Origin of the sequence: Holdemania massiliensis (genome assembly GCF_022440805.1) — a bacterium.
GTDB classification, from domain to species: Bacteria; Bacillota_I; Bacilli_A; order Erysipelotrichales; family Erysipelotrichaceae; genus Holdemania; species Holdemania massiliensis_A.
Genome location: NZ_JAKNTK010000001.1, coordinates 2,937,210 through 3,052,552 on the forward strand (window position 1 = coordinate 2,937,210; position 115,343 = coordinate 3,052,552).

Annotated in this window: 108 protein-coding genes, 3 tRNA genes, 1 pseudogene and 1 riboswitch (2 of these 113 cut by a window edge); of the genes and pseudogenes, 26 read left to right on the forward strand and 86 right to left on the reverse strand. The window is 45.3% G+C overall.

The window, feature by feature from the left end:
• Window positions 1-940 carry the 5' portion of a PTS sugar transporter subunit IIC gene (locus MCG46_RS13615; RefSeq protein WP_240280469.1) on the reverse strand. It extends 305 nt beyond the left edge of the window, so only the first 940 of its 1,245 coding nucleotides appear in the window; it begins with the start codon at window positions 938-940; its stop codon lies off the left edge, out of view.
• A gap of 47 nt (window positions 941-987) precedes the next feature.
• Complete coding sequence (locus MCG46_RS13620) at window positions 988-1,299, reverse strand: PTS sugar transporter subunit IIB (RefSeq protein ID WP_240280470.1); 312 nt, start codon at window positions 1,297-1,299, stop codon at window positions 988-990.
• Between the two features lie 286 nt (window positions 1,300-1,585).
• Here MCG46_RS13620 and MCG46_RS13625 point away from each other — a divergent pair, with 286 nt between their 5' ends.
• Both MCG46_RS13625 and MCG46_RS13630 read left to right on the forward strand, forming a co-directional pair.
• Window positions 1,586-3,496 carry a BglG family transcription antiterminator gene (locus MCG46_RS13625; RefSeq protein WP_240280471.1) on the forward strand — a complete coding sequence of 637 codons (1,911 nt, stop codon included), beginning with the start codon at window positions 1,586-1,588 and terminating at the stop codon, window positions 3,494-3,496.
• Between the two features lie 144 nt (window positions 3,497-3,640).
• Window positions 3,641-5,293 (forward strand): alpha-glucosidase, encoded by a 1,653-nt coding sequence (locus tag MCG46_RS13630; protein ID WP_240280472.1) that lies wholly within the window; start codon window positions 3,641-3,643, stop codon window positions 5,291-5,293.
• Window positions 5,294-5,392: 99 nt separating this feature from the next.
• Here MCG46_RS13630 and MCG46_RS13635 read toward each other — a convergent pair whose 3' ends face one another.
• From MCG46_RS13635 to MCG46_RS13715, 17 genes are all read right to left on the reverse strand, one after another.
• Window positions 5,393-6,280, reverse strand: a complete 888-nt coding sequence (locus tag MCG46_RS13635; protein WP_154239045.1) for a MurR/RpiR family transcriptional regulator — start codon at window positions 6,278-6,280, stop codon at window positions 5,393-5,395.
• Between the two features lie 290 nt (window positions 6,281-6,570).
• The gene (locus tag MCG46_RS13640) at window positions 6,571-7,809 is read right to left on the reverse strand and encodes a hypothetical protein (protein WP_240280473.1); all 1,239 of its coding nucleotides are present in this window, start codon (window positions 7,807-7,809) and stop codon (window positions 6,571-6,573) included.
• A gap of 16 nt (window positions 7,810-7,825) precedes the next feature.
• On the reverse strand, window positions 7,826-8,671 hold the full coding sequence (locus MCG46_RS13645; RefSeq protein ID WP_240280474.1) for a PTS system mannose/fructose/sorbose family transporter subunit IID: 846 nt from the start codon (window positions 8,669-8,671) through the stop codon (window positions 7,826-7,828).
• Entirely contained in the window at window positions 8,668-9,465 is a 798-nt protein-coding gene (locus MCG46_RS13650) for a PTS mannose/fructose/sorbose/N-acetylgalactosamine transporter subunit IIC (RefSeq protein ID WP_240280475.1), read from the reverse strand. Before MCG46_RS13650 ends, MCG46_RS13645 begins: the two co-directional genes overlap by 4 nt.
• A 15-nt stretch (window positions 9,466-9,480) precedes the next feature.
• Entirely contained in the window at window positions 9,481-9,960 is a 480-nt protein-coding gene (locus MCG46_RS13655; RefSeq protein ID WP_240280476.1) for a PTS system mannose/fructose/N-acetylgalactosamine-transporter subunit IIB, read from the reverse strand.
• 140 nt (window positions 9,961-10,100) lie between these two features.
• A complete protein-coding gene (locus tag MCG46_RS13660; protein ID WP_240280477.1) occupies window positions 10,101-10,526 on the reverse strand; it encodes a PTS sugar transporter subunit IIA in 426 nt (141 codons plus the stop codon).
• 3 nt (window positions 10,527-10,529) lie between these two features.
• On the reverse strand, window positions 10,530-11,468 hold the full coding sequence (locus tag MCG46_RS13665; RefSeq protein WP_240280478.1) for a class I mannose-6-phosphate isomerase: 939 nt from the start codon (window positions 11,466-11,468) through the stop codon (window positions 10,530-10,532).
• 33 nt (window positions 11,469-11,501) lie between these two features.
• Complete coding sequence (locus MCG46_RS13670; protein WP_240280479.1) at window positions 11,502-12,434, reverse strand: class I mannose-6-phosphate isomerase; 933 nt, start codon at window positions 12,432-12,434, stop codon at window positions 11,502-11,504.
• A gap of 71 nt (window positions 12,435-12,505) precedes the next feature.
• Window positions 12,506-13,153, reverse strand: a complete 648-nt coding sequence (locus MCG46_RS13675) for an HAD family hydrolase (protein WP_240280480.1) — start codon at window positions 13,151-13,153, stop codon at window positions 12,506-12,508.
• A gap of 282 nt (window positions 13,154-13,435) precedes the next feature.
• Window positions 13,436-14,107: an HAD family hydrolase gene (locus MCG46_RS13680; RefSeq protein WP_240280481.1), complete on the reverse strand. Its 672-nt coding sequence runs from the start codon at window positions 14,105-14,107 to the stop codon at window positions 13,436-13,438.
• 1 nt (window position 14,108) lies between these two features.
• Window positions 14,109-15,131 (reverse strand): low-specificity L-threonine aldolase, encoded by a 1,023-nt coding sequence (gene ltaE, locus MCG46_RS13685; RefSeq protein WP_240280482.1) that lies wholly within the window; start codon window positions 15,129-15,131, stop codon window positions 14,109-14,111.
• Between the two features lie 97 nt (window positions 15,132-15,228).
• Window positions 15,229-16,062 carry a PTS system mannose/fructose/sorbose family transporter subunit IID gene (locus MCG46_RS13690; protein WP_020224263.1) on the reverse strand — a complete coding sequence of 278 codons (834 nt, stop codon included), beginning with the start codon at window positions 16,060-16,062 and terminating at the stop codon, window positions 15,229-15,231.
• A gap of 14 nt (window positions 16,063-16,076) precedes the next feature.
• Window positions 16,077-16,817, reverse strand: a complete 741-nt coding sequence (locus MCG46_RS13695) for a PTS mannose/fructose/sorbose/N-acetylgalactosamine transporter subunit IIC (RefSeq protein WP_020224264.1) — start codon at window positions 16,815-16,817, stop codon at window positions 16,077-16,079.
• Window positions 16,818-16,841: 24 nt separating this feature from the next.
• Entirely contained in the window at window positions 16,842-17,336 is a 495-nt protein-coding gene (locus MCG46_RS13700) for a PTS sugar transporter subunit IIB (protein WP_240280483.1), read from the reverse strand.
• 21 nt (window positions 17,337-17,357) lie between these two features.
• Window positions 17,358-17,768: a hypothetical protein gene (locus MCG46_RS13705; RefSeq protein WP_240280484.1), complete on the reverse strand. Its 411-nt coding sequence runs from the start codon at window positions 17,766-17,768 to the stop codon at window positions 17,358-17,360.
• Window positions 17,769-18,118: 350 nt separating this feature from the next.
• Window positions 18,119-19,195: an SIS domain-containing protein gene (locus tag MCG46_RS13710; protein WP_240280485.1), complete on the reverse strand. Its 1,077-nt coding sequence runs from the start codon at window positions 19,193-19,195 to the stop codon at window positions 18,119-18,121.
• 155 nt (window positions 19,196-19,350) lie between these two features.
• A complete protein-coding gene (locus tag MCG46_RS13715; protein ID WP_240280486.1) occupies window positions 19,351-20,073 on the reverse strand; it encodes a GntR family transcriptional regulator in 723 nt (240 codons plus the stop codon).
• Window positions 20,074-20,321: 248 nt separating this feature from the next.
• On the opposite strand from MCG46_RS13715, the gene MCG46_RS13720 reads away from it, so the two are divergent.
• Window positions 20,322-21,236 (forward strand): hypothetical protein, encoded by a 915-nt coding sequence (locus MCG46_RS13720; protein ID WP_240280487.1) that lies wholly within the window; start codon window positions 20,322-20,324, stop codon window positions 21,234-21,236.
• Window positions 21,237-21,396: 160 nt separating this feature from the next.
• Here the strand turns inward: MCG46_RS13720 and MCG46_RS13725 are convergent, their stop codons facing one another.
• From MCG46_RS13725 to MCG46_RS13790, 14 genes are all read right to left on the reverse strand, one after another.
• Window positions 21,397-21,753 carry a hypothetical protein gene (locus MCG46_RS13725; RefSeq protein WP_240280488.1) on the reverse strand — a complete coding sequence of 119 codons (357 nt, stop codon included), beginning with the start codon at window positions 21,751-21,753 and terminating at the stop codon, window positions 21,397-21,399.
• Between the two features lie 276 nt (window positions 21,754-22,029).
• Window positions 22,030-22,554, reverse strand: coding sequence for an anaerobic ribonucleoside-triphosphate reductase activating protein (gene nrdG / locus MCG46_RS13730; RefSeq protein WP_240280489.1), 525 nt, complete (start codon window positions 22,552-22,554; stop codon window positions 22,030-22,032).
• Window positions 22,532-24,805, reverse strand: a complete 2,274-nt coding sequence (locus tag MCG46_RS13735; protein ID WP_240280490.1) for an anaerobic ribonucleoside triphosphate reductase — start codon at window positions 24,803-24,805, stop codon at window positions 22,532-22,534. The genes nrdG and MCG46_RS13735 overlap by 23 nt, the downstream gene beginning before the upstream one ends.
• Before the next feature lie 280 nt (window positions 24,806-25,085).
• On the reverse strand, window positions 25,086-25,505 hold the full coding sequence (locus MCG46_RS13740; protein ID WP_154239032.1) for a DUF4430 domain-containing protein: 420 nt from the start codon (window positions 25,503-25,505) through the stop codon (window positions 25,086-25,088).
• Window positions 25,506-25,508: 3 nt separating this feature from the next.
• On the reverse strand, window positions 25,509-26,018 hold the full coding sequence (locus tag MCG46_RS13745; protein WP_147612150.1) for a cytochrome B: 510 nt from the start codon (window positions 26,016-26,018) through the stop codon (window positions 25,509-25,511).
• Window positions 25,990-26,490, reverse strand: a complete 501-nt coding sequence (locus MCG46_RS13750) for an ATP:cob(I)alamin adenosyltransferase (RefSeq protein ID WP_240280491.1) — start codon at window positions 26,488-26,490, stop codon at window positions 25,990-25,992. Before MCG46_RS13750 ends, MCG46_RS13745 begins: the two co-directional genes overlap by 29 nt.
• A gap of 119 nt (window positions 26,491-26,609) precedes the next feature.
• Window positions 26,610-26,787: riboswitch (cobalamin riboswitch) on the reverse strand.
• A 52-nt stretch (window positions 26,788-26,839) separates the two neighbouring features.
• On the reverse strand, window positions 26,840-27,283 hold the full coding sequence (locus MCG46_RS13755) for a hypothetical protein (RefSeq protein WP_240280492.1): 444 nt from the start codon (window positions 27,281-27,283) through the stop codon (window positions 26,840-26,842).
• Window positions 27,284-27,300: 17 nt separating this feature from the next.
• Window positions 27,301-28,038 (reverse strand): hypothetical protein, encoded by a 738-nt coding sequence (locus MCG46_RS13760; protein WP_240280493.1) that lies wholly within the window; start codon window positions 28,036-28,038, stop codon window positions 27,301-27,303.
• Between the two features lie 14 nt (window positions 28,039-28,052).
• Window positions 28,053-28,805 (reverse strand): hypothetical protein, encoded by a 753-nt coding sequence (locus tag MCG46_RS13765; RefSeq protein ID WP_240280494.1) that lies wholly within the window; start codon window positions 28,803-28,805, stop codon window positions 28,053-28,055.
• 21 nt (window positions 28,806-28,826) lie between these two features.
• The gene (locus tag MCG46_RS13770) at window positions 28,827-29,528 is read right to left on the reverse strand and encodes a hypothetical protein (protein WP_240280495.1); all 702 of its coding nucleotides are present in this window, start codon (window positions 29,526-29,528) and stop codon (window positions 28,827-28,829) included.
• Between the two features lie 241 nt (window positions 29,529-29,769).
• The gene (locus MCG46_RS13775; protein WP_240280496.1) at window positions 29,770-30,012 is read right to left on the reverse strand and encodes a hypothetical protein; all 243 of its coding nucleotides are present in this window, start codon (window positions 30,010-30,012) and stop codon (window positions 29,770-29,772) included.
• 159 nt (window positions 30,013-30,171) lie between these two features.
• Window positions 30,172-30,768, reverse strand: coding sequence for a recombinase family protein (locus MCG46_RS13780; RefSeq protein ID WP_020224277.1), 597 nt, complete (start codon window positions 30,766-30,768; stop codon window positions 30,172-30,174).
• A 145-nt stretch (window positions 30,769-30,913) separates the two neighbouring features.
• The gene (locus tag MCG46_RS13785) at window positions 30,914-32,242 is read right to left on the reverse strand and encodes a TldD/PmbA family protein (RefSeq protein WP_240280497.1); all 1,329 of its coding nucleotides are present in this window, start codon (window positions 32,240-32,242) and stop codon (window positions 30,914-30,916) included.
• Window positions 32,239-33,636, reverse strand: coding sequence for a TldD/PmbA family protein (locus MCG46_RS13790; RefSeq protein WP_240280498.1), 1,398 nt, complete (start codon window positions 33,634-33,636; stop codon window positions 32,239-32,241). The genes MCG46_RS13785 and MCG46_RS13790 overlap by 4 nt, the downstream gene beginning before the upstream one ends.
• Window positions 33,637-33,738: 102 nt before the next feature.
• Between MCG46_RS13790 and MCG46_RS13795 the strand changes: the two genes are divergently transcribed.
• Complete coding sequence (locus tag MCG46_RS13795; protein WP_051032510.1) at window positions 33,739-34,296, forward strand: HD domain-containing protein; 558 nt, start codon at window positions 33,739-33,741, stop codon at window positions 34,294-34,296.
• Between the two features lie 142 nt (window positions 34,297-34,438).
• On the opposite strand, the gene MCG46_RS13800 is transcribed toward MCG46_RS13795, so the two are convergent.
• The 7 genes from MCG46_RS13800 to MCG46_RS13830 form a co-directional block, all read right to left on the reverse strand.
• Entirely contained in the window at window positions 34,439-35,599 is a 1,161-nt protein-coding gene (locus MCG46_RS13800; RefSeq protein ID WP_020224281.1) for an amidohydrolase family protein, read from the reverse strand.
• Window positions 35,587-36,747: an amidohydrolase family protein gene (locus MCG46_RS13805; protein WP_240280499.1), complete on the reverse strand. Its 1,161-nt coding sequence runs from the start codon at window positions 36,745-36,747 to the stop codon at window positions 35,587-35,589. Before MCG46_RS13805 ends, MCG46_RS13800 begins: the two co-directional genes overlap by 13 nt.
• A gap of 229 nt (window positions 36,748-36,976) precedes the next feature.
• Entirely contained in the window at window positions 36,977-37,156 is a 180-nt protein-coding gene (locus MCG46_RS13810) for a hypothetical protein (RefSeq protein ID WP_240280500.1), read from the reverse strand.
• A gap of 16 nt (window positions 37,157-37,172) precedes the next feature.
• Window positions 37,173-37,652 (reverse strand): hypothetical protein, encoded by a 480-nt coding sequence (locus tag MCG46_RS13815; RefSeq protein WP_240280501.1) that lies wholly within the window; start codon window positions 37,650-37,652, stop codon window positions 37,173-37,175.
• 1 nt (window position 37,653) lies between these two features.
• Complete coding sequence (locus MCG46_RS13820) at window positions 37,654-37,854, reverse strand: helix-turn-helix transcriptional regulator (RefSeq protein WP_040451586.1); 201 nt, start codon at window positions 37,852-37,854, stop codon at window positions 37,654-37,656.
• A gap of 285 nt (window positions 37,855-38,139) precedes the next feature.
• Window positions 38,140-38,403 carry a hypothetical protein gene (locus MCG46_RS13825; RefSeq protein ID WP_240280502.1) on the reverse strand — a complete coding sequence of 88 codons (264 nt, stop codon included), beginning with the start codon at window positions 38,401-38,403 and terminating at the stop codon, window positions 38,140-38,142.
• Between the two features lie 20 nt (window positions 38,404-38,423).
• Window positions 38,424-40,055, reverse strand: a complete 1,632-nt coding sequence (locus MCG46_RS13830) for a putative manganese-dependent inorganic diphosphatase (protein ID WP_154240583.1) — start codon at window positions 40,053-40,055, stop codon at window positions 38,424-38,426.
• 207 nt (window positions 40,056-40,262) lie between these two features.
• Between MCG46_RS13830 and MCG46_RS13835 the strand changes: the two genes are divergently transcribed.
• Genes MCG46_RS13835 through MCG46_RS13845 form a run of 3 tightly spaced genes read left to right on the forward strand, consistent with a single transcriptional unit; the run spans window position 40,263 to window position 41,943 of the window.
• Window positions 40,263-40,979: an AzlC family ABC transporter permease gene (locus MCG46_RS13835; protein ID WP_430622666.1), complete on the forward strand. Its 717-nt coding sequence runs from the start codon at window positions 40,263-40,265 to the stop codon at window positions 40,977-40,979.
• Complete coding sequence (locus MCG46_RS13840) at window positions 40,972-41,283, forward strand: AzlD domain-containing protein (RefSeq protein ID WP_240280504.1); 312 nt, start codon at window positions 40,972-40,974, stop codon at window positions 41,281-41,283. Before MCG46_RS13835 ends, MCG46_RS13840 begins: the two co-directional genes overlap by 8 nt.
• Before the next feature lie 36 nt (window positions 41,284-41,319).
• Window positions 41,320-41,943 (forward strand): Type 1 glutamine amidotransferase-like domain-containing protein, encoded by a 624-nt coding sequence (locus tag MCG46_RS13845; RefSeq protein ID WP_240280505.1) that lies wholly within the window; start codon window positions 41,320-41,322, stop codon window positions 41,941-41,943.
• A 170-nt stretch (window positions 41,944-42,113) separates the two neighbouring features.
• On the opposite strand, the gene MCG46_RS13850 is transcribed toward MCG46_RS13845, so the two are convergent.
• The 5 genes from MCG46_RS13850 to MCG46_RS13870 all read right to left on the reverse strand — a co-directional run bounded on the left by MCG46_RS13850 (window position 42,114) and on the right by MCG46_RS13870 (window position 46,493).
• The gene (locus MCG46_RS13850; protein ID WP_020224294.1) at window positions 42,114-42,776 is read right to left on the reverse strand and encodes a manganese catalase family protein; all 663 of its coding nucleotides are present in this window, start codon (window positions 42,774-42,776) and stop codon (window positions 42,114-42,116) included.
• 160 nt (window positions 42,777-42,936) lie between these two features.
• Window positions 42,937-43,443 (reverse strand): nitroreductase family protein, encoded by a 507-nt coding sequence (locus tag MCG46_RS13855; protein ID WP_240280506.1) that lies wholly within the window; start codon window positions 43,441-43,443, stop codon window positions 42,937-42,939.
• A 111-nt stretch (window positions 43,444-43,554) separates the two neighbouring features.
• Window positions 43,555-44,424: a methionyl aminopeptidase gene (locus MCG46_RS13860; protein WP_430622673.1), complete on the reverse strand. Its 870-nt coding sequence runs from the start codon at window positions 44,422-44,424 to the stop codon at window positions 43,555-43,557.
• Window positions 44,425-44,447: 23 nt separating this feature from the next.
• Entirely contained in the window at window positions 44,448-45,107 is a 660-nt protein-coding gene (locus tag MCG46_RS13865; RefSeq protein ID WP_154240578.1) for an HD domain-containing protein, read from the reverse strand.
• A 69-nt stretch (window positions 45,108-45,176) separates the two neighbouring features.
• Window positions 45,177-46,493 (reverse strand): M18 family aminopeptidase, encoded by a 1,317-nt coding sequence (locus MCG46_RS13870; RefSeq protein ID WP_020224298.1) that lies wholly within the window; start codon window positions 46,491-46,493, stop codon window positions 45,177-45,179.
• 207 nt (window positions 46,494-46,700) lie between these two features.
• Between MCG46_RS13870 and MCG46_RS13875 the strand changes: the two genes are divergently transcribed.
• On the forward strand, window positions 46,701-47,792 hold the full coding sequence (locus tag MCG46_RS13875) for a 2-oxoacid:acceptor oxidoreductase family protein (RefSeq protein ID WP_240280508.1): 1,092 nt from the start codon (window positions 46,701-46,703) through the stop codon (window positions 47,790-47,792).
• Window positions 47,792-50,014 carry a thiamine pyrophosphate-dependent enzyme gene (locus MCG46_RS13880; RefSeq protein ID WP_240280509.1) on the forward strand — a complete coding sequence of 741 codons (2,223 nt, stop codon included), beginning with the start codon at window positions 47,792-47,794 and terminating at the stop codon, window positions 50,012-50,014. The genes MCG46_RS13875 and MCG46_RS13880 overlap by 1 nt, the downstream gene beginning before the upstream one ends.
• 118 nt (window positions 50,015-50,132) lie before the next feature.
• Here MCG46_RS13880 and MCG46_RS13885 read toward each other — a convergent pair whose 3' ends face one another.
• Window positions 50,133-50,648, reverse strand: coding sequence for a dUTP diphosphatase (locus MCG46_RS13885; protein ID WP_154240574.1), 516 nt, complete (start codon window positions 50,646-50,648; stop codon window positions 50,133-50,135).
• 212 nt (window positions 50,649-50,860) lie between these two features.
• The gene (locus MCG46_RS13890; RefSeq protein WP_240280510.1) at window positions 50,861-51,736 is read right to left on the reverse strand and encodes an RNA-guided endonuclease InsQ/TnpB family protein; all 876 of its coding nucleotides are present in this window, start codon (window positions 51,734-51,736) and stop codon (window positions 50,861-50,863) included.
• A gap of 443 nt (window positions 51,737-52,179) precedes the next feature.
• On the opposite strand from MCG46_RS13890, the gene MCG46_RS13895 reads away from it, so the two are divergent.
• From MCG46_RS13895 to MCG46_RS13905, 3 genes are all read left to right on the forward strand, one after another.
• Window positions 52,180-52,270: transfer RNA gene (locus MCG46_RS13895), tRNA-Ser, on the forward strand.
• Window positions 52,271-52,302: 32 nt separating this feature from the next.
• Window positions 52,303-52,378 (forward strand) — tRNA-Asp (locus tag MCG46_RS13900).
• A gap of 5 nt (window positions 52,379-52,383) precedes the next feature.
• Window positions 52,384-52,457 (forward strand) — tRNA-Gly (locus MCG46_RS13905).
• Window positions 52,458-52,793: 336 nt separating this feature from the next.
• Here the strand turns inward: MCG46_RS13905 and MCG46_RS13910 are convergent.
• Window positions 52,794-53,135, reverse strand: a complete 342-nt coding sequence (locus MCG46_RS13910; protein WP_275891044.1) for a type II toxin-antitoxin system PemK/MazF family toxin — start codon at window positions 53,133-53,135, stop codon at window positions 52,794-52,796.
• A gap of 2 nt (window positions 53,136-53,137) precedes the next feature.
• On the reverse strand, window positions 53,138-54,124 hold the full coding sequence (locus MCG46_RS13915) for a LolA family protein (protein WP_240280512.1): 987 nt from the start codon (window positions 54,122-54,124) through the stop codon (window positions 53,138-53,140).
• Window positions 54,125-54,222: 98 nt separating this feature from the next.
• Here MCG46_RS13915 and MCG46_RS13920 point away from each other — a divergent pair, with 98 nt between their 5' ends.
• The gene (locus MCG46_RS13920; RefSeq protein WP_240280513.1) at window positions 54,223-54,417 is read left to right on the forward strand and encodes a hypothetical protein; all 195 of its coding nucleotides are present in this window, start codon (window positions 54,223-54,225) and stop codon (window positions 54,415-54,417) included.
• 342 nt (window positions 54,418-54,759) lie between these two features.
• Here the strand turns inward: MCG46_RS13920 and MCG46_RS13925 are convergent, their stop codons facing one another.
• From MCG46_RS13925 to deoD, 4 genes are all read right to left on the reverse strand, one after another.
• The gene (locus MCG46_RS13925) at window positions 54,760-54,951 is read right to left on the reverse strand and encodes a hypothetical protein (RefSeq protein WP_020224307.1); all 192 of its coding nucleotides are present in this window, start codon (window positions 54,949-54,951) and stop codon (window positions 54,760-54,762) included.
• Window positions 54,952-55,023: 72 nt separating this feature from the next.
• Window positions 55,024-55,866 carry a hypothetical protein gene (locus tag MCG46_RS13930; RefSeq protein WP_240280514.1) on the reverse strand — a complete coding sequence of 281 codons (843 nt, stop codon included), beginning with the start codon at window positions 55,864-55,866 and terminating at the stop codon, window positions 55,024-55,026.
• On the reverse strand, window positions 55,845-56,591 hold the full coding sequence (locus tag MCG46_RS13935) for a hypothetical protein (protein WP_020224309.1): 747 nt from the start codon (window positions 56,589-56,591) through the stop codon (window positions 55,845-55,847). The genes MCG46_RS13930 and MCG46_RS13935 overlap by 22 nt, the downstream gene beginning before the upstream one ends.
• A gap of 132 nt (window positions 56,592-56,723) precedes the next feature.
• Window positions 56,724-57,434 (reverse strand): purine-nucleoside phosphorylase, encoded by a 711-nt coding sequence (gene deoD, locus MCG46_RS13940; protein ID WP_020224310.1) that lies wholly within the window; start codon window positions 57,432-57,434, stop codon window positions 56,724-56,726.
• Window positions 57,435-57,585: 151 nt separating this feature from the next.
• Here deoD and MCG46_RS13945 point away from each other — a divergent pair, with 151 nt between their 5' ends.
• On the forward strand, window positions 57,586-58,227 hold the full coding sequence (locus MCG46_RS13945; protein ID WP_240280515.1) for a DsbA family oxidoreductase: 642 nt from the start codon (window positions 57,586-57,588) through the stop codon (window positions 58,225-58,227).
• A gap of 288 nt (window positions 58,228-58,515) precedes the next feature.
• Complete coding sequence (locus MCG46_RS13950; RefSeq protein ID WP_240280516.1) at window positions 58,516-59,445, forward strand: ComEC/Rec2 family competence protein; 930 nt, start codon at window positions 58,516-58,518, stop codon at window positions 59,443-59,445.
• A gap of 261 nt (window positions 59,446-59,706) precedes the next feature.
• On the opposite strand, the gene MCG46_RS13955 is transcribed toward MCG46_RS13950, so the two are convergent.
• The gene (locus MCG46_RS13955; protein WP_240280517.1) at window positions 59,707-60,942 is read right to left on the reverse strand and encodes a D-alanine--D-alanine ligase family protein; all 1,236 of its coding nucleotides are present in this window, start codon (window positions 60,940-60,942) and stop codon (window positions 59,707-59,709) included.
• A gap of 178 nt (window positions 60,943-61,120) precedes the next feature.
• On the opposite strand from MCG46_RS13955, the gene MCG46_RS13960 reads away from it, so the two are divergent.
• Window positions 61,121-62,386, forward strand: coding sequence for an AI-2E family transporter (locus tag MCG46_RS13960; protein WP_240280518.1), 1,266 nt, complete (start codon window positions 61,121-61,123; stop codon window positions 62,384-62,386).
• 648 nt (window positions 62,387-63,034) lie between these two features.
• Here MCG46_RS13960 and MCG46_RS13965 read toward each other — a convergent pair.
• From MCG46_RS13965 to MCG46_RS13975, 3 genes are read right to left on the reverse strand one after another with little or no spacing between them, the layout of a single operon-like run.
• Window positions 63,035-63,952, reverse strand: coding sequence for a N(4)-(beta-N-acetylglucosaminyl)-L-asparaginase (locus tag MCG46_RS13965; RefSeq protein ID WP_240280519.1), 918 nt, complete (start codon window positions 63,950-63,952; stop codon window positions 63,035-63,037).
• 12 nt (window positions 63,953-63,964) lie between these two features.
• The gene (locus MCG46_RS13970; protein ID WP_240280520.1) at window positions 63,965-65,572 is read right to left on the reverse strand and encodes a Mur ligase family protein; all 1,608 of its coding nucleotides are present in this window, start codon (window positions 65,570-65,572) and stop codon (window positions 63,965-63,967) included.
• 1 nt (window position 65,573) lies between these two features.
• Window positions 65,574-66,332, reverse strand: a complete 759-nt coding sequence (locus tag MCG46_RS13975) for an alpha/beta fold hydrolase (RefSeq protein ID WP_240280521.1) — start codon at window positions 66,330-66,332, stop codon at window positions 65,574-65,576.
• Between the two features lie 151 nt (window positions 66,333-66,483).
• Here MCG46_RS13975 and MCG46_RS13980 point away from each other — a divergent pair, with 151 nt between their 5' ends.
• The 5 genes from MCG46_RS13980 (at window position 66,484) to ltrA (ending at window position 71,089) form a co-directional block, all read left to right on the forward strand.
• On the forward strand, window positions 66,484-66,849 hold the full coding sequence (locus MCG46_RS13980) for a hypothetical protein (RefSeq protein ID WP_020224318.1): 366 nt from the start codon (window positions 66,484-66,486) through the stop codon (window positions 66,847-66,849).
• Between the two features lie 14 nt (window positions 66,850-66,863).
• Entirely contained in the window at window positions 66,864-67,295 is a 432-nt protein-coding gene (locus tag MCG46_RS13985) for an NfeD family protein (RefSeq protein ID WP_240280522.1), read from the forward strand.
• A 27-nt stretch (window positions 67,296-67,322) separates the two neighbouring features.
• Window positions 67,323-68,237: an SPFH domain-containing protein gene (locus tag MCG46_RS13990; RefSeq protein WP_154238635.1), complete on the forward strand. Its 915-nt coding sequence runs from the start codon at window positions 67,323-67,325 to the stop codon at window positions 68,235-68,237.
• A gap of 172 nt (window positions 68,238-68,409) precedes the next feature.
• The gene (locus MCG46_RS13995; RefSeq protein WP_240280523.1) at window positions 68,410-69,147 is read left to right on the forward strand and encodes a CPBP family glutamic-type intramembrane protease; all 738 of its coding nucleotides are present in this window, start codon (window positions 68,410-68,412) and stop codon (window positions 69,145-69,147) included.
• A 643-nt stretch (window positions 69,148-69,790) separates the two neighbouring features.
• Window positions 69,791-71,089 carry a group II intron reverse transcriptase/maturase gene (gene ltrA, locus MCG46_RS14000; protein ID WP_240276617.1) on the forward strand — a complete coding sequence of 433 codons (1,299 nt, stop codon included), beginning with the start codon at window positions 69,791-69,793 and terminating at the stop codon, window positions 71,087-71,089.
• Between the two features lie 85 nt (window positions 71,090-71,174).
• Here the strand turns inward: ltrA and MCG46_RS14005 are convergent, their stop codons facing one another.
• The 9 genes from MCG46_RS14005 to MCG46_RS14045 all read right to left on the reverse strand — a co-directional run bounded on the left by MCG46_RS14005 (window position 71,175) and on the right by MCG46_RS14045 (window position 83,073).
• The gene (locus tag MCG46_RS14005) at window positions 71,175-73,268 is read right to left on the reverse strand and encodes a glycerophosphodiester phosphodiesterase (RefSeq protein ID WP_240280524.1); all 2,094 of its coding nucleotides are present in this window, start codon (window positions 73,266-73,268) and stop codon (window positions 71,175-71,177) included.
• Window positions 73,269-73,589: 321 nt separating this feature from the next.
• Window positions 73,590-74,747, reverse strand: a complete 1,158-nt coding sequence (locus MCG46_RS14010) for a hypothetical protein (RefSeq protein WP_240280525.1) — start codon at window positions 74,745-74,747, stop codon at window positions 73,590-73,592.
• A complete protein-coding gene (locus tag MCG46_RS14015; protein WP_020224325.1) occupies window positions 74,728-76,149 on the reverse strand; it encodes a HAMP domain-containing sensor histidine kinase in 1,422 nt (473 codons plus the stop codon). Before MCG46_RS14015 ends, MCG46_RS14010 begins: the two co-directional genes overlap by 20 nt.
• Window positions 76,150-76,809: a response regulator transcription factor gene (locus tag MCG46_RS14020; protein ID WP_039865455.1), complete on the reverse strand. Its 660-nt coding sequence runs from the start codon at window positions 76,807-76,809 to the stop codon at window positions 76,150-76,152.
• Window positions 76,810-76,906: 97 nt separating this feature from the next.
• Window positions 76,907-77,641 (reverse strand): class I SAM-dependent methyltransferase, encoded by a 735-nt coding sequence (locus tag MCG46_RS14025; RefSeq protein ID WP_240280526.1) that lies wholly within the window; start codon window positions 77,639-77,641, stop codon window positions 76,907-76,909.
• 203 nt (window positions 77,642-77,844) lie between these two features.
• Window positions 77,845-79,179: a phosphoglucosamine mutase gene (glmM, locus tag MCG46_RS14030; protein WP_240280527.1), complete on the reverse strand. Its 1,335-nt coding sequence runs from the start codon at window positions 79,177-79,179 to the stop codon at window positions 77,845-77,847.
• On the reverse strand, window positions 79,179-80,600 hold the full coding sequence (locus MCG46_RS14035; RefSeq protein ID WP_020224329.1) for a CdaR family protein: 1,422 nt from the start codon (window positions 80,598-80,600) through the stop codon (window positions 79,179-79,181). Before MCG46_RS14035 ends, glmM begins: the two co-directional genes overlap by 1 nt.
• Window positions 80,590-82,152 (reverse strand): diadenylate cyclase CdaA, encoded by a 1,563-nt coding sequence (cdaA, locus tag MCG46_RS14040; RefSeq protein ID WP_154238630.1) that lies wholly within the window; start codon window positions 82,150-82,152, stop codon window positions 80,590-80,592. The genes MCG46_RS14035 and cdaA overlap by 11 nt, the downstream gene beginning before the upstream one ends.
• Before the next feature lie 213 nt (window positions 82,153-82,365).
• Window positions 82,366-83,073 (reverse strand): hypothetical protein, encoded by a 708-nt coding sequence (locus MCG46_RS14045; RefSeq protein WP_240280528.1) that lies wholly within the window; start codon window positions 83,071-83,073, stop codon window positions 82,366-82,368.
• A 130-nt stretch (window positions 83,074-83,203) separates the two neighbouring features.
• On the opposite strand from MCG46_RS14045, the gene MCG46_RS14050 reads away from it, so the two are divergent.
• The 3 genes from MCG46_RS14050 to MCG46_RS14060 all read left to right on the forward strand — a co-directional run bounded on the left by MCG46_RS14050 (window position 83,204) and on the right by MCG46_RS14060 (window position 91,193).
• Complete coding sequence (locus tag MCG46_RS14050) at window positions 83,204-84,379, forward strand: TraB/GumN family protein (protein WP_240280529.1); 1,176 nt, start codon at window positions 83,204-83,206, stop codon at window positions 84,377-84,379.
• Between the two features lie 176 nt (window positions 84,380-84,555).
• Window positions 84,556-89,541: a hypothetical protein gene (locus MCG46_RS14055; RefSeq protein ID WP_240280530.1), complete on the forward strand. Its 4,986-nt coding sequence runs from the start codon at window positions 84,556-84,558 to the stop codon at window positions 89,539-89,541.
• A gap of 176 nt (window positions 89,542-89,717) precedes the next feature.
• Entirely contained in the window at window positions 89,718-91,193 is a 1,476-nt protein-coding gene (locus tag MCG46_RS14060; RefSeq protein ID WP_240280531.1) for an FAD-dependent oxidoreductase, read from the forward strand.
• A 105-nt stretch (window positions 91,194-91,298) separates the two neighbouring features.
• Here the strand turns inward: MCG46_RS14060 and MCG46_RS14065 are convergent, their stop codons facing one another.
• The 15 genes and pseudogenes from MCG46_RS14065 to MCG46_RS14130 form a co-directional block, all read right to left on the reverse strand.
• On the reverse strand, window positions 91,299-92,210 hold the full coding sequence (locus MCG46_RS14065; RefSeq protein ID WP_240280532.1) for a nucleotidyltransferase family protein: 912 nt from the start codon (window positions 92,208-92,210) through the stop codon (window positions 91,299-91,301).
• Between the two features lie 144 nt (window positions 92,211-92,354).
• A complete protein-coding gene (gene dinB / locus MCG46_RS14070; RefSeq protein ID WP_275890982.1) occupies window positions 92,355-93,626 on the reverse strand; it encodes a DNA polymerase IV in 1,272 nt (423 codons plus the stop codon).
• A gap of 523 nt (window positions 93,627-94,149) precedes the next feature.
• Window positions 94,150-94,467, reverse strand: a complete 318-nt coding sequence (locus MCG46_RS14075; RefSeq protein ID WP_240280533.1) for a hypothetical protein — start codon at window positions 94,465-94,467, stop codon at window positions 94,150-94,152.
• A 9-nt stretch (window positions 94,468-94,476) separates the two neighbouring features.
• Window positions 94,477-95,913, reverse strand: coding sequence for an ABC transporter permease (locus MCG46_RS14080; protein ID WP_240280534.1), 1,437 nt, complete (start codon window positions 95,911-95,913; stop codon window positions 94,477-94,479).
• Window positions 95,914-95,930: 17 nt separating this feature from the next.
• Window positions 95,931-97,391, reverse strand: coding sequence for an ABC transporter permease (locus MCG46_RS14085; RefSeq protein WP_240280535.1), 1,461 nt, complete (start codon window positions 97,389-97,391; stop codon window positions 95,931-95,933).
• A 253-nt stretch (window positions 97,392-97,644) separates the two neighbouring features.
• Entirely contained in the window at window positions 97,645-97,926 is a 282-nt protein-coding gene (locus MCG46_RS14090) for a hypothetical protein (protein ID WP_240280536.1), read from the reverse strand.
• Window positions 97,927-97,983: 57 nt separating this feature from the next.
• Window positions 97,984-98,085: pseudogene (locus tag MCG46_RS19650) on the reverse strand (hypothetical protein); the annotation flags it as partial.
• A 149-nt stretch (window positions 98,086-98,234) separates the two neighbouring features.
• A complete protein-coding gene (locus MCG46_RS14095; protein ID WP_240280537.1) occupies window positions 98,235-100,220 on the reverse strand; it encodes a hypothetical protein in 1,986 nt (661 codons plus the stop codon).
• Window positions 100,211-101,083, reverse strand: coding sequence for an ABC transporter ATP-binding protein (locus MCG46_RS14100; protein ID WP_240280538.1), 873 nt, complete (start codon window positions 101,081-101,083; stop codon window positions 100,211-100,213). Before MCG46_RS14100 ends, MCG46_RS14095 begins: the two co-directional genes overlap by 10 nt.
• A 5-nt stretch (window positions 101,084-101,088) precedes the next feature.
• The gene (locus MCG46_RS14105) at window positions 101,089-102,243 is read right to left on the reverse strand and encodes a hypothetical protein (RefSeq protein ID WP_240280539.1); all 1,155 of its coding nucleotides are present in this window, start codon (window positions 102,241-102,243) and stop codon (window positions 101,089-101,091) included.
• Between the two features lie 68 nt (window positions 102,244-102,311).
• A complete protein-coding gene (locus MCG46_RS14110) occupies window positions 102,312-103,739 on the reverse strand; it encodes an ABC transporter substrate-binding protein (RefSeq protein WP_240280540.1) in 1,428 nt (475 codons plus the stop codon).
• An 83-nt stretch (window positions 103,740-103,822) separates the two neighbouring features.
• On the reverse strand, window positions 103,823-105,229 hold the full coding sequence (locus MCG46_RS14115) for a hypothetical protein (RefSeq protein WP_240280541.1): 1,407 nt from the start codon (window positions 105,227-105,229) through the stop codon (window positions 103,823-103,825).
• A gap of 516 nt (window positions 105,230-105,745) precedes the next feature.
• Entirely contained in the window at window positions 105,746-106,108 is a 363-nt protein-coding gene (locus MCG46_RS14120; RefSeq protein WP_240280542.1) for a hypothetical protein, read from the reverse strand.
• A 352-nt stretch (window positions 106,109-106,460) separates the two neighbouring features.
• Entirely contained in the window at window positions 106,461-107,714 is a 1,254-nt protein-coding gene (locus MCG46_RS14125) for a helix-turn-helix domain-containing protein (protein WP_240280543.1), read from the reverse strand.
• A gap of 35 nt (window positions 107,715-107,749) precedes the next feature.
• Window positions 107,750-109,600 carry a sensor histidine kinase gene (locus tag MCG46_RS14130; RefSeq protein WP_240280544.1) on the reverse strand — a complete coding sequence of 617 codons (1,851 nt, stop codon included), beginning with the start codon at window positions 109,598-109,600 and terminating at the stop codon, window positions 107,750-107,752.
• A gap of 38 nt (window positions 109,601-109,638) precedes the next feature.
• Here MCG46_RS14130 and MCG46_RS14135 point away from each other — a divergent pair, with 38 nt between their 5' ends.
• Entirely contained in the window at window positions 109,639-110,337 is a 699-nt protein-coding gene (locus tag MCG46_RS14135) for a response regulator transcription factor (protein WP_240280545.1), read from the forward strand.
• A gap of 72 nt (window positions 110,338-110,409) precedes the next feature.
• A complete protein-coding gene (locus MCG46_RS14140; RefSeq protein ID WP_240280546.1) occupies window positions 110,410-110,901 on the forward strand; it encodes an HD domain-containing protein in 492 nt (163 codons plus the stop codon).
• A gap of 327 nt (window positions 110,902-111,228) precedes the next feature.
• Here the strand turns inward: MCG46_RS14140 and MCG46_RS14145 are convergent, their stop codons facing one another.
• The 5 genes from MCG46_RS14145 to MCG46_RS14165 form a co-directional block, all read right to left on the reverse strand.
• Window positions 111,229-112,284, reverse strand: a complete 1,056-nt coding sequence (locus tag MCG46_RS14145; protein WP_240280547.1) for a hypothetical protein — start codon at window positions 112,282-112,284, stop codon at window positions 111,229-111,231.
• Window positions 112,265-112,765 (reverse strand): D-glycero-alpha-D-manno-heptose-1,7-bisphosphate 7-phosphatase, encoded by a 501-nt coding sequence (locus MCG46_RS14150; RefSeq protein ID WP_240280548.1) that lies wholly within the window; start codon window positions 112,763-112,765, stop codon window positions 112,265-112,267. The genes MCG46_RS14145 and MCG46_RS14150 overlap by 20 nt, the downstream gene beginning before the upstream one ends.
• A 96-nt stretch (window positions 112,766-112,861) precedes the next feature.
• Entirely contained in the window at window positions 112,862-113,890 is a 1,029-nt protein-coding gene (locus tag MCG46_RS14155; RefSeq protein ID WP_240280549.1) for a zinc-dependent alcohol dehydrogenase, read from the reverse strand.
• A 396-nt stretch (window positions 113,891-114,286) separates the two neighbouring features.
• The gene (locus tag MCG46_RS14160) at window positions 114,287-115,192 is read right to left on the reverse strand and encodes a glycine betaine ABC transporter substrate-binding protein (RefSeq protein WP_240280550.1); all 906 of its coding nucleotides are present in this window, start codon (window positions 115,190-115,192) and stop codon (window positions 114,287-114,289) included.
• A 22-nt stretch (window positions 115,193-115,214) separates the two neighbouring features.
• A protein-coding gene (locus tag MCG46_RS14165) for an ABC transporter permease (RefSeq protein ID WP_040451188.1) crosses the window boundary here: on the reverse strand, window positions 115,215-115,343 show its end. 465 nt of this gene lie beyond the right edge of the window; only the last 129 of its 594 coding nucleotides appear in the window; the start codon falls outside the window, past its right edge — the gene reads right to left on this strand; its stop codon occupies window positions 115,215-115,217.

Sequence of the window (115,343 nt, forward strand, 5' to 3'; positions counted from 1 at the left end):
TGATGTTGAAGATTGCCGGAGCAATGCAGGCCCGGCCTAAAGCTTTCAGCTTCTTGGCTTTGGACCGCATCAAGAACAAGACCAGCGGTATGGTGCAGGCAATACCACCCCACCACATATACATGACGTAAACCAGGGTTTCTGTATACATGTTTAACGAAGCAACCGTCGCCGTGCCCGCCGCGACCATCGCGATATTGGCAGCGATGCCGGCCAGCTTTACCGGTTCAGTCACCGGGGTTAATACCCAGCTGGAAATACCCATGGAATAAATGAAGCAGGTTAAGAAGTTGATCAAAATGAAGCCGTACCACGTATTCATAACCGTCTGCAGCGGCATGAAGATGCTGGAAACAATCTGATACAGGTTGATATTCAAAACTTGAACAACGATAAATCCACCGAAGATCACTAAGCCGATTGGCAGCAGCGCATCGAACCACTGACGGACGAAATCCGGAATCGCACTGTCTTCTTTAAAGAATGAGAACTTGCCAAAGGCATTGAAGACGATGCAGACGATCAAACCCGTGACGATCGCGCAGAACATACCGCCGGCACCCAAAGCACTGGAACCGAAACCGGCTTGACCTTCCGCGACGACTTCCGGCGTAATCGAGATCAAGAATAAGATCAGACCGGTGCATCCGGCGATCAAACGTTGTTTGCGCAGACGCTTTTTCTCACAGAAATTAAACGGAATCAGAAAGGCGACGAGCAGCGAGACCATGCCCATCGTCCAGCCAAACGGAGTCCAGAACGAGAACGGCAGCGTGATATAATTTTCGACGACGGCGCCGACGCAGAACAGTGAGCCCAGCAAAATAAACGGCAGAATCTGCATGACTGAATCCTTTAAGGTTACGACCCAGACGTTGTGGTTGATTTTGTTCATTTTTGGTGCGAAACTTGTCTCTAACCAATCAATAAGTTTTTGCATCGTTTAACTCTCCTTCTTCTAGTAATCCTCTTCCCCAGAGGTTGGGCTCAGCCCATCACTTCCATCAAATGATTAACAGCTTTTTCGCCATCCAGCGTGGAATAGTATTCCGCCTTCATCAGGATGACCTTGACTTCATTGCCATGCGTGTACTCTTCGACTTCATCTAAGATGTAAGCCAGATGCGGTCCAACCATCAAAGCATCGATTTCATCAATATAATTTTCAATTTCCGATTCGCTGCGAGCCTTGATATCCAACTCCAGCCCCATCTTGGATGCCGCCTTGCGCATGTTCGCAGCCATAAAGCCTGAACTGGCTCCTGATCCGCAAACCAATAAAACATTTAACTTTTTCATGTTCCTTCTCTTCCTTTCCGGGCATGCCCTGTCCATCGACAAACCTAGTGTAAGACATCGCGAATTCATCGTCCAACCGTCATTTGCACGGGGTTGGGGCAACTAATTATTTTCCCCGATAGCGGGCATTTCTTTAGGTAGATATCAAAGCTTACCTTCGTTATAATCAAAGCAGTTTGATATCGTTCTAACAATCAGATGGGGTATTTTTACATTCTGCTTTAATCATGAATCATGATTTTCTTTCATCATTCATGGTGAAAATCCAGGGGAGGTGCAGAACAGGATGAATTGGAAAACTGAAAAACTGATCCGTCTGCTTTTGGAAATGCAGCCCAGCACAGCCCAGACTTTGGCTGAACGCATGGGTGTATCCGTGCGTAGCATCAAAAATTATGTGCATGAGATCAACAGCGAAGCCTCGGAAACGGTTCTTTCTTCCCGTGACGGTTATCGCCTTGATGTGGAAAAAGCCAAGGCCTTGCTGGATGAAAAGACCGACAACATTCCCCAGACATCCCGGGAACGGGTCATCTATATTCTGAATCAGCTGCTGAATCATCATAATAATGAAACCGTCAACCTGTATGATCTCAGCGATGAAATGTATATCAGCATGTCCACATTGAAAAATGAGCTCCAAAAAGTAAAACGCAAGCTGGCGCGCTTTGATTTAAAGCTGATCACCCGCGGCGACGATGTGTCGATCAGCGGGCTGGAAAAAAACAAGCGGAAAATGCTGAGTTCGATTCTTTATGATGAATCGAATGTCAACTTTTTAAACCTGCAGGCAATTCAAAACGCTTTCTCCAACATTGATATCGAATTCATTAAGAATACCGTGCTTCAGACCTTTGATGAATATCATTATTTCATCAATGACTATTCCCTGGTCAATCTGGTTCTGCATATCACGATCTCGGTCGACCGCATCCGCAATCAGAACATGAATACCCAACAGATTCAGGAACTGCCGGCTGTCCGCCTGCATGAATATGAGCTGGCTCAGCGTGTCGCCGAACAGCTGGAGGAACATTTTCAGATTCAGTACAGCGATGCCGAGGTGTATGAGATGACGCTGCTGATCATCTCCCGGGCGACAACGATTGATTACAAAAGCATTAACGCCTCCAACCTGGAAGAATTTGTCGGCAAGGATTGCCTGGATCTGGTCAAGCAGCTGATTCAGGACGTCAGCGCCTTTTACTACATTGATTTAAGCGAACAGGAATTTCTAATTCGCTTCGCGCTGCACATCCGCAACCTGTTAGTTCGCTCCAAGAATAATTATTTCTCAAAAAATCCGCTGGCTCAGGGAATTAAAACATCCTGTCCGATGATTTATGACGTATCGGTTTCGCTGGCGGGAACGATCAAGGAAAAGACCGGCGTTTCCATCAACGACGATGAAATTGCCTATATCGCTTTCCATTTAGGAAGCACGATTGAAGCGCAGAAAAGTCTGACAACCAAAATTACCGCCATTCTCTACTGTCCAAGTTATTACGATATGAATCTGAGAATTACCGATACCCTGAATCAACATTTTTACAATGAGCTGCTGGTCACTAATATTCTGACAGACGAAAGTGATTTTACCAAAGTCAAAGGAACAGATTTGATCATCTCCACCATGCCGCTGACGAAAATCTATACGACGCCGTCCATTCAGATCCATCCCTTTCTGACGGATAAAGACCGCATCAATTTGAAAGAGAAGATCGACGAAGTCCGGAAGCAGAAAAAGAAAAAAGAATTCGAGACTTATCTGCGCGAACTCATCATTCCGGAATTTTTTGAAAAGAAAAACACGCTGAAAAATCAGAATGCCTGTATTTCCTATATGGTCAATAAAATGGTTCGGTACGGCTATGTGGATTCCAGCTTTAAAAATGATATTCTGGAGCGGGAGAAAATGTCGACTACCGCTTATGGCAGTTTCGCGATTCCCCACGCTATGAAAATGTATGCCCATAAAACAGGAATCAACATCATAGCCAGCGATGAGGAAATCAACTGGAATGGTAAAGCAGTTCATCTTGTGCTGATGATGTGTTTTAACATCAATGAGCGTTATATTTTCAATGAAATCTTTGACCCTATTACGATGATTCTCAGTGAGAATGAAAATGTAAAAAAGATTATCGCCTGTTCGACCTATGAAGAATTCATTTCCAATATGGTTGAACTGTTATAACTCCCAGACCGCTGCAGTTTGTCAATGACGGCAAATCAAGCGGTTTTTTCATTGTTTTCCGATTCTCGTCCGGCATAGCTTCCAGCTTCAGGAAATGAAGCCGTTTTCAGTTTCCGTTTGTGATACAATAACAGGGGTGATATTATGGATTACAAAAATAAAGTGATTTACCAAATCTGGCCGCGTTCTTTTCAGGATTCCAACCATGACGGCATCGGTGATCTTCGCGGAATCCTGCAGCGCCTGGATCATCTGCAGGATTTAGGGATTGATTTGATCTGGCTGTCGCCGGTCTATTGTTCCCCCAATACAGATTACGGCTATGACATCAGCGATTATTACAGCATTCATCCGGATTTCGGAACGATGGATGATTTTGATGCTTTATTGGCAGAATGCAAAAAACGCGGGATGGGGATCATCATGGATCTGGTGGCAAATCATACCAGTGATCAGCATCCCTGGTTTCAGGCATGCCTGAACGATGTCAACAGCCCTTATCGGGATTGTTACTACTTCCGCGAAGGCATCGGTAACAAAGAACCGAATAACTGGATCAGTATGTTTGGCGGCAGTGCCTGGACAAAAGATCCGCTGAAACCGCAAAGCTGGTATCTGACGACGTTTACGCCCCATCAATGTGATCTCAACTGGGAGAATCCCCGTGTTCGCGAGGAAGTGGCCAACGTCATGCGCTTCTGGCTGGAAAAAGGCGTCAGCGGCTTCCGCATGGACGTCATCAACACGATTGCCAAACAGCCGGGACTGCCCAGCTGGCACCCGGAGAAAAAAGGCTATCAGTTTGCGAAAGATCTGATGACCAATCTGCCGAAATCCCACGAATATATTCAGGAATTGATCGGCAAGCTCAGTCAGGATTTTGATTTCATCACAATCGGCGAAGGCATGATGGCCGATAACGATGCCTGCGCTCTGTATGCCGGGGAAAGCCGCGGCGAGCTCAACATGATGATCATGTTTGATCTGCATCTGCAGGACTGCGGGCCCTTAGGCAAATATGATTTCCGCAAGCTTTACCACTGGACCATTCCCGGCTTCAAGTCGATCATTTTCCGCTGGCAAAGCGACAGTCAGAAACGGAACTACTGGGTTGCCAATTATATGAACAATCACGATCAGCCTCGTTCGATATCCCGTTTCGGCAACGACAGCCGCTACCGCGTCGAAAGCGCCAAGGCGTTTGCCTTGATGAATTTGACATTAAGAGGAACGCCGCTGATCTATCAGGGTGAGGAAATCGGCATGACCAACTGCCGTCTGGAAAAGGATGAATGGCGTGACTATGAGGCAATCAACATTTACAGCACGCTGCAGACCATGATGCATCTGCCGAAGTTTATCGCCAAGAAAGTGGTGCAGCGGATGACCCGCGACCATGCCCGAACTCCGGTGCAATGGGATGCGAGCGATTATGCGGGCTTCAGCGATCATCAGCCCTGGATCAAAGTGAATCCCAACTATAAGCAGATCAATCTGAAAAATGATCTTGTCTTGGAAACAAGCATCAATCGATGGTATAAACAGGTCATTGCCCTGCGCAAAGCCTATACCGCACTGAATACCGGCATCATGAAGCCTGTTTTAAAAAACCACAAACAGATTCTCGGCTATGTCCGTAAGGATGACAAGGCAGAATTTCTTGTCTTGATCAATCTCAGCGGTTCGCTTGCCCGGTTTGATCTGAAAACCGAAGGCTCAATCTTGATGGATTCTTATCCTGATCCTCAGCCTCAGCTGCTGCGGCCTTATGAATCCAGAGTGATTCAAATTCGTTAGGCAGTCAGTTTAAGTCAGGAATACCAAACAAAAAGGCGGAAATTCCGCCTTTTTATCGTGAATGAATTTATCCTTGTATCATAACTGCTTGATCTGGCATTACTTCTTGCGGTGATTTTCAGGAAAGGAGAACTCCTCATCGGGTAATAAAGGCAGTCCTCCAAATTCTGGACGGGTAATATCATCCAGTTCACGAATGCTTTTATTATGCCGCTCCGGATCTTTCTTCCATAAATTCAAATAGATGCAGTCGATGAGAAATAACTGTGAGCAGCGATTGGTGATGGACTTGAAGTTCGTATAAATAATGAATTCCGGACAGCATAACGAATAATCAGACATGCGTTTTAAGGTATTGTCCTGAATTCCGGTGATGGTGATCAGCGTCACGCCCTGCTGCTTGGCAAACCGCGCCAGTTTGTTGGTCACCGTTGATTCTCCGGAAGAAGAAACAAAGAACGCTACATCGTTTTTCTTCATTTTCTTTAATAAAGAGATCGCAACGAAATTATCTTCCGAGTTATAAGCTTCAATCCCAATCTCAAGCAGCCGATTTGTAAATAATTTAGCCAGTATATTGGATGACTGCGCTCCAAAACAGAATACTTTTTCAGCTAAATATAAGCGGTCGACAATGATATCAATCGTCTGTACAGGATTATAATCCATGACTTCTTTCAATGTCGCATCATAACTTCGATACAGTTTTTCATTGGTTTCCACTGTATCTTCCTCCGGACTGACAGAGGAAATATCCATATCATTTAAGCTGCTTTTGATCAGATCATCGTATAAATCCTTATAACTTTTATAGCCCAGTTTCTGTGAAAAACGAATAATTGTCGACTGTCCGACTTCGGCCCTTTCCGCCAGTTCATAAGAAGTTAAATCTTTTACACTCTGAAAATTATCGACAAGATAAGCTGCGATCCGATTTTCTGAATGAGTTAACGAAGGCAAGGCTCTTTTTAAATTAACAATAAACATAGTTTTTCCTTATTTTGTAAATGAATTGAATTCATCTTACCATTGATACCCTAAATTTGTCAATTCCGCCTTGATGCAAACGAAGATGCAAAGCGGCTTTTTTCTGATTCCCCTATTGCCTTTCCCAAGCCGTCCATTTTTCTCTCTAAACGCCTCGATCAAGATGCTTTTTATTGAATCACCAAAGCTTTAAAACATAGAATTTAAACGATGAACAGAAAGTCACAGCGGACAAGTTTTCCTGCTTATCCGCCGTTCTTTTTCACTTTTTCTCTGGAAAACGGAATTCCTCAGCCTTGCCGAATATATTCATCCAGCGGATTGGTCTTCGCTAAATCATAATATTTTGCCAGAATTAAATCGTAGATCAGTTGATCTTTGGCATCTGAATCAGGATTTAGTCCGCAGACCACTTTGATGGTTTCCTCGATTCCCAGCGTGCGGATTTTTTCATGCAGCTGATCAGTCCGCGGATCCCCTTCATTATGAAAGTAAAACCCATAAGCTGCATTCTGACATATATGGACTGGCAGTATTCCGTATTCAAGCGCATTCAGGGCTGCGCCGATAAACCGATCAGTCCGGCGCAGTTTGCGAATCGGATCGTTGCCGACACGGATAACCGTATCCTTCATCGTCCGATCGCGATACCATGCCCACAGTCCCAGCTTTGTTTCCCGATCCTGTACTTTGGGCAAGCCATAACGCCGAGCCAGCCCCTGATAGGCCTCCTCTGCCGCATAATAAGCCATTCGGCTGATCTGATCATCATTAGCCGCATCGCAGACATTTTCATAACCATAGTATTGACCAAGATACGCCAACGAACAATGGGACGTGTTGACATTCCATATCTTACAGTGCATAAACCGCAGCGTGTCATCTTCTTCGACGAAAAAGCTTGGCAGAATAATTTGATCCGCTTTCCTGATCTGAGCGGTGTTGACCTGCAAGCAGGAAAAGGCATCATTTTGAATACTGCAGAGGTCACGCGCTTTCTGTTGAGGGGTTGGAAACGAGCTCACACGATAGATAATGGATTCGGCCAGAACGTAATAACGGTCATATTCCTTTTTTTCCTCAGCGGACAGATGTTGTTCAAAAGCTTTTGAAAAATAGTCATACAACCCGATGTAATTCGCGCCAACGACCAGGGCTGTTTGTTTATGGATATCCTGCTTTATCCGCAAAGCAATCGCGTCTTTGATATCTTGGACGATTGATTCAAAAGCATCGTCAAACGTAGCGGTAAATATTAAATCCGCTTCAGCCAGGGCCTGCAGATATAACGGCCGATCCCGATGAATATGAAAAGCCTGATAACCGCTCACAACACATTCATCAAACCCGCTGCCGTCGGCATTTTCAGAAAACGAAAGGTATTGTTTCTGCCGATTCAGCTGATCAATCAGTTCAGCATTGATATCTCCAAATGTGATCGAGTACCCATCCTTATAACAAAACTCACCGTGAAGTCCGCGGCCGCTGCGGCCGGCTCCAATAATTACGACATTTCCTTTTTTCTTCATCTTCGTTTACCTCTGCTTAAAAGATTCCGACGGCTGCACCTAAAATGCAGACTGCGAAAATACCGAATATAATCTTCATGATGCTTGTTTTCTTTCTGATCAGATTCAGACAGAGAATCGCAAGCGACAATTCCAGAATTCCCGGAATAATGCCGTTAAAAATGTCCAGAACATTCAGCTCCGCGCCGCTGAGATTCAAGACCAGATTGATCGGTATACTGACCTGCTGAGCAACCATGCCGCCGATCATCACCAGGCCGATCGTCGCCGCAGTTTTGGTCAGCAGCTGAATCAATCCTGATTCATAAACCTTGCTGATAAAACCGGTTCCCAGTTTATAACCGATAAATGTCAAATAGTAACGCAGGGCAAAGCCGGGGATATTAAAGAGCAGAGCGAACAGAATTGGGCCTAAAGCGTTGCCCGCAAGGCAATACGGCAAGGCGATTCCAGTCACGATAACACGCCAGGTAACCCAGAAAATCGAATCGCCGATTCCGGAAAGCGGTCCTTGAATACTGGCCTTTACAGCGTCGATTGAAGAAACGTCAAAGTCCTCCTTTTCCGCGGCTTCCTTTTCCATAGCGGCAAAGATTGAATAACATAACGGCGCTACCTGCGGTGTGATGTTGAAAAAGCCTTTCGATTCCCGATCAAGTACCTTGAGCTTTCGCTGCTTCTGCGCAGGATCTTTGTCACTGTTAGGATAAAGCCAGCTGATATAAGGATAGAGCACCCATGCGACAGAAGTTCCCAGCATCCGGCTGTAACACCAGGCGATCGCATAGTTATTGCTTCTCCAAAACATACTGTTGAGCAGTTTCACTTCATCGTTAGACAGTCCTTCTTTTAATTTACTCATCGAAAGAAATCCTCCTCTTCTGTTTCAGGTGTTTCTGTAAGCACTGAGGCTTCAGCGGCCAATTTGCGCTGATCAAAATAACTGAATACGTCCCGCAAAGCGATAAAGACCGCAATTATTGCCAAAAACAGGATATCCAGATTCAAATATTTCATCAGGAAGAAACCAAAGAGGAAATACAAGGCTGTTTTCTTATCCCATAGCTGCGAAGTCAAAACCGCAAGACCGACGACAGGAAGCATGGCACCCGCAGCATTCACGCCGGTCAGCACAAATTCCGGCAGACTGCCCATGATGGCGGAAACCAAATCGCCGCCGAATAAAACCGCAAGGAAGACAAACACAGCACCGATAGAAAGCTCGATAAACGACAGACAGTGGCTGACGATCGTCCATCCCCGATAATCATCTTTCATTAAAAATTTGTCAATCATCGGAGTGAAGATTTCGCCGATCGCCGGCTCCATGGCAATCGCCAAGGCACACAGGTAACCGATTGGCGTCGCTACCGCAATCGCTTCATTCACCGATAAATTATTTAATATGGCAAAGGAAACTGCAATCGCGGCCGAAGCTCCGGGATCGGCCGAGGTTGCGCTGCCGACGAAAACAACGCCCATAAAAATCAATTCCAGCTGCGCGCCGATAATGCAGCCCAGCTCAAAATTTCCAAGAATCAAACCGACAAGCGGCCCCAGGAAAATTGGTCGGTCCAGCATCATGTTCGGGGCATGATAGCCGGTCAAGTGGCAGGCCCACATCGCGAAGGCGACTAAAAAGGCTTTTAATAACATGTCATTCCCTCCTCTTTAATGAATAACGATTGTTTTTTTAGGTTGATTGGCTAAGACCTGGCAGTAACAATTCAGATCTTTGGCCATAATCTTCTGAATCACTTCCAGCTCCTGCGGATCCACTGACAGATTTGAAGTCAGCATTTTCTTATTGACGCCGTTAGGATTCGCCTGGAATCCATAATTCGCCAGATTGACATCATGAATCGCAGGTACACTTTCAATCAATTTTAGAACATTGTACGGATTGGCGCAGATCACTAAAATCTTCATCGCCTCGCAGCGCGGATCATTTAATATCTTCGCGGCTTTCTCGACTGTGAGAATCAGCATTTTTGCTTCCTTAGGTGCACTCATTTTTAGCAGCTGGCATTGGATTTCATTCTGCGCAACTTCATCATCCGCTAAGATGATTCTGGCAATTCCTAAAAATCCGATCCAGGTGGTTGTCACCTGTCCATGAAGCAAACGTTCATCTAATCGTAGATAAATCATCATGATCTCCTTTTCAAAGCATCAGCTTAAGTTAACCTATTTATTTTTAAAGTCTGAATCCATCATTCTTTCTATCTTCCGCCGCTTATCTCAGCTGCCGTTAACAGACAGCCCCCAGGGATCAGCCTTCCGCCTCCTTGTTAGGCTTCAAAAAAATCAAAATCCTCGTTGGCGGGCAAATCCTGAAGGGCATCATTCATCAATACGATCTCCTGCTTGGACTTTTCAACGACCTCACGAAGATAAGCCGGATTGATCATCGCTTCATCGGCAACGCTTAATTCCAGCAGCAGCGCTAAGTTAAAACCTGTAATCAGGTAGAAATCGTGCTGCAGGCAATGCTGCGCAACTTTCTGATTGACACTGCCTCCCTTGAGATCCGTTAGAATAATCAACGTTTCTTCCGGCTTTTTATTTTGCAGCAGAGTTTCAATATAATGATCCGGATGCATCTCTTCGGTGAAGCAGCTGACCGCTGTTAATTCGCAGTTTCCCGCAAGAAACTGAACGGTTTCCTTCGCTCCCTGAGCCAGGCCGGCATGCGTCATAATTACAATTTTTTTCATGCCTTACTCCCGATAGGTGATTGTCATTAAATCCAAATTCCCGCAGATTTCGATTTTTCCAAAACGGCAGGGAACAAACACAGTTTCTCCGGCTTTAATCTCACAGTCATTTATTCTCCCGCTGCCATTGGCACAGACATAAAACATAAACGCTTCCGTTTCAAAGAAACCTTGCTCTGCAACCTGGATCCGACCGGCGGTGTAAACGTTTTTTTCGTCATAGAACCGTGTGATTTCACAGCCCTCCGCTTTGGTCTTCTCGGGCCAGAAGGCATTCAGCGTGTCATCGGGAATCCGGATGTTGTCAAAAACCTGCTGAATATGAAGCTCTCTTTCTTTGCCGGTTTTCGGATCGATCCGATCAAAATCGTATAAGCGGTATGTAATATCGGCATTGGTCGAAAAAGCGACCGCAATGGCTCCCTGACAGAAAGCATGCAGTGAACCTGCTGGAACATGGATATACTGACCGGGCTGCATTTCAATATAACGAAACAGACGATCCCAATTCTTTTCTTTTGTCCATTGCTCAAATTCAGCCTGTGTCTGGGCATGATGACCGATGACCATGCGGTTTTTCTCCGGTCCTTCCAAGATCACCCAGCCTTCCGGTCGGCCGCGGCTGCCCTCTGTTTTCAAAGCATAGGCATCATCAGGATGCAGCTGGATTGATAAGTAGCTGTCAGAATGTGCCATACAGACTTCGACAGGCATGATCTCACTTTGAATGCCAAACAGCTCTCGGTTATGTTTATAAAAGTCCGATAAGTGCAGGCCAGTGCCGGTTACGACATTATCCAAATGGCCCGGCATCGCACAAACGTTATAGACTTCCGCAATATTCTCAAGCTCTGTTTCATAGTGATATTTCGTTCTTAAGGCCTGAGTGCCCCAAATCCGCTGTTCAAATACCGGCTCAATCTTATAAATCTTTTTCTCCATTTTCATTTCTCCTCTGTTTTTTTAACTTCATTCTTAATCCAAATACGATAGAATACAGAGATCGGCAGCCTGGTCAAAGACTAATTCTGAACTGTGAGCGGGAACAAACAGGGTTTCCCCAGGCTTTATTTTCATCCCGTTTATCGCTGTTTCACCCTCTAAACAAAGGATAAACATGAACTCCTCCTGTTGATAGCGGGAGTTGGGCGTTGTTTTAATGCGTTTGCCTACATATTCTTTGGGTTTGGAATAGTAATCATAAATCAGACAGCCCTTAGATTGGTACGGTGTAACGGCATAGGGATGAATTTCATCATCCGGAATCCGGATATTATCCAATACGCCCTGAATATTCAGCGGCCGCTTCGGATCATTTCGGTCATAATCGTATAAGCGGTAGGTCACATCTCCATTCGTTGAATAAGCGACCATGATCACACTGCCGTCGCCGCTTTCCGCATGAAGTGTTCCAATCGGTGTATGGGTAAAATCAGTCGCTTTGCCTTTCACTTTTCGCAGCAGCGTATCCCACTCTCCTTTTGCCACTTTGCTTTTCAGCTCTTCCATTGACTGCGCAGTATGTCCGATCATGAATTCCACTTCAGCATCGGAATCCGTCAGCGCAAAGCCGCCTTCGATCTTTCCCCGCATCTGATCATGAGCTAAACCATAAGCATCGGTAGGATGCAGATGAACTGATAATTTTCCATCGGCACAGGCAGTCACCAAACGAACCGGCAATGCATCGGCATCGCAGTCAAACAAGTCGCGATGTTGTTGATAGAATTGGGAAAGCGGAATATTCTCACCTTCGACCAGGTTGTCCAAATGACCTGGAATCGCAATGACGTGATAGGCCTCCGCAATATTCTGCAGGTCCGTCTGATAATGGAATTTTTCCCGAATCTTCTGTCCTCCCCAAATTCTTTCTTCGTAAATGGGCTGGATGCGATAATACTTATCCATACTCTCACTGCTCCTTTCAACAGTTTATATAGTAAGGCCGCGGCACCTTTACTCTCTTATTTCATGGTCTGTCACTCAAGATAAGGAATGGCTTCCAGCAAATCATTGATCATGGCATCTGCCTCATGCTGATCCATGCCAAACCGATCATCCCGCAAAGCCAACGTTTCCATACCAGCATTGATGCCTGCGCGAATGCCGTAAAACGAATCCTCGATCACTAAGCATCGGTCCTTTGAAACATTCAGCAGTTCGGCAAGCCGATTGTATATCTCCGGGTTGGGTTTTGATTCCGCAACCATTTCACCGCTCAGAACGGCATCGAAATATCTCGCAAAGCCGGTCTGGCTGAGCATTTTCTCTATTTTATTTCGCTTGCTGCTGGAAGCCAGTCCCACTTGGTAACCCTTTTGTTTCAGGAAAACGAGCAGTTGTTCTGCATGTTTCATTTTGATATCTGCATAGGGAATACTTTTTCCATTCAAATAATTCAGTAATTTCTGGTTTAACTGAATGAAATCAGGTTGATCCTCTATGTTTTCAAATACCCTTTTCCAGGTTGCTTCTTCACCGGATGATCCGATAAAACGACTCAGATACAAGGAATCAGGATCATAATTCGTTTTTTCTCTGAAAAAATCCGCAATCATTTTCTGCGTATATCCTTCTGAATCAACCAAAACGCCATCCATATCCAACAAAACAGCTTCCTTTTTCATTTTAATCCCTCAAATTCATAATTTTATATATTTTTATGAATTTATTGTATTTCTGTTTTTCTGCTTTGTCAACCTCTTCTGTGAAATTATTTGTAATCTTTATTCATTTCTTGTTTTTCTATCAAAATCATTACTTATTTGTATTTTTAGCCATTTTCTATTCATTTGAAATTTTAAAAATTACATTCAGTGAATTACAGAGGGATATTTGACTTTAACGCAAAAAAAAGAGAGAATTTAGAATTTCTCTCTTATGTCTACTTTATTCTCAACGTTTAAGAATCAGGCTTCAGCCGCAGTCTGTTCCAGCACCCAACGACGAACATCTTCCATCGAGTCAACAATCGCCCAGGCTTCATGATTGCGGAATTGTTCCAGCGGAGCAGTATCCGGAATCGCGAACACCCGCACCCCAGCTGCATAGCCCGCTTTCACACCGTTGGCTGAATCCTCAATGATAATGCATTCTTCCGGTTTCAGTCCTTCCATCTCCATCATTTTATTGTAGAGATCCGGATGCGGTTTTCGCCGTCCTGCTTCATCCCCGAAAATACCGTTGTCATAGCAGCCGGTCAGTCCGGCCTTTTCCAACAGATATAAGGCATATTCACGCGGTGTTGAGGAAACGATCAGACGCTTCACTCCCAGTTCCTTCAAAGTCTTTAAAATCGCACTGACTCCCGGACGCAGCGGCATTCCGTTAGCTTCGATCCAAGCGTCGCTCATCTGTTTTTTCTCTTTCCACATCGCTTCATACACATCCATCGGCGGCAGCAGATGCCCGAACCGCTCAAAGTTTTCCTGCTGCGAACCACCCATCATTTTTGTCATGACTGAGACATCAAAGACATGCCCACGAGCTTCATTCACCTTTTCCCACATCGACAAACTAATTCGCTCACTGTCAATCAGCACCCCATCCATGTCAAACATCACCGCTTTTAACTTTGCCATTCTATCCCTCCATGATTTTGCGAACTGCTTCAGCTGCAGTTCTGACGTCGCTTTCCATGATACCATAATGTGTGACAAAGCGAAACAGGCCGTGATTCTCAGGATTCGTTAAAATTCCTTTTTCGTTCAATTTTTTCAGGAAATCAGCCGGCTGGATTTTATCATTACACAGTTTGAAGAATACCATGTTGATCTGAATTCGTTCTTTTTCAACCTGAATTCCTGGGATTTGTGCCAGCAATTCCCCCAGCAGCTTAGCGTGATTATGATCTTCCTGCAAGCGCTCAGTCATCGTATCCAAAGCTGTCAGTCCGGCCGCCGCCAAAATCCCAGTCTGTCTTAATCCGCCGCCTAGCAGTTTGCGGTTGCGCCGTGCCCGTTCAATAAAGGCCCGATCCCCGACCAGAACTGAACCGATCGGCGCCGCCAGCCCTTTGGAAAGACAGAAGCTCACCGTATCCGCGCAAGCCGCGATTTCACTCACGGAACAACCGCATGCAACGGCCGCATTAAAGATCCGCGCGCCGTCTAGATGCACGCGCAGTCCCAAGGTTTTTGCCGTCTGATAGGTCTGCCTCAGCAAAGGCAGTGGGACAATGCCGCCGTTGGATAAAGCATTTTCCAGACAAACAAGCCGGGTCTGCGGCTCATGGATATCCTCACTGTGAATCGCGGTGCGGATCGCCTCGGGTTCAATCCAGTCCTGAGGATGATCGACAGGATGAATCATTACCTGGGCAATCTGAGCTGCCCCGCCGACCTCATGGGTAACCAGATGGCTGTGGCGGCCCGCGATGATTTCATCTCCCCGCTGCGTTTGACTCATTACCGCTAATAAATTCCCCATCGTACCGCTGCAAACGAACAAGCCCGCTTCCTTCCCCAACAGTTCGGCGGCTTTGCGCTGAAGCTCATTGACTGTTGGATCATCTTCATAAACATCGTCTCCGACAACTGCTTCTGCCATTGCTCTGCGCATGGCAAGGTTAGGCTGAGTCACGGTATCGCTGCGTAAATCAATCATTCATTTCCCTCTTTTCTAAATAAAAGGCTCCTTTATGTTGTTTGAGGAGCCCTTCTTTATTGTTTGTTTAAATCTGTGTTCTTCTAAATCTACCTGATCAGACAACCGGTGCAAACATCGGCAGACCTTCCAGGAAAGCCAGAACAAAGCCAAGCAAAAACAAGAGCAGCATCACGGTCGTTGTTTTCTTTCCTTTGCGGATCAAAGCGAAACAACCGAATGCCAGCAGCAGCGGCAGCAGCTTTGGCGCGATTTCATCGAAAATCGACTGGATCGCCAAAGTCTGATGATTGCCCATGTTCAGTGTAATCGTGGTTGTGAAATTGATCATCGTTGCGATCATGCAGCCGACAACTGTTGCGCCCAGCATTTTTGCCGCCATCGAGAAGGTTTCCAGCATTCCGCCTTCCGTCGCGTTTTCCATGAACGACAAGCCCTGTTCGTAGCCGATCTGCAAGCCTTTATAACGAACAAACCAATGCGGAATGTTGTGAATCAAAAGGAACAGAATCGGGCCGAGAATATTGCCTTGCATACAGAAGGAGATGCCGACGCCCAAACCGATCGTTCTGAGCGTACCCCAGAAGATCGAATCACCAATGCCGGAGAGTGGTCCCATCAGCGCGGTCTTGATCGCATTGATGGAAGAAGCGTCGAAATCAGGATTGGACGCCGCTTCTTCTTCCATCGCTACCGCGATGCCCTGAACAAATGTCGTACACTGCGGCGTGATGTTATAGAATACCAAATGCCGCTTCATCGCTTCCTTGAAGCCTTCCGGATCATCCTTATAGATCCGGCGCAGATGCGGAATCATGGCATAGCCGAAGCCCAGTCCCTGTTGGCGTTCATAATTGAAGCAGCCCTGCAGGCAGCAAGAGCGCCAGAAACCGCTCATGAATTCTTTCTTTTCCATTTTTCCTGTTGTCATTGTGGCTTCCCCCTTTACTCGTTAGCCTTTCGCTGAACCATATTGTAATAAACGACGGCGATCACGGCGCCCAAACCGGCAACGCCCAGCGAATTCACGCCCAGGAAAGCCGCTAAGATAAAGCCTAAGAAGATAAACGGCGTTGCGTCCTTGTCCATGATGTAGTTCATCAATAAGGCGATACCTAAAGCCGGCAGCACACTGGAAGCCTTGGTCAGACCGTTCATTACTACTTCCGGAATGAAGTTGATAATCGTTTCAACCGCACCGGAGCCGAAATACAGCGCTAAGAACATCGGAACGAAGTAAACAATCGCAAATATGACGACGCCCAGCCAGTAATACCGTTCAATCGCTTTGAAATCGCCGCGCTCCGCCGCTGCATCGCATTTTGGATTCCAGACGTTATTGATGATCCGTGGGATAATTCCGCATGGCTGAAACAACAGCGCAATCGGCATCGACAGCGCAATCGCTGAATCCGGCGTCAGATTGGACATGATCGCAAAGGCAACTGCCAGAATGGTTCCGGCCGAAGAGTTTGGCAGTGAGGTTACGCCGATTCCGACAAACCCCATAAAGATCAGCTGTAAAGTCGCCCCCATGACAAGTCCGGTTTGGACATCGCCGCAGATCAAGCCGACTAAGGTCGCTTCCACGATCGGTGTGTTCAATAAGTTCTGACCCAGAATCCGGCCGTCAAGAATACTCAGGACATGCACCATGGATACCAGGATACACTGGATTAAAAACATAAATTTTTCCCCTTTCCAAGTGTTTTACTTTTTATTTTTTTCAAAGATAGAATGGATCTCAGGCAGTGAAATCTTAGGCTTCGACGGCGCTTCCTGGACGTAAACTGTCCGGCCTTGTTCGGCGATGGCGTCCAGGGATTGCAGATCCTCTTCGACTAAGAATACCTGATTGGAAATAGACGTGCGGCCTTCCGCAAACCGGATGCCGCCCAAATCGACTTCCTTGATTTCCGCCACCTTGGCACATAGCTCAACCGCGTCTTCACAGCTGCCGCAGATCAGCAGAATCTTGCGTTTGGCATTGGCGGCATTGTTGAGATAGTCCGCCGCTTTGACTACGGTCAGCACCTCCATTTTGCAGCCTGCCGGCTTGCCGACGGTCAAAGACATTTTGAGCATGGCGTTGGTCGCGTGCTTGTCGTTGGCGATGACAATGGTGTCCGCGCCGGTCGCATTGATCCAATAAACCGCAACCTGGCCATGGATCAGACGATCATCAATTCTGAGAAGTTTAATCATGAAACATCTCCCTTTCTTTTTTTATTCCTCATTACTATCCAGCTGGTCATTGATGAACAGTAATGTTTGCCGACTGGCTTCGACAGCTTCCCGCAGAATGGCGCTGATATCTCCTTCCATTGGATTCAGCGTAATCTCTAACAACAGGCCTAAATTCAACCCTGTTAAAATATAGAGATTCGGGAAGGTTTCCAAAAATGGAATAGCGATCTGAGTGGTGCTGCCTACGGGAATATCCGTCATCAAGATCAGCGGATCTTCCGCCGGGAAGCTATCAAGAACCTGCTTCACTCGCTGCGTCATCGTTTCCGGTGAGTCCTGAGCCTCCATGCTGATCAAGGTCAGCGAGTTTTCCATTCCGGAAATCACCTGCAGAGCAGAAGCAAAGCCTTCGCAAAGACGACCATGAGTGAGTAAAACAACGTGTTTCATATAAGCCCCTCCTAGTAAGCGCTATCATTTTTGTAAACTTAATATAGCACAATCAAATTATAATGTCTATATATTTATTGTAATTTCTATACTTTTATAATCAATTTGACTATATATTTAAATTGGCATCAGAAAAGCATCGGCAAGACCTCGCTGTAACATTAAGTACACTTTTATTGACAAACTGTTTCTGATGAATTTATAATCAAATTAAAGAAGAAACAGAGGAAAAACACACGAAGCGGCGGCAGTCATATTAAGTGTGCTTTTTGCGTCAAAAAAATATTACCCATCACAAAAAAAAGAAGCCCGAAGGCTTCTTTCAAGAAAGGGAATCGCAGTGAATTAAACTAATTGGCTTTGGTCTTGATGGCTTGAGAAAACCGATAGTTATAAACGGTGATGGCATTAATGCGGCAGTCATCGCATACGCGGCTGGATAAGATCTGAAACGGCATGACAAACAACATCGGCAAAAGCAGACTGCAGGTATCCACATCGATTGTCATCACACGCTTATCGCTGTTTCCCGGATGACGCGTGATCAGATAGACGCGGTCCGTCAGCTGATGCAGACCTTCATAAATCATCATGACGCGGTCATGCATTTTATCGTCCATGTCCAGTAAGAAAACCGCATTATCTTTCTTGATTTCATACACTGGACCATGAAGAAATTCTTCGGTTTCATAGACGTTGGACGGAATGCCGATTGTTTCTTCCATTTTCAATGCACCTTCGATTGCCGGACCGAAGCTTGGACCGATGCCGACGGTCATCGCCCGTTTCATCGACCACAGTTCTTCCTTATTAGCGTCATACCATCCGTCGATCTTCTCACGGATGCGCGGCATTTCATGAATGATCGTTTCAATCTCCTTCATGCGTTTCTTATAGCTGTCCTTCGGATAAACACCCTTTTTCACGCCGGCTTCCAGGGCAAACAGAATGAAATACAGCGTGGATGTCGGAACCCCACGGCAGACAAACACGTCATCCCCTGGACCATAAGAACCGTATTCCAAGACCGTATCGCAATAGCGTGTGATCGGACTATTCGGAACCATTGAAATCGCCACGACGTCATTGCCGCATTCCTTCGCCTTGATCACAGCTTCAATCGTATTGGTGCTCTTGCCGCTCTGCGACATGCAGATAACCAAAGCATTCTCATGGAACTGATAATCATATTTGGCATACGTAACAGAGTTGATCAGATCGACCTTTACGCCCAGATACGTCTGAATTGCATACTTCGAGCAGTTGGCAATGTTGTAGGATGAACCGGAAGCCACCATCACGATCTTCTTATAATCCTTTGCCAGAAACAGATCGACAAGCTTGCCAACCAGGGCTTCTTTGTTTTTGAACATTGCTTCAGCCGTCGCTGGTGTTTCCAGCACGCAGTCGTACATCCATTTTTTCATTCTCATGTCCTCCTTGAGATTTTCCAACGCAAACATTGTGACCAGCAAGTTTCGTGAGGAATAAGTGCATCTGTATATTTATATATACATTTACAAAATCATTATATACTTTTTTAATCAAATCTCAAGAGGATATTTTACAAATTATGTTTTTTTCAGCGCTCTGCCAGAAAACCAGTTCTGAAGGTATAGGCGTATTGGCTGCTGATATAGAACGTTTTGATATATTCATAGGGCCGGTGCTGCTGATCATACGTAATGTGTTCATTTAAAAGCAGGGCGGTGTTGCCGACACCCAGCAGTTTTTTCTGAGTCTCAGTGGGCAGATGCGCCGTTATTTTATTCAGCGCGCCCCCACGGTAAACGCCGACAGAGTGAAGATACTCCGTCAGCGAGCCTTCCAGCGCCCTGACGTTGATCGCCGGAACGATCTTGGCGGAAATATAGGTGTAACTTAATGCGATCGGATTCCCATCCCCTGTTCGCAAGCGCACAAAATAATGAATCAGTTCGTCCCCAGTCAGTTCCAGATATTCCGCAACTTCGGGAACATCCGAAGCTTTATAAACCTTGTATTCGATCAGCTGTGAACCCGCCTTCATTCCGACCGAAGCCATATCATCAGTAAAGCTGCCGCCCTGAGAGATGCTTTTGGTCACCATCCGCGGCAGCACAAACGACCCCTTTCCGGCCGTTCGTTCAATATAGCCCTCCTGCGCAAGATTAATCAGCGCCTTATTGACGGTCAGCCGTCCGATCTCAAATTTCTCACTCAGCTGCTTTTCCGTTTCAATCTGATCCCCCGGCTTCAAGTCGCCTGACTGAATCCGATCAATAATGTAATTTTCAATGATTTTATACTTTGGCATTTCTTTCATAGTGTCCTCCGTTTTCCACAGTCTTTCCGCTGCGGTCTGCCTGAATAAAAACTTTTCTGAACTTTGCTTTCAGATATGTTTCCATTTGATTTGTTTATACATTCTAACTATATCATAACTTACCGCTGAAAACCAGCGGCTTAAGAAAACAGTCTGGCAAAGCAATTATCCTATATATTTTATTGATAATTCCCTATGTTTTGCCTTCCTTTTTCGTTATAATAAAGAAAAAAGGGGGATCTACCATAATGATCAAAGAAACCTTTGAGATTTACTGTGCGGTGATTGGGAAACGCTGCCGTCCAGGTCAGCTTCAGCGTTTTCTGTCCCGTGTTCAGGCCCAGGCTCAGGCCCAAAATCAGCCTTATGATTGTGTTGAGATGAAAGAAAAAGGTGTTCTGTCTCGCTGCCTTTTCCTGAACGATCCGCTTAAAAAAGATTGCATTCTGATGGCATTTTATGATACGCCGATGGCCTGCCTTGTTCCGCATCATCCCTACTACCCCTACAATGGCGTGAAAAACCGGAAAACCGAACAACTAAATTTACTGCTGCAGTTGGCTGTCACTCTTTTCTGCGTACTGGCGTTGATAATTCTAACCTTTCAAAAAACAACATGGGAAAAGCAGGGGTATGGTATCCTGTTCTGGATTCTGCTGCTGTTGCTTGCGGCAGTGGCTTCGTTTATTAGCCGCGGCTTTGCCAACCGGAATAATTACAGCTGGGATGCGGCATTAACCGTTCTAGATGAAATTTCCTACCGGCATCCGGAATGCGGTGTCATGCTTTTAGATCATGGTGTCGATCAGGCCAGCCTCGCCTTGCTTCTAAAGCATTACCCAGCTTTGATCGACAAGGAAATCATACTGATTGAACCGCTGGGCAGCGGAGATACGGTGCAGTTTCACGCCGCTTCCCATTGGAAACAACGAGTCCAGTCACTGCCGCAATTTTCAGGCTGGAATTTGAATCTGAACAAGTTGTCCGAAGTCAATTCAATCCATCAGAGATTTAAAAACATGCTTTGTGTAGGAAGCGGAAAGATCGACAGTGACGGTGATCTGGCCGTTGTCGGCTGCCGGACATCCCAAGATCGGAAAGTTGATTTTAACCGGTTAATCTGGCTGACTTACGCTCTCTGCAGCCTATTGGAAGTCCGCTGATTTCCAACCATTTTATTCAAAAATCTTTGATACACTGTTGAAAGTCAGTTCTATCCGCTGACCCTTGACTCCAAGCCGTCTGCGAGGATCTGTTTTCCAATAAAAAACCTGCAGCGATTGAAGCGGCAGGATCCCAATACCGTGAAAGACTGATAAACCGTTATTCGTCTTCGCGGTTTTTTTCTTCTTCATAATTCAGTTTGTGCCCATACAGACAGGCAGCAAAAATAACCAAGGCAATTCCACCGCCAACCAGCCAATTTCCATCCCTTAACCAGCCGGAACTGAAAGCCATCGCCCAGAAGGCGCTGAAGGCTGCCGAAACCAAGAAATAACCCAGCCGAAAGCGGAATAAAACTTTAATCAGCAAAATCAGGGCGATTCCCCCAGCCAGACACAAGAGGAGGGATACGCCGTTGTCCTTCAAGGTAAAGCCAAGCAGAAAAGCAAAAAACAGGCTTTCGATATTCACAATTTTCAGCTCTTTATAACCATCAAAAAGACTTTTGTTGCGCATCTCTTATTCCTCCAACTTTTTTCTCTACCGTAATTATACACAAACTGATTCGAGTTGCAACGTCGAAGCGGATGAGAAACCGATGAAACAATCTGCCCATCCATTGGAAATACGTCTTCCCAGTTCAGCATCATCAGAACATTATTTACCGCTAAAGCATCAGCGTTTTCGCTGATCTCCTTTAGCCTTGACGAAAGCTTCAAGGATGAGAAAAACCGGGATTGAAGGCAGCCTTCATTCCCGGCTTATTGAACCTGAGTTCTCCGTTAAACAGAATTACGGGTGACTCTCATAAAGAATCATCTGTCCTGAATTGAGGCTGGCCGGCACATCGATCAGCCGTTGGTTCGCGGATCCGCGAAACGTTAGATTCAGCGATTTCTCAGCAATGACAAAGGGTCCGTCGATCAGCACGTCGATCTGTTTCAAAAAAGCCATCTGATCCGGATCTCGCTTTTCCAACAAGGTTTCCCATTGATATCCCGTATAACACCAGACATTCATGCCCAGCTTGTGGATCTCCTCAGCCAGCTGAGCACAGACCGCCGCCTGCATCATCGGTTCTCCGCCGGAAAACGTGACGCCGTCCAGATAGAAATGCGCTTTCAGCTGATCGGCAATCGTTTCCGTAAGCATCAGCGTTCCGCCGTCAAAGGCATGGGTCTGGGGATTATGGCATCCCGGACAGCCGTGCGGACATCCCTGTGTCCAGACAACAGCCCGCAGACCCTCGCCGTCGACAATGCTGTCAAACTGCACCGGTGATGAACATCGCAGCTCAGCCATGTTTAACACGGTCACGGACTTCTGCCCGCTTGGCATCGTTAAAGCGATCCAGCGTACCAACCAGATATCCGGTAATGCGGCGGATGCGTTCAAATGGAATCTCGTCCTCGGTTCTTCCGCAGCATGGACATTCATCATTGATGATCCCATTAAAGCCGCAGACCGGATCGCGGTCGATCGGATGGTTGATCGCACCGTAGCCGATTCCCAATTCCTTCATCATTCGCACAACCTTTTCAAAAGCCGCCAAATTGGCAGACGGATCGCCGTCCATTTCAACGTAGGAAATATGTCCGCCGTTGGTCAGGGCATGATAAGGTGCCTCAACCGACAGTTTATGATAGAAATCGGTTGGATAGTAAACCGGAACATGGAAAGAATTGGTGTAGTATTCCTTATCGGTTACCCCTTCAATTTTACCGTATTCCTCTTTATCCATCTTGATAAAACGGCCTGAGAGACCTTCAGCCGGCGTTGCGATCAGCGAGAAATTCAGACCGTATTGCTTTGTGTAGCTGTCGCAGCGTTCCCGCATCCGTTTGATGATCGTCAGGCCCAGCTGCTGAGCTTCTTCGCTTTCACCATGATGTGCACCGACTAACGCTTTCAGACATTCAGCCAGTCCGATGAAACCGATCGTCAGCGTACCATGCTTGAGTACCGATTCCAGCGTATCCTCAATATCCAGCTGATCAGAATTCAGCCAGTTGCCTTGTGCCATCAAAAACGGGAAGTTCTTGACCCGGCGCGCGCACTGAACACGATAACGTTCCAGCAGCTGATCTTTAACCAGATCCATCTTGTCATCTAGTTCTTGATAAAAGCCTTCCAAATCGCACTGCCCCTGTAAAATCTCACCATGCTTTAAGCCCAGGCGCGGCAGATTGATCGAGGTGAAGCTGAGGTTGCCGCGGCCGACAACCACTTCATTTTCCGGATCAATCTCATTGCCGATGACGCGTGTCCGGCAGCCCATATAGGCAATTTCAGTCTCCGGACGGCCTTCTTGATAATACTGCTTGTTAAACGGCGCGTCGATGAAGGCGAAGTTCGGGAACATCCGCTTGGCGGAAACTCGGCAGGACAGCTGAAATAAGTCATAATTCGGCTCGCCTGGATTGTAGTTGACGCCTTCTTTGATCTTGAAGATCAGAATTGGGAAAATCGGTGTTTCATGATTGCCCAAGCCGCTTTCCATCGCCAGCAGCAGCTGACGGGAGACCATTCTTCCGGCTTCGCTTGTATCCGTGCCGAAGTTAATCGAGCTGAACGGTACCTGCGCGCCGGCTCGGGAATGCATTGTATTCAGGTTATGAATTAAGCCTTCCATCGCCTGATACGCCGCCCGCTCGGTTTTCGCCAGGGCTTTCTCATAGACCAGAGCCAGCTGATCCGCCGCCATGGCAATCGCCTTCAGATCCGTCAGTTCGTCGATCTGAGCTAAAGCCGCATTGAAGGCAGCTTCATCCAGCGCCTGCGTATAATCAACGTAGTCAGTCAGTGCCTGACGATAGTTTTTCTTAAAGGTATGCATGATGCCCGGAGCCAGATAATAATCAAACAGCGGAATGGATTGGCCGCCATGCTGATCATTTTGATTGGACTGAATCGCAATCGCCGCCAGCGCTGCATACGAAGCGATATCCTTCGGTTCGCGCAGAAAGCCATGGCCGGTGTTAAAGCCGCCATGAAACAGCTTGTCCAAAGGAATCTGCAGACACGTCGTCGTTCCCATCGGGTAGAAATCCATGTCATGAATATGGATATCGCCGTTTTCATGAGCGGAAGCCACTTTGGAATCCAGACAATAAGAAGTCGTATACGCTTTGGTCAGCGTGCTGCCGTACTGCAGCATCATCCCCATCGCGCTGTCGCCGTTAATGTTGGCATTTTCACGTTTTTCATTAACTTCCTTGGAGTCCTTAATCCCGAAGTTTTCCAAAGTCTTCATCAACCGATGCTGCCGGGAAGAAAAACAGTCGCGAGCCAATGCCCGTTTCTGACGGTAATTTTTAAACGCTTTATATTCCTCAATAAAGCCTTCTTCCACAAAAGCTTCCTCAACCTGATCCTGAATCTTCTCAATTTCAATCCGCGCCATGCCTGAGGCTGCGATCTGATTCAAAGCCCGGTTCAGGACTTTCTTAACATTTTCTTCACTGCTGTGCGTACCAACATTGTTAAATCCCTTTTCGATGGCATTCTGTATCTTTTCGGTGTGAAAACGAACAGTGCGGCCGTCGCGTTTCATGACTTCAATTTCCATAATTACACTCCTTTTCATCATCAGCGGGAAGAAAAACAAGGCTGGCGAAGACGCTGTGGTCCAAGCACACCTTGTTTTATCCCATTCCCTGTTTCATTCCAACTTTGCTTTTTCACTTCGAGTTTCTTTCGCTTTGTAAACTTTCCCGAATGGTTCTCATTATACCCTATTTTTTCCAAACATCAAAGCCGGATGCTTCTGGAAAATTCAACAAAATTATCCGCTTCGGCTTTTGTTCTTTTTCCGAAAGTTTTATCCCGCCGTTCTGCCCCGAAACCGACTAATAGCTGTCGGTATATTTAAAGGTAAACTGATCCTGATCCTGAATCGGTGTTTCATCGACTGCCGGGCAGAAACCTGCGGCTTTGCAGGCTTCGTTGTTTTCGGATTCGTACAGCCACCACGGTCCGGTTGCCATCTCGCCCTGTTTTACATCCAGCAGTCCGGTTAACAGCCGTCCATAAGTGCTGCTTTCCATTTCCGCTTTCAGTTCTGAAGCGTCATCCAGCATTTGACCCAGAGTTTCAGCCTGGGTTTTAATCGTTCCGGAGAACAGCTCCGTTCCGTCAATTTCATTCACAACGGTCACACGAATCGTCTTCGCGCCTTCCACCGTCTTCGGTTTCAGTGCATTAAAGCCCAGAATACACAGCAGTATAGCGGCCAGTATCGCAGCCGCCGCAATCCATTTCTTTTTCATCGTTTATTTCCTCTCCAATTTTTCCAGCCGGTCGATCAGCGGATCCAGCAGAAACAGCGCTTCCAGCGCGCTCAGCAGCCCTTGAACGAGCGACGTTTTTAAACCCATGACAATATAAATCAGCGTGACTTTGGGTGAAAACACAATAAACGGCAGATCGAGCAGCTGACCGGTCGCAAATGAACAGAAACCGACCAAAACTACCGCCGCCCACCGATGCTGCAGCAGCTTCGCTTTCAGACTGCCGAACACCACAGCATAGACAGGATAGATCAGACAGTAAGCGAACGTCCAGATTGAAACGCCCTGCACCAGCATGTTGACCAGCGTAAAGACCAGCGCGGCATAGAAAACCTCACGCCGATCAAAGGTCAGAGCCAGTACCGCAATCGTCAGGGTGATCGCTTCCAGATACAGCACCTGAGAAAACATCGTAAAGACGACAGCCATCATCGCCGCCATCATCGCGATTCGCGCAATCTGCTTAACCGACATTGTAGCTGCGGGAAACAAAGGGAATCTCCGCCACGCCTTCCAGCCGATTTTCTTTCAGCGCCATCTGAAAGAACACATTGGACAAAAGATTCCAGAAATCCAGCAGAATCGGCGGAACCGTTTTTTCCTCCCGATCGATCGCGTATGCGATCCGCAGTACCGCTTTGCATCGGCTGCGCAGTCCATGCAGCGCACAGGCTCCCGCACAGCCTGCCGGCAGCACAAACTGTTTCAGCTCGCCGTTTTCCTGCGTCAGTTTGACATACAGCTGATCCAGCCAACGGAAATCTTCCGGCCGAATGGCCAGTTTTCCCCGAATGGATCCATTCGCGTGATAGACCAGCTCACACAGCTTCAGCAATTCAGGCTGATGCTTCACACAATGCACAGCTTGTCCGATCAGCGAGGCCATTTCATCCGTGGCGACCTCATAATCACATTGCCGCGATGTTTCTTTCAGAAACGAATAAGCACAGCAGCGTTGATCCATTTCCATCCCCCTTTCTCAATAAAAAAACTCATTCCTGAATTCAGAATGAGTGAGTTTGACTATTCCATGATTAAAACGAAGCCAATCACAGCCTAGCCTTTAATCCTTCACCCAGAAGACAAGACTTATTCATTTCGGCCGGTCTACCGACTTCACATCATCCGCCCTTCCGCCTTCCCATATCTTCATACAGTGGCTGTTGGAAGTTTGTCCGCTTCACGGTTGCTGGGGCAGTCAGAGAAATTCACTCTGTTCCCGATTAAGCAGTTTCCTGCACCTGAAATGCGTATTCATTATATCATGCCGTCGGGTAAAATAAAGTCTTTTTGCTTTAAAGATAAGCCTTCTGTCACAAAAAGGTTAAGATCAAGGCGGTGATGATTCCAGCCAATGCCACAATAACCGCGCCAAGGTATACAGTGATTCGATCCTTTAAACCAAGCCTTAAAATCAAGACAAAGATTTCAGAGCCAAAGGCCGCGATGTTCAGCCATGAATCATCTGTGATGTGTCCCCAATTCCAACGGAGAGTATAAGCTATACATACCGTAAGAAAAGCAGTAATACCTAAAATTTGAAGCGTTTTCGTGTTTTTTTTGCCAGCCTCTGGAAAATCAAAGGTACTCAGCAGAAAAGCAAAGTCGATTAAAAAGAGGTTAAGGACTGAGAAAAATTCAGATCGAAGATCCAGACCCCATTTCTGACATTCCCACAGCACACAGGCCAGAATTAGGAGCAGAATGAAAATAAAACCTAAATCCCGCAATCTTTTCAAAAGGCTTTCGTTCTTCATTTTCTTTCCCTCCTTCCTTATGGCTGATGAATCATCAGTTCCAGGACAAGGTTCTCTGACAACGGTGTTTCCGCTACAATCCGACCGCTCGCCGGACTGACAATCACACCGATTTCCTTTCCGTTATCCAATGCAGAGAAAACATAGAGATCTGTTTTTTCTTCCTGCATCGTTAATTCGGGAGCTGCCTTTTCATAGATCAGCTCCAAAGCATGAGGATATGTATTCACGGCATACTGCACCTCATCCAGTCCCTGTTTCCTCAACAAGACTTCGGCCTGATTCACTGTTTTCAAACCGGTAACCCAGGGAAAAGCGAGGATAAAAAGGAATACTAATATTAAAATGCAGAATATGGGTTCCGAGATTCGTTGACCCCAGCCGGGAATTTTATTTTTTAATTTCCAATGATAGAATCCCTGCCCCAGCCCCATCATCATCAGATATCCGCCCTCCAGCATATACGGAAATAACGCCCAGCACACCAAACCGAGGACAAACGCAATGACGGCAGTCACAGGCAGCGTCTTTTTGTTGCCGACCCAGGATTTTAATTCCCGCGCTTTGCCTTCCTTTCCGCGCAATGCCCAAATAATAAAATAAGTAGGCACCAGCACAACAATAAAGGTGATCTCAACGATATTCTTATACAGCTGCTGCGTACAGTAATACACGGCTGCCAAATCCACACCATAAAGAAGCATCGCAATGATCATCAGACCATAGGATTTCTTCCTGTTTATCTGTTTATTCATCCTCACACCTTCTTTCATTTCACTCTCCTGATTCGGGATTCATCCTGACTTAATAACTTCAGCACCTCATTTTCCAATAACGGCGCCTGGGCTATGATCTTTCCGGTAACCGGACTGATGAGGATTCCCATTTGTTTTCCCTGACGTACCGCGGTAAAAAGATATAGATCTGTTTTCAGTTCCTGATTGCTTAACCCTAGAGCTGAATTGGGAAAAATCCAACTCAGTCCATAACGATTGGCATTGGTTCGATATTGAATATCAGTATATCCCATTCGATTCAGCAGTTCTTCGCCCTTCTGCGCCGGCTTTAAATGGATCATAATAGGAAAAGCAAGAATGAGGATCAGTTCCACAGACAGGATGCAGAGCAGACAAGCTGAACCTCTTTTTCCCAGCTTGGGAAACCAGTTACTTACACCATAATAGTACAGCCAGTAACCCAGAGTTATCGAAAATATAAACTGATAGATCAAATTGTAAGACGTCAGCCAATTCATCACGCCGATAAACAAAAATCCGATTGCGATATAATTCAGGGATTGATTACCATTTGCGTTGACATTGGTTGAAAGCTTATTCATCTCGTCTTTATAAAACCAAACACAGAATAAAATGAATAACACAATGACGAAAAAGGACGGATGGATTCCGATAATATCTTTATAACCGTGATGCAGACTATTCCATAAAAGGCCTAAATCCAACAGAAACAAGAAACTTGCCGCTGTCACTAAAGCATATTTCCCCCAGTTTTTTTCTTTCATCCGTCTTGATCCCTCCCCTGCTTATTTCTCCAGCATTAAAACTTTTAATTCCGGGCTATCTTCCCAATACTTCTGCACGATAATTCTTCCCGTATAAGGGCTGACAAGCATGGCTCTGTTTCTGCCTTTTTCAATCGTGACATAGCCGTAGAAATCCATGCTTCTTTCCTTTTCTGTCAAGATTGCAACCTCATCAGGAAAAAAGAATTCTGCTTTGTTGTGATTCACAGCTGCTATGAATTGAATTTCTACAAGTTTTTGTCGTTTTAATGCAAGCCGTACCCCCTCAATATCCTTTAGTTCACTCCACAATGGAAATCCGATCAAATACCCCAATATAAACAAGCAGGCAAAACAGGTCTTTTTTCCTGCACTGTTTTTCATCTTAGGAAACAGCCTCATCATCACTGCATCAAAGAGAATGGCAGCGATTCCGCAGGCGATAAGCGGCCCGCCTATCAATTGATTAGGAAAAGCGATATCGGTATAAATTCCAACCCCAAAAACAACAATCAGAATGAATGTTCTTTTCCATTGCTTTGCGCTGAAACTTGATAACCAAAAGTTAACAAGAACGATAAAAACAACGGCACACACCCAATCCGCTTTTATGATTTTGCCATAAAGCAGTGAAAGCACTTCCGCGAACAGCATGACTAAAATAAATAAAACAATGCTGAAAACTTTCCAACAGTTCCAACGTTTGAAAAAATGTTTTTTCATTTTTCTTCCCCCGCTCTATTTCCCCTTATTTGCTTACATTTTATCATATTCCCTCGGCTTTAAAAGCCGCGCTTTTGCAACTTCATGAATTATTCATAATTGAGTAACGAGACCAGTCAGGGGGTTATGGGGAGAACCTGAAACCTAATTTTCAACTCTCACCGAACCTGTCGTCTATAACATAATACCTGTCAGTTAAAACTGCTCTAAAAACGCAATAAGATCCGGCTGCCCGGATCTTCTATTTTTTTATACGGATTGACTGAATCAGTTCTTGTCTGATTTCTTCTGCCGCTTGACCTTTCGCCGGTTTCCCTAAAATATAGGCGAAACTATCGCTCCATTCCTGATCGCTGTACGCTGCTGCGTCAAAATTAAGCAAAACTCTCCGCAAGGGAATGAAATACCCCTGCGTATGGAGATCGGAGAGATAGGGACATCCGCATTGATCAGCCAGAAATTCAAGTAAACTTTGTTTCGGCATTGTTTCTGTCCTCCTTTTTTGTCAACTAAATCAGACTTTTTTATTACTGATATAATGGATTTATACAGAAACAGGCTGCAAATTACGCAGGTTTCAGTTATAAATCCATTATATTCCGAATGTCAAAAAAAGTCTACTTTTTTAGATGCAGGCTGAAAACTAAGCTTGCCGCTTGCACCACCGCAAAAAGGTTTCGTGCGAAACGCCAAGCTGCGAAGCCGCCTGCCGTGATGAAATCTCTTGATTTTTCCACTGCTGACGTAGTTCATTGAATTGATCGGGAACCGGAATCTTCGGTCTTCCGAATTGAACACCTTTGCGTTTTGCGGCTTGAATTCCCTCTTTTTGCCGCTGCCGGATATTTTCACGCTCCGTCTGCGCGACATAGCTTAACAGCTGCAGCACCAGATCGGCAATCAAAGTGCCGGTGAGGTCTTTTCCTTCCCGCGTATCCAAAAGCGCCATGTCCAAAACCACAATGTCAATGCCTTTTTCTTTCGTCAGATGCCGCCACTGCTGAATAATTTCTTCATAGTTGCGGCCCAGGCGGTCAATGCTTTTAATTACAAGCAGATCGCCCTTTTTCATTTTGCGGATCAGCCGCCGGTAACGTGGGCGGTTAAAGTCTTTTCCACTTTGTTTTTCGATGACGATGTTCTTTTCAGGGACCGGGAATTCCAACATCGCAATCATCTGTCGATCTTCGTTTTGATCCTTCGTCGATACTCGTACGTAGCCATAGATTTGGCAAGTCATGATCTTTCCTCCTTTTTCCATTCTATATAAAACCCTATACAAAACGCAATTATACGCTAAAGGTAAAAATTTCCAGCACTTTTAGTAAAAATAAAAAACACAGATTTCTCTGTGTTTTCAATGAATGTAATAATTAACGGAGTAATTACTCGCCAGATATCGCCAAATTTTCTACATACAGCGAGCTGCAGCGCACACCGTTTAAATCCTGACGGCCGTCATTGCCCAAAGTCACGATCGAATTCATCATTTCCAAATAATTGGCAGCGATCGTAATTAAGTGAATCGGATAAGCAATCTGCCCTTTTTCAATTTTAAACCCGCTGGCCTGCAATGAGAAATCTGTCGTCAGCGGATTCAATCCCGCATGCAGCCCCTGCAGATCGGTGATCAGCACGCCTTCCTCCATCTGAGCAATCATGGCGTCCAGGGATTGATCTCCCGGTTCGACAAGCAAATTCGTCGGTGAAATCTGAACCGGACTGCTGCAGCCATTTTTAAATCCGTTGCCAGTCGAGGCTCGGTTCGCTTTCAGCGCACTTTTCCGATCATAAAGCGCTTCTTTAAACACGCCCTTTTCAACCAGAACGGTGCGTTGAGTCGGAACGCCTTCATCATCGAAGTCACAGCTGACAAAACCATCAGGAAGCTGCGGATCATCGACAATCGTGATCAACGGACTCATGACTGGCTGTCCCTGACGATCCTTCAATACGGAAAGGTCTTTCTGAATCTGTTCCGAACTGAACATCGACCACAGAGAACCCAGCAGATCTGTGGCGACATCATAACGCAGGATTGCCGGATAACGGCCGGAAGGAATCCGTACGGCAGAGAGCTTGGACACCGCCTCATGTACCGCTTCTTCGACCAGCTCATCCGCATCCTGGGATGTCAGATCCTTGATGGAACGCCAGCTGAACCCATTTGTTTGTTCCTTGCCGTCCGACGCAATGACGCTCAGCGTGATCAGACCTAAAGTAGAACTGCGGGTTCCCTGTAATCCCTGGGTGTTGGCCAGAGTCGTCAGGGAAGCGACCTCTTGATAGCCGCAGGCAGATACCCGCTGAATTCGGGAATCTTTTTTCAAGGCGGCTGTTTCAATTTTTTTCATGAATTCAATTTTTTCCGATGCCGTATGCTTGGCCAGCGTCTTATCGCTGCGATCATCCGTCATCGGTGTCTGGCCCTGTGTAAACAGCACGGTATCCTCGGTTTCCAAAGCATCCGCCAGTTCACAGCATTGTTTTGCCAAGGCCTGTAGTGAAGCCTCGTCTGTTTTTTCGCTGTAAACACTGGCGCAGCGCCCCTTCCGGGTTCCCCGCAGCGAAAGTCCGCTTGAATCCGAAACGACGAACTGCCGCGGCTGCTGATCAAGGATATCAAAGCGCAGCGTCTGAGTTTGACTTTGATAGACCTCAGCCTCTTCCAGGCCCTCTTCCCGGGCAAATTTCAAAAGTGTTTCTGCGATCATTTCAGTTTTCCTCCTTTGCCGCCGACGGTCATTGAACGGACACGGATTGTCGGCTGTCCCACATCGGTGGGAATGGAACCGCTCTTGGATCCGCACATCCCCTGTTCCCGTGAGCCGTTATCTGCGATTTTATCAATTTTAAACAGGATTTCAGCCCCGTTGCCGATCAGCGTCGCGCCTCTTACTGGTTCGGCAATCTGACCGCCGCGAATCATGTAGGCTTCCAGTACCGCAAAGTTGAAATCACCGGTAACCGGATTGACCGAACCGCCGCCTAAACGCTTCGCATACAGGCCCAGCGGGGTATCCGCAATGATTTCTTCCACTGTCGAGGTTCCGTTTAACAAAAATGTATTGGTCATCCGGGAAGTCGGCTCAAACGTGTAGTCCTGACGGCGCGAAGAACCGGTCGCTTCCATCCCCATCCGCCGAGCGTTCAGCGGATCGATCAGATAGCCTTTGAGGATCCCGTTTTCGATCAGCAGGTTCCGCTGGCTTGGGTGCCCCTCATCATCGATGTTATTGCTGCCCCAGGCGTGCGGAATCGTTCCGTCATCGACGGCGTTGACCAGCTCACTGGCGACTTTCTGCCCCAGTTTGCCGCAGAAGACTGAGTTGCCGTAGGCGACACTGGTGGCTTCCAGCGAATGTCCGCAGGCTTCATGGAAGATGACGCCGCCGAAGCCATTATCAATGACCACGGTCATTTCTCCGCTTGGACATTCATCGGCATTCAGCATCACCTTGGCTGTGCGGGCGGCATCCTGAGCCATGGCTTCGATGTCGATTTGATCATAGAATTCATATCCGGCATGAGCACCCGGTGCTTTCGCGGAGTTCTGCATCCGCTCTCCCTCGACGGCTACCGCCTGCATGCGCATCCGTGTCCGCTGACGATTGTCACGGACAAACTTGCCTTCACTGGACGCGATGATGACGGTTTGATCTTCATCGGCAAGATTAACGATGGCTTTTTTAATCACAGGATCATAGCTTAAAAGGGCATCGTTGGCGCGCTGCATTAACTGGCGGCGCTGCTTTAGGGTCACGCTTTGAACCGGGATTTCCGGTGCATGCTGATCCACGATTTCCTGCGGCTGAAGAAGCCGGCACTCCGCCTGCCGTTTGCGGCCGATGGACTCGGCCAGCTGATCGATCACCGTCATGATTTTTTCATCGTCCTGTTCGTTGGTATAGCCATAAACTGTGCGTAATCCGTCAAAAATGCGAATCGACAAACCCCAGCGTTCACCGCTGTTGGCCGCTTCAATTTTGCCGTTGAGCATGGAAACACTGCACGTCCATTTTTCCTCTTCAAACAATTCTGCGAAATCTCCGCCCCGAGCCAAAGCCCGATCGAGATATCGCTGTGCTTTTATCGTATCTAAAAACATAGTTTTCCCTTTCTTTTTCTGTTTTCAGCAATTATTCACACAGGATAACTTGTTTTTCTGTGTGAACCTTGTTATTATGGGACTTGTAGTTTTTCAAAAGGAGTGATTTCATTGGAAAAACCCATTGGATCCCGTAAAAATTTCGCCGATTCCGAAGAAACGCTGGTCAGCGAATTCATGGAACTGGTTCAGGATATTCTGCATATTGACGACGTTCAGGAGCTGCGCGATTATGTTCAGCATTGCAAGACCACTCGTCTGCAGCATTGCGTTAACGTCGCTTATTATACCTTTTTAATCAGCCGCCGCTTGGAGTTGAATGTCCGCAGCGCTACGCGCGGGGCACTGCTTCACGACTTTTACCTGTATGACTGGAAAAACAACGAACAGCCGATCGAAGGCCGTCACAGCGTGGTTCATCCGCAGGTTGCCCTGGCCATGGCCAAACAGTATACGCAGGTCGATTCCATTATGGAAGACTGCATCCTCAATCACATGTGGCCGATGTCCCGGCAGCGTCCGCAGACGAAGGAAGGCTGGGTTGTCCAGGGTGTAGACAAGCTGTGTGCCGCGATGGAAATGGGAACCCAGTCGGTTCGCCGCGTCAGCCCGGTAAAGCTGAAGGCCCTGATGGTTTCGGCCATCGCTGCCCGTTATTAATTTCTGCTTTTTCTGTCAGGTTTAAAACAAACGTTCAGCACACCCTTGCGGTGTGTTTTTTTATGCTTTTGCAATCCGCCTGTTCTGTTTTCTTTTTAACAAGCAAAGGCTTACCGCTGCGGCAAGCCTTTCCTGTTTGGGATTATGCTTGGTAGACAATCTTGCCGTCGATGATCGTGCAGAGATTTCTGGCTTCGGTATCCACTGCCGGCATGCCGTCAAAAATCAGCACATCGCCGTCTTTGCCGGCTTCCAGAGAGCCAATGCGATCGTCGCAGCCGATGATTTTGGCCGCGTTGATCGTAATCATATGCAAAGCCCGGATTTCATCCAGACCAGTGCGGACGGCTTCTCCGGCCTGGGTTATGATCATGTACGGAACAAAGCATGGGCCATCGGTCATGATGGCGCAGCAGACTCCGCGCCGATCCAGCTCCGCCAGACAGTCGATATCCACCTTGCAGCCTTCCCCGCCAAACAACGGGGCGCCTAACGGCCCGTAAATCACACCGCGGACATGCTTGCTGGAAGCAAGCTCGTCATAGAAATCACTGGAACCTAACGCATGATCCAGCGTCACATCAAAATCAAACTCCTCGGCCAGCTGCAAGAGCGACATCATATCATGCTGATAACAATGAACTTTGAGCGGAATTTTCTTCTCCAGCACCAACAGACCGTTTTCCAGTCCCTGATCGAACTTCGGCATTTTTTCCGGATCCGTTTGACCCTGAGCTTTTTTAGCCTGATAGTCTTTCACCTTCAGAAAGTAATCACGAAATAAATCCGCAACCCCTAAGCGCGACATCGGCATCGCTGTCCGTGGTCCGTAAACACCTTTGGGATTGACGCCCATTGCGGCTTTTAAAGCGATGGGATTGCGCAGTGTCCGGCTGGCCAGCGACGTTCCGGCGGACTTCACGGCACAGGCTAATCCGCAGATCACGTTGCCGCTGCCGGGGGTGATCGCGCTGGTTGTGATTCCGGCCTTCGCTGATTCCATGAATGAACGATCCAGCGGATTAATGCCGTCGTAAGCCTGAATTTCCGGTGTCTGCGGCTTGGTCAGCTCATTGAGATCCTGAGCGCCGGTGTCCGTATCAAAACCGCCGATATGCGAGTGGGCATCGACAATTCCCGGCATGACAATCCGGCCGGACGCGTCGATGACCTGGGCGGCTTCGGCTTCAATCGCCGCGGCGACTTTTACAATTTTGCCGTCGTCACCGATCAGCACATCAGCCTGTTCCAAAACACCCTGCGGCCCCATCGTCAGCACTTTCCCGTTTTTTATAAGAAGCATTTCATCGCATCTCCTTTCCGATACAAAATTTCACCGTTGGCGATCGTCATTTCGACTGCGCCCTTGTAGCTGGTGATCGGATTGGCGCTCCACAGGACAAGATCGGCACGCTTGCCTTCTTCCAGCGAACCTGTCAGGTTTTCAATTCCCAACAGTTTGGCGGCATTGTAGGTCAGCATTGTCAGCACTGCCTCATCATCGTGGATTACTTTCTGCATTTCCAAAGCCGACCACAACAAATCCTCACGGCCGCCGAAACCATTGTCAGCAGCGCTGAAAGCCACCGTCGCTCCTTGTCGGGCCAGCTCGGCAATTCCGGCATAATCGGTATTGCGCGTATATTTATTAAACCCATTGGCCGGATTGGCAACGATCAGACCGCAGTGCTTCTCTGACAGCTCAGTCAACGTACCATCGACGCCAAACCCGCCGCAGAAAACCAAATCCAGGTCATACTCAGCGGTTGCCCGCAAAACCGAACGAATTTCCGTCGGTGTATTGCAGCTGACAAACAACGGCATCTGCTTGTCTACGACCGGTTTTAAAGCTGCCAGTTTTTCATCCCGTTCTGTCTTTTCATCTTCTGGATTATAATTTTTGGCTGCCTCCAGCTTTTCCTTGAACATCGCAAAAATGCCCATTTTGGTCATCGGTGCCAGATTGCGGGATCCATACGCTTCTTTCACCGCTTCGGTCACCGAAGCTTTCATGCCTGTCTTTTCCTTGATCAGCATTTTCATCGGATTGACGCCATGCACCTCGAAAGCAGCCATCTGTCCGCCGAACACATTGTTGTTGGTCGGAGCGACGCCCACCGCTGTAATGCCGAAAGCATAGATCTGCTGCCGGGTAATGCCTCGGCCATTAAAGGCATACTTGACATCCAGCTGCGGCGTGAAGACGTCGGAGCGTTCATCATTGTCATTGGCATTGCCGCGGATTTCCCGGCCTGGGCCTAAAATTCCCCAGTCGCTCAGCGGATCAATAAAGCCTGGAAACACCTGCATCCCTGCCGCGTCGATCACCTCGGCCCCACTGGCCTTTAGATGCTCACCGATTTGAACGATCTTGCCGTCTTCGATCAACAGATCCGTGTTTTTTACCTGTCCCCGGCCGTTATGGACACAGCCGTTTTTGATTAAAATCATCGAATTCATCATCCTTTCCCTGATGTTCATTATACTCATTTAACGCAGAGTCTTCCAGCGATTTCCGACAGAGAATGCACAAAGTCATCAAAACGAGAGAGTTGAGTCATTTTCAAGAAAAATACAAACTAAAAAAGGCTGATCCTGCGGCCAATGGATCAGACCCTTTTTTGATTTTCTGATGCCTGATGAAACAGGGCCAGGCTTCACCCTTAAGCATGGAAGCAGATCATCCCTGACAACGGCGGTTTTCCACAATTCCCCATAACATCAGACCGATCGCAATCAGTTCGATGAGAATGAATAATCCATGCGGCAGCTCCTCAACAAGGCCATTTATCATCAAAGCGAAGGCATTAAGGAATAATCCCAGCGTTAACGGCCAGGCTTGTTTTTGACGGCGGCACATAATCTCAGGCCTCCTTCTAAATCCGACGGCTGTAGTAGGTTTTACATCCGATCATGACGACTAACAGCACCACCAGCACCGCCAACAGAGTAAAGAATACCGTGGAATTAAACATTCCACTTAATAACAAGGCAAAATATTCCAATCCCATCATGATCATCAAGGTCGAAGCACTGGTCTTCATGCCGATCAAGGCCTGACGTTCGTCCTTTTCTTGAATTTTGCTTCGCTTCAGCTGTTCAGGATTTTTCAGCAGCTTCATTTTTTTATAGACGTCAAATGCGCCAATGATGACTAAGCCTGCGCCGGTTCCCATATAAACTCCCTTTAAAAAAGAAGCAAATTCCAGTTCACCCGAAGGCTTCCACAGACTGGCGATCACAATCACAATGATCCCCAACATGACCCCCAGAATAGAAAGATTCCGGCGATTTTTTATCGTTTTCGTATACTCTGCATCGCTGAGCAGAGCCTGACTTAATACTTTTGCCAACATTTCATTCATCCTCCTCAAATAAGAAAATATCCTCGATCATCAAGCCGAAATACCGGGCAATCTTGTGCGCCAAGGTCAGCGAAGCATTGTACTTCCCATTTTCCAGCGAGATGATGGTCTGACGGGTGACCTCGACCGCATCGGCCAGTTCACTTTGCGATAAGCGGCGCTGTTTGCGCAGCTCCTGAATTCGATTTTTCAATTTATCACGCTCCATAGTATAGCTAGCTTTACATTTATAGTATAGTCAGCTTTACATATTCTGTCAAGCAAACTTTACACTTTTTTTCTGCAGCTGACTTTATGACCTTCCCTTTTGAGGATTAATCGTTGACATGCTTCCCTCAGCTCGCCGTAGTCTGCCGAAAAAACCAAACAGCTGTCAACGTCGGCGAATGCTTTTTCCGGCTAACTTTCGTCATGAAGAAGATAACAGATATTGCCTTGATCGGCATTATAAAAAGGGCATTTCTGCCCTTTAATCAGACTATTCCGGTTTTGAGGAATCTTCTTTTTTCTGCGTGTTCTCTTCCAGATGATTCAGCCGCCAGGTCAACGCACTGCCCAGAATCAATCCGGCCAAGATCAGAATGAACTTCCATAGAACAAACGGATTGGATCGGTCATGAATCATATAGTCATCATACAAGGCGACATCGAAGCACATGTCCAGATAATTCACAAACAGCAGGATCAGAAATAAGATGACAATCGCGGATCCCAGCCAACGCATAACCGTTATTTTTTTCATAGACTTATTTACCGATGGCCTTACATCTGTTTCAGAATGACAGACAGCTTCGGCATCAGCTGCTGCTTGCGGGAAATGATGTCGTGATCATATCCTGAATGATCGTCAAACTTCGTGTCGATGATTTCATTCATCACATAAGAAAGCGGCCCGCTGTAAACAAACATCGTTCCCTCCGCCATGATATGCGAGAACATCATGACCATCAGATCAAACTGCTTGGTTGTCTGTTCCTTTTCCAGCTGTTGGCGGAAAGCCGGCAGGATTGCCTGAATGTCTTCAATATTTTTATAGTTGGTCTGTCCGATCGCAATCTTGTATTTTCCCATATCGTAGGTTTTCAAGTCGCGGTTGAGAATCTGGGTCGGCGTCGACTCCTTAAGCGCCACCGAAGCGCTCAGCATTTCATCGGCATAGTGATCCAGATCTACTCCGGCAATTTCCGCCAGACCGTAAGCGATATCCTTATCCAGCTGCGTTGTCGTTGCGGATTTGAAATGCAATGTATCGGAAATAATCGCACTCATCATAATTCCAGCCATCTGAGCGGACGGCGTAATCCCATTTTCCTTATACAGCTGCGCGATAATCGTACAGGTACAGCCGCAGCGCTGATTGCGGTAAAAGATTGGATACGAGGTTTCAATGTTGCCGATGTGATGGTGATCAATAATTTCTTCAATCTCGGCATCTTCAATGTTGTTGATTGCCTGATTCTTTGCGGAATGATCGACGAGAATAAACTTCTTGCGCCGATAATTCAGCAGATGATAGCGGGACACGGCGCCGACTGCTTTGCCTTCGATATCCAATACCGGATAGCTGCGGTAACGGGTATTCGCCATCTTCTTGGCGACATCATCCACATATTCATCATCCTGGAAGGTAATCGGATTGCGGCTCATCAGACTTTCCACCGGGAATGCCTCGTTGATGACCTTGGCCACCTTCATCGTATCCCATGGTGTACGGATGACAGCACAGTCCTGTTTGCGCGCCAGCTCCAGATTGTCCGGGCTGATCTGTTCGTTGCATGTAATAATCATGCAGCGGGTTCCCATTTCCAGCAGCTGCCGCTGTTTGCGATTGCCGTCTGAAAGGATCGTGATGGAATGCTTGAAGTTCTCTTCAAATTTTGTGCCGTCATTGAGCGTCACAATGAAAACTTTGCCGTTGGTCTTGAAGTTTTTAGGTTCGTAATCAATTTCACCGTTGATCGTTTTAGCCAGCGCTGATAACGATGCGGTTTTCATCAGTTTCTGCATCAGTTCATCGCTCATCATCCGCGGGGAAGCCAGATTGGAAGTGGAAACGATCCCGGTCAGTTTCTGCTGCTCATCCAGGACGAACAGTGACTTGTTGCGGGCCTTGAACAAGACGTCCCAGGCTTCCTTCAGCGAGGTTTTCGTTGAGATCAGCGTGGGTTCATCAATGTCAATGTCCCGCAGCTGAGAACGCGCGTCTTTCAACAACAACGGATTCTCCAGACCGAAACGTTTTAAAACATACTTGGTTTCTTCGTTGAGGGGGCCTAAGCGGCACGGAATCGCATGGACGCCCAGCCGCTGCTTAAGTTCAGCATAGGCCAAGGCAGAACAAATGGAATCGGTGTCCGGATTCTTATGACCGACGATATAAACATATTGCTGCATAAATTCACCCTATCATATTTTCTGCGCCGTTATCCAGAACGGCGGTCTTTCTTACAGCGTTATTATAGCATAAAGCCGTCCCTCGCCAACGGTCAATGCTCAATTTTTTACGATGAAAGCGCATTTTTTTGACTGTGACAGTTGACGAAAAAGCACGGAAAACCTAGAATGAATGTTAAATCAAAACAGAGTTGGAGGATTTTTCAAGTGAGAAGCGAAAACAGATTAGGATGGAAACAGGGGGCCCAGGATGGACTGCCGATTGCATTCGGATACTTATCCGTATCGTTTACCTTCGGCATGGCTGCCGCGGCGGCCGGCTTGTCGGTCAGCGAAGCCGTGATGATTTCAGCGACAAATCTGACTTCTGCCGGCCAGTTTGCGGGCTTAACCTTGATTCAGGCTCAGGCTTCCTTCATGGAAATGGCGCTGACGACGCTGGTCATTAATTTACGGTATGCCTTAATGTCGCTGTCGCTGGCACAAAAACTCGATCCTGCCTTATCGCGATGGCAGAAGGCGATCCTGGCCTTTGGCAACACCGATGAAATTTTCGCCGTGGCCGTCAGTCATCCCGTTGTCTATTTCCGGTATATGCTGGGGTTGATTTTGACGCCAATGGCAGGCTGGGTCGGGGGTACTTTCCTGGGCTGCGCTTTTAGTGCGTTGCTTCCAACGGCAATCCGCTCCGCGTTTGCGGTTGCGATCTACGGAATGTTCATCGCGATTATCGCTCCGGTCGCCCGGCAGCTGAAATCGGTAGCCATCGTTATTGGCATCGCTGTCATCCTGAGCGTAACCCTGCGGATCTGTCCGTGGTTCAGCTGGATTTCTGAGGGCTTTTCAATCATTCTCTGCACGATCATCGCAGCCGCGTTAGGAGCATGGCTGTTTCCAGTTCAGGAGGGGCATAGCCATGATTAACAAAACGGTATTTCTTTATACGTTGGTGATGGCCGGTGTGACCTATCTTCTGCGGGCGGCACCCATCCTTATTTTTCAAAAAAAGATTGAAAATACCTTCATTCAAAGCTTCCTGTTTTATGTTCCCTATGCGGTACTGGCGGCAATGACTTTCCCAGCGATTTTAATGAGTACACGCAGCGGGCTGAGTGCGGCGGCGGGTCTGTTGATCGCTCTGATCTTAGGCTGGCGTGGCAAAGGTCTGTTAACAGTGGCGCTGGCGGCCTGTGCAGCGGTGTATCTTGTTGAACTGATTATCTTATAAAAATAAAAGTAATCTATTGTTAAAGAAGGTGATAGGATGCTCATGCTCTGTTCTAACGGTCTAACCTGCAAAGCACTCCGTGATCAGGTGCTTCAGGAAACCCATAAGCTGCACAAAGAAAAACCGCGGGCGGCCTTGATCGTTACTTCTGATCCAATTTATAAAGAAAAAAACTATCATGTTGCGCGCTGCCTTCAGGAATTGGAAAGTCTGGGTTTCAGCGTGGATCTGTTTGATTTTGATTATCAGCGTGCTGAGATACTTCTGGCTTATGATTGTGCCGAACTGATCGGTGGTAATCCTTATACTTTGCTTCAATCTCTGCGCAAAAGTCAGGCTCAGCCTATACTTAAAGAATTAGCGAAGCAGCATATTTTGATCGGCTGGAGTGCAGGAGCACTGGTTTTAGGACCAACGATCGATCTGATTGAACAGTATTTTCCTGAGATGAACACGCTGAATCTTACGGATTTGACAGGAATGAATTTGACAAACAGACAGATATTACCTCATTATCATCAATTTTTAAACCGTGATCCACAATATGAAATACTTTGTCAAGCCTACGAGCAGGATCATCACTGTGAAATTATCCGGCTTAGTGACGGTGAAGGGATCATTATCGATTCAGAAAATGACTCTTTCATACGGATTCAATGACTTTTATGGAATTTAGAATTTTCATTATTCTGACAATAATACTTCTTTCATTTTCAATATAAAAAGAAAACCACGACGCGATCTGGTATGATCAAAACGTGGTTTTTGCTTTATGGGAGAAAAGCCTGGGATTTGGCCTTATCGAATACAGCCGTGGATTTCAGTGGACTTTATTCCTTGAACTCCGGCGGATTTTTGCGGGCTGGATCGAAGTGCTGACCATCTCCGGACAGATCAAAATAAATTCGGGAATCGGACGTGACGCCCCAGTCCTTTTGCGAACCACTGTCCACAATCCGATTAAAGGCCTGGCGGAACATCGTGTTGTGCGCTTCCTCGCGGTTCAGCAGAAAGTCGATGACTTCGCGGACACCTTCATCCTCAATCTGACGGTACAGATACTGATACACAACTTTTGCCCGCTGCTCGGCCGCAATATCGGAAAGCAGATCGGCAGCCAGATCACCGGTTTCATTGACATACGCCGCTGTCCACAAATAGCCTGAAGCATTCGCCAGCAGCGGTGTTAAACCCGTCAGCACATGCGCTTCCATGCCTCCGACAGTAGCATCCTTAGCGTTGAGCTGATCACCGTTAAGCTGATTGATCATCTCGGCGACGATTTCCATGTGACATAATTCTTCGGCCGCAATATCAAGAAATAAATCTTTGATTTCCTTATCCTGAATCCGCAGGCTCTGAGCAAAATACTGCATGGCCGCTTTCATTTCTCCCTGCGGACCGCCTAACTGCTCCTGCAGCAGCGCGGCATAGGTTGGGTTGGGTTTCTTCACTTTAACCGGATGCAGCAGCTTTTTCTGATGTTTAAACATGATGTTTCCTCCTTCGTTATTTTTGAACTTTGTTCGTTTGGTATTAGGATGAACCGAATTGATAAAAATCAAACGTGAAAAATCAAAAATAAGAAAAACCGCGGATCAGGAACAACATCTGCCGCGGTGCTCAGAAAAAAATAAACGATAAGAAAAACGCCTAAACCACAACCGTCATGGTTTCAGGATTGACCGGATGAGCGTCCGGCTGCTGCGCCGGGGTACCGACAACCAGCGATCCCACGCAGAAATAATTCTCCGGGACGCCTAAGGATCGGGATAGACCGGCAAATTGCGGATGGTTAAAAACATGCCGGCTGTAATCAATCCAACAGGATCCCAAGCCCAGCGCCTGGGCTGCCAGCATCATATTGCCCATCGCCAGCGCTGCGTCCGTGATCGGCGAATACGCCTTTTTATCGGCAAACACGACGATTAACAAGGGGGCATTATAATACGGATCTTCCTCTACATTCAGCAGCGAAGCCAGCTCTTCGATCATCTCCTTGCGCTGGATTGCGACAAAATACCAGGGCTGCTGATTCATCGCACTCGGCGCTGCCTGCCCTGCTTTCATCAAAATATCCAGCTGTTCGCGGCTAACCGGCTGTTCCGTATAGCTGCGAATGCTGCGGCGGTTAAAAATGGCGTCTAAAACTTCACTCATCCTTGGATCTCCTTTCGGCTTTTATCTGATTTCTGCTGATTCTGCCCACGCTTTCTACTTGGGACTGAAACAAAAATCATTAAAACAGAATTCACAGAAGCCGCCGTCACTCTAATAAGTCAGAATCTGCGGGCCATCCTCCGTGATCAAAATCGTATGTTCCCATTGTGCAGACGGTTTGCCATCCTGGGTGTAGATCGTCCAGCCATTGTAGCGATCCATCTCGACGCGGGCGCTGCCCATGTTGATCATCGGCTCAACCGTCATGACCATCCCCGGCACCAGCAGCATCCCAGTATTTTTCTTGCCGACATGGGAAACAAACGGATCGTCATGGAATTTCAAACCGACGCCATGACCGCCCAATTCGCGGACAACCGAGTAGCCGCAGTTCTCTGCATAACTTTGGACGGCCGCCCCGATATCACCGACAAAATGCCAGGCCTGTGCAGCGGCAATACCGCGGTTCAGGCATTCCTTCGTTTCTTCAACCAGACGACGATTTTCATCGCTGACCTCACCGATCATAAACATCCGCGAAGCATCGGAATAAAATCCATTGTAAATCGTCGATACATCCACGTTGACGATATCGCCGGCTTTCAACTTGCGGCGATGACTCGGAATCCCATGGCAGACCTCATTGTTGACGGAGGTGCAGACACTTTTTGGGTATCCCTCATAATTCAGCGGGGCGCAGATCGCTCCTCGTGTGGTGGTCGTGTCATAGACAATTTTATCAATTTCCTCAGTGCTCATGCCCTCACAGATCGCGGCGGCCACCGCATCCAGCACCGCCGTGTTAATATCAGCACTGGCTTGTATGCCGGCAATCTCCGCCGGAGTTCGGATCAGGCTGTGAGAGGGGACGATGTGACCGCGCTTTTTATAATACGCAATTTTCTGATCCAGCGGCTGGTGGCACTCACTGTATAGATGACCGCTGCCGCACCAGCATGGATCTTGGGGTTTAAGATGAATTCGTTTCATACTTCGCCTACTTTCTATAAAATGATCTGATCATTAATCACTAAGGAAAAAGTCAGACCTAACTTTTCCGCCGCTTTGCGGCACAGCAGCATCCGCTGCATAAAGATTTCAAAATAATCCATCACGGCAGAAATCTGCGTGTCGATTTTCAAATCCAGCACAATCTTTTTGCGATCCGGCGTGATTTCTGTACGCGATTGATGCACGGCATAATTGACCCGGTCGTGAATATCAAAGGTGGCAAAATCACGGTTGCGCACACGCGTGCGGCGGACATCCGTTTTGTCTGCCAGAATCAAGGCCGCAGCAATCGGATTAACGGGGTAGGCAGTGCTTTCATCATGATTGCCGATGGCGCTGATTATCGTTGAGATTTCCTCAGCTTCCGCTCCCAGCTTGTCAAGAATCCGAAAAGCCATAACCGCTCCGCTCTGCGCATGATCGACACGGTTAATCACGTTGCCGATATCGTGCAGCCAACCGGCAATTTCCGCCAGTTCCGCCTCTCTTTGACTATATCCCAATGTCAAAAGGATTTCCCGCGCTTCTTTCGCGACCTTGCCGACATGCGCAAAACTGTGTTCGGTATAGCCCAGCGCTGCCAAAGCTTCATCCGCTTTCTGAATGTACGTTCTGACCTGGGGATTATTTCTGACCTCTTCAACGGTGATCATCACGTTCCTCCTTTTCCGTCCTTTGCAGGATTTCCTTCTCTGCCTTTACTATGGACCAATACCGGCATTCTAATCGGCCTGCTGGATCAACACGCCCTCCTGCGGCATGGATCTGTGGGTACTGTAAAACCGCTGGATCGCCAGGATCATGGCTTCGCTGTCCTCGACACCGGCAGTTTCATTGCAGGAATGCATCGCCAGCTGAGCTAATCCGATATCGACGGAAGCGATGCTGACCTGAGAAGTGCTGATGCTGCCCAGCGTACCGCCACCTTTTAAATCAGAACGATTGGTGAAATATTGCGTTTTCACTCCGACTTCAGCGCAAAGCTCCTTGAATAAAGCCGCACTGATCGCGTCCGAGGTATAACTCTGATTAGCATTGTATTTGATCACGATGCCCTGATTCAGATAAACACGATTGGTCGGATCGGATTTCTCTGGAACATTGGGATGCACGGCATGTGCATTATCCGCAGAAATCATCAGCGACGAAGCCAGCGCCCGCTGCAGATCCTCCTCCGTCAAGGCCATCGCCTGCGTTATTCGGCGCAAGGTATCGATCAAAAAGGTCGAAGCGGCGCCCTGGCGTGTCCGGCTGCCGACTTCCTCATTGTCAAAGCAGCAGTAGACATTCAATGAACGGCGGCTGCGGCCCTGCAGAAAGCCCTGCAGCGTCGTATACGCGCACTGCAGATCATCCAGGTGCGGACTGGAGATAAACTCCTTGTTCTTGCCCCAGACATAGCCTTTCTGCAAGCAGGTTAAGTACAGGTCAAAACTGAGTACTGCCTCCGGTGCGACCTTGAGCTCTTCCGCCAGCAGCGTCTTGATATCAAATGGCTCCTGGCCCAAGCCCAGTAATGGAAGCATATCTTTTTGAGCATTGTAGCTGGCGTTGGTATTGGCTTCACGGTTCATGTGAATCGCCAAAGAGGGAATCGTCAGCAGCGGACGGTCAATGTTCAAATACCGGCTGACAATCTTCTCTCCATCCCGCACGATCACCCGTCCGGCTAAGGACAGCGGGCGATCCATCCAGGTGCTGCACAGCATTCCGCCATAACCTTCGGTGTTCAGTTTCAGATAACCATTTTCCTGAATCACGGCGTTGGGCTTAAGCTTGAAAGTCGGCGCATCACTGTGGGAAGCTGCGATATTGAAACTGAGATCTTCCGTTGTTTCCGGCATTTGCCAGGCCAGCAGACTGGAATGATTGCGGATCGTAAAATACCGTCCGCCGGGCGTCAGCGACCAGCGGGCACTCTCAATCTGTTCTTCATATCCAGCTTGGATCAGCCGTTCACGCAGCTGATCAACGGCCTGAAAACAGGTGGGGCTGGCTGCGATAAAATCAAGCATGTCTTGAATTTGTGTGTTTGTCATTTCTTCACCTCATTAAAATTGATCCGGAAAATCCGGGGTTTTTAACCAACAAAACTTAGCCGCAGAAAACTGCGTCATCTCAATTATACTCATTTTCATGCCAAGCGACACATAAAAACATGAATTCCCGGCAGATTTCCCTGTTAAAACAGCGCAAATCGGACAGAATGACTATCAGAATCATAAGTCATTGAAGGAGGAAACAACATGACCATCCAAACCACTCTGCCCCGGATCAATGAACTGGGGTACTATGAAATGCGGCTGGAAAGCATCGGCGGCCTGGGCGCAAATCTGTGCGGCAAACTGTTGGGCGAGCTGGGTGCTGTTCAGCTGGGCCTGAATGCGGCCAGTTTTTCCAGTTATGGCTCGGAAAAACGCGGCTCTCCAGTGAAAGCCTTTATTCGTTACAGTGCGCCGACGCAAGAAATCCGCATCAATTCCCCAGTCCGGCATCCCGACTGTCTGGCCTTATTTCATGAAGCCATGGCAGGAAAGCTGCCGGTTAACGCCGGGGTACAGCGGCATTGCCGGGTTGTCATCAATACGGCGTTGGACGGAGCCGCAATCCGGGATCGGATGCAGCTGGCAGCGCGTGATATCTACTGTGTTGATGCCCTGACTCTGGCGCTGCAGTCGAAGTCACGTGTGAACATGGTCATGCTTGGGGCGATTGCCCGCGCCACTGGCTTTATACCGTTAGAGGCCGCAAAGCAGGCAGTGATCGCGACACTGGGCAGCAAAGCACCGGATCTGTTGGGCGCTAACTTAGAGGGTGTGCAGCGCGGCTATGATGAAGTTCAGCTCTATCATTTTGATGATGAGCGCTATCCGGAAATTCCATTTGACAGCGAAAGTGAAGGCTGGGGCTGGAAAACCGCTCCGATCGGCGGGGTTAACCCGATCAGCGGCAGTTCTGTACGCAATGATCTTTCTGCCAGCCGCGAAGGTTATCTGCCGCTGTTTGAGCCGGAAAAGTGCATTCATTGCGGCCTGTGCGATTCCACCTGTCCGGATATGGTATTTCAATTCTTTCCTGGGGAACTGAAAGGCCGCAAAACGATGCTCAACCGCGGACTTGACTATCGTTTCTGCAAAGGCTGTCTGCGCTGCGTTGACATCTGCCCGACCCACGCCTTAACCCGCGGAGTTGAGAAAGAACATCCGCATCCAGACTATTTCACTCCGGTTCGCGATCTGTTGACACCCGATCTGCAGCAGACCCATGTCGGCGCCAACAGCTGGGTTACCAGTGAATCACCGAATGAAGAAATTTTGAAAAAGGGAGGAAAAGCGTGATGAAAAAACAGATCAGCCTGTATGAAAGCGGCAATGAATTAGCTGCGGTTGCCGCCAAACAGATCAACTATCATGTCATGGGCTACTATCCGATTACCCCTTCAACCCAGATCGCTGAAAATCTTGATCTGATGAAAGCTCAAGGACTGCACGATATTTCCCTGATCGCTGCCGAAGGCGAACACAGCGCGGCTGGAATCTGTTACGGTGCCAGCACTGGTGGCGGCCGGGTTTTCAATGCCACCAGCGCCAATGGTCTGCTTTATGCCCTGGAACAGCTGCCAGTTCAATCTGGCACTCGCTTTCCCATGGTGATGAATGTTGCCTGCCGGACGGTATCCGGCCCCCTGTCCATCAAAGGCGATCACAGCGATATCATGATGATGCTGAACTGCGGCTGGATCATCCTGTTCGCCAACAGCGTGCAAATGGTATACGATTACAACTTGATCGGACTCAAGCTGGCTGAAACTGTCAATCTGCCGGTTGCGGTCGCCTTTGACGGTTTCTTTACCAGCCACCAAAAACGCCGCTGCATGATTTTTGAGAAGGATCAGGACGTTCAGGACTACATCGGACCCGTGAAAAAACGTACGGATATCCTCGATACCGAACATCCGGTAACCATTGGTTCCTATATGAACGAGCCGGATTTAATCAATAATAAGTATCAGCTGCATGAAGCAATGGAACAAGTGTTCAATGAGATTGAACCGCTGTTTGAAGAATTTAAGGAATTGAGCGGACGGCCGCAGCACCTTGTGGAAACTTATCGGGCGGAGGAAGCCAAAGTGGTCATCTTTGCGCTGGGCTCGACTTATCACACATTAAAAGAAGCTGTTGATCAGCTGCGGAAAGAAGAAATTGAAGTCGGCGCTGTCACACTGACGATGATCCGCCCGTTTCCCAAAGCTCAGCTGATTGAAAAGATCGCCCATGCTGAAACCTTAATTGTCTTAGATCGGCAGGACAGCTATGGTGCCCAGGGCGGCAACATGTCACTGGAAATCCGTGCGGCTCTGCAGGAGGCGAAACTGGATTGCGAGGTCTATACACGAATCTATGGTTTGGGCGGCAAAGACTTCTACTATGAGGAAGCTGTAAAGCTGGTGAAGGATTGTCTTGATCAGGATCTGCCGCGATTTGATTACCTGCAGATAAGCGAAGGTCAGCCTGTTTCCAATCCAGAATACTTTAAACCACTGACGGCGGAGGATACAGAGTTAGGGCTTACCCAATGCCGGCTTAATGATCAAGGCCAGCTGCAGGTGCAGGGCGGTCAGATCGCTGCGACGACCGCGATGCCGAAGCGGCTTGCGCCGGGGCATGGAGCTTGTCCGGGGTGTGGAATCCCAGTCAATGTCAATTTACTGCTTCGGGGGATTGAGGGCGTGGTTGTCCTGTTATTTCAGACGGGGTGCGGAATGGTTGTTACGACTTCTTACCCAAAAACTTCATTTAAAGTTCCCTACCTTCATAACTTATTTCAGAATGGCGCGGCTACGGTTGCAGGCCTGGCGGAAATGTTCCATCAGCGGCAGAAGCGCGGAGAATTGCCTGAGGGGGATATCACATTCATCATGATCAGCGGTGATGGAGGGATGGATATCGGTTTGGGTTCCGCTATTGGTGCAGCCCTGCGCAACGATGCGTTCATTTTGATGGAATATGATAACGGCGGATATATGAATACAGGGTATCAGCTTTCTTATTCGACCCCGATGGGAGCGCGGAGTTCCACTTCGCATATCGGCAAAACTCAGTATGGAAAGACCTTTGTTAACAAGGACACGCCGCAGATTATGGCAGCCGCAGGGGCTCAGTATGTAGCGACGGTGGCAGAATCCCAGCCGGCAGACTTTTTAAAAAAGGCGGCAAAAGCTCAGTATTATGCAAAGAATAAAGGCTTTGTTTATCTGAAAGCTCTATCAGCCTGTCCGTTAAACTGGGCAGATGTCCCGAGTCAGGAACGGAAGGTGATTCAGGCTGCCGTTGACTGCGGATATTTCCCACTTTATGAAATTGAAGAGGGGATCACGTCGATTAACTACAATCCGGAAAAGAACGGAAAACAGATTCCAGCAATCGACTGGCTGAAGATGATGGGACGGACGCGGCATTTAGGAAAGCCGGAATATGCGGAAGTCGTTGGGCATATCCAGAAAGAAATTGACAAACGTTGGACACGTTTGAAAGCGCGGGCCGAAAGTGATGTTTTGTAGCTGAGAAGTTTCCTGATTTCATTCTTTTCTCCAACATAAAAAACGCAGTTTCTCCTCTCTGACGAAAGAACTATTAAAAGGGAAGGAAACTGCGTTTTTATATTGGATTTGAGATAGGTTACTGCTTAGAGGTGCTGCCGAAACCACCATTTCGCAGCTGATCGACTTCATCATCCACTGTGATGCCGTATTCTACAAAGATTCCCTGCATAAAGCCTTCCCCCTGAGTAAGCGATAGTTGTTTTTCTTCACGGGAATCATTGAGCAGCTTGCAGAAAATATGGCCTTCATTGTCGGAATCATAGTAGTCGGAATCAATAATTCCCACGGTGTTGTTAAACTGCAGCCGATATTTGAAACCCAGACCGCTGCGCGGATAGCATTTTAAAACCCAGCCGGCTGCGATCTGAACCCGAATACCCGTTGGTATTTTGATAGATTCTCCTGGTTTGAGGATAAAACTCTGGGGGGCAAAGAAATCATAACCAGCGGAACCAATGGTTGCCCGCTTTGGAAGCTGAAGCTGATCATAGATCTGAATGGCTTCCGCTTGTGTCGCTGTTGTAAACGTATCAAGCCAATCCTGAACAAATTGTTTTTTACTTACTTTTTCAAATTTTGCGATTTTCTGCATGGAATTTACTCCTTTCTTCAACATGTCTGACCTGAATTGTACCTATTGTAAAGAAAAGGATCGGCTTTTGTCAACTCCCGGACTTAACCGATCCTTGTACACTTTGAGATCCCCCTTATCTCAAAGATTATTATTGGGTTCAAACCTCACAGCGTGATTGAGATAAGGGCACGCAAAAACCCGTCCTGACACAGAACATATAGTTTGCCAGGCTATCCAGTCACAGGACTGGATTCAGGTGCATGAACAATATTCATCGCACCGACGATATCGCGATGACAGTGGAAGCCGCAGACACACCGATAAAAACGTTTGTCAGGGGTATTGAGTCTGCCGCAAACCGGACATCGTTTGGATGTATAGCGAGGATTAACATAGATTAAACGGAGTCCTTCGCGTTGTGCTTTGTAACGGATGTTGTCAATCAAACGGTAATAGGACCACTGGTTTAAATCCCGCTTCTCTCTGGATTGTTTAACTTCCCGTTTGCCAATTCCGTGAAGCTGTTCCACACAGAGCACGCCAACATTCTGATCGACTGCAAACTGAACAATTTGGGAGCTGATGAGATGGCATTGCGTAAGCATCCAGCGATAAAGACCATGATTCAATTCTTTAATTTTTGAATAGTCTTCCTTTTTTTGGAGTTCAGTAAGTTTGGCATAAAAAGCATTGCGGCGAAAACGAGCTTCTCGCCCATTGCCGAAAAAGCGGATTTTTCCATCTTCCGTGCAGGCAACCGCAGGAACTTTAATTCCCAGATCAATCCCCATTCTTTTTGACGAGATGGATTGCGGTTTTTCCGGCACCTTGACATTAAATTCAGCAGCCCACCATTGTTTGTAGGGATGAATGGTTAGTTTGCCTAATTCCATGCTGAGATAACGTTGTTGATAAGGCTCGGCCATAATTGGTAATTTCAGTGTATCACCGATACCGAAGCGGCCGCCCACCTGGATTTCTAATTCATTATCCATAATCTTGAAGTTTGGCTGATGCCAGCAGCATTGCGATGTTTTCAATCTCAGTTTTGGATTGTTAAACTTTTGAACATGTTTGAAGATTTGCTTTGCCTCCTGAACGACCATTGCACGACTCCAAAAAGGGATGAACGTGCAGAAGTCGCCATAGGACACATAAACAGGATGTTTATTTTTGATGTAAAGCTGAAGTAAGTTATTAACCTCATTTTGATAGGCCTTCGCCATGATTGTAAGAATTCTGGATGTATTTTCATCAGTTTTTAATAAGATCCGACAAGTAAGATAAATATTGTCACCTCCTCAGAGTTATTATCCCTACACTTATAATATTGCGCATTTTTGAAAAAAGCCCCACAAAAAAATAAAAAAATTTTAAATTCTTCCAACTGCTTTGAAATTTACAGGATTCTGGGTCCTTCTCAAGTCCAGCAGAAGCGTCCGATTTGGACAATCTCTACTTTTTTTGTTTTTTTCAAATTTTTTTAAAAAAAGACTTGTCAAATGTACTTCTTCATGATAGTATATAAAAGCGCTGTGAGTTACCAAGTGAAGAAGTACTCAAGAGGCTGAAGAGGTGCCCCTGCTAAGGGCATAGGTCGCGAAAGCGGCGCGCGGGTTCAAATCCCGCCTTCTTCGCCACATTACAGTGCGCGCGCCGAAACAACGATATTGGTCTGGTGGTGTAGTGGTTAACATGCCTCCCTGTCACGGAGGAGATCGCGGGTTCAAGTCCCGTCCGGACCGCCATTATCGCAGGTGTAGTTCAATGGTAGAACGCAACCTTGCCATGGTTGACACGAGGGTTCGATTCCCTTCACCTGCTCCATTGCGATATCAATGACCTTGATCCAATCAAGGTCATTTTTTTATACTTTCCGCTCCCTGTTTCGCAATCTCGAATTACAAAAGTCTCCGGGCCTCTCTCCCTGTTCCCAATTCATGGCAAGGTCAGCGATCTCACCCGCTCCCCCTGCGCTTCGAAACACCTCTTAGGACTTTCCCCCGCACTCCTCCCCTCCACCAGCCCTCTGTTCTGACTTTCGCGGCCTAAGCCCATCGCAAGAGAAAACCGCAGCCACTGCCGAAAATACCTGAACGCGCGAATCAAAATTTTGAAACACCCTACAAAAAAAAGGCCGCTGTGACATGGCGGTCTTTCCTTTTATATGAACTCTAACCCCAGACTGACGCACAAAGCTTCATCAATCGCCTGTAAGGTCTTTCGGTCTAATGTGCAAACCCATTGTCCTAATCGCTGCTTATCAATCGTCCGAATCTGTTCCAGCAGTACGATCGACGCCTTTTCTAAGGAATCGGCCGGCAGAATTACATGAGTCGGAATTGGCGGCTTAGTCAGCCGGCTGGATATCGGCGCCACAATCAAAGTTGGCGAAAATCGATTCCCTTTGTCATTCTGAATAACCACCACCGGCCGCAATCCGCCCTGTTCACTTCCGATACTCCCCGCCAGGTCCGCATAATACACATCCCCTCGGCGCACCATCATTATTTCATGACCGATACTTGCATGCTTTCCACAACCTGCATCATCTCCTGCGGTGTCAGATCGTTGGAGTATACGGAATACTCAACCTGACTGTTGGTGATTGTAAGCCGATTTCCGTCATAGTATCCGACCAGTCCTAACCCTTCAACCAGATCGCCGTTCACTTCCGTGACAGTCAGTTCCTGACTTGGCGCCCTTTCTGTCTGCACAACCGTGAAATCCCGATCACCGCTGAATTCCAGAATGTGCTGCGGCTGACCATTAACTGAGGAAACCGTGGATGCGACTAACTTAGAATCAAAAACGGTCATCGGATACAGCGGCAATTCAATCAGCCCCGTATAGCTGCTGGTCGGTGTTTCAATCGAGCTCTTCGGCGTATCAAAATAGCCAGCTTCAAAGCCTTCATTATAACTGACCGCCGTAAATTCCATGGTTAATGCCGGAGCGTTGTTTGCATCATAAGCAATCAGATATAATGGCTTCGTGTCTTTGTTGAACTTAATTTCCTGGCGGACGAGCTGAGCGGCACTTGGATACTTAGCCTCGGCGCTGATCAGAATCCCATCCTTTTCTTTTTTCGTCTGATGGTCATTCTTCAGGACTTCCATCATCGTCTGAAGCAGATAAGGCTTCGGCGAGTTCATCGGCCATTCGCCTTGGAACTTAAAAACCTGGTTCAATGAAGGAGTAACAACAAAGACACCTTCTTTATTCTTAAGAATAATCTGTTCCTGGTTCAGCGACTTATCAATCATGCTGACCTTAAAGTACTCGTCTTCGCCCTCCTTCATCCATGAGGATGTAATCGCGTAGTTCTTGAATTCTTCGCCGCTGGAAATTTCCATATTCCCTTCCAGCTTGTAGCTGGTCAGCTTCTGCATGGTTTTGTCCGCCTTCTTCTCAAATGAGCTGGGTTTCAGCACAAGAAATAACGCGACAACCAACAAAAGGACCCCAACGATCACTGCGACTTTCTTCTTCATAATTCCACCTTTCCTTTTCAACACAAGGTATGCGCTTTTGTGTCGGTTCATGCATAAATCCGCAAAGGTTCGCTATTCTGTAATAGGAGGAATTGTGTATGAAACGAATTCTCAATCTAGCTCTATTCCTGTCCATTATTGCCTGTCTGTTATACGGTCTGGACGGGATCTTTAATCTGGATCTGATCGCCAGTCTTTCGCTGCACTCACCCAGTCTTGCCGTGATGGTAAAGGTTATATTTTCCGCCTGCGGAATGATCAATATTTTATGGTTCTCCACAGATAGAGATTAAGTTTCTACTTTCTTTTTTTCTGATTGAAAGCGACAGCCGCCTGATTCAGATTTTTTTATCCGGCATATAACTGACCGAAGAATAAAGCATCGCAGCCAGTCTCATTAAAGAAAGTGATGTTAATGTTTGAGGTAAAAGAAAAGAGCGCTGGGAAACGCTCTGCCATTTGTTTAGTGTTTCAATCCACGATCATTGAACAGAGTACGATCCCATCCTTCAATGCGTTGATTGACTTCATGTCCGTGGGGGGGATACCAATTTCTCTTTACCCGCCACTGCCATTCATTTTGTTTTTGTGATTCCTCTTTCCACTGATCGAGGTGGAAGAATCCTCACTGATTCTTATTGAATCGTAAAACCGGCTTCCCGGATCGCAGTTTTTGCGGCGTACACCAAATCGTTAGAGCCCTCGATGACCACGGCACCGCTTTCCAGCGCAACTTTATATTCTACGCGAGTATCATCCAGAGCCGCTCGAATTCGGTCTGCCTGATCCTCGGTTTTCATGTCCCGGACAAAAATGATTGTTTTCATTTCTCAGCCTCCTGTTCTGCGTGTTCATTATAGCGAGTTTCCTGATCCTTGCCAAGATGGATGTTGAAAGTTTCAGGAATTCTTCAGTTGGGCTGCCGTTGAAATCTGTCTGGCAATGGCAGCGATTTGACAGGCTTGCAGCGGATCTGAGGTCAGCCGCAGATGCCACTGTCTATCATTCTTCCCCTTTTGTATTTGATCAATCAATATTCGTGTTTCCTGACGGGCATTCTGGAAATGATCCAGTATTTTCTCAGACGCAAGCACTAAGGAATGGTCCGGCTGCTGCAATAATCTGCAAAGCTGCTCAGCAGTAAGGGATCGATTCAGGATAAGGATCAGAACGGCTTCCACATACGACTCCCCTTCCCAGAGCTGAGCCTTTCTTATATTGATCTTTATTTCAGGAAGCAGCCTTTCCAGCTGTGTTTGCAGACAGGAAGCCAACTTCACAGGCTGGTTTTTCAGTTTTTTCTCTTGTCTTTCTGTGCAGACCTCCACTTGCGTCAAAATCGACAGCTGGATCAAAGGCTGCAGCGCCGTCGCAATCATCCAAACTTCCGGCAGTGGTAGTTGGATCTGCCGCAAGGGCCCGTTTTCCAGTCCTAACTGACAAGGCAGATTTTCCGTATACTGCGCACTCACCAGTTTAGCCTTCCCGTGTTTGTATTGTTGAATTATTTTGTCATTGTCGCGGCAGGGCGGCAAAATCACAATCAGTTCAGCCCGCTCAAAAAGTATCCGGTTCAACGGTTGAGGCCGGATCTGTCCTTCCGCCAAGGTTAAAGGCCTTAGCCCTTTCTGACTGCTTGCCCAATTCAAACTGCACGGGCATCCCAATACCGTGCATGCATCAATCAGCCGGCTAAGCTGCGCCGGCTTATCCGTAACCACTAATGTTCGCAGTCTTCGCATAGCTGAATCCAAGTTCCCTTTCCAACCTGCAGCGAGGAGCCCACCCAGACACGCAATCGGTGTTCACGGGCAAACAGAATACTCTGCCGCTGCATTACGCGGGCTCCGGCATCAATCATGTGCAGCATCTGATCGTAATCAACCTTATCCCAATGTCGCGCTTCGGGATTAAGTTTAGGATCCGCATCATAAATTCCGCTGACATCCGTTAAGATATAGACATCCTTCAGACCTAATGCTTGGGCCAGAAGCATCGCCGTATAATCACTGCCGCCTCGTCCCAGCGTCGTGATTTCATGATCGAGTGTGATCCCCTGATAGCCTGGAACAATCAGACAATCGCAGTGATCGAGCTTTTCCAGCAGCTTCCCCGTCGTGACCGTCAGCACTTCCGCTTCACCATAGTGATCATTAGTGATGATCCCCAATTCCTGCGTACTGAGCGTATCGCTGAGAATTCCATTCTGCCGGCACAGAGAATTGATGACCAACGTGCTAATCATCTCCCCTGCCGAAACCAGCCGATCGCGCTGCTGAGGGGTCAGATATTTAGCCAGGGACATCAGTGTATCCGTTGCATAGGGATCGGGATAGCGCCCCATCGCAGAAACCACCGCAATCACTTTCATTTCCGGAATCAGACGACGGATCAGGCGAACAGCTCGATTGCGGGCAGCTTCCTCTTTCAGCGAGGTTCCCCCAAACTTAATAACACAGATTTCCATAATCCAGCCCCTTTCGTCTTCAACCTAGACTATGAGATGGATCTTCAGGGGACCGGGAACTTGCCCAAATGGAACAAAAAGAAAAACCGGTTTTGAGTTTCCCGGTTCTTGCTTATCAATTTAAGGATTTGATTATTCTGCAGCTTCCAAAGCAATTTCCATCATCTTGGTGAAGGATGTCTGACGCTGCTCTGGGGTTGTCACTTCCGAGGTCACGAATGAATCGGATACCGTGATCAAACAGGCTGCGTTTTTGCCTAAGACCTGAGCATTGTGGAACAGCGCAAAGCTCTCCATTTCAACAGCCAGACAGTGATGAACCTCCGTCAGTTCCTGAATGTAATCGTTGCCGCCTTCGCGATAAAAAACGTCGCTGGAGTGGATGCAGCCGATATGCAGCGGCATTCCCAGTTTTTCTGCCGCATCTTTGATCCGCTGGTTCAGCGTCTGCGATGGATAGGTTTTATCCTGATCATAGCCGCTCTGTACTTTAGCATAGCTGGATTCACTGTAGGCACTGTCCGCCAGGACGACATCAAAGACCTTCAAATCGGGTGAATAGGCGCCTGCGGAACCGATACGAATGATGTTTTCGACACCGTATTGGCTGAACAGCTCATAGGAATAAATTCCAATACTCGGCATTCCCATGCCGCTGCCCATTACCGAAATCGTCTTTCCTTTATAAGTTCCGGTATAGCCGAACATATTGCGGACGGCATTGAACTGGACAGGATTCTCCAGAAATGTTTCAGCGATGAATTTTGCGCGCAGGGGATCCCCCGGCATCAGAACAGTTTTGGCGATCTGCCCTTTTTCGGCACTGTTGTGCGGTGTTGACATAGTTGAGTTCCTCCTTATTTTCCAGAAATATTATACCATGTTTAGACTCAGGAAGCGATGATGAGTTTGTTCAGAAAAAGGAGTCGAACAGGCGGCTGTATTGACAACTGAGTAACGGTTGAGTATGATCAGAACAGAAAGAAGGCGCGTTATGAAAATTTCTGTCTATTCTGATTTTGTCTGTCCGTTTTGTTATGTCGGGCTTTACTCCTTATCTCAGGCCATGGCCGATCTCGATGTTGAACTGGATTTCCATCCTTATGAGCTGCGGCGGTTTCCGACTCCCAAAGTTGATCCGATGCATGATGAAAAGCGTTTAAAACGGTTTGATGAAGTGCTGAAACCGATGGCGGAAAGCCTGGGCGTGGAAATGAATTTGCCCATGATTTCTCCGCATCCTTATACAACCGATGCCTTTCAGGGTTATTATTTCGCTAAACAGGCTGGAAAAGGGTTGGATTATGTAAAACTGACCTTCGATGTTTTCTATCAGCAGCAGAAAGATATCGGCAATCCTGCGGTACTGCGAGAAATTATGGATCAGCTGGGATTGGATGGGGCAGCGTTTTTAAAGGCTCTGGAAGCAGGAACTTACCAGTCCGAAGTCGATCGGGATTGGGAAGCCAAGGCGGAACTGGGGATCCAAGGAATTCCGACTTATCGAATCCATGACGAAGAAATTCGGGGATATCACACACCGCAGGAATGGCGGACAATCATTTTGGATCAGGCTGAGAAAACAATGGCAGGGATGGTCTGTACTTCGGAAGGCTGCGGGCCAGCTGCGAAATAAGTGTTTTGCCTTCTCTTTACCCACGATCAGCATGATTTTCAATAAACCAAACAAATTCTGAGTTCTTCATAAAACAGCGTTCACAGATTAAACCGAGGGCTGTTTTTTGAATTTCTTCTGCTCTGCTGTCTAAAAAAACAAGACTTGTTGTTCCTAGAATTTTTCGAGATAATAAGACTCAGTTCTTTTATCAACAATTTTTACAAAGAACTGCTTACAGCCTTGCATCCATGAAAATAATTCGTCTGATCTTAGGCGACAGGCAAGAAAAAGGAGAAGAGAAGATTCATGAGAAAAACAACACGCAGACGTTCAGTACAGCGATCTAAAAAGAGAACGCCGCTCACATGGGGTTCTTTAATCGGAGCGATCCTTTTAGCAGGTTTGGGATATTTCAGTCCGCAGCTGCTTCCTGAATCTGCCTCCCCATTCAAAAACACACCTTCCCCAGTTCATACCCAGGTCAATTCAGCCCTGACTGTTCATTTTATTGATGTCGGGCAAGCGGATGCGATTCTGATTCAGTCCGGGGAGGAAGCGATGATGATCGATGCAGGAAACAACGCTGATGCCAAGCTGGTCACCGATTATCTTCAGCAGCAGGGCGTCACACACCTGAAATACGCGATCGGTACGCACGCGCATGAGGATCACATCGGCTCATTGGACGCCGTATTGTATTCCTTTGACGTCGATACGGTCATGCTTCCAAAGCGTACGCTGGAATCCAAATCGTATAAAGATGTGATTCAGGCCATTGAAACAACCCAGACGCCCCTGATCCACCCCCAACCTGGGGATACGTTTTCTTTAGGCGAGGATCAATTTGTTGTCTTGGGACCATTAAGTGAAGACTACTCTGAAGTTAACAACTCCTCTCTGGTCCTGCGCTATGTTCATGGCCAAACTTCCATTTTATTCACCGGTGATATGCAGGCCAAATCAGAAAAGGATATCCTGGACAGCTACGCACCCGTTCAAGCCGACATCCTTAAAGCTCCTCATCATGGTTCTGATACTTCTTCCACCCAGGCGTTTTTGGAAGCGGTCAATCCCCAGGATGTAATTATCTCAGTCGGCTTAAACAACGATTATCGTCTGCCTTCTGAAGATGTTTTAAAACGGTATGAAAAGCTGGGATTCTCTGTTTACCGTACAGATCAGTTAGGGACCATTCTGATTGAAAGTGATGGGGTTCATTATACGATTCATAACTAAGTCTTTACGCCAGCTGTTTCCGGATTGTTCTATTCGAAAACAAGCATTTCCATTCTCAAATTTCAGCATAAAGAAAACAGTTTGCCTGTCTGCTTAACAAAATCAAGCAGCAAGAATCAAACTGTTTTTTACTGATTTCCTGACTTTTATTAATGAATTTCTTTTAGAAAACCGGCTTAAAATCCAATTTTATTTAAAAGTATTTGAACCGACATCGAGATTTTTCTTGGAAGAGAAACGATTCAGCATGCCGGAGCTGCTCTACTTTGTGCCTTTGGTTCCTTTGGTGCCGCCGCTTTTCTTATTTGCACTGTAGCTGGCAAGCAAGTTTGTTTCGTAGGAAAAGATCATTTTCTCCCGTCTGCGCTGCCGATCAATCGCCTGAGCGACCAGGGCATCCATCAGCTGAGTGAAACTGACTCCTACCGGCTGCCACAGATAGTAAGCCAAAGAGCCTGGAATGGTATTGATTTCATTCACATAAATTGCCCCGGAATCTCCATCCATCATAAAATCAATGCGGCAGACACCGCTGGCGCCTAACACTTTGAACGTTTCGATTGCCAAATTTCGGATTTTTTCCGTCGTTGCTTCATCCACTGGAGCTGGCACGATGCGCGCCGCATTGGCCATCCCGCCCTCAGCACTCTTGGCTCCTCCCTTGGATCCGCACTTAGAACCGCCCTTTGCGGCAGACTGTCCTAAATACTTATCCTTAAAGCTCATAATCTCGTCCTGTTTGCCGACTTCTTCAAGCACGCTGGCCTGGCAGTCAAAACAGCTACCCAAAACGGAACAGTTGATCTCCCGCAGATTTTTAACCATCTGTTCGACTACGATTTTGTTATCATACTGCCGGGCATCCTCAACACCGGCAATGAATTCTTCATCATTATGGGCAATCGTTATCCCCACCGAAGATCCCAGACACGCCGGTTTCATGACAACCGGATAGCCCAGTTCATGAACTTTAGCTAAAATCTCATCTTGTTTTTGTGCAAATTCATGTCCATAAAGCCACAGCCATGGACAGACCGGAAGGCCGCTGTTCTGCAGAATATGCTTCATCACTGCTTTATCCTGGCCCACGGCCGCACCGATGACATCGCATCCAGCATATGGAATCTTCAGCATCTCCAAATATCCCTGAATTGTTCCATCCTCACCATTGGTTCCGTGCATGATCGGAACAATCACATCAACAGTGCCGATCGGCTTGGTGAACAGGCCTTTTTTTATAGGTTCAACAATTACTTCCTTGCCTTTTTTCACCAGAACAACCGGCGTTGCTTTTTGAATGAGTTCGTTAAGATCTTTATAGTTTTCGATATCCAATAATGCCGGGGATGAATAAAAATCCCGCTGTTTTGATACATATAACGGAATTACTTCATAACGTTCTTTATCCAGAGCTTCGATGCCCTGCAGAGCAGAAATCACGCTGACCTCATGCTCGACGGATTCACCGCCGAAAACTATTCCAACACGAATTTTCATACTTCACTCTCCTAATCTGACCTCTTCTTACTGTATGCCGGAAGGGGTCCTCCATTTCCTTGATTTCCAGGAAATCCTTGTTTATTATATCAGATTTTCATCAGGTTGACCTTGTATTTTAAGCTTAATCATTATAATCTATAACTAACCGTGATTTATTGATGGAAAGGATAAGATTATGATTCCTAAAGATATCTTAAAAAAGATCAAGCCTTGGATGTGGCTGTCCACGTATATTGTACTGCTACTTTTTGCGATGTTACACTTTCAGGATCTGATGAGTGTTCTCAGCCGCTTGTTTCATCTGTTAACTCCCTTGTTTTATGCCATCGGCATCGCCTTCGTATTAAATCAGCCGATGAAAGCGATCGAAAAAGGATTAATCAAGTTGATTCAGGCTCTGCCGCATAACAAAAAAGCAAAACCTCAGCAAGAACCAAAAGTGCGGGGCATTTCAATTTTTCTGACTTTGCTTTTAGCGTTGGCTGTCCTATTTGTTTTGTCGAGTATTATTTTCCCACAGCTGATTGCTTCCATCGTTCAGTTGTTCAACAACTGCGTTGTTTATTTAGGCAACATTGTGGAAAATATCAACAGCTTATTAGCCAGTCTGCATTTGGAAAACATTGAGTGGGATTTGGATACCGTGAAAATGCAGGCTACTTTAGATCAGCTTGGATTAAGTGCCGATAAACTTCTCCAAACCGCTACCAACTGGGTTGGCGGTACAGGCATGACCGTGATTAACAACATCTCGGCGATCACTGTCGGATTAAGCAACTGGGTTATGGGTTTTATGTTAAGTCTTTATTTGCTTTCCAGCAAAGAAAAATTTATCCGTCAGCTGAAAAAACTGATCGGAGCCTTGCTTCCGTTATCAGCTGCCAATCGAGTTTTAACCTTAGGTAGAAAAACAAACCAGACATTTTCAAACTTTATTTCAGGGCAGCTGCTGGAGGCTTGCATTTTAGCAATGTTGTACTACGTTTCCATGACACTATTCAAGATGCCTTATGCGCTGTTAATCAGCACCGTAATCGGAGTCACCAGTATTGTTCCCATGTTCGGAGCAATGCTTGGCATGGCTTTCGGCTGCGTTCTTATCTTTGCGATCAATCCGTGGATGTCCTTGTTTTTCATGATTTACTTCCAAATTGTTCAGCAGTTTGAAAACAATCTGATTTATCCCCGAGTTGTAGGAAACTCAGTAGGACTTCCGGGAATTTGGGTTTTGCTTTCCATCGTGGTGTTTGGTGGGTTATTGGGATTATTTGGCATGTTAATTGCCGTTCCAGCAACGGCCGTACTTTACACTTTATTAGGTGAATTCGTTAATAGTCGGATGCGTAAAAAAGGACAGGTTCTAGATGAGTCGGGTTTACTAACTGTAAAGTCAATGGTAAAAGAAGAAGCTTCGCCTACAGCTGAGGATGAAATCAATTAAACTTTAAATATCAGAATTTTACTGCAAGGCCTTTCAGAAGCCTTGCTTTTTACACTTTAATCCAGTGCGAACCTGAGGTGAACATGAAATCCCAGAGAGGTTCGCACCAGAAATATGTGAAAAATGAAGAAAGTATTGCAAGTACAACGATGTTTAGTTATGATAGAGATACGATAAGAATCATATGGGTACCTTTTAGTTTCTTATTAACTGTCGCATCGCTCACGCGGTGCGTGGATTGAAATAGCAATTTACCCAGAGTTTGTATCGGTCTAATAGTCGCATCGCTCACGCGGTGCGTGGATTGAAATTCCACGACGATAGAATCACCAGTTTCTATTACGTCGCATCGCTCACGCGGTGCGTGGATTGAAATAGCGTAAATATCTAAAACTTGCACTTTTGTTGGGTCGCATCGCTCATGCGATGCGTCGATTGAAATTCATCCCGCTATACTTGCCTATGGACTTCTCCGATCGCATCGCTCAGCGGTTTCTTGCATTAAGATTAATCCATTTATCTCTGTTAATTTACAAATCAGTATTGCTTAGCAGCTAACCATTTCTTATCTCATTTGAGAATATAATATACATCGAAAAAAGCCTGTCTTCATTTTAATATGAAAACAGGCTTTGCTACTTTTTCTAACTAATCTACATCTTGGTCTGTGACATTCCAAGGTCGAATTACACACCCCTTCGATGTCGGTTCGGCAACATAGACCTTTGCAGAATGATCCTGATCGCTAACAACAAAGGCAAATTTGATATTGGTTCCTACACCCCAGCGGCCATCTTTATCTACACAGATTAAGGAAATCGCCTCAGCTTGTCCACGCTTACGAATCAACTTTTGGGTAAATTCTGCAACTAAAGTTGAGGCTGCCTCTTGGGGCTCCTGCCCCTGCTGCATTCTGCGTACTACTTCATAGCTCAGACAGCCTTTCATAATTTCCTCGCCAACTCCAGTCGCTGCCGCGGCTCCAATATCGCTGTCTGCATAGAAACCACTTCCGCAAATCGGAGAATCACCCACACGCCCCGGCATCTTCATAAATAAGCCCGATGTTGAAGTTCCGGAAGCTAGCGTTCCTCGGCTATCCAAACAACAAACACCCACTGTATCATGTCCTTTATAGCTGGACAAGGGCTCTGGCTGCGCTTTTCGCTGCTCATAGATCATCTGCGCTTCTGGCGTTAACAATTCCTTCATTTCTAACCCAGATTGAATCGCATATTGCCGAGCGCCCTCACCAACCAGAAAATTATTAAACTGATAGTCAGCACACTGCTTCGCCAAAGTGAAGGCTGACGCTACATTTTCAACACAACCAACCGCTCCGACTGATAACGTGTCTCCATCCATATATCCCCCATCCAGCTGAACCACGCCTGCTTGATTGGGCAAACCTGAATAACCAACCGAATGAAAGCGAGGATCATTCTCTACGGTCGTAATTACAGTTGTCAAAGCTATCTCAGCCGTTCCTGCTTCCCGCAACGCTGTTTCTGCCAGCTTAACCCCTTCTGCAGCCATTTTCCAGGTTGCAATTACAGTCCACTTCATCCTTTTCTGCCCCTATTGATTAAACGCATCCGGCAAATCATTCTCCAACAGAATCGTGTCGGTATAAGCCGCTTTTTGGTAAACCAAAGCAAACGCTTCCTTGACTGTCGCTACGACATGCACATGAGCCATATCAAAACCACATGCCTGCAAGCCCTCGACAATCGGCTCAGTCTGCCGCTTGCCTACCAGAATCACTTCGTCTGCACAATCCTTCATCTTCATACCAAACTCCTTGTTGATCTCATGTTGGCGCGATCCTAAATCGATCATGCCCGGAGTTACGATAAACCGCGTTCCCGGCATCGTCTTTAATACCTGCAAGGACATCGCAGAACCTACCGGATTGGAGTTAAACGCATCATCAATAAAGGTATAACCATTGATCTTTTTAACTTCCAGGCGATGTTCAACATAACGCACCTGTGCCACTGCACTCTGGAGCTGCTCCCAACTTACACCCAAGTGCCGGCCAACAGCAACCGCGGCCAAGATATTGGCAATATTGTGTTCTCCCAAAAGACGAGTTTTAAACGGAATATCGGCGCCTTCCCGAGTATGAATATCAAACGTTGACCCCTGCGGACCAAAACTGATATTCACAGCGCGGTAATCCACATCCGTTTGCTCAATCCCATACCAGGCAATCGGGCATTTATTTTTAATATAGTAGTTCCGAATCAACTCGTTATCCTTATTCAATACTCCGAAACCCGTAACCGGCAGCTTCTCGATCATCTTCATTTTCTCTGTGATGATATTCTCCTGAGAACCGAAAGTATTCAAATGCTGCGGCCCAATTGAAGTGACCAAGCCAATCTGCGGCTGAACAAAATCCATCAGCTGTTCGATATCACCCACATGATCCGCTCCCATTTCGCAGATGAAAACTTCATGCGTGGGTTTCAGCTGCTGACGAATTGTAATCGTAATGCCCATCGGTGTATTGAAGGATGCGGGAGTCGGCAAGGAGTAGAATTTCTCAGAAAGAATCTGCTGCAGAATATTTTTAGAAGAAGTCTTGCCATAGCTGCCAGTGATCCCGATCTTAATCAGCTGGTCATGTTTCTTTAAAATATCCTTTGCCAATTTCATATAGTGCTTTTTTATCAGCTTCTCAAACGGGCTGGTAATCCAGGCCATCGGAAAAATGAAAAGCCAGTTGATCCAGCAGGCCGCAACCACCCAGACAACCCAGATGGGATAATCAGTGAACATCACAGCTGGGATTAACCAAAGACAGTTCAATATAAACATCACTGCAATCTGACGCTTAACCCGCGCTGTCATCGCCAGAGGTTTGATATAGTTTTTCTTCTTTTCCAAATACAGCATCACGCCGCCGATCAAGACCGCCAGCCACACTGTGGCGATTTTGCCCAGACGATAATCCGGAATGATGATGCACCCCAGCGCCAATACAATGATCAACACAGGAAACAGCCAGTGCTTCCATATTTTCAGCTGATCTTTTCCCCATTGAATATAGCGGCCAGGCTCATAGCGGTTTTGCTGGAACATATGCAGGGCATGTTTCCAGGGAATGACCATCATACACAAAAGCAGTGCTGTAAACAGCACTTTTTCTAACAAATCCTGAATCTGTCGTAAAAAATCCATGTCAATCCTCCCAGTCTTCCTTTAAAAAGACATCCAAACACCGGTTAAACCGGGCGCTCTGGTTAAAATAAGCGAAATGATCGTCACCTTCAAAAATTGCCAGTCCGGCATTTTTCATCTTCGCTTCCATTTGTTTCCCCATCCAAAGTGGTGCAGCTTCGTCGTTTTCACCCCATACTAATAAGACTGGAACTGTAATGTCTTCCAGCATATCGCTGACGTCATCGTTGACAACTTTAACGAAGGTTTCACGCATGACGCCGGTCGCATTGCGGTAATCATCAGATCCGGATTTGCGCTTAAATTCTTCCAGCATGGCTTCGTTGCCTGTCATTGAAATTGCTTTTTTTGCTGCCTTATAACCCGCAATTTTTATTTTTGCCTGCCAGCTCTGCTTCGGCCGAATTCCCGCGGCGCCCGTCAGCACCATTTTATGCACAGGATTTTTTGCAGCGTAATGGATCGCCACCCGGCAGCCGAAGGAATGGCCGATGAGAATCGGATCCTGGATGTCAAAAGACTGACAAAAGGCCTCCAGAAATTCTCGATATTCCAGTACGCCCCAGGCAGCTGGCGGTTCATCGCTTTGACCAAAGCCAGGAAAATCGAAATTAAAAACCCGGAAATGCTTCTTCAGATGGTTATAAGCAGGTTCCATCATGATCATGCGCTGCCGCCACCCATGCAAAAGCACGACATCGCGGCCCTGCCCTTCTGTCGCAACTTCGATATTCAGTCCGTTAATTTTTATTTGCGGCATAAAAATCCTCCATTGTTTCTACTTTATTATATGCAATCTTCACAAGCTTGGAAAGTACAAAAATAATATTCAGAATAAGTAAAATAAGATATTGAAGATTTTGAGGATTCAGCGTATAATAGAGACATGTAAAAGAAAGGAGATCGAAGTCATGTTTGAGTGGGTTAAGGGCAACGCCTACACGATGTTAGTGACCTTGTATCCGAACAATTTCACACTGAACAACGTAGCGGCTGCCTATTTTGAAGATATTCGATGGTGCTGTATCGGACTGGACCGAGAAGAACGGAAAGTTGCGATCCGCCCCGTAACCAAGCGAGAAGTAGATTTAAAACTCATCCCGCTGGAGCAGCTGCATAAAGTATCCATGGGAAAGGGATATGCCCGCATCAGCAACAAAGCGCTGATTGAGGAAATCGCCCAGCTGACAGGCATCGAATGCAACGGGATTAAAGTTCCCGCACAGTTTGATGAACGCGAAAAAATGCTGATTATTGATCTGAACAATCCCGTATAAGGAGGTGAGGAAAAATGTATTTCGGTTTATGGATTTTAGTATTCTTGGGGGCTTTAATTGTTGAACTGGCGACCGCGACCAGCCTTGTCAGTATCTGGTTCTGTGTCGGAGCGTTGTTTGCCTTAGTTGCACTGGCGCTGAATCTGGCATTCATCTGGCAGGTTGTCATCTTCTTTGCGGCATCGCTTGTCTGTCTGGCGATGATCCGACCGATGGCCTCGCAGTATCTGCGCGGCAACATTGTGGCCACAAACGCCGATCGTGTGATTGGCCGGCATGTCCAGCTGCTGAAAGACATTACCGGGGAAGCCTGGGGGGAACTCAAGGTGAACGGTGTCGTCTGGAACGCAGCCAGCGTTGACGGACATCCGATTGGCGGCGGTTCCTTGGTCGAAATTGTTGCGATCGAGGGGGCAAAACTCCTCGTGAAAAAATTAGAAGACTGAATACTCAGTCGAGAAAGGAAATAAATTATGAATGGGTTCTTACAGATTGTGATCTTCTTAGTTGTCTTTTTGATCGTCATTGCGGTTATCTGCTACTGCGTGCGAATTGTGCCGCAGGCTAAGGCTTACGTGGTTGAACGATTGGGGGCTTACCACAGCACATGGCATACCGGTCCGCACTTTATGGTTCCGTTTATTGACCGGGTTGCCAACAAAGTTTCTTTAAAGGAAATCGTTAAGGATTTCGATCCGCAGCCGGTTATCACGAAAGATAACGTTACGATGCAGATCGACACTGTCGTTTATTTTCAGATTACTGATCCGAAGTTATACACTTATGGTGTTGAACGTCCGATCAGCGCATTGGAAAATCTGACCGCGACAACCCTGCGTAATATCATCGGTGAATTAGAACTGGATGAAACGCTGACTTCCCGAGATATCATCAACACCAAGATGCGGGCAATCCTGGACGAAGCGACGGATCCATGGGGCGTTAAAGTCGGCCGTGTTGAAGTTAAAAACATTATCCCGCCGCGTGATATTCAGGAATCCATGGAAAAACAGATGCGGGCTGAACGTGAGCGCCGTGAAGCGATTCTGCGGGCGGAAGGTGAAAAGAAATCCGCCATTCTGACCGCTGAAGGTGAAAAAGAATCTATGATTCTGCGGGCTACGGCCAAGAAAGAAGCCATGATCGCGGAAGCGGAAGGCCAGGCTCAGGCTACCGAACGGTTATATGCGGCTCAGGCTAAAGGTATTGAAATGATTAAGAATTCAGATCCAAGCATGGAGTTCTTAACTTTAAAGGGCTATGAAGCCTTGCAGAAAATGGCGGATGGCAAAGCGACAAAGCTGATCATCCCAAGCAATCTGCAGGATATCGCTGGAACCTTAGCTTCCTTATCTGAAGTTATTAAACCGGTTGACAACAAAGATTAATGGAATAAGGCGCCGTCTTGACGCCTTTTCTTATTCAGCGGTAAGTTTATCAGTTCAAATCAGAAGTTGACCAAACGGAAGTATCCGCTGGATGGCTTTGTCTGAGACTGAATTTTTGCACATTCGTTTTACTGCCATAGATGGAAGTAACTAAAAGAGGAGTCCTATGATTATGGAAAAACCAAGTTCAGCCACTATCCGTTTATTCTTTCTGACGCTGAGTTTGATCGGCCTTGGAATTTTAAGCGCTATCTTGAAAATAACAATTTTATGGTTCATCTTATTTGCCGTCCTTTGTCTTTATTTCCTGATTCGCTATCATCGCAACATACGGCAGTACGACGTCATTCTGGGTGTTGTTATGGCGTTGACTGCCATGGTTTCCAATCCGCTGATGGGATTCTTTGTCTTTCCCGGCTATGTCGCCGCGATGGCAAAAATGCGTGACGCTCAGCATCCGATCGTCTTGTTTCATCATCAAAAACAAGAGCTCTGGAAAACCATTGGCTGGATCCTAGTCGCAGGGTCTGGTTTGGGAATATTCAATCTTGGACTGGGCTTGGGTCATTTAACCGCGGCCCCTTCCTTTCGGTTCATTTTTCTGTTTGATGCCCTGCGGGCGGGTTTATTTGAGGAAATCTTATTCCGGGTTCTTCTGTATGCCTTTTGCATTGAAGTTACCGGCGGCACTAAGCTGAACCGCGTGCAATCGTTCTTCTGTCTGGTTAGCATGATCGTGCCGCATGTGCTGATTCATTTTTCAGGAACGATTGATATTGGCAGTTTAATCGTCATGACGTTGGCTTTTGGGCTTCCGTTTGCCCTGCTTCAATGGAAAGTTAATCTGACCTCTGCAATTGGAGCCCATGCCCTGGTCGATTTCATTCGTTTCCTTGTTTTTGGCGCGTAGTCCCGTTATCCTGCTTTTCTAAGTTCCACTATTCTTTCTTCTTTCTGTGATATCGTTCCCTTAATTCTTTCCGCAAGCAAAAAGGAATACCGTTTGGCAGTATTCCTTTTTAGCTGTGTGCCAGGCATGACATATATCTAACTGGTGAAAGTCCAGTCACGGGTAGTTGCCGCCAAGTGTAGTGAACCACAAGCCGTTGGTAGTGATACCATGGGTGAAGGAAGTGGTGTAGCGAATCTTTCGAGCTTACGAAAAGAAACTTGATGAGGCTAAATGGTGGATAAGGTTGCAGTACAAACCAAAGTCCAAAAGGTAAACGTAAAACCAAGACAGTAAATCAAGAGGTTGTGAAGAGAAAGATATATGTCTTACCCTGGGAGATCTTGCGAACAAGGAAGTCCAATAAACTTTAAAATCAGTGATGGTACCCATGGTCGAAAAAGGTTTATCGCAAGAAGTCAGATGAAGTCATAGTAGGTAGAAATACCGAAGGACTGAAACGTTTATAGAGTGCGAATCGCTATAAGCAATGTTTGGATAGTCCGAAAATGAGGATAGCCTAGAACTGTGAATCGTAAGCACAGATGGTGAAAGTAGTGGGGATGTTTCCAAATCGATTTACAAGTAGAAGGAGGAGCAGCAAATGAAATTAATGGAAAAGATTTTAAGTGAAGAGAATTTGCAAAAGGCAATCAAAAAGGTCAAACAAAACAAGGGAGCACCTGGAATGGATAAGATGACAGTGCAAGAAGTCGAACAAGGGTTTGGACAATATCAAGAAGAAATTGTTTCCTTGATAATGAACAAGCAATATCGACCCATGCCAGTGAAAAGAGTCTATATTCCAAAACCAAATGGAAAACAAAGACCATTAGGAATACCAACCGTTGTTGACCGAGTTATCCAACAAGCTATTCTACAAGAACTCACAAAAATCTATGAGCCTATATTCAGTGAACATAGTTTTGGATTTCGACCAAGGCGAAGTGCACATATGGCAATGGAAGAAGTGTTAAATAACTTAAATGATGAATACGAATGGATAGTTGATTTGGATATTGAAAAATTCTTTGATACCGTAAATCATGACAAATTAATTTCAATCTTAAGAGAGAATGTCAATGACGCAACAACATTACATTTGATAAGAGCCTATCTAAGAGCAGGTGTGTTAGAGGATGGACTCGTCAAAAGTACTACGGTTGGCACACCTCAAGGAGGACCAATTAGCGTTATTTTATCAAATATCTATTTAGATAAATTGGATAAAGAGCTAGAGTCTAGAAACCTTAAATTTGTAAGATACGCCGATGACTGTATGATCTTCGTCAAAAGCGAAATGAGTGCGAACCGTGTAATGAAGTCAGTGACATCATGGCTAGAGAGAAAACTATTCTTGAAAGTGAGTGCAACAAAGACAAAAGTCGTCCGCCCAACGAAAGGGCAATTCCTAGGATTTACCTTTTATAAGAATGGACAAGATTGGAAATGCGTACCTACGAAAGATAGAAAGAAACGACTGTATTCTAAGATTAAAACATTGATGAAGAGAAAACATGCCATATCAAGACCGCTGGCAGTTACATTTGCGAAAGTAAATCAAACTGTAAGAGGTTGGATAAACTATTTTAAGATAGGTAGCATTAAAATGTTTCTTGATGAATTTGGGCAATGGCTACGCCATAAGGTACGATGTATCATCATCAAGCAATGGAAGAAACCAAAGACGATATATAGAAATCTAATGAAGCTAAATATAGTGAGCAAATGTAAGTTTAGCGAAGAAGATATCTATAAGTGTGCTAACACGAGATTAGGGTGGTATAAAAGAAGTGGGATGAATATCGTAAACTTTACATTATCACCAAAAGTTTTAGGCATAAAGAAAGGGGACAGACCAGGTTTAGTCAATCCCCTAGAATACTATCTTAAGAGTTTGTGATTCGATATAAATGTAGAGCCGTATACGAGACCCGTACGTACGGTTCAATGAGAGGGGCGAAAGTTAAAACTTTCCCTCTACTCTATTATTCTTCCCAATCATATACTGGATATCCTGATCCTTCAAATTCATAATATTGCGGATACCGTTCCTTGTAGGCATCGACTTCTGCTCGTGCCAGATCCGGATAATTGGTAATCAGTCCGCTGACGCCCATATCCAGGTAGTTTCTCATTTTATCATAGTCATCCACGGTCCAGACATACACCGGCATCCAGGCCCGTCCCGCCTGTTCGAGAAAGCTCACCGAAATCTGACTTTCCTCCACAGCCAGAAAATCAATATTCCAGTTCCAAATTCGATAGTCCATTTCGCCGGCTGTTCCATAAACACAATATCCAATCCACCATTGCGGACGAAGCCGCTGCAGGATCTGTACTGCTTCGTAGTCGATCGACATAAAAATAGCCCGCGATACAAAATCTTCTTTTTCCACGACATCAATAATTTTCTCAGCCATTTCTTTTTGATTGCCGTTTACAGGTTTCAATTCAATTAACAACCCGGTTTCCTCTTCCCAGGTTTTCATCGCCGCGATCAGCTGCTGCAGCGTTGGAATTTTCCCTAACTTACCATCGGTATCCGTCAATGTCAGCGCCTGCAGCTGTTCCACTGTCAAATCCGCAACTTTTTTATTCACTCCCGCTAACCGTGACAACGTTGCATCATGGAAAACGACCGGAATCCCATCAGCACTCAGCTGGATGTCAATTTCCGCATAATCCGCCTGAGCGATAGCCGCCTGGCGAACGCTTTCAATCGTATTTTCCAGGGCATAAATGGATCCGCGGTGACCGATTGACCAGGGCTGATGTTCACGGGATAAAGGGCGAAGATAGAGATCAGCGCTGTACAGCACGGTTAAAATCATCAGTATCCGGATTAGCCAAGGATGCCGCTGCACAATCCGTCGCCGGCTTAACCAGCCATGAATTTTTTGATAGACCCAATCCAGCTTGCTGAAAGTCGTCAAATGCAGCTTCTGCACCATATATCCTAAAAGATACAGCACGCCGACGATAAGAATGATTGGCAATAGAACAGAGATGAAATCAGGAAAGACTGCGGAAAGGAAAAAGTATAAGATAAAGACCGCTGTCAGACCGCTGAGCCAGGGATGACGATGAATCCATTGATGGAAGCCCTCCCAGGATTTTACTTTCTGAACACTCGCTGCGGTTACTCCGCGAACACGCTGAACAGCTTCATTGAGTTTCTCCGCTTCTTCGCTTTCCGGTTCTTCTTCCAGCATAACCACGCCCTGTGCAGAAACCAGACGAACCAGAAAATACAGAAATGCCAGACTCATCAAGAAAAAGCCGAACTGAATTAATAATGACTGCGTTAAATAGAGGCGAAAGGTTGGCGACATAATTAAATTTTTCAAAAAAAAGCGATTGAAATCAGAGTTGATCAGCAATGCCTTTGGCAGGAAGTTGACGATCAGCCATTCCGCCAAAAACCAAACGCCGCATCCTAGCGCCAGCTTAGTCTTTGCCTTGTTGGTCAGCTGCTTCCAAATCTGAATATTTTTACGAACAGCCTGGCTGAGTTTCAAACGTTGAAAGATCATCAACAACGGCACAAAGATCAGAACAATACCGGCACCATACAGACAAATCCAAAAAGCACCGACGAGCATCCGGCCTCCGGCTGTCAGCTGTAATTCGCCGATGACAAAGTCTGGTACACGCAGCCGCGGAATCAGCGAATTGATATAAACCAGATGGACAGCGGGCAGAAACAGGGCATAATACAAGGTGCATAAAGGCAGCTGCAGATTGCGGATTCCTTTTAATGAGAATACAGACTGTCGGCAGGCTTCACGAATAGAGAGCGATTCTTGACGTTGGCCTTTGTCAATCAGATGAAGGATAACGCCCAATTCAAAAACAATCAGTCCCGTACCGACCAGCATATAAAACAATGCCAGCAAAATACCAGGCACCGATAAAAATCCCATTACAATCTCGGAGTTAAAGGTCATTCCTGAACGAGCCCGACTGAGATAAAGACGAAGCAGCTGTCCCAACAACGGATTGACAAACAAATATAAACAAATTCGATAAATAATTTCAAACTGAATAATTTTTCCCAGCCACGGACACTTCTTTCTCATTATTGGAATCTCCTTTAAGCTGTCTTATTATACCACGTTTGCTTTTAAAGATTTCAATCAGATCCATTTTCCGATAAAAAGGGATCCTTCATTCTTAGATTGATTATTGAAATGACATCATGTGACAAAAAAAACGTCAGCTTATTTACTGACGTTAAAGAAGCGAGAAAGGATTGGGGTTTCTGCAGAAATTGACAATCCTTTTTTTGATCATTCAGCATTTTTCATATTGCTTCCGAAATCCATTCTCAGGCTTTCTCAGACTGTGCAGCGAAATTGATTTCAGCTTGATCTGCCAATCTGTCCAACATGGCGGATTGATTAGGCCTGGGATAATTCCTGTATGACATTCAAAAATTCCCGCCGGGTATCAGCGCTTAAGGTATCCTGCAGCGATTCATAAGTCATTCCATCAAAGGAGGGGCCTGCAACATAATGACTGTATCCCTGCGAATAACAAATCAGAGCACTGCGGCCTGGAATCGTGGCGGTATTGTATTCGCTAAAAAGTTCAAATTCGCTAAAAATCAAACGGAAAGGACCAATCTTCCAGGCTGTAAACGTTGTTTCGTGACGCAGTTTTTCCGGATGAGCCAGGTTCTCGCGGCTTCGTTCTATCCCATATTGCAGCGTGATGCGTTCCCGCTCACTGTAATACTCAGGGATCACAAGCTCCGAGGGATCTTTCAGCTCATGATTCAGCTTAACAAGGCGTTCGCTGTAACCCAACTCGACTGGAAATAAAGGGGCTGGTTTATTTAACAGACGATCAAATTCTTCAGCCATCCAAAAACCGAATTGTTCCATCTGTGCAGGTGTTTGTTCCTTACGGGTAAACCGGGTACTGACATCGCCTGCCGCTGACTGCAGAAACGAAAAGAATTCATCCGGATACTGTGCATCCAGCTGCCGCATGGCATAGCCTGGGTATTCTGAAGTGAAGAAGGGTGTATCCCCATTCAGTGATGTAGGATGACAGTTATAAATCAACAGAGAAGCAATCCGTTTTTCATTTTCATAAAAACACAGCGCATGCGCAAAAATTTGATCCGTTGTCCAATGACTGATGCGGCTTTGGCCAATTCGGGTAAACGGTTCAGCCACATAGCTGCACGTCAGCTCAGCCTCACGCAGGGTCAGCGGAATTAAGGCTTCACACACCTGATCCCGCACCTGATTGCGATAGCTTTCTACCCGCATGTCCGGCGCAAAATGGGTATGCGTCCCGCTGATGATGACATACGTCGCAAGGCCCCAGGCTTGTTCCAAACGCTCGCGAACATCCTGGACTAAGGTGATCGGTGCCTGCAGGGAATCCAAAGCGATATGCACATAACGGCTGCCGTTCTGTTCCAGCACGAGGATCCGCGCATACAGCGGATCACGCACAGTGTCCAAGGGCTGAACCTGCTGCGCAAAACCCGCCGCCCGTATCGGTTCACGAGGATTGATGTTGAGTTTAACTGTTTGAATTTTCATTCTTTTCCTCCCGGATTTTCTCCTTTTTTCCTTTCAGTTTTCCTTCCAGCTTACGCGGCTTTTCCCGTTTCAGGCCGCCCGGCCGGGAAATCCTGAAAATAACGCCATTATTAAGATTTTCAGCTTCCGCCCGATAACCATACGTTGTGCAGACACGGTAGACAATCGACAATCCGAGTCCGAATTTCCCATCCGTGCCTTTTTCATACGGTTTAAACAGTTTGCTTAAACGTTCTTCACTCATAAGCGGTCCGTCATTCGCCACGGTCAGTTCTTTTTCATTCAATGTGATTACAATTTCATGCGTAGCATAACGAATGGAGTTATCCAGCAGATTTTCAACAACGACACGCCATGGATCCTCTTCGCCATGGAAATAAATCTTTTCCAGCTGAGTTGAAATTTCCAGCTCGGGCCGAATCACTTTTAAGGAAAGAATCGCTTTGTTGATCACAGCGCTCATATCCAGCGTATCCCCTGCCATCCCATCATCCGTCAGATAGCCCAGTTTGTTCAGCATGATCAAGCTGTACACTTTCTTTTCCAGACGATCGGCGTGTTCAATGATCACATCTACGCTCTTCTCCAGCGTTTCATACGGATAGATCCCGTCTTTGATGCTTTCGCCATAGGATTTAATCGTTGCGATCGGTGTTTTCAGATCATGCGAGATATTCTGAATCATTTCTTCCTTAATCTTTTCCTGCTTATCCAGCTCTTCTTTCATCGCGACTAGGGCCTGCGCCACCTGTCCGATTTCATCCCGCCTTTCGATATGCAGCTCGGCTTCCTCACCGCGGCTGACCTTTTCAATGTAATTACGGATTTGATTCAGCGGATGAATCAGCGAGCTGATCCACAGCATCAGGCAGACAAACAACAGAGAAACGACCAGCACATTGAGATTGATGACACTGTTCAGCAGCATATTTTTAAAATCACTGCGATAACTGTCGCTCATTAACGAAATTAAGATCGTGTGCGAATCCAATCGTGCCAGCGAATAAAAGTACGTCTTGCGATCCTGCACATAGGCTCGATCAGCAACCTCCTGAGCCAATCCATCCCCTTCTTCCAGCAGATGGGAAATCAGCTGCGGATCCAGCGATGTAGTGCCAATTTTGGAAAACTGCCGTGTTTCCTTATCGTAAAACAGGTGAATAATGCTGGGATCTGTATTCTCGGCAATTTCCTCAATATCCATATTCATCGAATAGTTGAAAGCAATATTGTTCTGTGCCCGATGCAGCATACTGTACATTTGCTTTTCAACAAATTCATTCACATTTTCCGACAGATAAACGAAGAAAAACACGGTGAAGACGGTGACGACCAGGAAGATCAGCGTCAGCAGCTGCTGGGACAGCGACAGCTCTTTGAGCCAGATACGTAATCGTTTCATTTATCCCAGCCGATATCCGAACCCGTAAATCGTATGGATACTCAAATTCGGCATCTTTTTCCGCAGCCGCCGCAGCGTATCATCCACGACCCGATCCGAGCCAAAATAATTGACATCCCAAACCTGTTCAAGTATCTGTTCACGTAAAAACGCGGTTCCCTTATTTTTAACAAACAGCATTAACAGATCGAACTCTTTCGTTGTCAAATCCAGTTCGCGGCCTTTTTCAAAGACGAGCCGTTGAGCTTCATCAATTTCATAACCATCAACCACAATCCGATTCGCGTCTTCCTTATAGGTTCGCTTCATAATGTTATTGATCCGCAATACAAGCTCTTTCGGTGAGAAGGGCTTAGTAATGTAATCATCACTGCCTTTTTCCAAACCGATGATGCGGTCGAACTCCTTATCCCGCGCTGACATGAAAACCACCGGCACTTCCGGAGACTGCATGCGGATTTCTTCAATCAGATCAAAACCGCTTTTATCATCAAGCATAATATCCAGAATCCAGCAATGAACATCATCGTCCGAGGTATGGGCAGAAGCTTCCTCATAGGTCAAATAAGAACGGACTTCATAGCCTTCCTTTTCCAAGTATCGCTTGACCAGTTCATTGAGATCTTTTTCATCTTCCACAATCGCTATTACTTTCTTCACTTGCATCTCACCCCACGTTTCCATTGTATCAAATTTAACCCTGGAAATCCATGAAACCCGAAACGGGATCGGAATAAAAAGAAAACGAAGCCGGTCTTTACCGTTTCTTCGCTTTAAAAATAATCATCATCGGACGATGCCGTTCTTCTTCCATTTTCGGTACTTCGCGGATCAATTCTGTCGTTGGCTGCGGCTCCTGAATATCCTCCAGTTCAAAGCCATTGTGGATCAGCGCCTGCACGATCGTCGTCAGGGAATGATGATATTTCACAACTGGCGCCCCTAAGAAGATTGAATCCCGTCTTCCATCAAGAAAGTAACGCGTAACCGGCCATACTGGATCTGGATCGGAAGTTTGATCAAGCCATTGCTGACTGCCTTCAGCTGTAAAAATCGGATGTTCCATCGAAAAGATGAATTCTCCGCCTGGCCGCAGGGTTTTCGCAATCTGTTGAAACAAGGCGTTCAGGTTTTCAATATAATGCAGCGTCAGCGAGCTCAGAACCACGTCAAAACTTTCGCTTGGATAAGCATAGTCTTCAAGCGCTCCCTGCTGATATTCGATTCCTTCCAGCTGATTGATCGTGCGGGCCTGCTCCAGCATTTTCTCTGACAGATCCATTCCCAAGACTGAAACCGCACCGTTTTCCATCGCATATCGGCAATGCCAGCCATAACCGCAGCCTAGATCCAGAACCTGTTTATTTGTGAAATCCGGAAGCATAGCCTGCAGCACCGGCCATTCGCCAGCCCCTGCCAAGCCTTTCTCCGATCTGCTCATATGACTGTATTTTTCAAAAAAATCCTGATCATCATAGCGATTCTCTTTCATAATTTATCCTTCTTTCCTTTCCTGTCAGCGAATTTAACGCTGCTTTAGTCCTTCTTTATTTTATCTCGATCATTCCTGAAAAGCGATGTTTTTTTTGCATTAGATCTTCTTGGTCAAGACAGCATCAAGAGCATTATGAACTATGTTTCTTAAGAAAAAGGAACACCGCGCAGCAGCATTCCTTTTCATCTTTTTTTCTTCGATCACAAACCGGATTGTTCAATCAGATCGACAACACGGTAAACATAGTGGTGACACAGCTCATCGCTTTCGGCTTCAACCATCACACGAACCAGCGGTTCAGTTCCGGATGGACGAACAAGAATCCGTCCGTTGCCCTGCAGCTCTTCATTGATCGCCGCAACTTCTTTCACAATCGGATCAGCCTGCATCGCCGCTTCCTTATCTTTCACCGGTACGTTGATCAGCAGCTGCGGATAAATTTTCAGGCCATCCTTGAGCTCCACAATCCCCTTGCCGGTTTTGTGCATAACTTCCAACAGCTTTAACGCCGTCAGCAAGCCATCCCCCGTCGTCGCATGTTCCTTGAAGATAATGTGTCCGGACTGTTCGCCGCCGAGCATGTAATCCTTCTTCACCATACATTCGTAGACGTATTTATCTCCCACCTGTGTGGATTCGGTTGCAATGCCAAGCTGTTCCATAGCTTTAAAGAATCCCAAATTGGCCATCACGGTGCTGACTACGGTATTGCCGCGCAGATGCCCGGCTTCCTTCAAATACTTGCCGCAGATATACAGCACATAGTCGCCGTCGATCAACTCACCATTCGGATCCACCGCGATCAGACGATCAGCATCGCCGTCAAACGCCAAGCCTAAATCGAAGATTCCGCTTTTCATCAGTTCCTGCAATGAACCCGGATGCGTGGATCCGCATTGCGTGTTGATGTTAATGCCGTTGGGTTCGCTGTGAATGACTGTGCAGTGGGCGCCCATGCGCCGCAGCAGCTTCTCCGCGGTTGTGGTCGCCGAGCCGTTAGCGAGATCCAAAGCCAGATGGAACGATTCAAGACGGAAGTCAAACAGGGATTCCATCCAATCCAAATAATGCTCCAGCCCTTCGTCATAACGCACGATCTGACCAATCTTATCACCGCTGACCAGCGGAATTTCCGTCAAGCCGTCGATATAGTCTTCAATCAATCCCTCGATCTCTGCCGAGAGCTTAATCCCTGCCTGCGAAAAAACTTTGATTCCGTTGTCATAGTACGGATTATGGCTGGCGGAGATCATCACGCCGCAGCTGAATTGTTCACGTTTTACCAAATAGGCCACGCTGGGTGTCGGACAGGTTCCCAACAAATACACATCCGCACCGCTGGCGGAAGCTCCGGCCGCTATCGCATTTTCAAACATCCCGGAAGATAAACGCGTGTCCTTGCCGACCAGAATCCGGCCTTTTCCGGTTTTGGAGAAATAATATCCCAAATACCGTCCGACTTGGAAGGCACGCTGCACATCCAATGTTTCATTGGCTTTGCCGCGAATGCCGTCAGTTCCAAAATAACGTCCCATTAATTCGTCCCTCCATCACTGTCATTATCGTCTGACGCTGCGGAATTGCTTGGATCCGTAACGTTGACGGTCAAGGATGCCTGCTGCAGGGTGTACTTCACATAGGTTCCAGTATCCTGATTGACCTGTAATGTCACTTCCTGTTCCCCTGGCTGCAGATCCTTCATATCAAAATATACATAAATGTCGCTGGCGGTGATTTTATCAACATTGGCCTGCGTTCCATAAACGGTAACGCTGACCGCAATCTGGTCATCTTTGGTCTGAACGTTGTAACGTTTAGTATTGTTGATGGCATTGATCGCAACGTTGTCGATGGTTTTGGATACGGCATCGCCCAGCTTGATGTCCATATTGACGCGTGCTGGATTGATCTGGCGAACACCCGTTGGCAGTGTGATCGTCTGATACATCTTGGTATCGGAGGTTAGCTTCGTCGCATCCAGCTGAACTGAAACCTTATCGAGCTTATCCAGTACAGACTGCTGCGCATAAATTTTAACCGAGGAATGATCGAAAATGATCTCCTCAATCGCCTTACCGTCTGGAATCTCGCCCTGCAGTTCTACCGCAACAGGTACATCCTTGCTTGGCGAAGTAACTTTGACATTGACCTTTACCGTGCTTGGAATGATATCTGCTTTAACCGGTGTTCCTGTCTGATCGTAAGCGACCAATACAGCATCCTGTTCAAAATCAGCGGTTTTGCCGGAAACATCGATCAGCGCTTTTACAAACGCGATGCTGTCAAGCGTATCAGAAGCCGCACGAACATTAACCTTGGTCGCTTCAAACTGCGGATCTCCCAGGATGTAAATGTTGTCAAGCTTGTCGGTATTGATAAAATCATAACTCAGATCAAACTGTGTCGTGACTTTTTTCTTGATCGTAACCAAAGCTGTAGACGGTTCCAGTTTGACATTGACCCGTTCGGAGAAATCCTTTGGCTGCAGCTTCACCTGGTAGGTTCCTTCGGTCAGACCCGAAAGATCGGCGACAACGCTGTAATTTTTCTGTGTCCGGACTAACTGGACATCCGACATTTCACCCATGACATAGGCCGCAGCTTCGCTGGGCAGACCGGAAATTTCAAACATATCGGAATTGTAATTGATGGTGACCGGAACAGATGGGATCTCATGGACACTCTGGATGTTGTTGGATAAGCTGGTGTCGGTGTAATTGACAGTCAGATACAGCAGCACAGCCAAGGCCAGAGAAACGACTTTGCCATACCGCGGATTAAACAGGATCCGATCAATCCAGGAACTTAACCAGCGTACACCTTTAAACAATCCGTCTTCAATCGTAGCGTAAGTCTTTACAACTTTTTTGCTTTGGCGGGCGATTTTGTTTGCCAGCTCCAGCTTGGACTCGGAATCCTTCATCTGCGGATTCTGTCTAGGATCGTTATTCTTCATGCTTGTCACTTCCTTCCTGATCGGCGGAGTTCACCGCTTCTTCCAGGGAGTGTTCACTGACTTCCTCGGAAGCGCTAAATTCCAGCTTGACATCATCAATCGGGGAATGATTTTGATTTTCTGCAGTGATGTCGGCGGAGGCCGCATCTGTTTTCACAGCGGCTTCCGTATTTTCATTTTCAGTAGTCGTCTTTTCTTCTTCCGACTTCTTCTTAGTACGCTTAGCCTTAGTTTCGGCAGGATCTTCCGTTTCCTTTGGCTTCTTGGCCCGCGCCGTTTTCTTCTTGGTCTTCGTTTCTTCTTCGCTTGAAGCCGTTTTAATTTCAAGAACCTCGGTTACCGCCGGCTGAACCCGCTCCTCTGCTTTCTCAGTGACGGCCTCGGCCTGCGCCTGCTTTTCTGCTTCCTGAGCAGCGATCTGCTGCTCTAAAATTTCCGGTTCCTCAAACATCGAAGAAGACGGCGCTTTCTTCTTTTTCTTTTTCGGCAGCTTGATATTTTCTTCTTCTTTTTCAAGCTCGCTCAGCCGATCCGGAGTTTCGGCGTCCTTCTTTTTATTAAAGATTCCGGTAAACAGATTGCCTTTATGGTCCGCAGGTTTTTTCTGAACTTCAGCGGTTTCTGTACCGTCCTGCTTCTTGACCGCAATCTTGTTCAGCAGGCCTTTTTCATTCTTCTTTGTTTCAATTTCTTTCTCTACAACCAGCTGCGGTTCATCGATAACAAAATAAGATTTTCGAGTTTCCTTCTTCGGTGCTTTTTCACGAACCACCGTTTCCTCATTGCAGACAACACGCAGCAGATAATCGCGCAGTTCCTTCTTCGAGACGGTTGTGATTTGTCCGCCTTCCGCAATCGAAATATTCCCGGTTTCTTCAGAAACAACAATCGTTACTGAGTCCGTAATTTCACTGATGCCGATCGCTGCCCGGTGACGTGCGCCGTAACGCGACGGCAGTTCCTGATTGGTCGGCGGGAAATAGGCGCTCGCACAGGCCAGGCGGTCACCCTGAATGATGACTGCGCCGTCATGCAGCGGCGTCGATGTAACGAAAATTGAAGTCAAAAGTTCTGCGGTAACCATGGAATTCATCGGCGTTCCCGTTTTGACATAATCATTCAGCGAATGAGATTGTTCCAGAGAGATCAGAGCGCCGGTCTGATCCTTTGACAAAATCATCACGGCTTTCACTAATTCATCTACCAAATGCTCCTTCTCGTTTCCAGAAAGCGTGGAAATCCGTGAGAAAACATTGGATTTCCCCAGCTTTTCCAATAAGGATCGGATTTCCGGCTGGAAGATGATAATGACGGCGATAAATCCCCACGAAACAAACATATCGGCAATCCAGCCGACAGTATTGAGCCCAAAGACATTGGCAATGGCTTTAATGATGAGAATCAGGACAATTCCCTTAAATATCTGAATCGTTCGTGAATTATTCCGAACGATTTTTATTGTGTAATAAAGTAGCAGCCACATGATCAGGATGTCAAAAAACATCCGGGTGTAGTTTAGGATCGACTGAATGGTAGTGTAATAATTAACCATTGGTGAATCCTCCTTTCATTGAATTATTATAGCACAGTTCTAAAAGCCTTGAAAACTGAAATTGCCTGAAACCCCGCGCGCTTGTTTCATCTATTTTCAGCAGGCTGATCCCACAGTCTACAAATTTCCTGCCGATTCTTTGTTTTTGAAGTTGATCCTGTGACAATCGTCAAGCTCCAAAGAAAAACACAGATCCGCCGGGAGTCTGTGTCGTCATGGCTGCTTATTTTGCAGCAGCAGGGTTTGCGGAACGGTGCCTTCAAAGCGCAGAGCTTCATCGTCAAGACTGAGCACGCTGATCTGCAACCCCTCCATCTTATCTAAAATTGTTTTTAAATTTTTATTCACAGCGGTATTCGTGGATTGAATTAAAGCGGATGGCAGATCGACACCCGCCAGACTGATCCGCTGCAGATCCACAGTGATTTCATCCTGCTGAGCGGACAGCTTGGCCTCCACCGCAACACGGCAGCCTTTCGCCAGATTCAGCAATCCGCCGTATTCCTTGAGTTTGGGAAACAGCTGAACCAGCGCTTCCGGATCATTGACGGTCACCTCCAGCACCGCTTCGTTGCCGTTTTCCAGCGTAAGCTTAGGATTGGAAAGCCAATCTCCCACCGCGGCACTCAACAGTTCGCTAAGCTGCTGCCCGGTTAAATTCAGCTGCAGCTGCTGTGTTCCCTGAGCCGTAAACTGACCCTTGGCGATCTGCGTCAGCTGACTGATCAACAGTTCACCCTCCGGCAAAATATTGGACAATTCCGGCGGCAATGAAGCGGTCGGTGCGGTATTGGGAGCCGGCAAGGCCGATGGGGCAGGACGGCGGCTCCAATAAGCCCCCAGCGCAAGCGAACCGGTTATGACGATCATCACCCAGCACAAGGCCAGAAGAACATTGAATATCCGTGATGTTGGTTTCATTATACGGCTCCTTTCTATCCAGAAGTATGCTCGGCAGCGCCCTTTTTATCCTCAAACTGCAGTTTGAATTTCAAAAGATGGAAAAACTGGGACGGTTGCGGTACAATAAACAGGAAATGAGGTTAGTTTGATGGATAAACAATGGACAACTCTGCGGACGCAGGGAAAAGAAATCACCTTGATCGGCACGGCGCATGTTTCCAAAGTCAGCGCTCAGGAAGTCAAGGAAGCACTGGAGGAAATTCATCCTGACAGCATCTGCATCGAACTGGATGAAGATCGCTACCAGTCGCTGCTGCATCCCGGGCAATGGGAACAAACCGATATCGTACAGGTCATTAAGCAGAAAAAAACAGGATTTCTGCTCGCTAATATTATTCTAAGCTCGTACCAGAAGAAAATTGCCAAAAAAATGGATATCAGCGCGGGAGCGGAAATGCTGCAGGGCATCCAAAGCGCCAAAGAATTAAACGCTGAGCTGGTTCTGGCAGACCGGCGAATTCAAACGACATTTTCGCGGATCTGGCGCAAACACAGCTTCTGGCAGAAATGCAAACTGCTGACCAGCATCATCTTCTCCTTGTTTGATGATGAGGATATTACCGAAGCGGACCTGGAACAGCTCAAGCAAAGTGATATGCTGGAAAGCGCGCTGAAAGAAGTCGGCGACAGCTTCCCGGTTGTGGCTGAAGTACTGATCCATGAACGGGATCAATATCTCGCCGCCAAAATTGCCCAGACTCAGGGGCCCAAAATTGTTGCTGTGCTGGGAGCCGCTCATGTTCCGGGTGTCGCGGCGCAGATCGAAAGCGGAAATCTGGCGGATCTGAAGGAACTGGATTCGTTACCCCCCAAATCGATTTGGGGGAAAGTGATCGGCTGGGGCATTCCGATTGCGATCATCGTTGTGATTGTGGCTACTTTTCTGAATTCGCACAGCGCAGGCTGGGAACAAATTCAGAGCTGGATTCTGTGGAACGGAACATTATCCGCCCTTGGCACGCTCTTGGCCGGCGGTCATGTGCTCTCGATTCTCACGGCCTTCATCGCCGCGCCGATCACCTCGCTCAATCCGTTATTGGCTGCCGGCTGGTTCGCAGGCCTAGTCGAAGCGTCCGTGCGCAAACCGAAAGTCAAGGACTTTGAAAATCTGACCGAGGATGTCAATACGGTAAAAGGCATGTGGAAAAATCGGGTAACACGGATTCTGTTAGTCGTGATCCTTGCCAACGTTTTCAGTTCATTGGGCACCTTCATCGGCGGCACAGACATTATCAAAACTTTCTTGGAAACCGTATTTGGATAAGATGCGGTTTTTTTATTGTTATCAGTGAATCTATACTTTGAATTTTCGAATTCTTTCTAATTATAAATACGAAGCCGTTCGCATAAATATAGAATAGAAAATGCTTCTTTTGATCCTCTGCTGAGCGAACTGGCAGTTTAATACAAGGGAATGCTTTTCGGAAAGGATGTTACATCATGAAATCATTTGCGTATATTTCCTCCTGCGCTCCGGGTCAAATTGTAAATTTGTTGGCAGGAGCCCGTCCGAATTTTTCCCAGCTGCTAAGAAGTTCTCTGACCCGAGGGGAATTATCGGACATCCAGCCATGGCTGCAGCAGGATCCCACTCATTGTCCCATCGGCCCCGAATTGATTTTGACTCCCTGCGAAGATTGGATCACGTTAATCCGAACATTCTGGCGCCGCTTTCAGATTCCCGGAAGGCCGGAAGGTTGGTTCGCCGGAGCCGTTTTGCAGGATCATGCTGCACAGAAGGCAGAGTATTTCTTTCAGCTATTAAACCTGCTGGGATTGTCAGAGGATCCAATCCAGAACGCTCAGCATTATGTACTCGCGGAAATTCCGCGGCGGATCACAGATCAGCCAGTCACGATGACAGAGAAGCAAAAAGCATTGTGCCGCACCCGCTTGAAAACACAAAGCGAGGCATGGAAAGCCTCCGTGAAGGACAAAGATGAGCCTTCCCAATTGAGTTCCTTGCTGGACTGGATGGCTCAGACAGCCGGCACCCATGTACTGGATCAGCTGCTTCTCGGTGATTGTGTATATCAAGTCTTTGTCTATAATGATGAAAATTATCAAACTGTCTGTCAAGCTATGGATTATTCCGGATGGACTGGAACCAGCGCGTTAAGTTTCCGCTTTTTCACATCTTCCGCCTATTGCGAATACCCTGGACGCGTTTGCTTACTTTCAGGTCATCCCGTATTGGAGCAGGTTCGCTCTCAGCTTGCTGATCCCCTTTATTCAGTTTCAGAATCCTTATTTTCCGTACTGCTGAACCGCTCTGTTCAGCAAACTTTATGTTCCGCCGATCAGGTTTGTTGTTGCGGTTTTACCGCTGAACCGCTTGCCGATTGGATTGAAAATGACCCCGAGCTGAACAAAATCTGCAGTCAGTTCACCATTCAGAGCAGCATTGCACGCTTTGGCTTGTCCCTGGCAGGCCCGGCATGGAATGAAGAACCTGAACCTCTGCCTGACTATCGAAAGCTCTATGCCGATTTTTTGCCGGAGTCTGTACCCGTTATGCGTTCGCCTTACACCAGCCGGGCTGCCATGGTCATCCATTTGAACGACGAATTGGATCAAAGTACGATGAATCCTCAGGATCTGCGCCATCTTGTGCTGACAGCCGACGTCTTGGTCATCGATCGGGATCTTGATTTATCCTGCTGTGAAGATTTGTTGTTCAGCTGCCGCCGCTTCCTTTGTCCGACGACGGCTGTCACAATAACCGTCAGCCCTTCTGGATTTAAGCAATTTAATCTGTATTGTCTGCAGATGTGCGGTACGCTGATCCTTAACGACCCCTCCGATCCGGAACATCACCAAATCGTTTTCGGAGACTGGGCTTCCCAGCTTAGCCCTGACAAGGAAGCCGTGAGCTATACAACATTTTTCCGCGGTCATTTTCCAACGGCTGTATTTCTGAACCCTCAAGAAACACAGCGAATCCGCTGGCAGAAGCAATCGCTTCAAAACGGCCTTCAGACCTTACTTTTAAGCGCCTCGGTTCCAGTTCATATCCAGAACTATACCGATGAAACACGACCAACCGCAGTGGAAGCTTGGCATTGCCTGGAATGGATACGCACCTATGCAGGACAGTATCTGAATGAAATAGAGAGTCGGCAGGAAAAACCAAATGAAACCATGAGCTGGCTGTTTGCTGAAGCCGTCACCTTGATCCGCGGCAGCCATGACCCATCCGATCCTACGCCTTACCTTAGTGTTGTTCCTGCACTGAGATATACCGCTTATCAAAAAACCGTTGATCGTCTGTTGGTCCTCAGCCGTGATCTTCAAGCCCAGCTGAATCTAGCTGAACAGCGAATTGATGCCTTTCAAGCAGAACTGCGTCGAAGCTACAAAGAAGCCGAACGAGATGAAAATCTGCGCCAAATCGCTCAGTTCATGATTAACCAAAATACCGCCTTAGCCCAAAAAGAAGCCGATATGAGCGCTGCTTACAGTCAGATCATTCATTCTCAAGAAAATCTCATCCAAACGCTCTCCCTCCGCAAGGGTGAAATTTTATCCCAGTACAGCAGCTATGAAAAAGAGCTGAAAACCAAAAAGGAAGTTTTGGATACAGCGATTGAAAAAAACCTGGAGGCTGAGCGAGCCAAGGCTTCCATGGAATTCATCTTCAGCCTTACTGAGGCGCTGCTCGGCATCGTTTCTGGTTCCTTTAACTTTGCCTTGCTTGACAGCGAAACAACGGATATCGCCAAAACCGCAAAGAAATGGGACGCTTTTCTGAAATATGCCGGTGAGATCAACAAGATTATTTCACTCAGTGAATCCTTGGCTGATTATGTATCGAAAATCAACGATTTGGATAAGTTGACAATTGACGCTGCCATACCGACAGAGCAAGACTGGAAAGCATTTTTGTATGCCTGTGAAGTGAAGCTGTCCACCTGCCGCAGCCTGATTCCAATAGAAACTGGGGACTATCTGAACGTCATAAAAAAACTGATCGATACTGCCTCCGCACTGAACTCAGCAGTCGATCAGATTGCCGGGGCCCAGCGTGAAATCTTTTACCAGCAGGCAATGCAGAAGGTATCCGATGCTCAGCAAATCCGGCTTGAGGCTTTATCTCTGGAGCTGAATTCCCCGAATTGGAAGCCGGAAGAGTCCATCTTGTTGGATCTTGGACAGCTGGAGGGTTCGCTGCAGCAGCGTCAGACCCGCGCCCTGCTGATGATCAGTGAATTAGTCCGGCTCCAGGATGATTCGATGACCTATCACTATTTAAGCCAGCCGACCCCGATTCTCCGGTATGATTTGTTGTCAGTAGAGGAAACGCTGGCAGCCCAGGCCGCTTCAGCTCTCAAAGCCTTGGACAATTATCCATATCCACCGACCGATCTGGGACCTGTCGATGTTGTCTTTGCGGATTTGCCTGTATCTCAACTGCTTAGTGATGACGGCGTTTTGATCGAACCTTCGATGAATGAGGGGCTATTCCGCAATCTGGCGCGAGTTCGCATTCACGCCATGGATTTACGGATTGACGGTCTGACCACGGCCTCCGGCCGCTGTCATATTTTCATCGAAACGTTAAGCGATCCGATGCTGGATCGAGGACTTCGCCAGGAAACGCTCAGTTATCGAATGATTTCCCGTCGCTGGGTCGTTATCTACGATATTGCAACCGGAAGAACGATCATGGATACTCACCCTGCACAGGAATGGGGGCAATATTTCACTAAACCAACGCCATTTCAGAAAATGCGGATTCGCCTGGCTCAAGCGGAGGACAACCGCGATGCATCCATTCCAACAGAAACCACGTCTGTCCGGCTTAGTCTGATGCTGGAAGCCTGTCCCAGCTACCGCAGTCACTGGCCAGTGAATCCGCTGGCTCTCAATAAGGAGGAAAATCAAATGAGGAAAAATGCAGAAGAACCTTTTGTCGCCAAACTGAAGGGTTTGTCGATTACCGACGGATGGGATGTTGTCAGCTTCGTTTCTTTAGCTAAGATCAATAAGCTTTGGGCCGAACGCTGGACAGCCGAACAGAATCCGGAGTTTTCTGAATATCGTCAGTTTCTGCAGCACATTGAATGCCATATGGAAGAAACACCGGTCTTCTCGACCCTGAGCTATGATCTGAAAGCCGATCTGGGCGCGCCCTTGTTGACCTTCCGAGATCAGAAAGCAGATGTTCGGATCCCGATTCTCGCTGGTACATTGACGATCACCGAAACCGGAAGCAGCGGAAGTCAGAGTCAATCCTATTCATTTTCTCAAGATCCTAAACAGCCTGCCGCTTTAGTCACGCAGGTAGAGCTTAAGGAACTCAGCGGCTCTGTGCATGAAAAATCAGTCGCTATTCAGATCAATCAAGGAGCTTTCCTGTTAGAAAATTTTACGATTTCTAAAATCATAGACGTGAAATTAGCAAATATGATTACGACTTTCTTTAAAAAAGAAAATATTCCGCCTTGGGTTCTCGGCAGTCTGCGGTTAGATACGGATATTCCTTTTCTCAAACCGACGCAGTTCTTCTTTCGAACTTATACGAGTTCAGATCTCTATGAAAAGACGGAGGCTCATGTCGATGTTTTGGCCTTGTATATCTTAACCGTCAGCCCAGCGGTTCCCGCTTTCGGCATGCGGCGCACTTGGCCCAAAAACACCTGGGTTGTCACGGAAGCGCAGGACGCCGCCGTGTATTTCTCAGCGGATTTGTTCTGGAATAAAGAAATTCAGCCAGCCTTAACGCGAGATATCGGACCTTGCAAAGTAACGACCACTTCGCTTCCGCAGATTAGCTGGCAGGCCCAATTTACTGATTCACGGGTCGTTTATGACAATACGGCTGACATCAAAGAAGGCTTTGAGGCGCGCGGTAATTACCGTATTGTTAAAGAACATGCCATTGTCAACTTTCCAATGGACAGCATCACAGTGGATCTGACGCTGGATTCAATCTGCACCCACTGCAATGCAGCTTGGGATGACTCGTTTCCTTATCAGGGAAGAACCGTACTGCCGGATCCGGATTGTCCGGATGCAGCCTTGAACGTAGAGTGGGATTCTGTTCATTTCACTTGTTCTTATGATGCCAGTACGCAGGCCGTCATCGACCCTGACACCTTTGTTATTACTTTTGAGCCGATTCAGGCCGCCGATCCGCAGGTGAAGGCAACCTATCCCACCAAACGCCCATGGTATATCAGTTCCGGCACCGTCAGCGAGGATATCGTCAAAGCCGCAAAAAAAGAAATCACCGATAAACTGAAAGCACCCAAGATTAACTTATCGGCCATGCCAATGTTTGCCGTCAGCAATCTTTTATTTCCTGAAGGCAAGGTCATGGAACCCCAAGCCGTTTATTTTCCGAATGATCTAGTGATTGTCGGTACGGGAGCGATTCCTCAGACGATAGCGCTGAAGCGGCTGCAGTCGGGAAAGGCAAAATAACCTCGGATTGATCGACATTCAGCTTTTAAATACTTCCTTTTCTGATTTCATCGAGTGCCGGTTAATCCCCGGCACTGTTTCTGTACAGGTTCTTGCAGCTAACTTATGAATGAGGGTTGATTTCTGTTATTTTGTCCATACTAAGAAAGAATAGAAATGCTCAGAGGTGACAGGATATGCAGAAATCATACTGGCAGAAGCAGCGCCTGCAATGGGAAGCAGCGCAGCTGAATGAAGATCAGGAAACCGACATCGCAATTGTCGGAGGCGGGTTAACCGGCTTGTTATGCGCCTGGCTGCTGAAAGACAGCGGCCGGCACGTTACCGTCGTTGAAAAACGGCGCTTTCTGGAAAACAACTCCGTGCGCAACACCGGCAAGGTCAGCGCACTGCACGGGGCGTTTTATCATACGCTGCCTGCCGAATTAGCTCAGTCGGTGTATGAAATCAATCGGCGGGCTGTTGATCAATACGAACAGTTGATTCAAGCTGCGGAGATTCAGTGCGGCTGGCAGCGGACAGCGGCTGTACTGGCAGCCCAGAGTGAGGAAGGAACCGCGATCTTGAAGCAGGAAAAAGCTGCGCTGAATGCCATCGGCGCGCAGCTGACAGATCCGCCGGCATGGGGTCTTCCCTTTCAGCAGCAGGATCAAGTGGCCTTAGCCCAACAAGCTTTGCTTGATCCCTGGCTGTTTCAAAAGGGATTGTTGGAAGCCTTAAAAGATAAAGTGACACTTTATGAGGAATCCCCGATCATTGAAATTCAGGATCATTGCCTGATCAGCGACGGCAGCTATGTTTTACGATTTCAAGATTTGATTCTAACCACTCAGTTTCCCGCCTTTGACCGGCTGCAGCTGTATGCGGCACGGTTTCATTACCAGCGTGAAGCGATTGCGGCCTTTCGCTGTGATCCGGCATTGAACGGCCTGCTTCTCAATACTGTCGATCCGAGTGAAGCTTTATCGCTGCGGTTTGCACAAAAAGAAAACGAACCGGCTTTGCTTTTAGCCGGCCCCGCCATCGGAATTCATCATTATCCAAAAGATCCTTACGCTCAGCTTTTACAAACCGCAAAAACGTTGGATGTTCATCAGCCGCTGGCGTGCTGGACAGCCCAGGATTTAATTCCACGCCATCATCTGCCGTTTATCGGTCAGATTCAGGATCATTTCTGGGTTGCGACAGGTTATTCCAAATGGGGTTATACTTGGGCTATGACTGCCGCTGAGATGATCTGTTCCCAGCTGCAGGATGCAGCCTATGTTATTCCTGATTACCTGCGGGCCCGACGCAAGGGAGATCTGTTCAGTCTGTATACCTTGGGCAATGCCGGAACACTAACCGAAGCGTTTTTCAAAGACCGATTCTCTGTCAGTCCTGATGGCGAACCGCTCCGCACCGGAAGTGTCGTACGCCTGCACGGCCGCCGTTACGGGGTTGTCATTCCTGAACAAGGGCTGGAATTCATGGTGGATCTGACCTGCCCACATATGGGATGTCCGCTGCATTACAATCCTGCAGATCAAACTTGGGACTGCCCCTGCCATGGTTCCCGCTTCACCCTGGACGGCCGCAGTCTTTACTCCCCTTCCAATGTTTCGCTGCAGCATTATCCGGGAATCAACAGCCTGCATCCCAATCTGAAATAACAATCCTTCCGATTCTTGACTTTCTTTGATTCCTATACAAAAAAGGGCAGGTACTGAGAAACTTCAGTCCTGTCCTTCTTCTATTTTAATTTCAATACTGGGCGCTTATTTCCACAAATCAAATGGGTACAGCCCCTGGTCTTTGTATTCTTTCAAACACTGCATGACATACGGCTTATCTTCTTTATAAGTAACGCCGAACCAGCGATCGTTGGATGTCAGCACTTTTACCGTACAGGCCTTGCGCTCTAACAGCGTACCGATCGCAGTCGGGATGACATGTTCGCACTTCATCGGATTTTCAACAATTCCCTTACGGATAAATTCTTCAAAAATCGGTTCGCACTGATCAAAGATTTTTGGCGTAAAGCCCCAGAAATTCATCGAGACCACCGCACCCTTTTCAATCGGTTCCCAAGTCTTTCCATCATCCTGAGTCAGCTTCGCATGATCGCCGTCCTTCGCAATTTTCGGGCATTCCACGATCTTCTGCAAGAAGCCGTTTTCATCCCGTTCACAGATAGCGCGGGAAACTGTGCCATGATCGGTCAGGGTATTTTCCAGCACATAGCCGACCATTCCATATTCGCCGTCCTTCACTTCGTTGGACAGGAAATTATAAATTACGCGGAAAGCGTCCTTGCCATAGTAATCATCGGCATTGATGATCGCAAACGGAGCATCCAGATGACGGCAGGCCAGTAACGCATGCGTCGTTCCCCACGGCTTCTCCCGGCCTTCTGGAACCGTAATCCCTGCCGGCACATCAGCCAGATCCTGATAAGCAAATTCCACTTCCATATGCTTGGATACTTTGTCGGTCAGATTTTTACGGAAAGCTTCCTCATGTTCTTTGCGGATGATCAGCACGACCTTGTCGAAGCCGGCTTCATGAGCATCGTAAATCGAGAAGTCAATGATCGGCTCGCCATTGCTGCCAACCGCATCAATCTGCTTCAGTCCGCCGTAGCGGCTGCCCATACCGGCGGCCAGAATGACTAAAACTGGTTTTTTCATCTTATTTCTAATCTCCTTTTTTATCTTTCGTTGGTTTCATTATATCATGCTTTTCACAGTTTGAGACACCGATTTGGCACAGGCTTGAAATCCCTTACGGCCAGATCAACCCCCTTCGCTTTAAAAAGAGTCAAGACTTATATTTCAGCGCCGACTCCCGCTTTGAATCGGCCCCTTAAGAAAGCCAATCGGGTGAATTGTCTGATCTTGTTTGGGATTGAAATGGGTCAGTGGTTTATCCAGCAGCAAGCTGCAGCGCTGGATTTTCTCAAAGCCAAACCGGCGGCGAATTCCGTCGACGGTCTTTTCCAGTTGCAGTAATGACTGACGCTGTTGTTCATCAGCGAACAAATCCAACTGTTCCCCGGTCTGATCTGAACTTAGATCAAACACGCTGATCCCGATACTGCGCAGCGGCAGCGCGTTCTGCCAGGCTTGACGCAAAAGGATTTCGGCTTCCTGCAGAATTTCTTCCGCCAGCTGCGTCGGTCGGGAACGCTGATGCTGCCGAGTCCAGCGATAGAGATGGATATCCCGCAGCCCCAGCGCTATGCCTTTGCCTTTTAGCCCCTGATCCCTTAGACGCGAAGCTACCGATTCCGCCAACACTCTTAATACCAGCACCGCTTCTTCATGGGTATGCAGATCATGAACTGCCGTAACACTGTTGCCGACCGATTTCACTGGAATCGCCTCGTTGCTCAAAGCGACTTCGCTGATATCCTCGCCCAGCGCAAACCAATGCAGCATTTCCCCCACTTTGCCGAAATGACGGCGCATAAACTGCCGATCCTGAGCCGCCAGATCACCGATCGTCAGAATTCCCCATGCCTGCAGCTTTTTCTGGGTTGCGGCTCCGACATAAAATAATTCCCGCACGGATAACGGATAGATTTTTTCCTGAAAATTTGTCCGGTTCACGGTCACAAATCCGCTGGGCTTCACAAAATCTGAAGCCATCTTGGCAAAAATTTTATTGAACGATAATCCGATCGAGATCGTTAATCCCAGTTCAGTATAGACGCGCTGCTGGATCGTCTGCGCGATCTGTTGTGCGGGGCCAAACAGGCGCTGCGAATCTGTCAGATCCAGCCAGGCTTCATCCAGTCCATATTCTTCAACCCGATCCGTATATTGTCGGTAAATCGCTTTAACCTGATCGGTAATCTGCTGATAGCGATGGTAATCCGGCGGTAGAATAAGCAGCTGGGGACATTTCATCCGTGCTTCATCCAAAGTTTCACCTGTTTGAATTTTATATTTCTTGGCATGCAGATTCTTTGCAAGAATGATTCCATGCCGTTCTTCCTGACTGCCGCCGACAGCCATCGGCTGCTTTTTCAGCTCAGGATTCAGCATTTCTTCGATTTGCGCATAACAATGGTTAATATCACTGTGAACAATCGCCCGTTCCATATCGATCACCTCTGCCTTGAATTTTACAAGAATAATATTCAAGTTATGTTCTTGACATTCTACCTGGTGAATGTTATGTCACGCTTTCCAGTTTCTGGTGATTCGTGAAACAAAAGAAAATCCCGGTGAAATGGCAGTCATTTCCGGGATTATCTATCTTGAAAGATGATCTTATTTATCTTTAGAATTCATTTTCTTTAATTCATATAAAATCATCCCCGCTAGCACACATAAAGGAACACAACCAGCATTCATTAGACTAAGATAGAAAGAGGCCAACGAGCAAATAACGGTTAAAACAATAACACGTAGTTTCATAAACAAACCTCAACTTTCCAATTTTCGTCATTATTGAAACTCATCAAGGATAAAAAGTCTGCAAAAAGTAAGATTAGTATTTTTTCATCATTGAGTCATCTTCTTTTTATTTTATAATGGCATTATATCAGTTGTTTAATAAAAATAATATTTTAACAGAATGAATTAGCAAAAATTTTATTGAAGAATAATCTGATCGAGATTGTTAATCCCAGTTCAGTATAGACTCGCTGCTGGATCGTTTGCGCGATTCTTGCATGGAACCAAACAGTCGCTGCAAATCTGTCAGATCCAGCCAGACTTCATCCAAAATTTCACCTGTTTGAATTTTATATTTCTTGGCATGCAGATTCTTTGCAAGAATGATTCCTTGCCGTTCTTCCTGACTGCCGCCGACGGCCATCGGCTGCCTTTTCAGCTCAGGGTTCAGCATTTCTTCGATTTGCGCATAACAATAGTTAATATCACTGTGGACAATCGTTCTTCCATATACAAAAGAAAATTCCGGGGAAATGGCAGTCATTTCCAGGATCTATTCCATTCCGAGCAATATTTGTTTGGGATTCAGTTTCATGATGATTCCAGCGGTAAACATTAGACTTAAAAGTATCACCACAAGTCCGCAGCCCACTGTGCTCACAATGACATGAAACTCCACTTTCATTTGAAATTCATCGAACACCTCCTGTTGGTTCAGTTCAGTGAAATAGGAATTCGTTGGTTCAAATTCAAATTCGGTAACAAATTCCTGTTCGTCAACGACCGATAAATCCAGAATCCTCTGCCCTAAGGACGGAAGAACAACAAACGATAGACTAGCAGCGATCACCAGCCCGATCATCATTTCCATCAATAATTCCAAGTAGAATTGAATGATTATCGAAATACGGCGAGTACCGAGAGCCAATAAGGAACCAATTTCAATTTGACGTTTTTTCACAAACAAAGCGGTAACAGTCGTTAAAATAAGCACGGCGTTGATCATGACAATTCCAAGCAAGGTCTTGGCAAAGAAAGTAATCACATTTAGAGGTTGTTCAACACGTTCAAGAACTTCATTATTGGTATTCAGCTTATAAACTGGGGAAACCCAGAAGTTAGCTAGTTGTTTAAATTCACTCATGAAATCGATGTTCTTCAATAAAATCACAGGATTTTCATGCCCTACATTAAAATCTTCTTTTTCGCCGGCTTCCCCGCCATCGTCCAATGCTAAAATGGATGCATATCCGACAGTTCTCACAATTTCCTCCAACGTTGATCCTGGAACTAAAATTTGATTTTCAGCTCGATTTCGATCCACGCTCACTTCATTCTTATCTTTGTTCTCATAGATTCCAATAATTTCAAACGTTGTTCTGCACTCTTCCGGCTTTAAGTAAACTGCGGCGGAATCGTCAAACTCACACCATTCAATTTCGATTGTATCCCCCAGCGTCAGCTGATTTTCCTGCGCCAGCCCCTGCTCGATTACCGCCACCTGCGCGAAATTTCGTACTTCTTCTTCATTATAAAAACGTCCTTCTTTCATCACATAGGAATCTGTATGAAATTCGACCATATCGGGCTTCCCATTTCCAAGTAGCTGCACATTTCGTTTCGTCTGGGATAAACCACTTTTCTCAGAAGCAACGCTTTTAAAATCCAAACTTGTCCCCGTGTTCGAAACAAGATAATTACTGGTTAAAATCAAATCATTATCGAACAATGCAGCTAGGCTTTTTTTTGCTTTACGCTGCTTCTCAAAGCTATCCTCGCTCTCTAAGGTTCGCAAATAATCAAGGTTCATCTCCAGGATAATCACGGGATTCATTTTGTTTTTTGCCCTCTGTATCGCTTGAGAACCTGCCGTCTGCATACTAAATCCAATGAAGATGAGGAAACTGATTAAAGCAAATAACAAACTGATCAAAACAGATCGCGAAGGAACTCGGATAACAGCACGCAATGCCCGTGAAATCACGCCCATGTTTTTTTTCCTCCTCATCACGTCAAAATTTTCTTAGGTTTCATTTTTAAAATTGTAGGACTAGTTAGGCCTAAGCTCATCAGCAGAATCCCACCTTCGCAGATCAAACAAGCAATGATTTCTCTTCCTGTTAACTCAACCTGGAATTGATCTAAAATCTTTTCCGGATCGATTTCACTAAAATATTTTTCCGCTTCTGAATAGGAAAGATCTTCATCCGCATCAAGAAATTCAGTTTGTTTTTGGATAACGGTCAGTGTTAAGAGCTGATCATTCAAGGGTTTAACAATCCATAAAGCACACATTCCCGCAATCGTCGTTCCTATCAACATTTCGATCATCATCTCGATAAAAAATTGCATAATAATTTTATGTCGCGGAACACCAACAGACAAGTAAATGCCAATCTCATTACTCCGGTTCTGAATTTGCAGCGCTGATAAAAACAGAATCAGAAGAATTCCATTGGCTACAACCACCGCTAAAATAATAAGCGCAAAGTACTGAATAACATTCAATGGCTTCCCATATTTTTCATAAAGGGCATTGTTGCTTTCTAATGTATAAATCCCATCACTGATCCTACTGTATTCTTGAATAAAGGGCTCCAAAAGTTCAGGACTATCCAACATCAGAATAATTTCTGAACTGTATTGATCTTCTTCCTCCCAATGAATAGGCTCAGACTTTTCCCGTTCGCTTAGAATCATTTCCATTCTATTCATATAAGCCGCACTGATTTCAGCTAAGGTTGTCCCGGGTACTATAATCGTATTTTCCTGGAGCTCTTGATCGTAAATGACTTGCCGAGTTTCACTAAACTGGGGATTCTTACTGATGCAATGGCGATAAAATCCAATCACCTTCCATGAATAATGAAATTCAGAATCTTCAACATCAACGGAATTCGCAAAACTTTGCGTAATGATCGTATCCCCGATTTTTATCCCATTGACTTCCGCTAATTTTTCATCAATCACACAAACATAGTCATGGTATTTTAATTCTTCCTCATTGTAAAACCGACCTTCAGTTAATTCATAGGATCCATTGTGAAATTCAATGCAATCCGATGCTTTATTTCCAAATAACGAAACATTCATTTCATAATTGAGAGATGTCGAACCGCGGTCGTCTTCCATTACGGTATAGCTGTTAAAATTAACGCTTTTCTGCTTCATTTCTACGCACTGATTCCACGTCACAATGCGTTCATCCTGTATCATCTGTTCTAATTTTTCTGAAAGCTGCAGATTATTATTTCGGATATCTAAATAATTATCTGCATCCAATGCAGATCTTACGACCACAATGGGATTCATTTCTGATTTTGCCCGTGTGATTGCATTTTCACTTGCATATAAAACACTAATGCCGACGAGAATTAAAAAACTGATCACAAAAAAGATCAAGCTCATGAATAAAGTACGGCTTTTAAGTCGTTCTATAGATCTCAATGCTCTGTGAAAAAAATTCATAAATTGCTCCTTGATGTACTATAACAATTGAGAAGATCTGCTTTCTTCAATATTAGAAAAGATGAGCGTTACACTCTTCCTTATCTGCCTCAATCACAATTCAGATGAGCAAACCGCATACAAGCAGAACGTATTGCACATAAGCAAGACTCCCGTTATGGTTTAATTCAAACGATACGAAGCCATCAATTTTATACTTTTTCTAAAACCACTCAACTTATAAGAGTCACCTACAGAATAAGTTTCATTTAAATCATGCATATAATTCATCGAAAGGCAGAAGCAGAGATGCAGTAATAAAACATTCAAAGGATTTGAAACGATGAATCATTTCAAAATTAATCATATTATCTTTTATAATTTGTCCAGCTTCCATCCGATGAAGGGTTGATACAGAACTGATTGGTCCATGGCTTGGATCTTTAATACATTCTTTTTGTGATAATCCCTGATTTTCGCGTTCTATTTTAATTAAAAGTCCCAGTGTTCGCTTATCGCTATCGTGGATCGGAGTAAATTTTGCTGATTTCATCATTAAATCCCTCCTAGTAAACTTATTCTATCATAAATTATAAAGAAGCATTCAGCATCTTTAGCCTTTACCAAAAACACGGTATCGTCCCTGCCCGGGTTCCACTTCAATCGTCCCTCGATGCGCTTCGACAATTTCCCGGGCAATGGCTAAGCCCAGACCGCTGCCTTGGGAAGGTTTTACGTATAAAAAGCATCAAACAGATGCATCAGTATTTTCGCCTGGATTCCTTATAAACCTATTGAAAAATGAAATTCACGTTTTTCTGTTCATTCTCAGAGAGTAACAATTTTACTGCAAATCCAAATTAATTAAACAACAAGAAATAATCTTAGAATAAGCAGGAAAAGAAATGAAACGCCAATATTTATCCACAGAGATAGATTTTGATTTTTCTGCCTTATTGACAATCGCAGCAAGACTTCATTCAGAACGCCTACATAGAAAAGCCCAAGTCCATAAATCACAAGAAGAAAACTGAGAATTGAAATCGGCAAAGAAATCCCTAACGCCAGAACATTGCTGACTGAATAAGTAAGCAAATGAGCTTCATAATAGTTCAATTTAACAATAACTGTGGATAAAAACAGAAAACTGTACAAACCTCCGCTGACCAAAAACAAAATCCTGCGTTTCTGCCGGTCTACCTTGTGTTTCTTCCGTTCATAGATTCGAATCAATTTATCCATTTGCAGCTCATTATCTTTTCCGACTGCCGCTGCAACCCAAAAACTGATCGCAAGAAACAGCATTCCCGCTTTAATACTTATTTCATCTTTTGCCTTAAAAATCTCGATCAGTGGTGTCTCATAAACATATTCCGTTTTTTCCAAAGCTTTCAACTGTTCAACTTGTTGTTCTGCTTTGCGAAAACCTTCCATGCTTTCCAGTTTGAGATTCAGAATATAAGCCTCTCGCTCCAACGTATCCCGATCTATTTCATCTGCTGCATATTGAGTATATAATTCCGAAATTTGGTTTTGAATTTCAGCATAATTTTGATTCTGCTGAGCAATCAATAAGGTCTGTCTGTCAGTTAACAAGCCCTGCAGCTGAAACGAAAACTGTTGATAGTAATATTCATTTTTATCAATATAAGGAGAATAGTGCAAGCATTGAAACACTTGCACCCCAGCAAGCAGCACTACGATAAAAAGATTTTTCCCATTCATCCAAAATTTTTTCATCTCATAATAAAATAAAGGTTGTGGACGGTACTGGCGGTTTCTTTTTAAATTGAAATTACTTTCTTTCGCTGTTTTGCGATGAAATGCTGAATATCCAAAAAAAGCACCGCCAATGATCATTCCCATCAGACAAATTAGAAGAATTAAAGTTTTGACCTCGATTGGGTAATTCCCTAAAGGAACACTGGTGAATGTTGTAAGATAAGAATTAAATTGCAGCAAAGCCGCAAGATTGATGTATTTTAACAGAATAAGAAAGGATTCATTCTTTATTCCAGAAAAGAGCCAAAACTCCAAACTAAATAGAATAATTAAGCAGAGATAAAAAGATGGTCCTTGATGAAATCGGATGGCAGCCACGCTGACTAAAACCATGAAAAATAAAACGATCAAGAATTTTAGAACAAAAAATTGAAATAGGAAGACGGATGTACTCATGGCATAAGGAACATATAGAAATCCAATGATCGTCTGAATCGGAAGTTTCAGATTTAGATTTCCTCCCAAGCATAAAAAACTGATTATGCCTGTCAGCATTTCTAAAAATAAAAACATGCCTCCGCCTAAAATGAGAAGACTTGCAAACTTGTGCCAAGCACTTTGATTTTTAAAACGAGGAATAGGCAAAAGTATAGGTTCAAGATGGTCTTCTCTTTCTTTAACAAACAGGAAATAGGCACAAAAAACAAGAAACAAAAGCACCATCGTCAAACTGACAGGTTCCTGTAAAATAAAACTTAATGAAAATGCAGGCTGGAATTGAAAATGTTGGCCTGCCAATTTTAGATAATATGCGGCCTTACGCTGACTGTTTCGGAACGCATAAGAATTGGGATCATGAAATAGAGTGGAATGCCGAAGCCGATCATCTTCACTCAGGATCTGTTCAACAAATTCTGGATATTTCTCTGCTTCATCAATTTGATCTTGATAGGTCTGCAAGCTTATTTCATCTCTAGCTTGGGCTAAACTTATCCATGATGTTCCATCTTCCTTTTGCAGAAGCAAGAAAGCCGTGGTTAAACAATGCATCACCAGAATCAAAATAACTGCTTTCTGAAAAGCAGAACTTGCCAGACATTTCTTTATTTCATAGCGAATTATGTCCATAATTGTTCATCCTCAAAATTATTCATGTATAAATCTTCCAATGTCGGAGAAACTGCTTCTTTTCCTGGCCACTTTTCTTTAGAGATTAACCTTACCGCATATCCCTTCGTTTTTTTCTGAATTCCAGTGACACAATATTCTTGCTTCAATTTTTCACAGGTCTCTTCATTACAGTCTATTTCATAAACATAATTAGAAAATGTCCGAGTCAATTCCTGCATCGTTCCCTTTTGAATGATTTGTCCCTTTTTGAGAAAAATAAACTGATCAGCAATCAATTCAACATCGCTGATTACATGGGTTGCGTAAATAATAATCTTCTCTTTAGAGAGCTGCGCCAGAATTTTTCTTACCTGAACACGCTGCATTGGATCCAACCCCGCCGTCGGTTCATCTAAAACAATCACTTTCGGATCCTTTAAAAGCGTCGCTGCCAACAGGAGTCTTTGTTTCATCCCACCTGAATATTCTCTTATTCGCTTCTGTCGATCCTGCCATAAAGATACCTGAGTTAAACCTTTTTCAATCTCTGATTTTATCTGATTCCGCGGGATTTCTTTTAACGACGCAAAATATCCCATGAAATCATAGCCTGTAAAATCTTCATACAAACGCTGATTCTGCGGCATGTAGCCAAGACAATGATTAAAGAGAACTCGGCATTCATCAATAGGCTGATCATTATATAAAATCTCTCCGGCGGTTTTCTCAATATTTCCAGCTAAGATATTCATCAATGTTGATTTTCCTGCACCATTTGGCCCAAGCAGTCCGTAAATTCCTTCGTCAAGAGACAGATTGACATGATCTAAAGCAAGTTTAGCGTTATATTGCTTCGTTAAATCTTTCATTTCTAGTTTCATGATTTTCACCAATCCAAACCGATAATAGGTTTAGCGAGTTCAAATTCCTGATTAAAATAAGCTTCTTTATCCAGATAGTACCAATAGGAATCTACCTCTTCCCCCTGAATTAACTTTTTTCCGATAAAATACTGATCATTGCTGTCAGCGATCGAAAATTGCTGACCTTCTTTATTAAAATCAGGAAAATTCTGTTCCTTTTCAACATCAAAAAAACCGTACATTATTTTTTCTGGTCTTTGTTTCATGTCTACCGTCATATTGAAATAAAAAACTTTTCCCTGATCATAGTATCTAAGTTCAATCGGTTCTGAATTCTCTAAAAGCAGACGTTTGCTCTGTTGTTGATAATTAAGTTCTATCAGAGAATAATTTTGATCTAAGTAATATAAGCAGTGTTTTTCAAGATCAATATTCTTTTCAGAGGCTATTCTGATCTTCTCAGCCTCCTCCAAAACAAGTGTTTCTTTCGTTTCAATATTGTAGCAGCTTAAAACTTCTTTTGGATTTTCATCACTCTTCGAGTCTTGTACAGTTTTATAGAAAACTTTTTCATGATCTACTGCGATAAGTTTTCGATGCTGAGGATCCTGAATTAAAACAGGCTCATAAATCAGATTTAATGAATTATCCTTTAAATCAAAATAAGCCAGTTGACCTTCTTCAACAAATGATCCATTTTTTTGAAATTGCGTACCAATAATTTCAAAATAGATTTTTTGATCATGATAAATAAATGAATAGTTATCCGGCATAATTTCATTGTATTTTTTATTTTTATACTGATAAAGTTCTTTTACGTTATTGCCATCAGGATCCATCCGCATCAAGGACAGATAGTTCTCATCATGGTAAACGTAATAAATGAAATCATTATAATAGGCGATTCCTGCTACATAAGCCGGATACATGTGTGGATCTTTTTTCATATTTTTGTCAGGAATACTGATCACTTTTCCTGTTGCAAAATCAAAATAGGCCATTCCCGTTTCTTCATTGCCAAATTGAAAAATCCCCACATTATTAACATTACGAAAGGTCACTAAATAGTAATCTTCTTCAGATAATGCCGTAATTGCGGACTTTCCAGTGGATGAACAGCCAGCGACAAGCAGACAAATGAGAAAGAGTATTAATCCTTTTTTCATAGCTGTTTTCATGGTTCAGTTCCCCCTTCAATCGTTTCTGATTTTCGTCAAGTTAATTAAATCATCTGCGCAAACTTATTTTATTCTTTATTCAAATACCGTTGAAGCTGAGCGTTTAGATCATTTCTGATCTCTTCAATTCGAGTGCCTTTCATGACCTCTTTATACAAGTCCATATCAACGAACTGCGGAGCGTTGTAAGCGGTAAAGTATTCATTATGTTTGACAACTAGATCTTGCATTTCGTCAAAGTAATCGCTGAAATCAAACGTAAAACCAAAAGCACAGGATTTATTTAATGATTCATAAAAAGCTTGGTGATTTTCTTTCGTTAAATCCTGAGGCAGCGAAGAATTTTTCACAATATAGGGATTACCGGTGCCAAAAAACATTTTTTCGCCTGGTTTTACTCCATCAGGAAAAAAGACACGACTTAATTCAGGATCACTGTACAACAAGCCAAAGAAATTCATAACTTCATCTTTTCTGTCACACCAGGAAGGAATTGCTAATCCCCAATAGGGAATAACATTCAAGAATTCAAAATTTTCTTCTACTGTAATTCGACTATTTTCCTGGCTTCCCACGACATAGTCATACCAAATCACTGCATTAGTATCTTCAAAGGATGGATCAAACACATAATAGCCATTCTGATATAACGATTGAAAAGTGTTTAATGAATCCATCCATTCTTCACATTCATAAATAATTTTAACGGTTTGCGTTTTTTCATCAATAATATAGGGGCTGACTTGTAATGAATTCCCACATACTGGCGTCAAATATGGAAAGTTATACATCATTATAAATGGATTATAAAATAAAAGTTGATCTTGTTTTGTATCACCGATTTCCTGTAATCGTTCTTGATATTGAGAAAGACTATAATTGTCTTTTATGGAACTTTCTTGTTGAAAAAAGGAATGATCCAAAGCCATATAAGCAACACGATCAAAGCAACTTTGCTTTGTTTCTATCAAATCAAACAGTGAACCCGGAATAAAATATGATTTTCCTTCAATTTTTTGCGATTCAAATACGATTTCCGGATACGCATTATAAACAATTTTCCCAGCCTCTGTATTCACAAAATAAGCGTCTAAATCAGTAAGCAGACCTTCATCTACTAAATATGTTCTTGAGAAATCCATATTCCCTAATTGATTTACATTTATAATATCAATATTTTGATGATCATCCCTGGCTTTTTTTAAATATTCCAATAAACGAGTAGACATCGAGGTATAAGACAAATTCTCCGATTCTAAATCATACGGAATAACATCAACTAAGCTAACAAAATTGATTTGATAACCAGAATTACTTTTCAGCAGATAATCATTGATCTCTTCATTTCGCTCTTTTATTGAATAATCTCCAATCATATAATACCAATTCAGTGTGATTACAGATTGATGGATATTCTGGGGAATATTACTGACACAGCCGGTATTGATCAGAAACAAAACTAGAAGTCCAATAATTGTTTTTCTTTTTAACATCATTGTCCCCCCCTCCTTCTTCAATCGTTTATGAATTTTATGGACACTAATTCATGGTAAGGATACCTCTTTTCGCACATTAGAGACTATTTTCCTGACAGATAAATTTGTAATTGATTATTGAGATCATCCCTGATTTCTTCAATTCTCGTCTCTTTCATGACCTCTTTGTAAAGTTCCATATCAATTAGTTCCGGTGCATTATACGATGTAAAATATTCATTATGTTTTACGACAAGATCCTGCATTTCTTCAAAATAATGACTAAAATCAAATGTAAGACCAAAAGCACAGGATTTATTTGACGCTTCGTAAAACTTCTGGTGATTTTCTTTGGTTAAATCTTGAGGCAGTGTGGAATTCTCTACAATATATGGATTTCCATAACCAAAATACATTTTTTCTTCAGGTTTTAATCCTTCGGGAAAGAATAACCGACTCAATTCAGGATCGCTGTATAATAACCCAAAGAAATCCATCACTTTTTCCTTTTTGTCACACCAGGAAGGAATCGCCAATCCCCAATAGGGAATTACATTAACATAATTGTAATTCGGTTCAATCTCAACATATTTTTTCTCTTGATCATGATCATAATAGTCATAATGAATAATTTCATCGGTATCTTTATGATCTATATCATATACATAATAATCATCTTGATATAATGATTGAAATGTAACTAATGAATTCAACCAATCCTCGCATTCATAAATAATCTTAACTGTTTGTGTATTCTCATCGATGACAAATGGGCTAACACGCAGTGAACTTCCACAAACAGGCGTTAAGTGAGGATAATTATTCATGATTCTAAATGAATTATAAAACAACAATTGATTCTCATTATGATCCCCTATCGCACGTAAGAAATCATTATATTGTGAGAGATCATATCCCAATGGCTCATTAAATTGATACTGTTTTAATGCATCTTCCTTTATTGCCATATAAGAAACACCTTCTAGACAGCTTTTTTTGAATTCAATTAAATCAAACAAATAACCCGGAATAGAATAAGAACTGCCATAAATTTTTTGTGATTCAAATACAATTTCAGGGTATGCATCATATACAATTTTACCGGCTTCTGTATTTTCAAAATAGGAATCCAAATTTGTTAACAAATTTTCATCGACTAAATAGGTTCTTGAAAAATCCATAGTCCCTATTTGATTTACATTCACAATGTCAATTACTTCTTGATTATCTCTTGCATTCTTTAAATAATCTAAGATTCTTGTTGACATAGAAGCATACACAACATTCTCGTTTTTTGGATCATATGGAATTGTATTAATCATGCTGACGAAATTAATTTGATAGCCTGAATTCGATTCTTTTAAATAGTCATTTATTGCTTTCGCTTTTTCTTCTTTAAAATAATCTCCTCCTATCATATAATAGAAATTTAGGGTGATAATTTCTTTTTTCTTCATACAACCAGCATTAAGCAGAGTAATGCTAATAATTAATAAAAGCAATTTTTTCATTTTCTTTCTCCCTTCTTTTATTACAATATAATTATACCAATAGAAACTACAAAAATTTCATCATCAAATTTATATAGACATCTAATTTAAAAGAATAAATCGGAAGAAAATTACATTAGAAATATGCAATATAAATTAAAGATATTATACCATATATTTAAAGCTGTTAAAATGATGATTATATACTTCAGCTTTATAAAGTATAGTTTTATGGAGCTAATGTATAAAACATCTACAAAACAATAAACATTATTTCTTTCAGCTAGTTAAAGCAAAATATAATAAGACTCGGAAATGCAATCTGAGTAAAGCATTCTCTAATGTAATATTTCGTTTAATAAATCTGTCTTCTTTTTAACTAATAAGTGAGTCTCATAATTTAAGCGTTTATAAAAAATAATCTTACTTAGATAGTAGATTACAAATATAATTGTGCTGATATGATGCAGCTAACGTTAACTTCAGCTTAAATTTTCATAAGACAGACGCCGTTACAAAGTAACGGCGTCATAAAATTTAAATGTAGGTTCCAACAGATTTTTCTTCGCCATAGCCACGAATTTCATGATTTCCTGTTACATTAATCGGCGTCCCAGACCCCTCTGTTCGTACTTTATCCACAGATGTTTTATTCCAATTGCTATTTGCTGAATGGTATGCGCCATCAGCAAAATATCCTTCTACATGGGTTTTACTTTCCAAAACAGTACCCTTCGATGTTGTGGCAGTCGCATGACCATCTCCTCTACTTAAAGAACAAGTAGCTGTATAGCCGTTAATGGTCATCTGAGCATAGGTATAAGATCTTGTAGCTGCACTGACTGAAGTTATTGTACATAATGCTAAAAGTGCTGTTGTCAGAACTAATCTCTTTTTCATACTTACCTCTTTCTAGGCCTTTAGCCACTTATCTAAAATATTGTCCGGATCAATATTTAGAGTTACTATTAATTGATGATTATGATATCATTTAGGATTCATAACTCATTACAGTAAACTGCAAACCTTCGTCGTGCTTATAAATTCACAATCAGGCACATGACATGCCTTTACTTCAGTGGTCTCATTAGTGATAATATCTACCGAAAGTATAATGCCTAATAAAACTATAATTATAAATTTTTTCATTATATCCCCCTCTTTCATTTATAGTTTATCACCAAATTAACTTTCACAGCATTAATGATAGCAATGAGTTTTTTTTTACCATTTTTTAGCATTTTAAAATTTATCATTCAAAATTGTGCATGAAATAATAATATGCGCTATAATAATTATTAGGACTTTCTTTCAGAATTTTGTTCCACTGCAATTTGAATACTTTTATTTTGGTTTGATTTTTCTCTCTTTTTAAATTTTCGAGTATTTCACTATTAAGATATTGAATCAATTCCGCTGTATTCCAGTTTTGTTGATATTTAAATAGAAAGTAACGAAGAAAAACGTTAGAATCATTAACTGATATTCTATTTATTATTACTTCTTTCGGATTTTCGTTTATCATCTCACAGGCTGAAAAATAATATATTCCTGAAGCTTCTAGTCTATGAGGATTTTCTAAGAATATTTCCTCTAGAATTCTTTTAGCATTAGAAAAATCATTAATGTCTGCATAGTAAATCATTGCAATCGCGTATTTTACATTACTTATTATATTAGGACTGAGTTGTTTATAATTTTGCTCAATAAAAGTCTCAACTTCCTTCACTTTATCGTTTAATTGAGGCTGTTGAAAAAAAGATAAAAATGAACATCTCGAAGATAGTGCCTTGCACCATTGATTCAATAACAATTTATCTTTGCATTCATTAATTATTGATGAATTTAACTTTAAAAATTCTTCTAATTTGTAATTGTATTTTAGAATAAATTGAAAATCAATACGCATTAATAAATAATCTGAGTGTTGAATCAACAACTTCTCGTAATAATTCATTTCATCTAGATTTTGAAGAAAATTATTTGCATATGAGAAGCATAAATGAATCAATAAAATTCTTAAAGATTCATGCATTATATTAAGCAAATTCTTATAAAATTTATATTCTTCTTCAGTCAGCCTTTTATTAAATAAACTAGCATTAATGATATCTATATAACATTGCTTAAGCTGTCTGTAATAAAAAGATGACGTTTGAAATAAATCATTAATATAAGCTAAAATTCTCTCGGCTTCAATAAGATTTAAAGTTTCAAAATAGTGCATGCATTGTTCATTTAGAGCAGGAAGCGCTTGGTCAATTCCCGGATTTTCTTCAAAAGAATACCCTAATTGATGGATCAATTCATGATAAATCGTATCGTCCTTTATAATCTGACCACTTTCCAAACGATGCAGAGTAGCCGTAGAACAAATTTGGGCTTTCGCTTTGTTCATGATCAATTTTTTTTGCGTAAGACCTAGGCGCTCACGTTCAAGCTTGATCATCTGTCCAAGTATTTGTTTATTCGTATTATTAATTGAGGTAAACTTTATGGCATTCATATCATACACCCCTACTGATATTTTATCACAAATCACTATCTCTCATTTAATATTTTCAGCCGTACCAAAAACACAGTACCTTCTCTGCCAGTGGATTCCACTTCAATCGTTCCTCGATGCGCTTCGACAATTTCCCGGGCAATGGCTAAGCCTAAACCGCTGCCTTGGGAAGGATTTCCCGTATAAAAGGCATCAAACAGATGCGGGAGTTCTTCTTGTCGGATTCCCTCACCAGTATCGCAAACCCGAATTTCTACCTGATCCTGATTGATTATGCATTCCAGTCCAATTGTTCCCTGTTCAGGAGTATGAGCGATCGCATTGCGCAGCAAATTATCAAAGACCCGCTGCAGCCGCAGGTCGTCCGCCCATACCCAAATCGGTTGCTCCGGTACAATCAGGTTCATCTGGATTTGCTTTTGCTGAGCACTGATTTGATGCGCCTCAGCCAAATGGGTTAAAAGTTCATTCAAACATACCTCATCAAAAACAAAAGCCAGTTCATGGTTTTCCAATTTAACGCTGAGAAATAAATCGTCGCTCAAGCCTTCCAGCATCTCTAACCGCTGCCGCATCGTCGTAAGATTTCTTCTCTGCGCGTCATCTTTGGCTTCCATCTGCTGCATGCAGCCTTTTAGCACAAAAATCGGTGATCGTACATCATGCAGTACCTGCATGATCATCTGCTGTTTTTGAGCCTGTTCCCGTTGCAGCTGCTGCGTCCGTTCTTCCACCAGATGATCCAGATTGGCATTCAGCTGTTCCAGCTCTCGATTCAACGACTCGGATTCAACAAACTTCGCTGCAAATTTACGATTGATGACCAAGGCTGCCATCATCATAAAGAAGAGAAAACCGAACTGCGGAAGCATGTAGACAATCATCAACTCCCCTGCCTGCATCGCCCCACGCTGATAGATCAAATAGTAGAACACCAAAATACTTTCCCATAGCGCGTAACCACAAAGTAAGGGAAAGGTTCCTGGAAGTTTTCGCTGATCGGAGCGCAGAAACAAAACCAAAATTGGAATCACTGCTAAGATACGAATTAACATTTCTATTCCCTGAGGTATCAGATACTGCAAAATCATCAAAATTCCCGTGATCAATGCGATCTTCCGCGGTGTCAGCCAACGCTGTAATCCAGAAGGAATTGCCGGTTTCAGTAACATCATGATGATTAATAGCTGGCACAATGTTGTCAGCAAAAAGATCGCCGGCATGATTACTGAACAAAAATTATAGCTGAGCGGAAACAGCGGAAAGGCAGACAGCACCAATACCCGCAGCAGGGAAACACAGGAAGCCGCCGCTAGCAACAGCAGGTAGCTTTCTTCTTTTTTCTTTTGGAACAATGTCAATGAGGATAATAACAGCAGTATATAAAAACCGGCATAAAACATCGTGATCCCAAAGGCTATATGCGAAGCAGAACGCGCTGCCTGCTCCCCAGCCAATAACATCCCTGGTGGGGAATAAGGCTGAACTGTGGATACTGCATCATTTTTCTGCAGTTTGCTGGGGGCTAAAGAAACAGTTATTGTTCCTGTACTTTCCGGCAGCTCAACAAACTGAATCCGCTGATAAGAATCCTGACTAAAGGATTGATAAATACGCTGATCGTTAACCCAGACCTGAACGGGGCCGGCATTATCCAGAATCAAGGTCAGCGGCATACTTTCTGCAGGAGCCTGCAGAGTGATCAAGCATCGCTGCTGATCCGTGCTCATCTCACTGATCAGCCGCATCGGTTTCGTTTTAATGGACATCGGAATTTCATCCTGATTCATTAAGGCTGCCGTACTGTGATTGATCCGCAGAAAAAGTCCCAGCGGAAGCAGCAGTAAGGTGAAAAATAACAGAAGTACCCTAAATCGTTTGAACATCCGGCATCGCTCCTTTATAATAAATTCAGGTGATCATTATGGATCGTATATTGCTCGTTGAGGACGATAAAGAAATCGCCCGTATCATCCGTTATTATCTCAGTCAGGATAATCTGTACGAAGTCGTCAGTGCCGCCAGTGCTGAAGAAGCCTTGTTTTTAGCACGGGATGCTTTCGATATCATTCTGCTGGATGTCGGTCTTCCAGATCAGAGCGGGATTGATCTGTGCGCTCAGCTGCGGCAATGGCATGACTGCCCGATCCTGTTCATCAGCTGTCTGGATGACAATAACACTATTATATCAGCTTTGCAGCAGGGCGGGGATGATTACATCGTTAAGCCATTTGACAATGCGATTCTGCAGGCTCGGATTCAAGCCAACCTGCGCCGCTGGCGAAATGATCGGCAGCAGAAGAAAACGGTCAATGAACTGCATTGCTCATCCTTTACGCTTAATGCTCAAACCCATATTTTGACCAAGACGGATGGAACGCAGTATTCATTAGTCCCAATGGAATTCAAGATCCTGGCCTTTTTGATGCAGCATGCCGGACATTGTTACAAGGCCAGCGAACTCTATAATCACATCTGGGGAAAATCGAGTTACGGCGATCATCGGACGGTAGTTGTCCATATTCACAATCTGCGCAAAAAGATTGAGAAAGATCCTGCAGATCCTCAGCTTTTGCAAAGCGTGTGGGGAAAGGGATATTGTTTTACGGAGGATAATTCATAGGGACTTTGGCGGGTAAACGCATTTCTCAGTCCGATGGCACAGAAAACAGAAAGAAAGTGAGGAATCAATCCGATGGATAAGTCAGAAAAACTTCAGCAGTGGATGGAAGCAGCCATTGAGGATCCGCTGTTATTTCAACGACGGAAAAGAGTGTATACCCATTTGTTAGGTACCGCTCATTTCGCTGCATTGTTAGCGATGAAACGAGGTGTTGACAGTGAAATGGCAGAGCTGGCGGGTCTGCTTCATGATATCTCTGACTATCTCACGGGAGATCATAACGATCATGCGCGCAAAGGTGCTGTTCTTGCTTTGCGGATTCTGAATGAATTAGAGCTGGGCAGCAATGATCAGCAGGAACAAATTGCCCTGGCCATTCAGCATCACAGTGATAAGGAACAAATCGGGACACCGCTGGATGAGGTATTGAAAGATGCCGACGTGCTGGATCATGTCTTCAATTATAAAATGGTGATTCGGCGAGAAATTCCGCGCCTGCATGCATTGGAAAATGAATTGGGATTGACCTTTCCATTCTGGCAGCAGCTGCAGGAAGGTGAATGATTGCTCTAAGAAGGCGTTTCTTTAAAAACGGCATTGGTTTTCACCTACATTCAACTTTATTTATAAAAAAGTCTGTTTTTTAATCGGTTCCGATTGGGATGCCGGTTAAAATTACAGACATTTTTTTGACTTTCTTCTCAGCTTTGCAAGGAGATCATTCAAGGAGTCTGAAAATAGCTCATACCGATCCAATATTCCTGACTGCAGTTCAATCACGCTCATTTGTAATTTTCGATTATCCCGTTCTTCCTGCTTCATAGAATAAATTCACTGTAAAAAGATCACACCCAGACAAACTGGATATGATCTTTTTGATGTTATACCTATCTATGCTGCAGAGCAATTCAATAAGGATGAAATGGAGGACGAAGTAAGATCGGTGAAGATACGTTCAAGATGTTTTTGAACAGCAGCGCCATCCTTTCGCTCCAGCGCTTTTTCCAACGAATCCTCACGATAAGCAATCCAGGTAAACCAGAATGCCGAAGTCAGCGAATAAAGAATATCCGCAGCATGCCGCTCACTTTCAGACAGCGGACGAAGGGCACAATAAGCTCGTACAAAACTTTCAAAGCAAGCCTCTGCCGACGCGTGATCCTGAGCACTGTACTGTCTGCAGATCAACAGACCTTCTGTTATCATATCCGAGACCAGCACCGCTTCACCGGCAATGTTATAATCAAAAATAATCAGATCTCCATCAGCTGTGCAGACGAGATTTCCTAATGACAGATCCCCCTGACAGCCAAAATGCGGCAGGCTATCCCAAAGTAAATCCAGATTGGCCTCTCTGCGTATTCTTTGACGCCGTATTTTTTGAACGATCTCTTTCCAGGAATCAAGCCGGCCTTCCTGAACCCACATTTCAAAGCAGGGCAAGGCTGTCACTTCATTATGACCCATCACATCAAAGATTGTCGTTTCCGGCAAATGCAGCTGCAGAGCCTCTGCCGCATTGTGCATTTCGGCCATCAGTTGACCTGCCTTTTTGGCCAAATCCACGCTGATTTGGGAAAAGGATGAGCCCACATCTTCCTCCAGTGTAATGCAGCAGCCCTCATCCTCAAGACAAAAGCCTTGTTTTGTTTTAGCCTGACGAACAGTGCGAATGCCACTTTTCCGCAGGGCTTCGCAAAACTGACAGCGCTGTTCCACCTGCATCGCGGTTACGCCTTTTTCCTGTATAACTTTCAAGATGCCTGTTTTTCCTTCAGTCCAGAATAACCGCAGAATTCGCTTCCGACGCCACGACGATAAATGATCCTCATCGACTTTTAAAAGCATTTCTGTTTTCATTGGCAAATCCAGAATGGAAAAGGCTCTCAGCCATACCGCAAGCTTTTCCCCGAGAATTTGATCCAGCTTATTCTCTGACGGCTTCACAAACAGTTCTCCAGTTCCTCTGCGGATGTCGTCCTTCCTCCGCAATTTCATAAAACGGAATGCCCAAAGATTGAGCCAGTATGCGATCCCCGGCTGAATCGCCGATCAATATCGCCTGCGTTAAATCCATTTCCGGATATTTTTCCAAGGCTTGCTCAATCATGCCAGGTTTTGGCTTACAGCAGCCACATCCAGCATCCCGGCGATGCGGACAATAGAAGATATCCAACAGCTGAATACCATTCTCAGCTAAACGATGAATCAAAGAATCGGTGAAATTCTGATATTCTTCAAGGGTGATATACCCTTCCCCGATGACATATTGATTGGTGATCAGGATCAAGGCATAGCCTTGCTTCTGCAGAAACCGCAGACCTTCAACTGCCCCAGGGATCATCTCTGGTACTGTCTTTCCTGACCACTGTGAATCCGGATAATCCCGATTGATCGTCCCATCCCGATCCAAAAACGCTGTTTTCATCCCATTCTTCCTCTTTCGTTTCAATTTTCGCTTTCGCTTTTCCAATCCCCTTGGTTCGTTTTGAGTCCTATTTTAAATCTACATGTGAAGAACTCCTCAACCCATTTCTTTCCAATCAATCACAACACAATGCCAATCTTCTTTTTCATACATCAGGCCATGATAGGCCTCCATGATCTGATCCGGTTTTATCACATGACTGATCAATTTTTCAGCATCAAAAACATCATTTAATATTAATCTTTCGACAGTTTCGAAGTCCCGCAGCACATTCCGCCGCAGACCATCCGTAACCGGGAATGGATTAAGCTCATTGAACGCCCCTTTGACATTCAACATTTTCATGTGAATCGCATTGAGCACCGGCGTTATATCGCATGAATAGGAAGCCCGCGGAGATCCTAACAAAATGACTTGGCCATGTTTCGCTGTACCTAAGATCGCGTTGACAATGGCAGGTGAAATTCCGCTGGCATCCACACTGATATCACTACCGCGGCCTTGGGTTAATTGTTTTACTTTTTCCACCTGTTCCTGTGATGAACAGCTGAATACTTTTTCCAGTCCTAAAGCCCGCGCTTCCTCACACCTTGAAGCAACCGGATCCAAAGCCAAAACACGGAGGCCGGACTGCTTCAGCAGCAATGCGGTTAAGATGCCAATCGTTCCCAAGCCATAAACCGCGGCCGTGTCCGTCAGCTTGCCATCGCAAGCGGTGATGACATTCATAGCAATCAATCCTAAAGGAATTAAACAGGCCTGCTTATCGCTTAACCGATCATCGATCTTCATGATTTTATCTCCCTGCGTAGTTCCCACATGGGAGAAGCGATTGATCGACGCATGCGGACCGGAATAGAAGACGCGGTCCCCGACATTCAGATGGGTTAAACCCTGTCCCTTTGCTAAAATGGTGCCAATCGCAGAATATCCAGGATAGACTGGATAACTGAAGCCTTGCTTGATTGCATAAACCCGTGATAATTCTGTTCCGGCGCTGATTAAGGACATGGATGTTTCGATGATTGCTTCGTTGGCTTTCAATTCCGCGGCATCAAACTGGAATTCCTCACACTGACACTCTGCCTGAGCCTTACCGGTAAGGATGATTGATTTTCTCTGCATTAAAACTCCCTCCATTCTTTCACTTTCTAGAATTATTATACCATAGCCACCTGGGAAACTGGCACAGAATGTCGATGACTGCTTTTTGGTTATGAATTATCCAGAAACCCGATCATTATAGAAAACAAAAAACAAATAAAAATGACTTCTTCCCCTTCTGTCCAAGCTCATTTTCTGATTCACTCGCTGTCATTTTCCGGAAAACAGCATTGTAGGAAAGCAGGCTGTCTTTTTGTTTAACTCCTTCCCTAAACAAGAAAAGCACAGGACTGCCAGCCTCTTTTAAAGAAGCTTAGTAATCCTGCGTCTTTTTATTGGTGCACTTGGTTTTGGCTTCAACTTATATCAGAAGATCCATCTCAAGATGTTTTAAGATCTGATTGTATTTTCAATCTGTTATTTCAGCAAGCCTTGATCAACCAGGAACTGACGAGCAACATCATCCAGTTTCTTTTCTTCAATATCTACCTGATAACTCAGATCCGTCATCGATTCGTTGGTAAAGATATTGTCCAGCAGATGCAAAGTCGCTTCCAGATCCGGTGCGATGTCCTTTACACGCTCAAACAAATCATCCTGGACCACAATAACACCATTGTATTCCGGGAAGAAATGCTGATCATCTTCCAAAATCTGCAGCTGAACCTTTTTATTTCGGCCGTCTGTAGCATAAGCAACTGTGACATCAGCATTGCCGCTTTCCATGGTCGAGTATTTTAAGCTCAGATCCACAGGACGCGTGCTCTTAAAGTTTAATCCGTAGAAAGCGGTAAATGGTTCAAATTTCATGGTCCCTTCATCGCCGAAGAATTCATGTTCAGCACTGAATACCAGCTCCGGCGCAACAGCCGCCAGATCCGTTACCGTTTTTAAGTTGTATTGCGCCTGGATTTCTTTCGGTACAGCGACTGCATACGTATTATCCAAGCCCAGCTTATTGATCATCACCAAGCCATCCTGTTCTTCAAACAGCTGATTAGTATAATCAAATAATGTCATTCCGGCCGGTACTTCGGATGGATCACGGTGCAGCAGTGTCGTCAGAACAGTACCATCATAGCTCATATACACATCATAAACATCCTTCTTCAATTCATTGTAAGCATTGACTGCCGTCATTTCTTCTCCGATGCTCACGGTTAAATCCGTACGGTCTTCAACCAGCATCTTAATCATACGATGAACCAGCTTTTGTTCTGTCACCCGGCCATCTACAATCTTGATCACATTTTCTTTTTTAGAGCTGCAGCCTGGAATCAGCAGCAGGCAGAGTGTCAGAAGCAGTGTTAATCCTTTTTTCATTTTCGTCCCTTCCTTCTATTTTCTATCTTGTTCTTGCATAAAGCCGTTTTTCAATAAATCCCATCAGCGTGTCAAAGAAAACTGCCATGACCATCAAGGATCCGGTTCCAAACAGGATTAATTTCATATTCATATTGGCCATACCACGATA

Bases quoted from the DNA above. Each gene is read 5' to 3' on its own strand.
- MCG46_RS13660 (WP_240280477.1), bottom strand. From the start codon at position 10,526: ATGAAAAAAATTGTAATTATGACGCATGCCGGCCTGGCTCAGGGAGCG.
- MCG46_RS13910 (WP_275891044.1), bottom strand. From the start codon at position 53,135: ATGGTGCGCCGAGGGGATGTGTATTATGCGGACCTGGCGGGGAGTATC.
- MCG46_RS14090 (WP_240280536.1), bottom strand. From the start codon at position 97,926: ATGATGAAATCAGCAAAATTTACTCCGATCCACGATAGCGATAAGCGA.
- MCG46_RS13920 (WP_240280513.1), top strand. From the start codon at position 54,223: ATGAAACGAATTCTCAATCTAGCTCTATTCCTGTCCATTATTGCCTGT.
- MCG46_RS13735 (WP_240280490.1), bottom strand. From the start codon at position 24,805: ATGGAAATTGAAGTCATGAAACGCGACGGCCGCACTGTTCGTTTTCAC.
- MCG46_RS13915 (WP_240280512.1), bottom strand. From the start codon at position 54,124: ATGAAGAAGAAAGTCGCAGTGATCGTTGGGGTCCTTTTGTTGGTTGTC.
- MCG46_RS14120 (WP_240280542.1), bottom strand. From the start codon at position 106,108: ATGAAAAAGAGATTAGTTCTGACAACAGCACTTTTAGCATTATGTACA.
- MCG46_RS13625 (WP_240280471.1), top strand. From the start codon at position 1,586: ATGAATTGGAAAACTGAAAAACTGATCCGTCTGCTTTTGGAAATGCAG.
- MCG46_RS13830 (WP_154240583.1), bottom strand. From the start codon at position 40,055: ATGCAGCAATATGTTTATATCGTCGGTCATAAGAATCCGGACACCGAT.
- MCG46_RS13785 (WP_240280497.1), bottom strand. From the start codon at position 32,242: ATGATCGCAGAAACACTTTTGAAATTTGCCCGGGAAGAGGGCCTGGAA.
- MCG46_RS13810 (WP_240280500.1), bottom strand. From the start codon at position 37,156: ATGTGCCGCCGTCAAAAACAAGCCTGGCCGTTAACGCTGGGATTATTC.
- MCG46_RS13740 (WP_154239032.1), bottom strand. From the start codon at position 25,505: ATGAAAAAGAAATGGATTGCGGCGGCTGCGATACTGGCCGCTATACTG.
- MCG46_RS14045 (WP_240280528.1), bottom strand. From the start codon at position 83,073: ATGAAACCAACATCACGGATATTCAATGTTCTTCTGGCCTTGTGCTGG.
- MCG46_RS14080 (WP_240280534.1), bottom strand. From the start codon at position 95,913: ATGGGCGTGATTTCACGGGCATTGCGTGCTGTTATCCGAGTTCCTTCG.
- MCG46_RS13765 (WP_240280494.1), bottom strand. From the start codon at position 28,805: ATGAAAGAAAAAAACTGGGGGAAATATGCTTTAGTGACAGCGGCAAGT.
- MCG46_RS14105 (WP_240280539.1), bottom strand. From the start codon at position 102,243: ATGAAAACAGCTATGAAAAAAGGATTAATACTCTTTCTCATTTGTCTG.
- MCG46_RS13995 (WP_240280523.1), top strand. From the start codon at position 68,410: ATGGAAAAACCAAGTTCAGCCACTATCCGTTTATTCTTTCTGACGCTG.
- MCG46_RS14130 (WP_240280544.1), bottom strand. From the start codon at position 109,600: ATGTTCAAACGATTTAGGGTACTTCTGTTATTTTTCACCTTACTGCTG.
- MCG46_RS14065 (WP_240280532.1), bottom strand. From the start codon at position 92,210: ATGAAAAAACCAGTTTTAGTCATTCTGGCCGCCGGTATGGGCAGCCGC.
- MCG46_RS13815 (WP_240280501.1), bottom strand. From the start codon at position 37,652: ATGTTGGCAAAAGTATTAAGTCAGGCTCTGCTCAGCGATGCAGAGTAT.
- MCG46_RS13640 (WP_240280473.1), bottom strand. From the start codon at position 7,809: ATGAAGAAAAAAGGAAATGTCGTAATTATTGGAGCCGGCCGCAGCGGC.
- MCG46_RS14055 (WP_240280530.1), top strand. From the start codon at position 84,556: ATGAAATCATTTGCGTATATTTCCTCCTGCGCTCCGGGTCAAATTGTA.
- MCG46_RS14025 (WP_240280526.1), bottom strand. From the start codon at position 77,641: ATGAAAGAGAATCGCTATGATGATCAGGATTTTTTTGAAAAATACAGT.
- MCG46_RS14160 (WP_240280550.1), bottom strand. From the start codon at position 115,192: ATGAAAAAAGGATTAACACTGCTTCTGACACTCTGCCTGCTGCTGATT.
- MCG46_RS14015 (WP_020224325.1), bottom strand. From the start codon at position 76,149: ATGAAACGATTACGTATCTGGCTCAAAGAGCTGTCGCTGTCCCAGCAG.
- ltrA (WP_240276617.1), top strand. From the start codon at position 69,791: ATGAAATTAATGGAAAAGATTTTAAGTGAAGAGAATTTGCAAAAGGCA.
- cdaA (WP_154238630.1), bottom strand. From the start codon at position 82,152: ATGGTTAATTATTACACTACCATTCAGTCGATCCTAAACTACACCCGG.
- MCG46_RS13890 (WP_240280510.1), bottom strand. From the start codon at position 51,736: ATGGTCGTTCAGGAGGCAAAGCAAATCTTCAAACATGTTCAAAAGTTT.
- MCG46_RS13695 (WP_020224264.1), bottom strand. From the start codon at position 16,817: ATGTTTTTAATCCAGTGTATCCTGGTATCCATGGTGCATGTCCTGAGT.
- MCG46_RS14100 (WP_240280538.1), bottom strand. From the start codon at position 101,083: ATGAAACTAGAAATGAAAGATTTAACGAAGCAATATAACGCTAAACTT.
- MCG46_RS13870 (WP_020224298.1), bottom strand. From the start codon at position 46,493: ATGACAAACACACAAATTCAAGACATGCTTGATTTTATCGCAGCCAGC.
- MCG46_RS13945 (WP_240280515.1), top strand. From the start codon at position 57,586: ATGAAAATTTCTGTCTATTCTGATTTTGTCTGTCCGTTTTGTTATGTC.
- MCG46_RS14085 (WP_240280535.1), bottom strand. From the start codon at position 97,391: ATGAATTTTTTTCACAGAGCATTGAGATCTATAGAACGACTTAAAAGC.
- MCG46_RS13985 (WP_240280522.1), top strand. From the start codon at position 66,864: ATGTATTTCGGTTTATGGATTTTAGTATTCTTGGGGGCTTTAATTGTT.
- MCG46_RS13650 (WP_240280475.1), bottom strand. From the start codon at position 9,465: ATGTTATTAAAAGCCTTTTTAGTCGCCTTCGCGATGTGGGCCTGCCAC.
- MCG46_RS14035 (WP_020224329.1), bottom strand. From the start codon at position 80,600: ATGAAGAATAACGATCCTAGACAGAATCCGCAGATGAAGGATTCCGAG.
- MCG46_RS13710 (WP_240280485.1), bottom strand. From the start codon at position 19,195: ATGAAAAAATGGATGTACGACTGCGTGCTGGAAACACCAGCGACGGCT.
- MCG46_RS13805 (WP_240280499.1), bottom strand. From the start codon at position 36,747: ATGATTTTAATCAAAAACGGCTGTGTCCATAACGGCCGGGGACAGGTA.
- MCG46_RS13980 (WP_020224318.1), top strand. From the start codon at position 66,484: ATGTTTGAGTGGGTTAAGGGCAACGCCTACACGATGTTAGTGACCTTG.
- MCG46_RS13990 (WP_154238635.1), top strand. From the start codon at position 67,323: ATGAATGGGTTCTTACAGATTGTGATCTTCTTAGTTGTCTTTTTGATC.
- MCG46_RS13885 (WP_154240574.1), bottom strand. From the start codon at position 50,648: ATGCAGAAAATCGCAAAATTTGAAAAAGTAAGTAAAAAACAATTTGTT.
- MCG46_RS13705 (WP_240280484.1), bottom strand. From the start codon at position 17,768: ATGAAACACGTTGTTTTACTCACTCATGGTCGTCTTTGCGAAGGCTTT.
- MCG46_RS13960 (WP_240280518.1), top strand. From the start codon at position 61,121: ATGATTCCTAAAGATATCTTAAAAAAGATCAAGCCTTGGATGTGGCTG.
- MCG46_RS13645 (WP_240280474.1), bottom strand. From the start codon at position 8,671: ATGAGTAAATTAAAAGAAGGACTGTCTAACGATGAAGTGAAACTGCTC.
- MCG46_RS13965 (WP_240280519.1), bottom strand. From the start codon at position 63,952: ATGAAGTGGACTGTAATTGCAACCTGGAAAATGGCTGCAGAAGGGGTT.
- MCG46_RS14075 (WP_240280533.1), bottom strand. From the start codon at position 94,467: ATGACTGCCATTTCCCCGGAATTTTCTTTTGTATATGGAAGAACGATT.
- MCG46_RS13680 (WP_240280481.1), bottom strand. From the start codon at position 14,107: ATGGCAAAGTTAAAAGCGGTGATGTTTGACATGGATGGGGTGCTGATT.
- MCG46_RS13970 (WP_240280520.1), bottom strand. From the start codon at position 65,572: ATGGATTTTTTACGACAGATTCAGGATTTGTTAGAAAAAGTGCTGTTT.
- MCG46_RS14155 (WP_240280549.1), bottom strand. From the start codon at position 113,890: ATGCAGAGAAAATCAATCATCCTTACCGGTAAGGCTCAGGCAGAGTGT.
- MCG46_RS14150 (WP_240280548.1), bottom strand. From the start codon at position 112,765: ATGAAAACAGCGTTTTTGGATCGGGATGGGACGATCAATCGGGATTAT.
- MCG46_RS14110 (WP_240280540.1), bottom strand. From the start codon at position 103,739: ATGATGTTAAAAAGAAAAACAATTATTGGACTTCTAGTTTTGTTTCTG.
- MCG46_RS13950 (WP_240280516.1), top strand. From the start codon at position 58,516: ATGAGAAAAACAACACGCAGACGTTCAGTACAGCGATCTAAAAAGAGA.
- MCG46_RS13840 (WP_240280504.1), top strand. From the start codon at position 40,972: ATGATTAACAAAACGGTATTTCTTTATACGTTGGTGATGGCCGGTGTG.
- MCG46_RS13845 (WP_240280505.1), top strand. From the start codon at position 41,320: ATGCTCATGCTCTGTTCTAACGGTCTAACCTGCAAAGCACTCCGTGAT.
- MCG46_RS14135 (WP_240280545.1), top strand. From the start codon at position 109,639: ATGGATCGTATATTGCTCGTTGAGGACGATAAAGAAATCGCCCGTATC.
- MCG46_RS13975 (WP_240280521.1), bottom strand. From the start codon at position 66,332: ATGCCGCAAATAAAAATTAACGGACTGAATATCGAAGTTGCGACAGAA.
- MCG46_RS13880 (WP_240280509.1), top strand. From the start codon at position 47,792: ATGAAAAAACAGATCAGCCTGTATGAAAGCGGCAATGAATTAGCTGCG.
- MCG46_RS13715 (WP_240280486.1), bottom strand. From the start codon at position 20,073: ATGAAAGAAATGCCAAAGTATAAAATCATTGAAAATTACATTATTGAT.
- MCG46_RS13700 (WP_240280483.1), bottom strand. From the start codon at position 17,336: ATGATTAAACTTCTCAGAATTGATGATCGTCTGATCCATGGCCAGGTT.
- MCG46_RS14125 (WP_240280543.1), bottom strand. From the start codon at position 107,714: ATGAATGCCATAAAGTTTACCTCAATTAATAATACGAATAAACAAATA.
- MCG46_RS13775 (WP_240280496.1), bottom strand. From the start codon at position 30,012: ATGCCGAAACAAAGTTTACTTGAATTTCTGGCTGATCAATGCGGATGT.
- MCG46_RS14050 (WP_240280529.1), top strand. From the start codon at position 83,204: ATGGATAAACAATGGACAACTCTGCGGACGCAGGGAAAAGAAATCACC.
- MCG46_RS13760 (WP_240280493.1), bottom strand. From the start codon at position 28,038: ATGAATAAACAGATAAACAGGAAGAAATCCTATGGTCTGATGATCATT.
- MCG46_RS13925 (WP_020224307.1), bottom strand. From the start codon at position 54,951: ATGAAAACAATCATTTTTGTCCGGGACATGAAAACCGAGGATCAGGCA.
- MCG46_RS14005 (WP_240280524.1), bottom strand. From the start codon at position 73,268: ATGAGAAAGAAGTGTCCGTGGCTGGGAAAAATTATTCAGTTTGAAATT.
- MCG46_RS13630 (WP_240280472.1), top strand. From the start codon at position 3,641: ATGGATTACAAAAATAAAGTGATTTACCAAATCTGGCCGCGTTCTTTT.
- MCG46_RS13675 (WP_240280480.1), bottom strand. From the start codon at position 13,153: ATGAAAAAGGAAGCTGTTTTGTTGGATATGGATGGCGTTTTGGTTGAT.
- MCG46_RS13655 (WP_240280476.1), bottom strand. From the start codon at position 9,960: ATGATTTATCTACGATTAGATGAACGTTTGCTTCATGGACAGGTGACA.
- deoD (WP_020224310.1), bottom strand. From the start codon at position 57,434: ATGTCAACACCGCACAACAGTGCCGAAAAAGGGCAGATCGCCAAAACT.
- MCG46_RS14060 (WP_240280531.1), top strand. From the start codon at position 89,718: ATGCAGAAATCATACTGGCAGAAGCAGCGCCTGCAATGGGAAGCAGCG.
- MCG46_RS13875 (WP_240280508.1), top strand. From the start codon at position 46,701: ATGACCATCCAAACCACTCTGCCCCGGATCAATGAACTGGGGTACTAT.
- MCG46_RS14010 (WP_240280525.1), bottom strand. From the start codon at position 74,747: ATGAAAATTCAAACAGTTAAACTCAACATCAATCCTCGTGAACCGATA.
- MCG46_RS14140 (WP_240280546.1), top strand. From the start codon at position 110,410: ATGGATAAGTCAGAAAAACTTCAGCAGTGGATGGAAGCAGCCATTGAG.
- MCG46_RS14115 (WP_240280541.1), bottom strand. From the start codon at position 105,229: ATGAAAAAATTGCTTTTATTAATTATTAGCATTACTCTGCTTAATGCT.
- MCG46_RS13935 (WP_020224309.1), bottom strand. From the start codon at position 56,591: ATGGAAATCTGTGTTATTAAGTTTGGGGGAACCTCGCTGAAAGAGGAA.
- ltaE (WP_240280482.1), bottom strand. From the start codon at position 15,131: ATGATTGATTTACGCAGCGATACCGTGACTCAGCCTAACCTTGCCATG.
- MCG46_RS13725 (WP_240280488.1), bottom strand. From the start codon at position 21,753: ATGCGCAACAAAAGTCTTTTTGATGGTTATAAAGAGCTGAAAATTGTG.
- MCG46_RS13800 (WP_020224281.1), bottom strand. From the start codon at position 35,599: ATGCTTCTTATAAAAAACGGGAAAGTGCTGACGATGGGGCCGCAGGGT.
- MCG46_RS13955 (WP_240280517.1), bottom strand. From the start codon at position 60,942: ATGAAAATTCGTGTTGGAATAGTTTTCGGCGGTGAATCCGTCGAGCAT.
- MCG46_RS14095 (WP_240280537.1), bottom strand. From the start codon at position 100,220: ATGGACATAATTCGCTATGAAATAAAGAAATGTCTGGCAAGTTCTGCT.
- dinB (WP_275890982.1), bottom strand. From the start codon at position 93,626: ATGGAACGGGCGATTGTTCACAGTGATATTAACCATTGTTATGCGCAA.
- MCG46_RS13750 (WP_240280491.1), bottom strand. From the start codon at position 26,490: ATGGATCAACGCTGCTGTGCTTATTCGTTTCTGAAAGAAACATCGCGG.
- MCG46_RS13865 (WP_154240578.1), bottom strand. From the start codon at position 45,107: ATGATCACCGTTGAAGAGGTCAGAAATAATCCCCAGGTCAGAACGTAC.
- MCG46_RS13665 (WP_240280478.1), bottom strand. From the start codon at position 11,468: ATGGAGAAAAAGATTTATAAGATTGAGCCGGTATTTGAACAGCGGATT.
- MCG46_RS13930 (WP_240280514.1), bottom strand. From the start codon at position 55,866: ATGCGAAGACTGCGAACATTAGTGGTTACGGATAAGCCGGCGCAGCTT.
- MCG46_RS13780 (WP_020224277.1), bottom strand. From the start codon at position 30,768: ATGACTTGCCAAATCTATGGCTACGTACGAGTATCGACGAAGGATCAA.
- MCG46_RS13755 (WP_240280492.1), bottom strand. From the start codon at position 27,283: ATGAAGAACGAAAGCCTTTTGAAAAGATTGCGGGATTTAGGTTTTATT.
- glmM (WP_240280527.1), bottom strand. From the start codon at position 79,179: ATGGGACGTTATTTTGGAACTGACGGCATTCGCGGCAAAGCCAATGAA.
- MCG46_RS13635 (WP_154239045.1), bottom strand. From the start codon at position 6,280: ATGTTTATTGTTAATTTAAAAAGAGCCTTGCCTTCGTTAACTCATTCA.
- MCG46_RS13850 (WP_020224294.1), bottom strand. From the start codon at position 42,776: ATGTTTAAACATCAGAAAAAGCTGCTGCATCCGGTTAAAGTGAAGAAA.
- MCG46_RS13790 (WP_240280498.1), bottom strand. From the start codon at position 33,636: ATGTTTTTAGATACGATAAAAGCACAGCGATATCTCGATCGGGCTTTG.
- MCG46_RS13620 (WP_240280470.1), bottom strand. From the start codon at position 1,299: ATGAAAAAGTTAAATGTTTTATTGGTTTGCGGATCAGGAGCCAGTTCA.
- MCG46_RS13855 (WP_240280506.1), bottom strand. From the start codon at position 43,443: ATGAGTGAAGTTTTAGACGCCATTTTTAACCGCCGCAGCATTCGCAGC.
- MCG46_RS13825 (WP_240280502.1), bottom strand. From the start codon at position 38,403: ATGAAAAAAATAACGGTTATGCGTTGGCTGGGATCCGCGATTGTCATC.
- MCG46_RS13770 (WP_240280495.1), bottom strand. From the start codon at position 29,528: ATGAAAAAACATTTTTTCAAACGTTGGAACTGTTGGAAAGTTTTCAGC.
- MCG46_RS13690 (WP_020224263.1), bottom strand. From the start codon at position 16,062: ATGACAACAGGAAAAATGGAAAAGAAAGAATTCATGAGCGGTTTCTGG.
- MCG46_RS13670 (WP_240280479.1), bottom strand. From the start codon at position 12,434: ATGGATAAGTATTATCGCATCCAGCCCATTTACGAAGAAAGAATTTGG.
- MCG46_RS13720 (WP_240280487.1), top strand. From the start codon at position 20,322: ATGATCAAAGAAACCTTTGAGATTTACTGTGCGGTGATTGGGAAACGC.